Source organism: Legionella parisiensis (assembly GCF_001467945.1).
Lineage (GTDB): Bacteria > Pseudomonadota > Gammaproteobacteria > Legionellales > Legionellaceae > Legionella > Legionella parisiensis.
On the sequence record NZ_LNYQ01000006.1, the window covers coordinates 1 to 115,343 of the forward strand.

Consider the following 115,343-nt stretch of genomic DNA (forward strand, 5'->3'; position numbering starts at 1 on the left):
TCCCTATTGGCTTTCCCGGGAAAATAAATGGAGGGCTATTCGTTATGGCCTGGATGCTGAGTTAGTAATGAATACAGAGGGAAAAATCAAATTAATGCGTGACGATTTGCAGGAGTGGTTTGAGAAATTAAAACCATACATCGATCAGCTTAATTATCAAACCTATTTTGCAACGCTTCAGGCTATTTTGGATTCAGGAACAAGTTCCGAACGTCAACGAAAAGTATTCGCCTATAATAATTGTTTTAAAGAGGTAGTGAAACATAATGTAAGCGAGTTTTTACTGCAAGTACCACTCTATAGACGTGAACTTGCGATCTCTTAAAGGAAAAAATTAAAGCGAGCAAAGCAGTTCTACTCCGTAACCTGCAAAACCCGCTGTATTTTTAAATTTTGCGTACCGCAGAGATGATATACTGCGGTCATAAAAAAATTTAAAAGACCGCATATTCATTGCCATCAAGTGCCCGCTACGTATTCAATTGCTTTTTCTAGGTTAAATGATTGCTTTGTAATACCACCTTATTATATACTTCATTCCAATGTATATGCAGGTCGTTTTATAGGCACGTAGCTCAGTGGTAGAGCACCACCTTGACATGGTGGTGGTCGGTGGTTCGATCCCACTCGTGCCTACCATGCAAATAAATCGTATTCCAGGAGCGCCCGCTTTCATTTGGGATGATGATTGACTCCTCTTAAATTAAGTTTTAAGCCCTGCCATGCAGGGTTTTTTTTTGAAAAGCAGTGCTTACGGGTAAAATTATGCCGAACATTAAATTGCCAGATGGAAGTATAAAACATTTTGAAGCGCCTTTAACTGTTTATGATGTCGCCCATAGTATAAGTCCAGGATTGGCTAAAGCTGCCTTGGCAGGTCGTGTCAATGAGCGTTTGGTGGATACTTCTTTTCTTATCGAAAATGATTGTGCGTTAGTTATCCTTACTGAAAAGCAAGAAGAAGCTCTTGAGGTTATTCGTCATTCCACTGCGCACTTACTCGCGCAGGCAGTTAAGAGTCTTTTTCCAACAGCTCAAGTGACCATAGGTCCTGTAATTGAAGATGGCTTTTATTATGATTTCGCATTCCAAAGGCCATTTACTCCCGAAGATCTCGAGTTAATCGAAGCAAAAATGGCGGACTTGGCCAAGGCAAATTATCCTGTAATGCGAAGAGAATTGGCTCGCGATGAGGCAATCAAGTATTTCAAAAGTATCGGCGAAGAATATAAAGCGAAGATTATTGCTGATATTCCTGTAGATGAAGTATTGTCTTTATATAAGCAGGGCGATTTTGAAGATCTTTGTCGTGGTCCTCATGTTCCTTCCACTGGATTTTTGAAAGCATTTAAGTTGACTAAATTAGCAGGGGCATACTGGCGCGGCGATTCTAATAATGAAATGTTGCAACGTGTGTATGGTACTGCCTGGGCGGATAAAAAATCTTTAGCTGATTATTTATTTCGTCTCGAAGAAGCCGAAAAACGTGATCATCGTAAATTAGGCAAGAGTTTAGAGTTGTTCCACTTCCAGGATATTGCCCCTGGAATGGTGTTTTGGCACCCCAAGGGTTGGACAATTTATCAAGAACTAGAACGTTATATGCGTAGCCGGCTGGCTGACTTTGGTTATCAAGAAATTAGAACTCCGCAATTAGTTGATCGGGTACTTTGGGAAAAATCCGGACATTGGGCTAATTTTAGAGATGAGATGTTTGTTACCGAGACAGAAAATCGTCACTATGCAGTGAAGCCAATGAACTGCCCGTGTCACGTGCAAGTATTCAATCAAGGTTTAAAAAGCTATAGAGATTTACCATTAAGATTTTCCGAGTTTGGTAATTGTCATCGCTGTGAACCTTCAGGCGCATTGCATGGTTTAATGCGTGTTCGTAATATGGTTCAGGATGATGCCCATATTTTTTGTACTGAAGATCAAATTCAATCAGAAGTGGCGATGATGCTTGAATTAGTTCAGTCTGTATATACCGATTTTGGTTTTAACGCGATTAAATATCGTCTGGCATTACGTCCTGAAAAGCGAGTTGGGAGTGATGAGGTTTGGGATAAAGCCGAGGCTGCGTTAAAACAAGCAATGAAAGATAGAAATATAGAATGGGTTGATGCTCCAGGTGAAGGTGCTTTTTATGGGCCTAAAATAGAATGCTCGTTAGCAGATTGTTTAGGTAGAATTTGGCAATGTGGAACCATACAAGTTGATTTTTCGATGCCAGGCCGTTTGGAGGCTTCATATGTTGCAGAAGACGGTAGCAAACAAACTCCTGTAATGTTGCATCGTGCAATTTTAGGCTCTTTTGAACGCTTTATGGGGATTTTAATAGAGCACTACGCTGGAAAATTACCTTTATGGTTATCTCCAGTGCAAGCAATCGTCATGACAATTAGTGAAAAGCAGAACGAGTATGCAAGTAAAATAACCCAAATTTTACAAAAAAAAGGTATTCGTGCCAACTATGACTTGAGAAATGAGAAAATTGGCTTTAAAATTCGCGAACATACTTTACAAAAAGTACCTTATCTTTTAGTAATAGGTGATAAAGAAGTTGAATCAAATCAGGTTGCTGTGCGCTCACGTGAAGGAGCAGACCTGGGTGTGATGACAATAGATACAATTTGTGATACCTTAGCGCAAGAAATTGCCGGAAAGGGTCATTTTTAATTAACAAGCAGGGGGGATTAAACCATTAGTGCACCAACTAAGCGTGAAAATGATCGCGCACGAATTAATGAACAGATCAATGTACCTGAGGTACGCTTAATTGATGTCGATGGTAATCAGGCAGGAATTGTCTCAACACGCGAAGCCCTGCGTGCAGCGGAAGAAGGTGGATTGGATTTGGTAGAAATATCTCCAACAGCCAAACCTCCTGTATGCCGTATTATGGATTATGGTAAATTTCTCTTTGAACTGAGTAAAAAACAAGCGGAAGCGAAGAAAAAGCAGAAGCAAATTCAGGTTAAAGAATTAAAATTCCGTCCTACGACGGAAGATGGAGATTATCAGGTCAAGCTACGCAACCTGATCCGTTTCCTAAATCATGGTGATAAAGTCAAAATTACGCTACGTTTCCGTGGCCGTGAAATGGCTCACCAAGAACTCGGTATGAAGATTCTTGAGCGTTTGCAGCAGGATACAGCTGAATTTGCTGTTGTAGAACAGCATGCGAAACGCGAAGGAAGACAATTACTGATGGTGTTATCGCCCAAAAAAACTAAGTAGCTGAAACAAATGCGGAGTATATTGTTATGCCGAAGTTAAAGTCACATCGCGGAGCATCTAAACGCTTCCGTAAGACAGCAAGTGGCGCGATTAAACGTCGCGGTGCTTATAGAAATCATATCCTCACCAAAAAGTCTACCAAAGCAAAACGACATTTGCGTGTAGAGGCAGGTACTTTGAAGCCATGCGATGCTCGTTTGGCAGAACGTATGTTGCACGGTAGTTAAGGGGAGAATGAAGAATGCCAAGAGTTAAACGTGGTGTGACAGCGAAAGCACGTCACAAGAAAATTTTAGACCAAGCAAAAGGTTATTACGGAGCCCGTAGCCGAACCTACCGCATGGCTAAACAAGCAGTAATTAAAGCAGGTCAATATGCCTATCGAGATCGACGCCAGAAAAAACGTCAGTTTCGTGCATTGTGGATTACGCGTATTAACGCACAAGCTCGTGAGTGCGGGTTATCATACAGCCGTTTAATTGATGGATTGAAAAAAGCATCAATTGAATTGGATAGAAAAATATTGGCTGATCTGGCTGTTCATGACAAAGTAGCTTTTGCTGCAATTGCTGAACAAGCTAAAGCTGCATTAGCAAAATAATCTTTATCAAAGGTAGCGCTGGATGACGCGTAGTAGAACTTGGGATCGGGTTCACCATGCTCCATACAGTCTACAGATTGGTTAATAACCTAGATAAGATGAAATTTATTTTAAGGAGGCTGCGGCCTCCTTTTTACTTGTGGGTATAATTATGCAGGATATCATCACCATACAAGAGCAGGCTTCTGAAGCAATTAAGAATGCACAAGATGTATCTGGATTGGAGTCAATCCGCGTTGATTTTTTAGGCAAGAAGGGCAAGCTAACAGAAATTTTAAAAAGCCTTGCACATCTCTCTGCCGAAGAAAAACCGAAAGTAGGTCAATTAGTAAATCAGGCAAAACGTGAGATCAGCACCTTGATTGAAACGAAAATGCATGAACTTAAAGAAAAACAATTATCGGAAAAGCTCTCTGCCGAACGTATCGATGTCACCCTTCCAGGACGTAAGAAAGAAAGCGGTTCATTGCATCCTGTGACCCAAGTGAAACACCGAATTAATGAATTTTTTAGTCGCATGGGCTTTGATATTGTTGATGGACCGGAAATAGAAACTGAATTTTATAATTTTGAGGCATTGAATATCCCCGGACATCATCCAGCCCGTGCAATGCATGATACATTTTATTTTGGTGACGGTCGATTATTGCGAACCCATACTTCACCAGTACAAATTCGAACTATGGAGCAACGCAAACCTCCTTTCCGCTTAATTGCCCCTGGCCGTGTCTATCGGTGTGACTCGGATTTGACTCACACACCTATGTTTCACCAAGTTGAAGGTTTGTTAATTGATAAGCACGCTACATTAGCCAGCTTAAAAGGATTACTAGAAGATCTTTTTGCCGATTTTTTCGGCCGCAAATTGGCGTTACGGTTTAGACCATCTTATTTCCCTTTCACAGAACCTTCCGCAGAGGTAGATATTGAATGTACTCAATGTAGTGGTAAAGGATGTCGTTCCTGTAAGTTCACTGGATGGCTTGAAGTTTTAGGCTGCGGTATGGTGCATCCGAATGTACTTAAAGCAGTGAATATTTCTCCAGATGAGTACCAAGGTTGGGCATTTGGTATGGGTATGGATAGATTGGCAATGTTGTATTACGGAATAGATGACTTACGTATGATGTTTGAAAATGATCTTACTTTTTTAAGTCAATTTTAAGAAATGTCGCTGGTTGCGATACTGGATTGTTTTCAGTATTGAAGTTCCATAGATGTGCGTGGTCTGCAGAAACTTAATAAACAGTTTAATAAGGTGGTAAGGACTATAAATGAAATTAAGTAAATTATGGTTACGTGAATGGGTAAATTTTTCATTAACTGAACAAGAATTAGCAAGTCAACTGACTATGGCTGGCTTAGAAGTGGATGCGGTGAGCCCAGTAGCAGGTGAGTTTACTCATGTAATCGTTGCTGAAGTTCTTAACACCCAACCTCATCCTAATGCGGATAAATTAACTTTATGCGAAGTGAACGCAAACTCTGATAAGCCGTTGCAAATTGTTTGTGGTGCTTCTAATGTAAGACCAGGGTTAAAGGTGGCCTTAGCAAAGATTGGAGCGCGCTTGCCAGGGGGGGTTAATATTAAAGAGTCTAAATTACGCGGTGAGCTATCCCAAGGAATGCTTTGCTCTGTTAGTGAATTAGGGATGGCCGAGCAATCTGAAGGCATTATGGAATTAGAAAGTGATGCGCCTGTAGGAATGGATCTACGCGAGTATTTGACTCTTGATGACCATATTTTTGATATTGATTTAACTCCCAACCGAGCCGATTGTTTTAGTGTTTTAGGCATTGCCCGTGAAGTAGCAGTTTTAAACAAATTACCCTTAGCGGCAAAAAGTATTGCCGAGGTGACTCCTAGCATTGATGATGTAGTGACCATCGAGTTAAAAAACACTGAAGCGTGCCCACGTTATTGCGGCCGAGTAATTCGTAATATAAATCCTAAGGCAAATACACCTTTGTGGATGAGTGAGCGTTTGCGTCGAAGTGGTATTCGCGCATTGCATCCAGTTGTGGATGTTATGAATTATGTAATGCTCGAATTAGGGCAACCTATGCATGCTTTTGATTTAGCAACAATAAAAGGTGAAATTCAAGTGCGTTTTAGCAACAACCAAGAACAGTTGAAATTGCTCGATAGCCAGGAATTAACTTTAAATGAAAAAGTATTGGTGATTGCTGATAAAGAAAAACCCTTGGCGATGGCTGGTATTATGGGGGGAGAAGCAAGTTCCGTACAAGCGCATACAGAAGACGTATTTTTGGAAAGTGCTTATTTTAATCCAATTGTCATAGCAGGTGTTGCCAGGAAGTTTGGTTTATTCAGCGACTCATCGCAACGCTTTGAACGAGGAGTCGATCCTTGCTTGCAGATAAAAGCATTGGAACGAGCTACCGCGTTAATTTTAGAAATAGCAGGTGGAAAACCTGGACCCGTTATTGAGGCTGAAGATAAAAAAGATTTACCAGGAACAGTGAGTTTTTCTTTCGATACAGATAAAGTCAAAAAATTAACCGGACTTAGTATTTCCCTCCAAGAAATGAAGAGTTTATTGGAAGGATTAGGTATCGTTATTGGAAAAGAACGAAATAATTTTCTTGATGTTACTATTCCTTCCCATCGTTTTGATATCCATCAGGATGTTGATTTAGTCGAAGAAATTATCCGCCTCTATGGTTATGATAATTTACAGGCTCAACCTACGTATACATTTGTGCGGGCCGGAAAAGCGTGTGGGAATGAAGAAATAGCGACAAAGCTTTCACATTGGTTCAGTAATCGAGGCTACCACGAAACAATCAGCTACAGTTTTGTCGATCCAGATCTACAAAATGAACTTTATCCTCATAAAGAGTTTATGCACTTGCTAAACCCCATTTCATCAGAATTATCACAAATGCGTGCGGGGATGTGGCCAGGATTGATCGCTTCAATGATTTATAATGTGCATCGTCAGCAAAATGCAATTAAATTCTTTGAAATTGGTGTGGTGTTTGATGTAACTAATGGACAACTTATTGAACGCTCTTGTGTTGCGGGCATACTGATGGGAGAGGAAGGAAGTGCTAATTGGAGTGAACCTACCCGGGGTTTTGATTTTTTTGATCTGAAAGGTGATCTGCAATCTTTATTCACTTCACTCAAATTAAAGCAAGTTGAATTCACTAAAGCGGAACATGATGCGTTACATCCTGGACAATCAGCCCAAATAAAGATAAATGGAGTGGCCGCTGGGTGGTTAGGTATGCTCCATCCACGTTTGGTGGACGCATTGGATTTGCAAGAGGATGTTTTGTTATTTGAAATCAATTTAGCGGCATTAATGGGATACGAAGCGCCACGCTATAAACCAATTTCAAAGTACCCACAAATACGTCGCGATTTATCTTTCTTAGTTAATGCTGAAATCAGTGTGATGCAAATTGAATCCGTTGTTCGATCGGCTATAAAAGAAAATTGGTTAAAATCTTTTGATGTGTTTGATGTGTATACCGGAGAAAGCGTTCCTCAAGGCAAGAAAAGCCTCGCGGTTGCCATGATTTTGCAAGATGAAAGCCGGACTTTGGTGGACGCAGAGATTAATTCTCTAATTAGTGCTATAATCAATACGTTAGAAAACAAATTTTCAATCATATTGAGGGAATAATCGTGAATGCACTGAGCAAAGCAATAATGGCAGAAACCTTGTGTGATGAATTAAAATTGTCTAAACCCGCATCAAAAGAAATGGTCGAGAATTTTTTTGAAGAATTGCGGTATGCTCTTGAGCATGGACATCATGTAAAATTATCAGGTTTTGGCAATTTTACATTAAGGGACAAGCCACAAAGGCCGGGTAGAAATCCAAAGACAGGGGAAGAAATTCCTGTGGTTGCCAGGAGGGTTGTAACGTTTAAACCTGGTTTGAAGTTAAAAACAAAAATTGAAGCGATTGAATCTTAGGAAAGTAACCATTGGCCTACTACAATAAACATGTTCTTATATGCACCAATCAAAAGGCTGCAGGAAAGCAATGCTGCGCCGATTCTGGCGGTGAAACGTATTTTGACTATATGAAGTCGCGACTCCTGGAGCTGGAAATCCATGGACCAGGTAAAGTTCGTGTGAGCAAATCAGGTTGCCTTGGGCGTTGCAGTTCCGGTCCATGTATCGTGATTTACCCTGAGGGTGTGTGGTACTCATATTCATCTTTTGCTGATATTGATAAAATTATAGAAAGACATTTGGTTTCTGGCAGTGTTGTCGAACAGCTGCTTATTGATCAAGAGTGATCAATAAGGCGAAGCCGAAATCCGGGCTTTGCTTCACGGCGGCCACGTCAAAATAGAGCAAAAATTATTATGATTTTTGTTTGAAATTTGTTATATTTACGCGGATTTAATTAATTGTTTATAATTTTTTATCCTTTTTACTTGTAGGATGTTTCTGTTTTGGTTAAAATCGCCCGTCCATGATAGAAGATTACCAATTTAGGCGGTTCGGAGTTCATTTAATGAAGACATTTAGTGCCAAAAGCCACGAAGTCAAACGTGACTGGTTAGTCGTTGATGCCAGCGATAAAGTTTTGGGTCGCTTAGCAACTGAAATTGCTCGTCGTTTACGTGGCAAGCATAAAGCTGAGTATACCCCCCATGTTGATACTGGAGACTACATTGTTGTTACAAATGCTGAAAAGGTCATTGTGACAGGTCGTAAGTTTACCAATAAGATGTACTATCGTCACACCGGATACCCTGGTGGAATAAAATCAGATAGTTTTCAAAAGTTACAGGCTAGAAATCCTGTTAGAATTATCGAACTTGCTGTTAAAGGCATGTTACCAAAAAATCCTTTAGGTAGAGAGATGTATCGCAAGCTAAAAGTATATGCTGGCAACGAACATCCACATACTGCACAGCAACCCAAGCAACTTGATATTGAGGAATAAGTATTATGGCTGAAGTGAAGCAATACTACGGCACAGGTCGTAGAAAAAGTTCAACAGCTCGTGTGTTTTTACGTCCAGGTAAAGGCGAGATAAAGGTAAATGGTCGTACTTTACAGGAATATTTTTGCCGTGAAACTTCTTGTATGGTTGTGATGCAACCATTAGAAACCGTTGACCTTGTTAATAAATTCGATATGTATATTACGGTTTCTGGCGGTGGAGTTTCTGGTCAAGCAGGTGCTGTACGCTTGGGCATCGCAAGAGCATTAGTTGCTTACGACGAAACAGGGTTGGCAGAAGATGCTGAACCTAATCCAAATTCTGTTCGTAGAAGACTTCGTGCACGTGGCTTATTAACCCGTGATTCACGTCGTGTTGAAAGAAAGAAAGTGGGCTTGCACAAAGCACGTCGTGCAACTCAATACTCAAAACGTTAATTGTGTATTGGTTAATAAACCCCGCCGATGCGGGGTTTTTTTTGTTTTACATAACCTGGCTGGAGCAAAGCGGGTCCGGAGATTACGAGATATGGACATTTCAACTTTCTGTGTATCGATTCGATTGGTTACTCAGGGTTATAACTGCAAAAGCATACATAAGTAGATATTATGGTGAATCAAATTACTGATCCTGATCAGGATAAAAATGATCTGCTAGATGAAGATCGTCGCCGGTTTTTGTTAACTACAACGTGTGTATTAGGAGGGATAGGGGCTCTGTGTGCCTTAACTCCCTTTGCTGTTTCTTGGTTACCAAGTGCCAAAGCACAAGCCGAAGGTGCACCAGTACAAGTTGATTTAAGCAAACTGGAGCCTGGTAATTTGGTGGTTGTTGAATGGCGTGGCAAACCTGTATGGATAATTAGACGAACTGAAGAAATGTTGCAACGCTTAACGACGTACTCCTCACGGTTACGTGATCCGAACTCGCTGACTAGACAGCAACCTTCTTATGCAAAAAATCAGCATCGTTCTATTAACCCAGAATATTTAGTACTCATTGGTATTTGCACTCACCTGGGCTGCTCGCCAAAATACAAACCACATCTTGGCGATCTAGGTCCTGATTGGCCTGGTGGGTTTTTCTGTCCTTGCCATGGATCTACTTTTGATCTTTCTGGCAGGGTTTTTAAAGATGTTCCTGCGCCGATCAATATGGAAGTGCCGCCATATTATTTTATCGATAAGCAAACTATTGTGATTGGCGAGGATAAAGCATAAATTTCATGTTGCGTAATATATCGTCCGGGTAATTTATGATTGCTAACAGAAGAAGGCTCGATAAATGAATAGACTCCTCAAGTGGCTCGATGTGCGTTTTCCTTTGATGAGCACCTGGAAAAATTACTTCAGTGCCTATTATCTTCCAAAAAATTTAAATTTTTTTTATTTTTTTGGTTCATTAGCTCTTGTGGTTTTAGTTAATCAATTTATCACTGGTCTGTGGCTGACTATGTTTTATACCCCAAGCGCTGAAGAGGCTTTTTCGTCAATAGAATACATAATGCGCGATGTTAATTTTGGTTGGTTATTTCGGTATATGCATTCAACAGGCGCCTCCGCATTTTTTATTGTTATTTACTTACATATGTTTCGTGGTCTACTTTATGGCTCATATCAAAAGCCACGAGAGCTCGTTTGGCTTTTCGGAGTGTTTCTCTACATTTTGCTACTAGCTGGCGCTTTTTTTGGTTATTTATTGCCTTGGGGGCAAATGTCCTATTGGGGAGCGGAAGTCATCACTTCATTGTTGAGTGCGATTCCTTATGTTGGTGAGCATCTTGTCGTTTGGTTAAGAGGCGATTACACTGTGGGTAATGCTACGTTGCAACGTTTTTTTGCGTTGCATGTTATTGCCATTCCATTTGTACTCTTTTTTCTGGTTTTCTTGCATGTCGTTGCCTTGCACAAGGTAGGCTCTAATAATCCGGATGGAATCGAAATCAAAAATAAGCTGGATGAAAAAGGAAAGCCTTTGGATGGAATTCCTTTTCATCCTTACTACATAGTTAAAGACTTAGTCATGGTGGTTGCATTTCTCACCCTATTTTTTGCAGTGGTGTTTTTTGCTCCTGAAATGGGGGGGTACTTTCTAGAGCATAATAATTTTACCCCTGCGAACCCTTTAATTACCCCAGATCATATTGCCCCAATGTGGTATATGGCCCCATATTACGCCATATTGCGAGCGATCCCCGATAAATTATTGGGGGTAGTGTGCATGGGGTTTGCACTATTAGCTCTTTTCTTTTTACCTTGGCTTGATCGTAGTCCTGTCCGCTCAATGCGCTACAAAGGAAATTATTCACGAATGATGCTATTTCTAGTGGTGACTGCTTTTATGCTATTAGGCTATTTGGGAACAATTCCAGTAACTCCTGTGCGTTTGTATTCAGCTCGTGCCTGTACTATATTGTACTTTGCCTATTTTTTGTTGATGCCTTTTTATACTCGGTTTGAAAAAACGCATCCATTACCCTCTCGCTTAGGAAGGAAATAATGCGTGCAGAAGGGGTGGTTTTTTACTTGTCTGTATGGTTTATTAGCTTACTTCTTAATTCAGTTGTACTGGCGCATTCAGCACAATTTGATATACAAAACAAGGCCACCCTGCAAAAGGGTGCCAGATTATTTATGAATTATTGTTCTGGTTGCCACTCTTTGAGCTATTTGCGCTATAATCAGATGGCTAAAGGATTAGGCATAACAGGATTTGATGGTCGCATAAATGAAGATTTATTAAAAAATAATCTGATTTTTACACAAGCAACAGTTAATGCTCCAATCCATATTGCTTTGCCACCCGAAGATGCAAAACAGTGGTTTGGGATAGTACCTCCGGATTTATCCTTAGTTGCTCGAGAAAAAGGAACAAAATGGCTCTATAGTTATTTAAATGGTTTTTATCGAGATGATTCTCGGCCTTTTGGAACGAATAACCGTGTTGCCCCTGATGTTGCTATGCCCAATATTTTAGAAACGTTGAATCATGAGCTATCCGAAGATGAGTTTAATAATAATTTACAGGATTTGGTTGCTTTTCTTGCATATGTTGGCGAGCCAGTACAATCAATACGATATCGGATAGGACTCTATGTAGTTAGCTTTTTATTCGTTTTATTTCTTGTTGTTCTCAGTTTAAAACGAGTTTATTGGCGAAAAAACGGCATAAAGTAACCCAAAAAGGTAAAAATGTGGTAAAGTGCAGGTTTTGTGTGTTGGTACTTACTTTTGTTATAGGTTGAATTAAATAGGAGTTGCTCATGGCAATTGTTGCGAAGCGCACTATAATGTCATTATTTTCCGATACAGATGATGTTTATAGCCATCAGGTTCGGATTGTTTTGGCTGAAAAAGGGGTAAATGTAGAAATTCTTGCTGCGAAGCAGGCAGAGCCCAGCGCTGATCTTTTATCGGTTAATCCATACGGGACAGTTCCTACTTTAATTGATAGGGAACTTGTGCTTTATGAACCACGTATTATTATGGAATATTTAGATGAGCGATTTCCTCATCCTCCATTATTGCCTGTCTACCCTGTTGCTCGTGCAGAGACACGAAAAATGATGCACAGGATTGAACACGACTGGTATTATTTGATGAATCGCATTTTAAAAGATGATAATGCAGAACAGGCCAGAACAAATTTATTCGAAAGCTTAATCGCGCTTGATCCTGTTTTTGCAGATAAATCTTATTTTTTAAGTGATGAGTTTTCTTTGTTGGATTGTGCGTTAGCACCTTTGTTGTGGCGTTTGCCTCGATTGGGAATTGAAGTTGCACCGGAGTTTAAAGGAATAATTGCTTACATGCAGCGCTTGTTTAAACGGGAATCGTTTCAAGCAAGTTTGACTGATGCTGAGCGACAACTAAGAGCGGCATAAATAATGACAATGACATCAAACAAACCTTATTTAATTCGCGCTGCCTATGATTGGATAGTAGATAACGAGCTGACTCCTTATATCCTGGTTAATGCAGCATATTCGGGTGTGCAGGTGCCGAGTGAACATGTAAACCATGATCGCATCGTGTTAAATATTTCTCCGGCAGCAACTCGCGGCCTTTTGCTGGAAAATGATCGAATTATCTTTACTGCGCGTTTTTCTGGGAAAACAGAACAGATTTTTGTTCCGCCAGGATCAGTATTAGAAATCTATGCTAAAGAAAATGGCAGAGGCATCGCTTTTGCTATCGAAGATGAAGAAGAGCCACCTCCAGCATCTTCTGGTTCATCAGGTGCTGAATCTGATAGTGCAACTTCTTCTAAAAGTAAGCCTTCGTTAAAATTAGTCAAGTAAAGGGAAGTAGCCTGGTGAAAGCGAAGACGAAACCCGGGAATTCTGAAACTCGGGTTTGATTCACTCTATCCTGGACTACATATAAGAAGCGTGTTCGAAATAGTAAATTTGGAGCACAAGGTGATCATACCGACAAACGCACTTTATCGTTGTGAACAAATTAGAGCTTGTGAGCAACAGGCTACTTCTTTATATCAATTAGACGAAAACGCACTTATGTCTCGTGCTGGAGCAGAGGCATTTTTTCTCATAACAAAGCTATATCCCCATGTTCGACATATTGCTGTGTATTGTGGCGCAGGAAATAATGCAGGTGATGGATATGTGGTGGCACGTCTGGCTCATGAGCATGGATTATTAGTGACAATTTACCAATGTAAGGCGGTAGCCGATCTTCCTATTGCAGCGCAACATGCAGCTTTAATGGCTATAAATGCAGGAGTTGAATGTCAATCTGCAGATGAACCATTAGACAGTGAAACAGAATTAGTTATTGATGCTCTGTTAGGGATTGGTCTGAAAGGACCTGTTCGCGGAGCTACTGTATCGGCGATTAATCAGATCAATACGAGTGGTCTCCCTGTCGTCGCGTTGGATATTCCCTCAGGACTTAACGCAGACACCGGTAAGGTAGAAAATTTTTGTGTTAAAGCCAATACAACTATAACGTTTATCGCCCAGAAAGCGGGTATGCATACCGCAGATGGTCCTGATTATTGTGGAGATATACACTGTTGTTCTTTACAACTTGATTCCTGTGTGACTCAGTTGACTCCTGCTGCATGTCTTTTAAATTCAAAAACCTTAGCTTTGCCGCTTGCCGAGCGGAAAAAAAACTCACATAAGGGAAATTATGGCCATGTTTTAATAATTGGTGGCGGGCCAGGAATGCCTGGGGCGATTAGCCTTGCAGCTAAAGCTGCAATGCGAACAGGCGCAGGTTCAGTAACTGTTGCAACTTGGCCTGAACACGCAAAGAGTGCCTTATCATTAATTCCTGAAGCGATGGTAAGTGCTGTGGGAACCGCTAAAGATTTAATACCGCTTTTAGATCGATCTACTGTGTGTATTATTGGCCCCGGGCTAGGAGAAAGTGAATGGGCTATTAATTTGTTTTTAATGGCAATTACATCACAATTACCTATGGTTATTGATGCATCAGCCTTAAGATTGTTAGCCGAAAACTCACAGATGGATGATAATTGGATATTAACCCCCCATCCTGGTGAAGCAGCTTGTTTGCTTTCCTGTACTACGGATTTGATTCAAAAAGATAGATATCAGGCGGCAGCAAACATCCAGAAGCAATACGGTGGAGTTGTTGTTTTGAAGGGGGCTGGAACCATAATCCAAACAGCAGAGAAAGATGTATGTGTTTGTCCTCGGGGCAACCCCGCTATGGCTAGTGCAGGTATGGGGGATGTGTTAAGCGGTATTATCGGAGGGCTTTGTGCCCAAGGATTTTCTTTGTCCGAAGCAGCACAATGTGGTGTATGGGCGCATGCAGTAGCTGGAGACCTGTTAGCAAAAAAAATTGGGGGAGCTGGTTTATTAGCCAGTGATTTGTTTGATGTTTTACCGCATGTTTTGAATTACCCTGAATGATGATAAATAACGAATCCAATACGGTTATGTCACTGAATTTACCTGATGAAACGGCGAGCGAAAATTTTGCCGCTCTTCTGGTTTCTTGTCTCTGTCCTTCCTTGATTATGACCTTTAGTGGTGATTTGGGGGCGGGTAAAACAACTATCATTCGCGCTATGTTGAGACATCTAGGCATTCAATCGGCAATCAAAAGTCCTACCTTTTCATTGGTAGAAAGTTACACATGCAATCATTTAACCATACACCATTTCGATCTCTACCGAATACACCATGAGGAAGAGTTGGAATATATGGGATTCAGGGATTATTTTACCCAGGAGAGTATCTGTTGTATTGAATGGGCGGAACATGCCGGAGGAGCATTGCCGCATGTAGATATTCGTTTTAAGTTAGGTATTAAAGGGGCTGGACGTGAAATGCAAATTACGGCATTAAGTGCAGCGGGTAAAAGAATTTTAGCTCGCCTGGCAGGTGAAAGATGATATTTCGCTCATGGTGTTTTGTTGTCATGTTTTTTTGCTCTATTGCAACATTTAGTGCTCAACTACAGTCTGTTGTTGTAAAACAGCAGGGAAACTGGACTTCACTTTTTCTCACAATTAATGGTCCGTTTACCCATAAATTATTTTTTTTGGAGCATCCTGAGCGTGTTGTATTGGACTTAAAGGGAACACAACTCGCTGTGAATTTAAATAAATTGGGGTTAATTAATGGACTGGTAAAACAAGTCCGCAGTGGGCATTCTGAACCTAGAACCTTAAGATTAGTTTTCGAAGTGACTCAAAAAGTACAACTGAGATCATCTCCGTGGAAACCTAGTGGTGCTTTTGGTGGTATACGTGTTGATTTAATACATAATGGCCGCCTAGTTGCACCAAGTATTCCTAAAACAGCACCTATCTTGCCGAAAACATACACTACACCGAAAATACAACAGGCTAAATTACCTGCAAAAATTGCACCCAAGCAACCAGTACACCCGATTTTAGCAAACCAGAATCCGATTAAAGTGAGCAGCAGACCGTCTAAATTGCGTGATGTTATTATTGTTTTGGATGCTGGACATGGGGGTAAGGATCCTGGAGCTCGTGGTCCACGTAATTCCCGAGAAAAAGATGTAGTTTTGGCAATTACTTTAAAACTAAAACAATTAATCGACCGGCAGCCTGGTATGCGCGCAGTATTGACACGTTCGGGAGATTATTACGTGGGTCTCCGACAAAGACTGGATATTGCTAGAAAATATAATGGTGATATTTTTGTTGCCATCCACGCAGATGCCTTTAATAACCCTCATTCGAATGGTGCTTCGGTCTTTGCTTTATCACAAAGAGGGGCAACAAGTGAGGCCGCACGCTGGCTTGCAGAAAAGGAAAACTATTCTGAATTAGGCGGGGTAAATTTAGGTGATTTGGATGATCAGAACGGTGTTGTCCGCTCGGTGCTTATTGATTTATCACAAACAGCCACGATTAATTCAGGTTTACAAATGGGGGGGCGTGTTTTAAGTCAACTTGGTAATTTTACTAATTTACATAATAACAAAGTGGAACAAGCCGGATTTATGGTTTTGAAGTCTGCTGATATTCCTTCGATTTTAGTAGAAACAGGATTTATTTCAAATCCTATAGAGGAACGAAATCTAACTAACCCTGCTTATCAAGCTCGGTTGAGCCAAGCAATTTTTCAGGGAATTAAAGGATACTTCTGGGAAAATCCTCCTCACGGCTCGCGCATTGAAGCAATGACGACGAATAATATCCATCTGGTTCGTGCTGGAGAAACCTTACCTGCTATCGCTGCACGATATCATGTTTCGGTTGCGGCGCTACAATCCATGAATCATTTGCGCGGCATTACTCGACTTAAACCAGGACAAAAATTGGTGATACCTCAGGCATGGGCATAAGAATTCAGCAACTACCACCGTTCATAGCAAATCAAATTGCCGCGGGAGAAGTAATAGAGCGGCCTGCATCAGTAGTGAAGGAACTCCTGGAAAATTCTTTTGATGCAGGTGCGGATGCGATTAGTATAGAAATAGGTTATGGCGGCTTAAATCAAATAAAAATCAGTGATAATGGAATTGGCATCGTAGCAGAAGACTTGCCCTTGGCAATTGCTGCGCATGCGACCAGTAAAATCAGTACACTGAATGACTTATACGCAATTGATAGCATGGGTTTTCGTGGCGAGGCATTAGCCAGTATTGCTTCTGTAGCAAAAGTCACGATTAGCTCCAAGCCGGAACAGCAAGAAACGGCGATGATGCTGCGCGTACAGGGTACAGAAAGAACGATTGTCCCCTGCGCTCGCACCATGGGAACGACAATTGATGTTGTTGATTTATTTTTTAATGCACCTGTACGAAAACGATTTTTAAAAAGCGAAAAACTAGAATTTCAAGCAATCGAAACAGTAGTGAAACGTTTTGCTTTAAGTGCTCCTGGGATTGCATTAACATTGAAACATAATGGGAAACAGGTTTTATCTCTTCCTGCTGCAATCAATGAACAAACTCGTTTAACACGTATGGCTCGAATAGTGGGCAGTGCTTTTGTAAAAGAGTCAATTTATCTTGATGTAGAGCATGGTGCAATGAAGCTCTGTGGATGGATAAGTAGTTTCAATTTTCAGCGCAGCCAGAATGATCGATTATGGGTTTATATTAATCAGCGCATGGTAAAAGATAGATTAATCTACCAGGCGCTGAAACAGGCTTATGATGGCTTATTATATCCTGGTCGTTTTCCTGCCTGTGTGTTGTATTTGACGATTGACCACGCAGAGGTAGATGTGAATGTGCATCCTACCAAGCATGAGGTGCGCTTTCAGCAGCCCCGTTTAGTTTTTGATTTTTTTAAGTCACAATTGACTGCCGCATTAAAGTCAAAAAATGAGCTCAATGAAGAGACTTCATATTCGTCCTTCGAGCAAAAGAGTCATGTTCAAGTTCAAGAAATTTATGAGCCTTACCCTAAATTGGCCCCATCAAGCAAAAGTGTTTATAATTTAGAAACCGAATTACCCTGGATTATTTTAAATAGACGATACATTTTGGCGTTCATCCATCAACAACCGTATATTGTTGATGTGGTGACCTTGCATCAATATAGATTGCAGGAGCAAATGTCCCAATTAGTTTTACCTTTGGCAAGTAGGCCTTTGTTGGTGGCGATGCGTTATTCCTTTCCTCAAAAATTTCAAGGTAGTTCTTTGGCGCTGGAGCAATATCTCAAGCAATTAGGAATGAATCTTGAATGGTTAGGAGCTAATGAAGCAGTCATTCGCAGTATACCGCTTTGTATGCCCCATTTAGATTTGCGCTTATTCTTGGATTCTGTTGCTGCTTGTGATGTAGTGAATCAGAATACCTTGTTTGAATTAATGAATCGATCGCAAATATTTGATCCCAGGCTTTTAAGTCTTGAGGAAAAAAGGGAATTAAATGAGTTATTCCTTAGACTATATAATGAGGCAAATAAAAAGCCGGGGCTATTTAAAATGTTGACGAGCGAAGATTGTAAAAAATTATTGCTTGTATGAATGTTACATTTTGATCTTTATTGTATCCTGGCTGCCGTTAAGCGAACCAAGGAGTCAATACTCCAACAAGCACGGGATTCGCTGCCATCACACCCAGGCTATATGAAAGGAAAATTTGTTTTTAATTGAGATAATGAATGGTTAAATTAATTTTTTGTTTGATGGGACCAACTGCCTCAGGAAAAACGGCTTTAGCCTGTGAATTAGTAACACGATATCCTTTTGAAATTATTAGTGTTGATTCGGCAATGATTTATCGTGATATGAATATAGGAACTGCCAAACCAACTCCCCAGGAGTTGCACATAACACCGCATCACTTAATAGATATAAAAGATCCCAGAGAGTCCTATTCTGCTGCTCAATTTTGTACCGATGCTTTATCTTTGTGTGATGCGATCATCAAAAAAGGTAAAATCCCTTTGCTTGTCGGGGGAACGATGATGTATTTTAATGCATTACAAAAAGGTTTATCTGCTTTGCCTGAGGCGAATCCGGTGATACGTCAGCAATTGGAAGAGGAGGCAGCATTATTGGGTTGGCCTATTCTGCACCAAAAACTGGTACAGATTGATCCCGAATCTGCTGCACGAATTCATGCTCATGATGCACAACGAATTCAACGTGCATTAGAAGTATATTATGTAACTGGTAAAACCCTGTCTGCATTACTTAAAAAGCATAAGGAAAAGCCAGATTATCATTTTGTGAATTTTATTCTTTTTCCGGAACAAAGAGCTTGGCTGCACGAACGCATTGCACAACGTTTTGATCATATGTTAACTGAAGGTTTTATTGAAGAGGTAAAACAGTTACAACAAAAATGGCATTTAACCATAAACTTACCTTCCATGCGTTGTGTGGGATATAGGCAAGCTCTTGAATATCTTCAAGGTGATTATGAATATCCTATAATGCGCGACAAAGGGATTGCTGCTACCCGGCAATTGGCGAAACGTCAATTAACTTGGCTCAGGCATTGGGGAGATGCTTTATATTATGATCCACAAAGTGGGGCTTTTCGCGATGAGCTTCTAGCGAAAATTGAGGAAATATTAGATAATCCTATTAAATAAGATCTAAAGGAACAACATGTTAAAAGCCAAAAAAAAAGAACCTGCGAGTACAAAAAAAAATTATGTAGTTCACCCTAATGAATTACCTCTGAGCTGTCCGACAAAAGATATGGTTTTGTGGAATGCTCATCCTAAGGTTTATTTACCTATTGAAAAAACCGGTGTAGAAGTCTGTCCTTATTGTGGTTCACGGTTTGTTTTACAGAATGATTAAATCCATTTGTATTGTACGTTTATCTGCATTAGGTGATGTTCTAATGGCGGTTCCGCTCATTAGAACTTTACAAGCCAATCTACCGCAAGCCAAGTTGACTTGGATTATTTCCAGGCCTGCTTTTGATTTGGTAGAGGGGATGGATGGAGTAGAATTCATTTTAATTGATAAACCGAACAGTATTTTGGACTATTGGCGTTTTAAAAAACAAATGAAGGGACGTATCTTTGATGTATTATTGGCGCCGCAAGCAAGTCTCAGAACAAATTTACTTTATCCCCTGATCAAAGCAAAAAGAAAAATAGGTTACGATGAGCATCGAGCAAATGATGCACATGGCTTATTTGTTAATGAACGAATTACTCCAGGCTTAGAACATACCTTGGATGGTTTTTTGAAATTTGCACAAGCATTAGGAATAAAGGAGCGTGTTATTCGCTGGGATTTACCTATTTCTTCTGCAGATTATGAATGGGCAAAGCAACAGTTACCAACACAAGGACCAATTTTGGTAGTTAATCCGGCGGCAAGTAAACCTGAACGCAGTTGGCCTGTTGCCCGTTATATTGATGTCTTGCAAAAAGCACAAGAACAATGGAATGTGCAGATAGTCATTACAGGAGGACCGATTGATTTTGATAAACATTTGGCAGAGCAGATTTCGCAAGTGATTCCTGCTGCAATTAATCTCGTTGGTAAAACCAAACCCAAACAATTATTAGCCCTTATCAGCAAAGCAACAGTAGTTCTTTGCCCGGATACGGGGCCCTCGCATATGTCTACTGCGGTAAATACTCCGGTTGTTGCCTTACACGCGGTGACTAACCCGCTTATTTCTGGGCCTTATCTTTTTCAACATTTGGTTGTAAATCATTATCCTGAAGCTGCAGAAAAAATTCTTGGCAGTAAGTGTATTGAAGATGTTTGGGGACAGCATGTACATGGCGAGGAGCCTATGCAACTGATTTCAGTCGCAGAGGTCATGGAGAAGTTAGCAACCGTTTTAGATGGATATAATCAGCAGCCTAATTGATTTTTGTAGCCTGGCGCAGTGCGAGGCTACATTATTGTCTAACCTGCTTTGCTGCGTTAATGAGAGTTTGAAAAACTCGCCTCATCCAAAACTGATTCGCTTTGCTGTCGAGGTATTTCCTGACTTTTATAGGATCTGCTGAGGAAAAAATCATTCGTCTTCTCCCAGACTGTTGTATCAACTGGCTCCGATAAACCAGGATCATCTCTTGAGGCGCTGCTTGGACGGTATTCACTTGTATCTTGGATACATGATCCAGGCAGTAAAGCGGTGGATAGGATACCAATGAACACACCAATCAGGCTGAGTGCGGATAAAGTACATGCACTACTAAATCCTATAGCTGCTCCAGCTGTAAATGCTAAAAGCGGTAAGGTCAATCCTCCTGTTGCAATGGTTGCTACTAAAACGCTACTGATGAGCAGGGTGCTTGCTGCCAACAATAAGCCAATTGATAGATTGGAGCTTAATAGTTTTTTAGGCCATGAAGTCTCTTTATCTAGAGCCGAGTCGATGTTGAGCTGAGTTCGATAAGAGTTAAATAAGACAAAAAGTGTTGTTGACAGCATAATAGCCATTGGGATTAATGGAGGAACAGCGACACCTGCTATAGAAAAACTAATAATAAAAGCAAGAAAAGCAATGGTGCTATAAATGAGTATTCCTTTGTTTTGGGTCATATTTTGTTGTAGGGCGCGATTTAATTTATTGTGTTTAAATATATAATCCAATGAACCATTCAAAGTAATGTCAGTAAAAAATGCTGATTTATCATTAGAGTCCATTGCGCAACTAACGCCTCCTTTTTCAGAAACTATCCGACAACAAGGCGCATCATTTAAGCCATCTCCTACAAACCACACCCCTTTAGGATTACTTCCTTCTGCACTCATTATTTTTCTTAAAAATGCCTCTTTATTTTTTGGTGTTTGCCCTGCATGAATATCCTCTTCATTAAAAATAGAGCCCATTTGTTTATTAAAGCCTTGGGCTGATAAAAGGTTATCTCCGGTTAACATAATAATTTTTTTACCTTCCCTTTTTAACCGGGTGAGTACCTCAATGGCTCCTTTTCTTACTTCGTGTTTCACATAGATAACCCCTTTATAGATGCCATCTTCTGCTACGCAGACTGCTGAAAAGCCTCGTTCGATTTTTGATTTATTTAGTTCAGGAGGAATAATCCCTCTGTCTCTTAAGTATTCAACGCTTCCAATTCGGATTACTCTTCCTTGCACTCGCGCTGAGAGTCCTCGATTTTGGTGGTCTATAGTGCATTCGCTTATTTCATCAAAAAGAAGTTGATTATTGATAGTAGCTTCATAATATTTTTGAATTGCTTTAGCAAGAGGATGCTCTCTGCCATATGCTTTTTCCAATAAATAGATTCTTTGCCATAATGACCGATTTTTTATAGAAATGTTGGACGATTCAACAACGGAGTTTCCTGTCGTTAATGTTCCTGTTTTATCAAAAACTACAGTATGTATTTCATCAGATTGTGGTGTAATTAAACTGTCATCACGCAATTGGATTCCTTTATTATTACGATGATGGATGCTGATGAGCTGCGGTAATTGATGAGCAATCGCAATAGTACAAGGACAGACAGAGAACAAAATGCCAATGATGTTTTGTATTACTAGAGGAATAGTCGCTATTCCTAATCCGATTGGAGTAAAAATAGCCGCCAAAAGACCAATGATAACAAGCCCTGTATAAAGATAAGCAAATTTGGGAGTTTCATTTTTTGGGGGGGGCGGCGATTCTTTAGCCCGGTTTGAGCTAAAGAGCAGGGTATTAACAGTACTGTTATAGGAGTTTTTCTCAGCGTACACAGTAACCTTTTCTCCAAGGTTAATAGCACCTGAAGGAATATGCTGCCATAGTCGTTTTGTTTGATGCGGTTCGCCAGTCAGCAGCGATGCATCAATTACTGTGTTGCCTTGAATTAAAATACAATCCACTGGAAAACACTCACCAGCGTTAACTTCGATGAGCATTCCTTTTCTTAGAAGATTTCTTCTTTCTTCTCTTGTTTCTTTATTTTTTAATAATTTTTGAATAAATAGGCAGTCCTGTTCTTCTGTATTTAGTTGTGAAGAAGTTTCTAAGTGGTGGGGAACCTTAGATGAGAGCGCGTGGTTAATTTTTTCTGATAAGGGCTCGAGTTCAAGTTGAGTGAGCGGATAACAACGGTACGACTCTGCCATTTGAGGAAATAATGTTTTAATTCCTTTCAATTGAATTTTTTTTGATTTTTCAACAACAAGACGTTTAATCTCGTCCATACTATTGATGCAAGCAATCAACATTGCTGGCATCATAAAGTTCATAAAAATCATAGAAAAACTGCTTGCCAAAGGCATGCTTATGGCATGAAAAAGTGTGTGAGCCATAGATAAAAACCAGCCTAGGCTAATTGTTGTTGCCATATTGGCAAAATTTTTAGTACGTAAGTTATGCCAAAAAGCAACTAAGTACTCTCGAGCGGTAAATGCAGTTGAAAAAAAAGTAAGAGCGGTCAAACCAATAGTTAGAATTATTGATGGAGGAAATATAAGTGTTGAAGCAAGTACGACGCCCATGCACAGTAGGTTGATAAGGATATTAATCCAATTCTTTTTGACGTTTGGTTTATTCCCTTCCTCTTGTTGTTCATCAATGATGTCAAAATAAACATCTTTCTTAATCTTTTCAAAGATAACAGAATCAAAATCTGCTATACGAATAAAATTATTTTCCTCACTTTCAATGGAAATAGTGAATCGATGAATCCCTAAACCAGCAGGTTCCGCATCTATGATAAGTCGTGCATCTGTAGGAAGAATCTTTTTTTCAATACAATCATTGATGCACGTATGAAGAAGGCTTTGTATTGAATTACCACAACCATCAAAGCACATGATGCCAGAGACTAAGAACGATTTTTGAAAGATAATAGTTTTTGACATAGGAAAATGAGCAAGCAAATGCGTCAATTTAAATTACTTTGACCCAAATGTCATCAATATTTAGCTGTTATTTTAACTAAATTACCTAAGACGCTCTATCCGTTATCAGTCGGTCTTTTATGCATGAATCATAAACCCTGTTTTTAAAATTTGTTAGGATTGTGTTATAAAACTGTAGTTTGGTTTAAGGTGCACCCTGATAGAACCTATTAACGATGAAGTAATGTATTTAAAACCTTAATTTTATAGAGGGGGTGAAAGTGTTTCTTTCACCCCGTATCTTACCAAAGGCTATTACTGCTGTGGTTGTGCACCGGGGGATAGATCATCTGCATTAGGGGCGCTTGTACGGACACTTTGTAATAACAAGAGGCTATTCGTCATGAGAAGACGTTCATGGACTTGACGATCTAAATACAGTTGGTAATTAATCTCGGCAAGCAATATAGCAATTTCCTTTTCTACAGTGGCGGGCGGTGCATTATTAAGGCTGTTAATCCATGGGGTGTTCCCAGGCTGGCCAGTACCCCCTGTGCCGCTAGACGCAGCGGCAGTAGCACTTGTACCGCCAGAACTCGTAGTATTATACAATCTCCAGGTTGCCATATTAAATTCCGTTAAGGCCTGACTTGTTGGCCCCGAAGAAGCGCTCCCCCCAGTCTGTCCTGCCGATGCATTAGGATCAGTCTGGGGCATTCTTTTTGACATGATAAAATAAAGGTTGCTGATTCCTACAGAGTTCTGCGCTGCATAGGTACGTAAGCTTGCAAGATATTTAGCAAGAGTTTGCTGCGCTTGCATTTGTTTCGTTGAAGGTGTGCCGGACGATTGATTGCTACCAAGGGTTTGCTTAAACCAATAATCATAATCGTTCCATTGCGGTAACCTTATAGGAAGTACACTACCACTCACGTAGCGAATGAAATTCGCTGCAAGTTGTTCTTGATTTTGTGCGTTTAGTCCATTTTTTGCTACGCCTTGTTGTTGCTGATTAGTTCCAAGGTCTTGCGTTGAATACATTAAGGGACCAGTTAATGCGTTGCTATTAAGATGATTTAAAAATTGTTCCAGGTATTTAGGGTCAAAAAAAGTGGTCGCAGTGGGAATTTCCCCAACAACATTCAAGGGTATCAAGGTATTATAAATCAAGGAGCAATTAGAAACGAAGGTTGGTGTACTATTCGTTGGATCCATGCAGTACGTATAATCAGGGGTTCCTAAAATATTTAATACCGCTTGGCTTACAGGGTCCTGTTGAAAAGTTTGTTGGTCTATCAACGGAGTCACACTCACCCCGGTAGATGAGGTTGAAGCGTAATTGGGAAAAGCAAGATTAGCCAGGGGATTAACGACTGTTGCACTGGGATTATATGGTGATGTATTCGCACTATCAGTCGGCAGGAACTGAGCAAAAGGATTCCCGGTATTTGTTGATTGTTGACCCTGACCACTAAAAGTATTCACTGGAATCGAGCCTAATAAAGTATAAAACTGATAAGCTTGTGCTAGTTGAGATGTTGTTAAATTAATAAGTTTATAACTTACGGTAAAGTCTTGATTATCTTCTGTTGGTGCTTTCTGTACTTGAAAGCCTAAGTATTGGCCAAAATTTTGAAAGTACTGTAATAGCTTTTTCGTATTTTCTGACTGTTGGTTTTGATAATATTGACTTTGATCAGTAGATGTTGTTGAATCCTGTGCTGTAGCAGAAAACGCAGCAAAATAAAGCACATTCAGCAACATAAGTTTAGACGCTAATTTCATTTATTCTTCCCCTTCAAGTGCACGTAAAACAAGTTTTAGACGATACTGGCAAAAAACTCGTGACAACAATCTTAAACGTTCAAATACAATGTTTCGTTTTAGAAAAACTCCTGCAGGATCATGGCTTCCAGTGCTTGTTTCCTCGGCATGGATTAAAACTCGTGAGGCACTGCCTGGGTGAACTGTATCGATTGCTTGCAGCAATCGAAGTCCTCGGCCAGATTTAATATTTCCTACAATGCGGATAAACTTTTCTTCCTCAGCTAAAAGGCTCATGTCTATTTTTTCTATGTCATCAAGTTCTTTACCTAACTGCTCCATGGCTTGCTCAAACTCAGGATTTCCATCCAGAGTCCAATCTTCTACACTTTCCATAAAAGTAATTACTCTATAGATCATAGGATCAATATATTCAAACCAGTATTGGGCGGATGCTTCATGGCTTAGATCAGGCATATTTTACTCTTTCTTTACTGTATTTCAGCGGATGGACGAAATCATTACTTACTACTATAGTATATTATGAAAGATAAAAGAAAGAAGTAAAAAATATGAAAAAGCAGTCGCGAATAGTTAGATTAGTTTCGAGAATTATTAATGTTCGTAGGTGGTTTGATTGGGAACGGATGAAAGCATTTACTATGTATTTAGGAAATGGTTTTAAACGGTTATTTGTACCCAAGAAAAAAGTTGAAGGTGAATCATTCAACGAAGCAGTTCAGTTATTAAATCTTAGCGACGAAAGTATACTTATAAAACAAAAGTCTTTATTTCGATTGAGTATTATTATGGTGTTAGCTGCTCTTTTGATTTTGGGATATGCCGGATATCAGCTTTTTTTTGGTTCAATAAAAGCGTTTCTTGTGAGCCTGATTGTCACGCTGATTGCGCTGGTTTTAGCCTTCCGCTACCACTTTTGGTACTATCAAATAAAAAATCGTAAGCTCGGGTGTACCTTTAATGAATGGTATAGGCAGGGGTTGTTTGGAGAAAAGAAATGAATAAGTTGATAGTAACTCTACTTCTCCTTGTGTGTCCTGGTTTAGTTTTAGCAGATAATTCCAGTTCTTTAAGTTTTGCTCCTCCTGCTAGTGATTATTCTGTAGTATTTCTTGGCAATTTATTCGGGGTTGTAGATGGTGTTTTAAGTGGTACAGGCAGCCAAATTATGGGCAGTATGTTTGCCGTATTTAATGCTGCAGTTTTGGCGCTGGGGGGTATTATTATCATGTATACCCTCTTGGTATCTACTATGAATACTGCCCACGAAGGGCAAATGCTTGGACAAAAGTGGTCCTCTATTTGGATTCCAATTCGATCTACAGTAGGTTTGGCTTTATTGATTCCCAAGGCCTCTGGCTATTGCCTGATGCAAATTTTTGTCATGTGGGTTGTTGTTCAAGGGGTTGGGGCAGCAGATAAGGTATGGGATGCCGCGTTAAGTTATTTGAACCGTGGCGGGGTCATCATTCAAGCACAACAGATAAATCCAGCCCAAGCACTTATAACTGGCGATGATAAATCGGGAATAGGAGGTATTACAAAGGGTGCGATAAATATACTTTCTGGCCAAGTATGTATGTTGGGCTTACAGACACAATTGACCAATCTTCGTCAAAGTCTTCTTGATGCTCAGCAAAAAGAATCAGGAGATTGTTATAAAGCCTCTAAAGCTGGGGATACCAGCTCTGCAATAGCTAAGTTTTGCCAAAACACGGTTCCTGATTTTATTAGTACTGTAAACACAATTTCTGTTCAGAGTAAAGCTCCGGGGAACAGTGAGTGGACTGTTGAGATGCCTCATTTTGAGGATTCATCTTCACCTTATTATTTTTTGAACGGGATATGTGGTTCTATTCATTGGAAGAGCATTACCAGTTCACAGGGATCAGCTTTTACGGATTCATCGGGAAAAAGTCTGATACCTACGGATCCTACCGCGGGAAATAATGTTACACTCGGAAATAATACGCTAACTCCCGCAGAGATTGCTGCAACCCAGATGTCGCGAGCGATTGCCATCCAGCAAATGTATATGGATTTGTCTACAGTAGCTCGGACTATAGTGGGAAATGATCCACAAATGTCAACAACGAGTAATCCCTCTACAAAACCTTATACTCCTGTTGCGACACAACAATTCGGTGTGCCTTATAAACAAGATGGAACGATTTGTAGTGTTTATAATAAATCTATTGCTGATAGTAAAAATAATGAGGGAAGTTTATGTATGACTTGGGGGCCTGTGCCGGGCTCTGCAGTTGGGGGGACGTTGTTTAACGGTAACGAGTTAACGAATGCAATTAATGATTATAACGGCATTATGATGCCAACAGTTAATCTGGCGCGTCTAATCAAGAATTCTAAAGATGCGGAGAAAACCACTGACTTTATCAATAAAGCTAAGACTCAGGGATGGATTATGGCTGGTGCTTACTTCTTTAACTTGGTAGCGATTCAGGGCTCGTCTGGCACAATTGAAAATGCAAGCCAAACGGATTCGGACACCGGATTGGATAAAAGTAAGTTTGATCCTGCTGCAATAACTAGTCCATTTGTCCCTAGCAGTGATGGTAAAACTATGACCTGCGATAAAGGGAATATGACCGATCAAAATAAGGACTTTACCCAATTATGTAAATGGTTTGGGCAAGATAATACCCAAGTACAGCAAATACAGGCATTAATTACATCAGATACTAAGAACCCACCGAAGCAGGCGCAAGAGATAAAGGTGCAAAGCGATGCAGCTTCATCTACAGTGTGGGGTTTTCTTAACAATTCACTCATGATATCAACCCCCGGCCAACCAGGAATTAAGCCACTGACTTTTGCTAACTCAATTAATTTTAGTGTGAGTACCTCGTTATATCGATTAGAAAGACAAAACTTCTCCTGCGGCGAGGTCAAACCTTTCTTCTCTATTTGTCTGGGACAAATACTCGGAAACATATTTTATAATATTATCTTAGTGACCATATATAACCTGTTTCTTGATATATTTGGCCAGATTATCAATAGTGTGGTTTTAGCATTCCTGATGATTCCTTTGCAAGGAATGGCGACAATCTTTCAACAGGGTCTGCAAATTATCGCGCAGCCTGGGGTAAATCCTGTGGTTGCTTTGGCCAATATGGGTAATGAGTACATCAATTTTGCCGGTAACTTATGGATGCTCTTGTTGAATATGGCAGTATCGAGCGCATTAATCCCCGTATTTGGTATCTTCATTTTTGCCATGATGTCTTTGGCTATGCCGCTGGTGATAGCATGGGTAGGAGTCATGGTGAGCGTAGGTTTTACCACAGCCTATTACATTCCAATCTTACCCTATATGATTTTCACCTTTGGCGCATTGGGTTGGTTAATTTCGGTAATTGAGGCAATGGTCGCTGCGCCTATTGTTGCCTTGGGTGTAACCCATCCGGAAGGGCATGAGGCTTTTGGTAAAGGTGAAGCTGCGATCATGATCTTGGTGAATGTATTCCTTAGACCTTCCATGATGATTATTGGCTATATTACTGCCATAGCATTATCCTATGTGGGGGTGTGGGTTTTAAATGCTGGATATGATCAGGCTATAGCATTTATCCAACAGGAAAATCAAGATAGCGCTAAACTCGCGGGTGGAGTTTGGGCATATGGAGGTTCGGATTCACCTTCTGGTACTGGCGGATATACGGATTGGGCGGGAATATATGCATTCTTCTTCTCAATATTAACTTATACCACTTTGTATTTAGTAATCATACAAAAATCATTTACATTGATTTCTTATTTACCGGACAAAGTCTTGCGATGGATAGGTGGTACTCCTGAAAGCATAGGCCAAGAAACGGCGCAATGGGGTGAGGAAGTAAAAGGTAAAACTCAAGAAGCTGGCAAGGAAACCCAGACTGCGCAAGGCCAAATTGATAAGACTCTTGGCGGATATGGTGCTAAAGGTGTTGGCATGATTAAAGGTGCTTTGGGCAAAGGTGGTGGCGGTGGTGAGGTTTCTGCTCAAGGTAATGCTACGCCAAGCAGTGATAAGGAGGATGATAAGGGTAAATCCGGCGGTAAGGGTAAGAAAAAAGGTGGGGGAAATCTAGGTTCTGTAGGGAAGTAATCTATGAAGAGAGCATCATTGTCTGCAAAGTATTTTGATGCTCAATTTTTTTTATAGGAAAATTATACTAAATTGTTGTATAATTGTATTTAAATTAAACACTTAATCGATTCATAATATGCCTGAACTATCTGCGCCTAAAAGCACAATAACAAACCAATCTCAAGAAGCTGAAGACAAACTTAAAGCTTTGCAAAAAGCAAAAATGGATGAAGAGCGATTTATACAAGAATTGTTTCTTTACTTGCAAAATATGCGCGATTCCATTTTAAAGTCACAAGTTGACCCACAAGCCCAATTAACTGACCTTGCTAGGGATTGCGGTTATCCAGATTTACCTACTGCTTTAAACAGTGCAAAAAACACACGTGGGCAGACACCATTAGTTCAAGCCCTGCAAGAGCAAGATTTCTCTCTGGCAAGGGCTTTGCTCGATTCTGGAGCAGAGTATGACGCTCTGGCTCGAGAAGAATATGATATCGCAATACATAGTAAGCAGGGGCAACAGGCACTGCAGCAGCAAATAATTTCTCCTCCTGAAGGTTATAGTCCATCATCCCCCGAGAAATTGCATACAGTCAAAGAATTTGGACTCGTGCTAGGCTTAGTGATAACCAGTGTAGATGGGACGCCTTCTCAACGCGCTCATGTAGGACCTACATACCAATTGATGACTGATACAGTAAAGGATTACAGTCAGGGTCGTAGTAAGGAGCCAGAGAAGGGGGATTTCAAACAAATTTCAGATGCCTTCGTTTTTGCAAATAAAGCTGCAAAGTATGACTATAGTACTCCTGAAGGTAGTCCTGAAGCAGGAAGTGATCTGAGTAAACGAATAAAAGCGGGAGAGGTAACCAGTGTTCCTATTAATTGCAACGGACACGCCATGGGCTTATCTTTTGTGCCCGTTGAAGGAAACCCGGATAAGACTTACTTAGTATTTACTAACCGCGGGATAGGATCTGGAGGAAAGCATGGAACTCAAATCTATGAGGTAGACAAGAAGGATATTACTCCCGATTTTTTAAACAATGTAATGAGCGGTCATGATGAGGGGCGTTCACATGCGCAAATTATGGAGCAAATGAATCAGGTTACTAAAGGAAAAGATCCAGTATATCACCTTGAGCAAAAACGACAAAAATATGATAATTGTACTATAGCAAATACGCGTGCGAATATTCATGGTGTTCTTCTATGCCAGGAAGCGAATCGTAAGGGTGGCTTTGAGAATGTGAATCAAGAAACAAGAGATGTGGTAAAACAACGCTATAAAGATTTTACTGATGATATGAGAAGTAAAAAAGTTCAACAACTGGAAAAAGCTTTAGAGAAAAACCCGAACGATGCAGACCTAATAGCTTTAGCTAAAGCATTCGTAGATAAACCTAACAGTAAATTTTCTGATACCTTGAAATCAAAAGTTGCTGAACAATCGGAACAATCTGAAGACTTGATCAGTATGAGGGCGCCTTAAGTGCATAAGAAGCTTTCAAAAACCTCTTTTTGGTGTTTTCTTTTCTATTGATAAAATAACAAAGTAGTAGTGGGCATGTTCGGGGTAAGTCAGAATTCGTGTGCAAATGAGGCACTTCATTTTTATAGCGACCCATAACCCCTGCCGTGTATGGGTCGTAGCTTTTTACCATAGAAATGGTTTAGTAAAACCTTAAGAAAATTTAGAGTAAACTATTACTGTTCCCATGGTGGATTTGGTGTGATTGTCAATGGTGTGGAACTCTCATCTTTTTTCATTTCCTCCTGATCTGCAATAAGATCAAAGAATGTATTTTTATTTAACTTGTCTTGTATGTCATGCTTAATACCCTCATGACCAATAACAGTAATACCATACGGAATAATTACATCAGCTGGTATTCTTTTCAAATACCCTTATTTCCCCATTACGGTCAAGTTTTTGTTCATTTAAATCGTTACAATCCAGATCTACTTTTAACTCGTCTTTAGAACGTATAAAAATGTTACTGTGTAATTCCCGGATTGATTTTCTTCAATAATTGGTGTGCCAGTTCTCTTTTCAATCCTCCCAGAAATCTTTGAGCAGTTTTTCTCTTTTGTCTGCATCCAGCGGAGCCATCTTTTTTTGCAGATCAGAAAGTACCCCGTTAATCTCAGAGAGAGCGGATGGAGGCTTTATACTGTCGGATTCTTTTATGGAGAACATGTTTTCTATTGCAGATGTTGTTTTTCTCAACATATGGTGTAGCTCAATTCCTGATAAGTTAACTTGTACTAACACGAATCAACTGCCGAGGCAGTTCCTTTATCGCTTTTAAACAAAAGCCTGCTCGTTCATGAATGTCATTACATCGATGATTCTAGTTTGCCTATGCGTGTCAAAAAATATGTATCCGATAAACCAGCACCTCGTGTATAGCTCTTTAACTATATTCGATTACCTCCGCTGGTAAAAAATTTTTAAGCGAATGGCTTAAAAAAAGTCCAAAAGCTACCATCGTAAGAATGAATTATTATTAAAATTATTCTATGGATATAATGTTGATAAAAAAGACAACATTCATCACATTACTCATCGAAAAAAAGAAATTGAATTAATCCTTGAGCGTTATAAGAATGTGCACAATGAATTGGTAAACCAACATAAAGATTCACCTCACTTAAAATATTGGCTTCTTACATTAAGCCATGGGATAGTCATGGCGGAAGCAGAACTGGCTTGGTGCGAGAAAAGCCTAAAACTGCTTGAGTTAGATCAACCGACCGCTATTAAAGAATGAAGAGGTATAAATAATGCAATATTACTTGATGTTAAAAATGCTTCATATTTTTGGTGTAGTCTTGTTTTTAGGAAATATTATTGTGACTGCCTTTTGGAAAACACTGGCAGATTTCTCCAAAGATTGGCGAATTATTGCTTTTTCTCAAAAGTTAGTAACGTATACGGACATTTTTTTTACAACTATTGGGGTGTTAATAATAGCTATTTCTGGAATTTTAATGGCAAAACACTACACTAATTACTTACACATAAAATGGATAGTATGGGGGATCAGTTTATTTATTGCCTCCGGCGTTATTTGGTTATCATTACTCATACCCTTACAAATTAAATTGCATCAAATTGCCAAACAATTTAAAAATCATCAAAAAGTTCCTGATGATTATTGGAGACTAGAAAAATCTTGGATGATATTTGGCATCATTGCAACTATCTTGCCATTAATGAACTTATATTGGATGGTATTCAAGCCAAATTAAGTTTAATTTTTCCGCATATATTTCTTATTTCCAGTTTGGGCTACATATGCGGTAAAACACAAAGAAGGAATTCTGGCTTCTCACGTGAATCATATAATCGGTGAGAAACTGACCACGGTAAGCTCAAGCGACTCATTAATCCTGTGCGAGGATTCCAGTCTATGAAAAGTGCTTATGTAACGATTAAATGATTTGAAATCATGCGTATGTTTAAAAAAGGACAGTTAAATATTTGGATATATGGGGGCTTGTGGAAGAACCCCCAAAAGTGGTCGTTCCGAGGTAGATTAATTTCGGAGTTACTTCTATGAATCCATAAAGAAGCTTATTTCTCATTTTTTAATGAAGCAATAACTAGCAACGGTGGTCTTATTTTATGAACAGCAAACTCAGGCCTAGTCTCAATTAAATTATTATCAGGCATAGGTTCCAATATCTTCTTTATATTAAATCCAGTATCTATTAATGTGTTGATATACGTAGAAACGGTTCTATGATATTTAACTACATCATCTACAAACCATTTTTGTTTGAATTCTTTTTGATCCCTATAATTATAAATAGGATGGAATGCTCCTTCTTCATCTTCGCCATTTCTAACATGTGGATTTGCCGTGCAAATCGGGTGTTCGACTGAAAACACCAATTCACTATTTGGCTTAAGCCATGAGTATATTTTATTTACAATAGCGGGAAAATCTTTTACATAGTGAAAAGCCACAGAAGAAACGATGATGTCATATTGATTTTCCTGTGCGCAATAATGTTCTACAGGAATACATTCATACTCAATATTTTTTTCCAATGTATTTTTTTTAGCTTCATCTATCATATTTACTGAGGGGTCAATTCCTTTTACTTTTGAAGCACCTTGTGCCGCAGCATATCGACAGAAATCCCCAAAACCACATCCAATATCCATAACGATTTTACCATTTAAGGCGGGTAGCAATGATCGGATAATCGGCTGTTCAATAAGATTATTAAACCCTAGATCATTTTTTCTCAATTTTTTATAAGATTCAAAAAATGTCGGGTTATCATAGATATTCTGAATTACTTTTATTTCTTCCGTTTTCTTCATCTCAGTTTTTTTCATAAAGCACCGATTAAGATTTGTAGGTGAATTTCAATCAAATTATCTATTCACAATTTTGATTTACTATGCAAACATTTCTAGAGCGCAGGTATAAGTATAGACTCAATCAGCTCATGCTGTTAATGCCCCAGATGCAACAAAAACAGCTATCTGCATTGATCGAGAAGATGGGATAACCGAGTTCAACATCATACGTGCTGATCAAAAAAATTTCACATACACCGCAATCATTGACGAAGTGGAAAACGCTGAGTGTCCCTGTATGTTAAGCTTATTGTACTAATCTTTAGATTTATAACTTACACTGGAAAGATCAGAAATTCCACGGATGAACTCCGACATTTCAATCGGTTCTTGACCTATCTTTAATGAGCTACGTACGAAATTTGCTGCATCTAGAACGCGATCCAAACTGTATTTTTTTAGCTGAATTGAATGTAAATAAGCAACAAAAAACTCTGTTTTTAAATTTCCAGTACCTTTGCCCATCCCGGCAAGAGATGCATCAATAAAGCGAACACCTGAGTTCATCGCTGCCAAGGCATTCGCTTGCGCCAGGCCAAGGTTATCATGAGCATGAAACCCAAAGGGAAACGGATAATCATTAATGTATCTCTCATAAATTTTTTGAATGCGAGAAGGGAGTAAACTGCCATTTGAATCAGCGAAATATATGATATCTGGTTCATACTCGCTAATCGCTTTGATCGATTCATCAAGTTCATTTTCTTTGTAGTAAGAGATATTCATAAGATTAGCTGAAACTTCTACGTTTGCATTTTTTGCCATTTTTATTTTAGGCAAGGCAGACGCAAGTTCGTTTTTAGCAACACAGATTCTTAATAAATCAACGCCACACTCTTTTAATTCAATAAGATCTTGTTGCGTGAGATTGCCTGGAAAAATCATGACTGCCATTTTAGCTTTTTGAATAAAAGAACGGCAAAAAAGTAAATAATCCTTCGCGCACCATCCCGCTCTACCTATTTTAGTAGGTGCTAAAGTTCCATTACGATAGCCAATTTCAATATATTCAATGCCTGAGTTATCAAGAGGTACAAGAATTTTTTCTAACTGAGTATCATCAAAATTAAAATTAGTCCTGTGGCCTCCATCTCTTAATGAGGCATCTAAAAGTACTATAGAATCGTTCATATAATTCCTAAGAGCAGGTAATAAAAAACAGCCTCTCTCTTAAAATTATAGCTAAAATAAAGCTTGATTGATAAAAACGAGTATGTAAATCTAAAAGGAAGCATTCTTCATGCATCAAAAAGGGTAGTAGCTGATGGATATTATGCGAAACAGGCTCTAATATAAAGAGTATTCAGCAAGCGACTATTGTTGGTATTCTTTTGCTCCAGCAATAATTAATTTGTATACCCGCTCACTGATAATACCCTGTTCAAACTTTGCTTTTGCATCCCAAGTCATCAGTTGGCCTTTTTGCCGCACTAATTTACGGGTGGCGGAGGTTACATCATTAGGATCGCTTTCGAGTAAAATATCTCGGACTTCCTCATCAAAGACCAAATACTCTCTCAATGCAACCCTTTTTTCGTCTACAGTAGGTACAAGCTTTTGCCAAATACACAGTCGAATTGTTTCTAAAATATCGATAGTTCTTCCTAAACGCTCTTCACCAGAGAATGAGGTTACAAGACGACGCATGGTTTCTGCGACACCGGAAGTATGCAAGGTTGTATACACTGGGTGTCCAGTAAGTGCAGCTTCCAATGCAGCACTAATTGTTTCTGCGTCCCTACACTCACCGACCATGATTAAGCGAGGTTTACGACGCAAAGCATTTCTTACTCCATCAGCAAAACTCGGTAAGTGGCGAGGAATTTCTGATTGGCTAACTACAGCCGATATGGTTTCAATTTCATCATAAACAAATTCGATCGGAGATTCATAGGTTAATACTTTACGGTTTGAGTCTTCTGTTTCGATTAAGTCGCGAATAATCGAGGCCAACAAAGTTGATTTACCTGAACCTGTTGCGCCTGTAATAAAGACAATTCCTTCCTGGGGTGCAACTGCTTCAAGCACATTATCAGGTAGATTCATGGTTTCAAGCCTGGGAGGGGTCGTTGGAATCGTTCTGAGAGTAATCTGAATGGCATCATGGCCTTCTACAAGGCATGCTGTCCCATTGACCCGATATCGATATCTTACACCGCGATTAGGGCGGAATTCATAGTGAGTATCGATGTCTTTACCTGAAAGAAGCTGGGTTGTAGCGTTAGGTCCGTATATTGCATTAATTAAATCACCGAGTTCCGTATTAGACAAGCGACGGTTGGTAATCCGCAGTAGTTTGCCATAGACCTCTGCGTAAATAGGCTCGCCTGTTTGGATGGTAATGTCTGAAGCATTTAAACGTTCAGTATGCTCCAACATTTTATCCATAAAAAGCGGGGTAAACCGTGTTGGTTCATCGGCCATTAAATGTAAATTGGTATTATTGTTCATACTTTCTATTGGCGAATTCTGTTATTATCGTTAACTGGCGCAATCGTAGGCTGCCAGGATTTATCTGTTATTATAATTTTAGAACGATTTGCCAATTTTTCCATGTTTTTGAACCGTTCCAGGGCATTTTCATCCTTGGACACCGCTGCCCGCCATTGTTCACTATTCACATTCAGAGCGGGTAACGCAGTAATTCTTAATACCCTATCATCAATATGAATTTCTGAAGAGTCTCCTGTTACACCTAAGTCTGTATGAGAGACAAAAGGAGGAGAAATCATATTCATGGCTAATAATTTTCTATAAAGAACCATTCCGCCAAAATCTTCTTTAATTCGGGCTATGTTTTCTTCCAAAATGGTATTTGCTTGATCAATACCATTTTTCCAGCCTTTCGCTACATAAATGCACCATATTTTTTTCTCTACCTTGGTTTTAGGCAACAGAGTATAGTGAGGATATTCTGGCTGTACATAATCCAACCATAAGTATTGCCGCCAAGTGGGAGGAGTTGTTACAAAATGAGCTTGTTTTGCAACTTTATAAGTTCGATCAGAAATACGAATGGTTTGTGCATCAGCAAGGTTGAGAGTATTCCTACCTTCTAAGAGTACTGGAGGCAAAATGTTATGCTCTAGAATCAAAGAGTTAAAATCATAAATGGCATCGAGTCTGCGCGATTGTCTTATAAGATGCTCATCAATAATTTTTGCTCGATTCGCCAGGCCCGCTTGAGCGCCGAGACTTAGGGCAGTTTCTTTTAAAGCAATTTGACGAATTTTACCCCTTTGCCTTTTATTTCGGTCCTTTACATTCACATTGGCCATAGCCTGCAGTCCTGCCAATGAGTTCGTATCACCCAGATATTTTGATGAGTGACATGCAAGCAGTAAAGCAGACAATACAACAACTATTAAGCTACGAATAAATTTTGGCATAGCGTAATTCAACAACCTGACTGTTAGGGTAAACGTGAATATAGGCTTTTTTACCAGCTTGGTAATCAATATCACGCAGGATTTCAGCTAAACTTTCATCTTTAATATTAAGACTAATTAAAACTGGAATTGAAGGCGCTTTTCCTAAAATGCGAAGCCTGAAGTGGGCTGATTTGGCAATACGAGCAGTTAATTCTTCAATAGGACCAGACCAATCCACACTTGCCCTGGCTTGCAAGTTATATGAATTAGGTATTGTGAGTGTGTTGTCGACAGGCGGAGGTAGAATTACTTTTTCAACTCGTGCCATTTCATGCATGGAATCGCTTACAGATACTGCTGCTTCTGCTAGTTTAATTGTGGCATCATCACTAGGATTGTTGACTGGTGACTTTTTAAAAAGTACTCCATGTTTACAACCCACAAGCAGGACTGAGGCAATAAATAGCATGAGAAGCTTGTTGTTCATTCAATGTTCTTTCATGTCTGAGAATATTCGTTTGATTGAAACAGGAGCTAGGCTGCTTGTCAAGCCTATAGAAGAGGAATTGTATGAATTTAAACAGAAATGATCTTAGAGAGCGTGTGCTTTAATTAAATGGTAGTCTGGTTGCAAGCAACCGGACTACACGAAATTTCTTTGGAAACCCAACTATAAAAATTAATTTAATTTTTCAAATAATGAATAGACAACTTGCCCTGCTTGTTTCCGTTTTATTTGTCGCCAATGTTTTTCATCCAACTGAATTGCAAGGGGTGATTCTAAATAAACAAGACCTCCAGGTTTGAGAATAGTGCTTTGAGTTATATTCGAAATACATTGAGGAAGGTAATCGAGTGCAAAAGGGGGGTCCAGAAAAATAATATCAAACTCTTCCTGTTTGCTCTGAAGATACTGTACTGCGTCTGTTTGTAGTAGTTTAAGTTTTGGGCTGTTAAATGAGGTGATTATTTTGTGTAAATGGGCATAAGCTTTAGATGATTGCTCAAGAAAAACAACGTGCGCAGCCCCTCTTGAAAATGCTTCCAGACCTAAAGCGCCGCTGCCTGCAAAAGCATCTAGGCAGCGTGCTTCTCTGATGTCATGCATGAGCCAGTTAAATAAAGTCTCGCGCACACGATCCGGGGTGGGGCGTAAACCCTCTACATCTGGAAAATGCAATTTTTTTCCACGATATAAACCTCCTATGATGCGGACGATTTGTTTCACGAGTTACCTACAGTGACTAGTAATAATTTATCGAGATTTACTTGTTGTTTGAATGCTTGCTTCACTTGTTCGCGGCTTACTGCATTGATACGAGCAAGATAGGTGTCAAGAAAATCTTCAGGCAGATGATAAAACGTCATTCGCAATAAGGTACTTGCAATACTGCGATTACCTGATAAAGAAAGTGGGAAACTTCCTGTAAGGTATTGTTTCGCCGCATTCATCTCCTCATCAGTTGGACCATTATCAATGTAAGTTTGCAACTCATTTTGAATAATATCTAACGCATTTTTTGTTTGTTTATTTTTCGTTGACAAGCTGATGAGAAAAGGCCCTTTCCCTGACATGGGTGCAATCTGGCTGTCTACACCATAAGTCAAACCTTGTTTTTCTCTAACCTCTATAGCGAGTCGAGAAACCAAAGCTCCTCCTCCTAAAATATAATTCCCTACAATCAGTGGAAAGTAATTTGAGTCATGATGATCAATACCGAGTTGACCGAGCCGGATTACAGTTTGTGAGGATGGAAACGGAATATTTATTGTTTCTGCTTGAGTTAATTGGGCTTTGGGAATAGGAGGGGCAGGCTGTCCCGGTGGAAGTTCATGGGTGAGTTGATCGGCAAGTTGATGTGCTGTCTCACTATTAATCGCACCTACCATAACTAAAATCGCGTTTTTGGCAACATAGTAGCGTTTATTAAATTCGATCACATGGCTCATATTAATTGCTTTGACCGTTTCGCTTGTTCCATTAACAGGATGTGCATAGGGGTGTTGCTTATATAAGGCTTGAAAAAAGTGGAGATTGGCGACGTCTTCAGGCGATTCTTGACGTTGTTCAATGGCCATCAGCTGCTGTTTTTTCTCTTGTGAAAACTCATAATCAAGAAAGTCTGGATGGTTAATGATTTGCGCAAAAGTAAAACTGGCTTTTGCTAAGGCATCTTTGGTAGTTAACGTCCTTAGGTTAAATATAACCATATCGCGGTTGATCTCTGCTTTATATTGAGCACCAACATCCGCGAGTGATTCGGCTATTGCTGTTGCGTCTCGCCCCGCATTTCCTTGGTTCATCAAACGACTTGTCAATGCACCTAGGCCATACTGATCTCCATCATATGCTGAGCCCGCTGCATAAGCCAAGCTGACATCGAGCATAGGCACTTCCATAGCAGGGTAAAAAACGACCTGAACGCCATTTTTGGTGAGCCATTTTTCTGTTTTGAAGGTGCTTGCTGTTGTGGTATGAGCCAGTCCAAGCAGTAATGTTAGAATGCATGCGCTAAAAATTCTCATGGTGCAGCCCTTTGTGGTTGAGGTTCCAATATTGCTGTCGTCATATTATTTTCCTGAAAATAGCGTTGGGCAGTTTGCAGAACTTGTTGTGGCGTAATGGCATTGATTGCTGCAGTATACTTATCCGCTTTTTGCCAACCAATCCCAATTGTTTCTAATAAACCTAATTCTGAGGCCTGTCCGAAAATTGAATCTTTCTCAAAGGTTTTTTGAGCAATGATTTGATGTTTAATACGCTGCAGTTCTTGCTCAGTAACCTGATTTTTCTTTAAATCATCGATTTCCTTAAGAAGCCCATTTTGTAAATCGCTTATTGTATGGTTTTTGCTCGGAGATCCATAAACGATAAATTGGGTTTGAAATCTTGTATACGGGTTATAATAGGTATTTGCATCCGTAGCAATATTTTTGCTGCGAATCAGGTTTTTGGAAAAACGAGCGCTTTCACCTGCATCTAAAATTCCGGAGATGAGTTCCAAGGCATAAGGTTCATACTCTTTTTTGCTAGTGTTTGCACTAGGGACTGTATAACCCATCATCAATAAAGGTAATTTTGCTGAAGCTTGAATATGAACAATCTTTTGACCTAATGCTGGCGGCTCTTTTTGCAATCGTCTCGCAGGAATAGGGTGTTTTGGCAAAGCACCGAAATAATTTTCTGCCAAAGTGCGAACCTGTTCTGGGTTAACATCTCCGACGACAACCAAGGTTGCATTATTAGGCGCATAATATTTTTTATACCATTCCCTTAAGTCTGCAACGGACATGTGTTTCAGATCACTCATCCAGCCAATAACGGGATGATGATAAGGAGCGCTTAGATGTGCTGTTGCCAGAAAACGTTCAAAGGCGAGCGCCTGTGGATTATCTTCAGTTCGAAGACGTCGTTCTTCCTGGATTACTTTAATTTCTTTGGCAAACTCATTGGCATCGAGAAGCAAATGACTCATGCGATCCGCTTCCAGTTCAAAGCTGGTGGCAAGTTTTGATGCAGCTGTTTTTTCAAAAAAAGCGGTATAATCATTATTGGTAAATGCATTAGCCTGGCCGCCAATTGCCGCTATGGTTTTGGAAAAGACCCCTAAAGGGAATTTTTCAGTACCTTTAAACATCATATGTTCCATCGCATGAGATACGCCGGTAATCCCTCCTGGCTCATCTGCCGAACCTACGTTATACCAAATCATGGATACAGCAATAGGTGCCCGGTGATCTTCTTTAACTAATATTTTTAATCCATTATTCAGCGTAAACTCTTGCACTTGGCCAAAGGTCTGGCAAGATAGTACTATGAGTAAAGTAAAGAGTATTTTGCGCACAACTTAACCTCAAAGTAAAAAAGATGATAGAATTTCATATTTTTCAGGATTTGTACACTATATGATTAAATGGTTTAAGCGAAGTCATGATTCCACCTCTGTAGAGGACAATCATTCACAAAGTACTACTGACTCGTTGCCTCAAGCTCCTGCAGAAGAAAGCAAACAGGAACAAGAGCGGGCAAAAGAAGGAATTTTTGCGCGTTTCAGGAAAGGGCTAAGTAAAACCCGTCATCAGCTTGGTGATGGAATTGGCCGATTATTATTAGGTAAAAAAGAAATCAGCCAGGATTTGTTAGATGAGTTAGAGACGCTTTTAGTCAGTGCTGATTTGGGGATGGAGACAACACAATCTGTACTGAACCAGTTGGCTGAAAGCTTGGCCCGTAAACAGTTATCCGATGGTAATGCTGTTTATGAGGCTTTGAAATCTCATTTGCATGCGATTTTAAGCCAGAATAACCAACCTTTAACTTTAGAAACTACGGATCATTCTCCGTTTGTGATCTTAATGGTTGGGGTGAACGGTGCAGGTAAAACAACTACTATAGGGAAACTGGCGAAACAATTTCACCAACAAGGCAAGAAAGTCATGTTGGCTGCGGGAGATACTTTTAGAGCAGCAGCCGTGGAGCAATTGCATGTATGGGGAGAGCGAAATGATATCCCCGTAATTGCCCAACATACAGGAGCAGATAGTGCCTCAGTGATTTTTGATGCACTACAAGCTGCAAAAGCGCGCAAAATGGATGTCTTAATCGCGGATACTGCAGGCCGGTTGCATACACAAGGCAATTTGATGGACGAATTGAAGAAAGTAAAGCGTGTATTGCAGAAACTTTGTCCTGATGCTCCTCATGAAACGATGTTGATATTGGATGCAAGCATAGGGCAAAATGCTTTAGTCCAAGCAAGACAATTTCATGAGGCGATTGGTTTAACTGGAATTACCATGACTAAATTGGATGGTACGGCTAAAGGTGGAATTTTGTTTGCCATTGCGAATGAATTAGGGATGCCCTTTCGTTATATAGGGATTGGTGAAGGGATAGAGGATTTACGACCCTTTGATGCTGCGCAATTTGTTGGTGCACTATTCAATGATCACATTTGACCAAGTGACTAAACGTTATCCGGGTGGTTTTGAAGCGTTAAGCCAGGTAAATTTTTCTTTACAAAAAGGGGAAATGGTTTTTCTTACTGGGCATTCAGGTGCAGGAAAAAGTACCTTACTTAAATTGATCGCTCTTTTAGAATGGCCTACTTCGGGGCAATTAATTGTCAATGGTTTGCGTCTGAATCAGTTAAAAAAGCGTGATGTGGCCGCTCACCGCAGCCAACTGGGTATTACTTTTCAATCACCTTATTTACTTAATGATCGAACAGTATTTGATAATGTAGCTCTACCCTTGCAAATTCAGGGTATGGCTTATCCCATGATTGCCAAAAGAGTTCATGCAGCCTTGGATATGGTAGGTCTATTAAGCAAGGAAAAAATGCTCCCCGTCCATTTATCAGGTGGAGAGCAGCAACGCGTGGGAATTGCGCGTGCTGTGGTGCATAAGCCTGCATTGTTAATGGCTGATGAACCTACTGGAAATCTCGACCCCAAACTTTCTACAGAAATCATGGCTATTTTTGAGCAGTTTAATCAAGTAGGGGTAAGTATATTGATTGCTACGCATGATTTGGCGTTGATCGCAGGAATGAAACATCGTATTGTCATGCTTAAAGGAGGAAGGATGTGTTAAAAAAAGCACAAGCAATCCTTGCTTATCATGTGCAAGCAGCAATACAAAGTTTAAATTTGTTATGCCGCAGACCTTTAGCAACCATGATGACCTCCATAGTGATCGCCATTGCTTTGGCCTTACCTGCTCTTTTCTGGGTATTTTCCGATAACATCGCTAAACTGACTGCAAGTTGGCAGAAGGGTGGGCATATTTCTCTTTATTTAAAACCCGGCTTATCTGAAGCGGAACAACAGCTGGTATTACAAAAAGTGCGTGGAACAGATGGCGTGGCCCAAGTTTCCTTAAAATCTTCCAGTGAAGGTTTATCGGAATTAACTCAGCAAGAGGGGATGCAGGATATTATGCGTTATCTTCCCGAAAATCCTCTGCCTTCAGTAGTGGATGTTGTCCCCGCTTTGATCATTGACTCACCAGCAAAATTAGATTTATTGGCACGGAAATTACAGACCATAGCACAAGTGGAAAATGCAAAAGTTGATATGGAATGGATTAGCCGCTTGCATGCGCTTTTAGGTTTTGCAGCCAAGTTTGCAAATGCATTACTCGCCTTATTAGCCATGGCAGTGATTATGATCGTTGGCACTACATTACGTTTGGCTCTTCATAGTCGACAAGAAGAAATTCAGGTGTTAAAGTTAATTGGAGCAAAAGATCCTTTTATCCTCAGACCTTTTTTATATTCTGGGGTTTGGTATGGTGCTTTAGGGGCTGTTTTTGCTGTCTTTATGGTGAATATTTTTATCTTCAGTTTGGAAGCTGCTGTGGAGCAGTTGGCAACTGCTTATCAAATGCACTATCCATTAAAAAGTTTATCAATGCGACAGTTCTTGCTACTTTTTTTATTTGCAGTTATACTTGGATGGATGGGGGCACGTTTATCGGTAAAACGTCAATTGGCTTCCATTGAGCCCCAGTTATAAGCCCCTCTTATTTTTTTTACCTTATTTTACAGAGAAGTTTTAGAGGAAAGAAGCATGAGTCAATATTTGCAGCTTGCCGAAATGAATTTACCTGTGGGAAGCCTTGATGCTTACATTCACAGGGTTAATCAAATTCCTATGTTGTCTTTAGAGGAAGAAATTGCCTGTGCCGAGCGTTTTCATGCTGAAGGAGACCTTGAGGCTGCGCGACGCTTGGTTCTTGCCCATTTGCGTTATGTTGTTCGTGTAGCTCGTGGCTATTTGGGATATGGCTTGCCTCTGAATGATTTGATTCAGGAAGGTAATATCGGTTTGATGAAGGCAGTAAAACGTTTCGACCCCAAGATGGGCGTGCGTCTTGTTTCCTTTGCAGTACATTGGATAAAAGCAGAAATTCATGAATTTGTTTTACGCAACTGGCGTATCGTTAAAATTGCAACAACCAAAGCACAGCGTAAGTTATTTTTTAATCTTCGCCAAATGAAAAATCGGTTGGGCTGGATGAGTCATGAGGAGGTAACTGCTGTAGCAAATGATTTGGGTGTAAGTCGCGAAGACGTGTTAGTAATGGAGCAACGTTTGAACGCTATGGACACGCCTTATGATGCTCCTGATGCGGATGAGCACGATGAATTTTACACAGCACCTGAGCGTTATTTATTTAATGCTAATGATGACCCTTCTGTTTTATTGGAAAAGGAAAGTACAGGAGATCGCGGGCGCGAGAAGCTGATGTTTGCTTTAGAGCAGCTCGATGAGCGCAGCCAAGATATTTTACAACAACGTTGGTTAGCCGAAGAAAAGTTAACACTGCATGATTTGGCTAAAAAATACGGAGTGTCCGCAGAGCGGGTTAGGCAGCTTGAAAAAAATGCCATGAAAAAACTGCGGCAATATATAGAAAGCGACTAATTCCTTCAATTATGCGTGAAGTGTAATCCAGGTTTCCTGGGTTATCCACTTCACTCAAGCCCGTTTTTATGCCAGAAAATCACACACTAAATGTTCTACTCGCTCATCCATTAAGACGCTCACATGATTTGCATCAGGAAGTAGACACAGTCTGGAATCCGGGTATTTCTCACAGAATTCAATCGATTCTTTAGTACTAATCGTTTTATCTAACTCCCCGTGTATGCATAAAAAAGAAATGTTGGGTGATTGGGAAATGAAATGGTGTAAACGGACTAGGTTAATGTCAAAGTGCGCTTGTTGCTTCAGGACATGACGCAGCTGCAGATAACCATGGCCACTCAGTTTAAATTTTTTTGCAATCCGGTTAACGGGGCTTCGCATTTGTGTAGGCGATGCAATTAAAATCGCACGCTCTGGTTTATGTTTTAATTGCCATTCAGGAAGTTGACCTGCGACATTCAGTGTGTTGAGAAGCATTGAGCCGCCAAATGAATGTCCAATCACTGCATAGAAAGGTCCATGCTGATTGATTGTATTTTTCAAAATAGCGACTGCATCAGTCCAGGGTAATTGCAAACCTTTTGCTTCACCATGTGCAGGGAAATCAAGAGCATATACCTCATATCCTTGTTGGTGAAGGGCCTGGATTATGCGAGCCATATATGCTGCACGTGATATCCATCCATGGGTAATAAGTACTTTTTTTCCGCGAGCATTTTTCTGTGGCGCAAAACGGTGTAGTACATGATGTCGTGGAAATTCCTCATGAATGACCTCAGTACGTCTTGCCTCAATAAACTCACAAGCCAGTTTGGCAAAATGTCTATATTCTTTTTCCAAGGGAAAAAAGATAGGAGTAATAAAAGCCTGATAACACAATTGTGCATGTAAAACATCTCTTACATGGATTAATGATGAAGTTATCATGATTAGATCCCCATTAGAGTTTACTGTAAGTGTAGACTAAAAAAGAACATTCTTTCGTTTTTTTGTCTTACAAAATAATTGCCCAATGGTCATGTCCATCAAGATTATTTACGGCATCTTGCTAATTGGAAAAAGCAAGATGAAGTAAAGTAGTTGAAACTCAAGAATACTGAGTCAACCTCATAGAAAATATTCTAGGGTCTGTTGACCCTAATGTAATTCATAACTTTATCTCTGTCCCCCAATTTTATAAACTAGGTTCCTAAAAGTTAATTCTAGTTTTATTTCAGGGAGCTTGAGATGCATACATCAAATTATATTTATCATGATAATGAGCAAGAATTCCATGGCTTTGTCGCATATGACGCGTCTCGTGCTGAGCCGCGTCCTGCAGTATTGGTCGCTCATGATTGGTCTGGTCGCAATGAATTTGCGTGCAACAAAGCAAAATTGCTTGCCGAAATGGGTTATGTAGGCTTTGCAGTAGATCTGTACGGCGATGGCCAGCTGGGCTCTACTACTGAAGAAAAACAAGCGTTAATGAACCCTTTGATTTCTGATCAAGCTTTGTTGCGCCGTCGCCTTCAGGCAGGGTTGGCTGCCGTATCCTCCTTGCCTGAAGTTGACAATAAGCGGGTTGCAATTATTGGATTTTGTTTTGGGGGGTTGTGTGCTCTTGAGTTGGCACGCTCTGGGGCAGAACTTAAAGGGGTAGTAAGTTTTCATGGCCTGCTGCACAAGCCTGGCAATTTAAAATCTGAACCAATAAAAGCCAAGATTTTGGCGTTACATGGTTATGATGACCCAATGGTTCAACCTGATAAGGTGCATGAATTTTGCAAAGAAATGACTGAAGCAAATGTAGATTGGCAAATGCATATGTATGGACATGTACAGCATGCATTTACTAATCCGCTAGCATATGATATGCAATTGGGAACTATTTATAACGCTGTGGCTGCACAACGTTCATGGGAATCTATGATAAGTTTTTTGCAAGAAATTTTGATTCAGTAACCTCAACTTAGTGTAAGAATCGAGACTGGTCGTCGATAAAGGGTATTCTGCTTTGTTAAAAGCAGGAAAAAATGCTCGACAAGGTTGTCATCCCTGCGTATGCAGGGATCCATCTTTCAAAAAATAGCCCATAGTTTCAAATTAATCTGCTGCGATTTTAATACTCATATACTGTGCGTGCGCTGCGCTTCCGTGCTCGAAAATCAGGTCATTTTGGCTCAAACTAGAGAAAGTAAACAGAGCCTATAATTCTTAAAATATTCCTGCTGCGTTTTTTCATAAGCCTTTTACTATTGTTGCTAAATATAATATCATTGCATTAACAAAGTTCTTACTCGCCTCTTTTTGTTAAAAATAACAATAAAAAATCAATTAAAATTGTCGAAAAATGGCGCAATTAGTAGGAGCAATTCAAACTTGAGTTTCTCACCCGAATATAACACTATGACATTGCATCAATTCTTTGAACAATCCGTTGACAATTATCCAGGCAATATTGCTTTGATTTGTGATAATGCATTTATTTCCTACCAGGAATTAGAAAATCGTGCGAATCAATTAGCTCATTATCTCTGTGAGAATAAAATATCCAAGGGAAGCATTGTAGGTATTCTACTAGAGCGCTCTGTCGAGTGCTATGTTGCTATACTCGCCACTTTAAAAACAGGTGCAGCTTATGTACCTATTGAAGTGGATTATCCAGACGAACGTATTAACTATATTTTTTCTGATCTGCACTTTGATGCAGTTTTAACTTCCTCTACTCAATTGGCCCAAAAAGATCTGACATGGCCAACTTTTTATGCAGTTGATAAGCTTGCCAAAGAAATTTCCAACTATTCCACGCATAGACTAACTACCCAGGGCGATTTAAGCGCCGATGATTTGTGTTATATCATTTACACTTCGGGATCAACAGGAAGGCCTAAAGGAGTAGAAATTACGCAACGCAGTATTTGCCATTATGTTGAAGTTGCGAGCAAACTTTATGATATAAAGAGTAATGATAAGGTATATCAAGGCTTTTCATTGGCATTCGATGCCTCTTTAGAAGAGTTTTGGATGGCCTTTGCCAATGGTGCTAGCCTTGTTGCATGTACTGCCAAAGAGGTACGATCTGGTTTAGGCCTAATTTCTTTTTTGCAACAACACCGGGTCAGTGTTTTTTCTACCGTCCCTACTTTATTGTCTTCCTTAGAGGGACAATTACCTGATCTGCGTCTTTTAATCTTAGGGGGAGAGACTTGCCCACCCAGTCTGGTTAAGCGCTGGAGTAGAGCAGGTCTGCGCATTATCAATACTTATGGTCCCACGGAAGCAACGATTATTGCTACTTATGCAGAGTGTTATCCTCAGCAAGAGATAACTATCGGTAAACCTTTACCTGGTTATGAAGTACTTATAGTGGATGAACATGTGCAGGAAGTAGCAGAGGGTGAGGAAGGTGAACTTTGTATTGCTGGAGTTGCCTTGGCTCGTGGTTATATCAATCGGCCTGAGGCTACAGCAGAAAAATTCGTTTTAAATCCTGTAAATAAAAATCAACGTTTATACCGAACAGGTGATATAGTTTCAAGAGATTCTAACGGTAACCTGCATTTTGCAGGACGTGTGGATGAGCAAGTCAAATTGCGTGGATTTCGCATTGAATTAAATGAAATTGAAACCGTTATAATGCAATATGCCGGAATTAAACAGGCAGTGGTTTCTTTGCAAATATTCGAGCAACCTATTCTAGTTGCTTATTTGATTCTTGACACACACCACGTGTTTGATGCAAATGCATTGAAAGCTTTTTTAAGATCACACTTACCAGATTACATGCTTCCGTCGTTAATTGAAATTTTGGAAACTTTTCCAGTTTTAGCTAGTGGTAAGGTCAATCGCAAAGAACTTCCTAAACCGCTACAACAAAAAGAAGATAGTCTTTATAAGGCACCTGAGTCTGAATTGGCTAAGGAAATTGCAGGTGTTTGGGAAAAAATTTTCGATTGTAAGAATATTTCTGTAAATGCAGACTTCTTCTATGATCTAGGTGGACACTCATTACATGCTGCAAAAGTGATTTCTAATTTGCGCAAAATATCTGCCTTAAAAAACATCTCAATTTTGGATTTATATAAAAATCCAACGGTTGCTCAGCTGGAGCAGAAGTTTAGTAACCCTTATCTCAATCCGCACTTTGATGAAAATCAGTCTGCTCCCCAAAAGTATAGTGTGCCACAATGGAAATACTATTTATGTGGTATTGGCCAGTTTTTTGGTTGTTTACTGCAATATGCGGTAGGCACGTTACAACTGCTTGCGGTTATTTTGTGTTACAGCTGGGTTAGTTCTGAGTATTCTATTATTTCCAGGGAATCACAGCTTGCGTTTTTAGCATTATTTTTATCAATGCCAATTATTTCGTTATTTATTACGATCTGTTTGAAATGGATTTTGCTGGGGCGAGTGAAACCTGGACAATATCCTCTTTGGGGGTGGTTCTATTATCGCTGGTGGTTAGTGCAAAGACTGCAAAAGAATTTGTTTTTAGCTAAATTTTTAGTTGGCTCGCCATTGGCTGCTATTTATTATCGCCTATTAGGAGCCAAAATAGGTAAAAATTGTTATTTGGGATCCATGCAGATTTCAGCCCATGACTCACTAACTATAGGAGATAATACTTCAATTGGCGCTGATTGCAGACTTAATGGTTATATTGTTGAGGATGGATGGTTAAAAATAGGAACTATCAGTATCGGTACTAATTGTTATGTAGGCTCCCGTGCAGTGGTTGGGTTAAATACCCAGATTGAAGACAATGCGGTTCTGGATGAAATGTCCATGCTGCCCGATCACAGTTTAATTCCTCAAGGAACCTATTTTTCAGGTTCTCCCGCGGTACCTGGTATAACTCCGGTTGACCATATTACCCGGAAAAAAGTTACCATTAAAGAATCGAGCGTGTTGGAAAATACTCTTTTCGGTATTTTACATTACTTAGGCATCGTTTTTGTCATGGGGATATATTACTTATGCTTAATCCCCTCAATCTCTTTGATTAGCTATTACTATGATCAAGGCCATTATTTTACGACTATGTTTTTTGCCATACCTTTGGGGGCAATTCTCTTTTTAGGCTTATATTATTCATCCATTGTGCTCTGTAAAAAGATAATTATAGACAAGGTCAAACCCGGTAATTATCCCTTAAAAAGCTTGTATTATTTCCGTCATTGGATCATGGTGAAATTATTGGACGTCGATGAAATCTCAGTTATGGCAGATACTTTGTATATGCCAGCTTTTTTAAGATTATTGGGAGCAAAGCTGGGTAAAGGGGTAGAAATGGGAGAAACACCTCATATTATTCCCGACTTAGTAACTATTGACGAAGGTGGTTTTACTGCCAGTTCAGTCGCTTTAGCCTGGCCGCATGTATACAATGGCTTCATTTCTTTTGCTCCAGTAGCGATCGGACGCAGGGCTTTTGTTGGGAATGTAAGCTTATTGCCAGCAGGTAAATCTATTGGTGAAGGTACTTTATTAGGATGCTTATCAGTGACTCCACCAGATGCCAAAGCAATGGAACCTTATTCTGCATGGCTAGGTTCTCCAGCTGTTTTTCTACCAAAACGAGAGTTATTTGCGGGCTATTCTGATAAAGATACATTTTATCCATCCAAAAAACTCTATTGCATGCGTTTATTCATTGAGTTTATGCGAATTATTTTGCCATCAACATTTTCATTGATTGGGCTATTTAATATGCTTTATGTATTGGATTATATGTTGAGCGAATATTCCTGGTTTGTTACCGCCCTGGTTCTTCCGCCAACAGAAATGTTTATTACTGTCTGTCTGGTTGGAATATTGGTAGCTCTGAAATGGGGAATTTTAGGTAAACTAAAACCTTTAACTAAGCCTATTTGGGACTCTTTCATTTGGAAAAATGATGTGATTGAATACTCATATAACTACTATACGAACCCACATTGGACCAACAAAGTTTTAGGAACCCCTTTTGCGCTTTGGGTACATCGTTGTCTGGGAACTAAAGCGGGGAAAAGGGTTTACACAGATAGTGCGGAATTTTCTGAGTTTGATTTAATTACCATTGGTGATGATGTGTGCATTAATGCTGAGACAATAATCCAAACTCATCTCTATGAAGATAGAATATTTAAAGTATCTCATGTCACTATTGGAGCTGGCTGTAATGTTGGTGTAGGTTCAATTGTTCTTTACAACACGTTAATGGAGAACAATTCTTCTTTAGGCAGTCTTTCTTTACTCATGAAAGGGGAATGTTTACCCCAAAATACCCATTGGGCTGGTATTCCTGCACAATCTACAGCTCTTGGACTGCCACATCAGCATGTTGTTTCACAACCCGCTACAACGAGAGAGGTTCCAGAGGAAGCACTTCCTGAATTATTGTAGGTTTTGTAACCTGGGCCAGGAGACATACAAAAAAAGCCTTCAAAACCTTTAGTTATGGCTTCGTCTCCACCCAGGCTACAATTTATCCTAATAAATAATTATCAATTAAGCGGATATCACCAATACGTACTGCAGCAAAGCGACGATTCTGATGTTCTTCGACGTATTCTACGGCAATTCCTTTTTCGGTTAATTTTTTAATGATTTGATCACATGTTAACTCTTTTTGCTGGAATAATGCTGCAAACTCCTCAGCTAAAGCTTTTTGCTCTGTATTAAGTCGGTTATTGCGGGAACTGTAAGCCAAACCACTTGCCTCACGAATTGTGGGGCACGCTTTGATTTCAGTATCCATAAAAAATGCTTTAGCCATTCCATGTATCAATGAGTATTGTTGATAATCTTTTTCACCAAAATAAGCACGATGCGGCTTAACTAAATTCAATAATTTCATGACAACAGTTAATACACCGTTAAAATGTCCGGGCCTATGAGCCCCTTCCATGAGTTGACAAAGCTGGTGCTCATGCACCTGATAATTGTATCCATCAGCATAGATTGATTTTTCATCGGGAAGAATACAAAAATCAACACCGGAATCTTCCATAATTTTGAGATCTGCATCTAATGTTCTAGGGTAATGTTTAAAGTCTTCAGCCTGATTAAATTGCGTAGGATTTATGAATAAACTGGAAGCAGTGTGATCATTTTCTTTTTTACTGGTTAAAAATAAAGACGCATGTCCGGCATGTAAATTACCCATTGTTGGTGCAAAGCCCAGAGTTAATCCCTTAGATAAAGAGTTACGAAAGTGTAACCATTCGTCGAGAGTGTGAAAAACCTGCATGAGTTACTCCTTAGTGAGCAGAATAACTCTCATTATTTTATTTTGAGAGTTATCCTGCTCTCCAATTAAAATGAATGCTCAGTTGTTGGAAAACTAACTTGCTGAACCTGTTGAACATAGGTATTTAATGCATTCAACAGAATTTCTTTGCCTTGGATGTATCTTTTAACAAATTTAGGATTAAAATCAGTTTGTAAGCCCAACATGTCATGCCAAACAAGCACTTGTCCATCGGTATGAGAACCCGCTCCGATACCTATAGTTGGTATATTTAATGATTGAGTTATTGTTAAAGCCAGCTGTTGAGGTATGCATTCGAGCACCAGCGCAAAACAGCCTGCTGCTTCTAACTGATAAGCTTGCCGGATAAGTTTTTCTGCTTGTTCCTCGTTTTTTCCCTGTACTTTATAGCCCCCTAATTGATGAATGGATTGAGGGGTTAAACCGATATGACCTATCACTGGAACGCCCGCATTGACTAGATAAGAAATAGTTTGGCATGTATCTGTATCAGCCCCTTCAATTTTCACAGCGTGGGCTCCTGCTTGAAGTAAGCGTTTAACATTTTCTACAGATTGAGTCAGTGAGTTTTTATGACTTAAAAAAGGAAGGTCGCTAATTATAAATTGTTGTTTTAGGCCACGAGCTACTGCTTGGGTATGAAGTATCATCATCTCCATGGTAGCCATAATGGTTGTATCATGGCCATGTACTGCCATGGCTACAGAATCTCCCACTAGAACACAATCAATATTTGATTCAGCTACAATGCAAGCAGATGGATAATCATAGCAGGTAATCATGGAAATTTTTTGTTGTTCTTCTTTTTTACGTTTAAAATCATGAATTTTCATGCTGCGATACTCCTTAATGAAATGAAGTAAGCAGGATGATGAAAAGTGGGACACACTACAGGTACCTGTCGCATGGATCAAGTCCTCCAAAAAAATTAAAATGAAAGTCGCCGCCAATTCGGGTCAGCGCATGATGTGCGGCTATTTGCTAGCGCACAATGGCTATCATATTGTAAATTCAGCTAGTTGAGAAGTAGTTCATTTCTTAGGATGCTGTGGGGTAAGCAATCATATAACTCCAGTCTATACTATGCTCTTCTGCGCTCGCAAGAAGGCATCTGTTGAAGCATTTTCAAGAGTTAATCCAAATTCTTTCAAAATCTGATGTTCTTAGATTTATTTATGCCAAGTGTTTTTAAATAAAGTTAAAGTGCTTGCCCGCTTCGCTCGAATCTATCCGCTGCATTTTGTGACCCTGGTGCTTTATGCTGGGTTGATGTCGGTTGGAATAAGGTTTTCTTTTTATAATGCCAATATAAATTGGGCACTTGCGCATCAATTTCTGAATCCAGGGCAGTAATTTGCTCATGGAAAGTCTTTAGTAAATTTTTTGTGTAACCTGCGCGCGAGTTTTTAAGGAAAAAATGGATTATTCTTTGAATAATGAGGGAGGTACTCCAAGTACCTTGGCATTTCAAAATTAAGAGATAATAGATTCGGTCAGTAATAATATATGGCTTTAAAAAGGGGCAGATCGAAAATAGTTGCTTACTACAGGCTTAATCATTATCTGCATTAGAGTAAAATGAGCACAGGGGGCTGACGTGTGCATCAAGTCTTTCAAAAAATAAAAATGAAAGTCCCTGCCAACGCGGGCTTGCGCATGATGTACAGCTATTAGCTAGCGCCACATGATTATCATATCGGTGGTTGAGAACAAGCTGATATATGGTCCACTTAAAGGGCAAAGATCTGAGCTATGAAGTTTTTTTTTTTTGTAGTAAGCTCTGTCGCCGGCAAAGCTACAATTTAAGGAGAGGCCCTCTGTTAAGCCGTTATTGTTTTTGAAAATGCTTTTCAGGAACCTCTCGTGGAAGTCTTAAGCCGGATTCTTTCAAAATCTAATGCTCTTGCTTATCGTCCTTTTAAAAGCCCATGTGCCATGATTCAATATCTATGACAATGGATGGTGTTTAAAAGACTAGGATTAGCACTAATTAACATAATCTTCATAGTTAAAATGAGACATTATTATGGAACTATTAAATAGGAAATTCTTTGCTAATTCTGATGTGACAGAAATAAAAGCTTTAACCGGTCTTCGTGGATATGCTGCACTTTGGGTTTTTTTCTTACATATCACGTGGGGAGGGGGGCAAGGTGATACTTATGCAATGAAACTTGCCAGTTATGGTGCCTCGGGTGTTACAGTATTTTTTGTGCTGTCCGGTTTTATCCTTTCCTATGTATATTCTTCTAAATTCGCAAAAAAAACAGTCGGATACCGTAGCTTTATGTTTGCTCGCTTTGCGCGAGTATATCCCCTTCATTTAGTGACATTGATACTTTATGGTGCTTTTGTATGGGTTGGAATTGATCTGCAGCCGAGTAATACATGGAAAACATTCATATTAAACCTTAGTCTACTCCACGCATGGGGGTTCACAGAGCTCCTTTCCTGGAATCAACCCTCATGGTCAGTAAGTACCGAGTTTTTCAGCTATCTGCTTTTTCCGCTATTCATCCGCAAACTTGCTAAAGCTCCTCTGTGGGTATTGTGTATCATTATGGCAATTATCTACTCTCAGATAAGGTATTCTTTTTATGATGCTCTTATCAATTGGGGAATAGCACATCAATTTCTAAGTGCAGGCCGTCAATTGACATTTTCTCATGGAATTTCTCTAGTGCTATTTTTCTGGGCATTCCTCTGGGGGTGTGTCGTGTATTTTCTGGTAGAAAAGCTCAAAAAATGGGCGAGCAATAGCGTCGTTTATGATATTGTGACTCTCGTTGGTGTGTCTCTTATTCTGAATTTTTACTGTGCTACATTATGGCAAACCATAGTTCCTGCCACATTGATTATCATGGGCCTTTCCAATAACTCCGGACTTTCTAAATTGCTTTTTGGGAATAAGTTAGCATTTTTCATGGGCAAAATTTCGTATGCTTTTTATTTATCTGCACTCATGGTCCAAGTGATTTTACATCCATTCCACTTGCCCTTTGTACTTGATTTAGCGGCAGCTATTGTCGTCGCTACGCTGCTTCATTATTTCGTTGAGCAACCTGCTCGCGAGCTATTAAGAAAGAAAATGAATTATTCGTTGAATAATGAGAAAAGCGCGACCAGTGCCCTTGCACTGCAAAACGAATTGGATAGTCCATCACTTACACGCCAAGGGTGGCTAGCACCTCTAGTTCATTATGTTTTTTTTAAGCAGAAGAAAAATGTAACGCACTCCCTATAAAACTAAGTGCCTAAAAGAAAGTGGTTTTGCATTGACTCTTTTTGTTCTTTTGTTTGTCTATAATTGTGAGTTATCATTCAAGCTTTGCGTTGCTCTATTCTGTGCAAGCTCAGAGTGGTCACGTAAAAATGTATATTAGGAAAACAGGGTTTTTTATGCAAATCACTGAAAAATTAGCTATTCCAGGGGAACATGCTTTGTTTTTGCAAGGAGCAATTGGGAAACTGGAAGTAGTTTTAACTGTTCCAGAACAAAATCATTCAGACTTTATAGCCTTTTTGGGCCACCCACATTCCTTACAAGGGGGGACAATGAGCAATAAAGTAGTGACTACCTTAGCACGTGCCTTTAGAGAATTGGGTATTCCTTCGTTACGCTTTAATTTTCGTGGTGTAGGCCAATCGGAAGGAGCTTATGACTCTGGGATTGGTGAAAGCGAAGACATGCTGATTTTGGTGCGTGAATGGCAGAAAGAGCAACCCGAGAAGAAACTCATTTTTGCTGGTTTTTCTTTTGGTTCTTATGTGGCTTATCGTGCAGCAGCTCAATTGGACTCACAATGTTTAATTATGATAGCCCCTCCAGTACATCATTATGATTATCGTGAATTTAATCCCGCACCTTATCCCTTGCTTATAATACAAGGTGATGAAGATGAGGTAGTTCCTTCAGCTTTGGTTTTTGATTTTGCTGCCCAGAGCGCTCCTGAAATACCGGTCATTCGTTTTGCCAATACTGGTCATTTCTTTCATGGAAAATTAATCGAGCTGAAAACAAAACTCATGGAGTATATTCGTTCTCAGGTTGCTTTATGATGAATTTGATTACTCAATATGAAGCTGCGACTCATCGCGGTGAAATTGATGATGATCCTTTACAACGTGAAATATTGATGCGTTTGCAGCATCTTGCCGATAGCGTCAGAAAATCGAATTCATCCTGGCTTTATCCATTCTTTAAATCGCAGGTCAAAGGCGTATATCTTTACGGGCCTGTTGGCGTAGGGAAAACATATTTAATTGATTTATTTTATGATTGCCTTGAAGAAAAAAAGAAGGCACGTTTTCATTTCCATCAGTTCATGCAACAAGTTGATACCAGGTTAAGACGATTGCAAGGGCAAAAAAATCCCCTTCGTAAAATTGCTAAAGAGTTAGCAAAAACGATACGGGTGCTTTGTTTTGATGAGTTTATGGTGCATGACGTTGCTTACGCCATGATTTTAGCTGAATTATTGCAAGCTTTGACTGCGCATGGTGTTATTTTGGTAATTTCTTCGAATATTCCCCCAGATGACTTGTATCGAGATGGAGTTCATCGAAAACGATTTTTACCTGCGATCGCGGCAATTAAAGCTCATTGTGACGTGCTGCATTTAAATGAGCAAAGAGATTATCGTGTTGGGCGAACCCCTTTATTAGATGCATATTTATTTCCTTCAAATGAGCAAACTGCTCAAACTATGGAAAAACAATTCGCACTTTTAGCGGGTGAATTTAAAGAAAATGGGATTATTACCATACAAAATCGTGAGATTCCTTATCTTAAACGTGCTGAAAAGGTAATTTGGTTTTCTTTTGATGTTCTATGTAATTTACCGCGCAGCCAATTGGATTACCTCGAGCTTGCGGACAGGTTTGATGCTATTTTTCTAAGCAACATACCTGCATTAACAGTAAATCATACGTTACAAGCCATTATGTTCATTCATTTTATTGATGTGATGTACGATCGTGGAATTAATATTATCATTTCCGCAGAAGTTGCAGTTGATGAGCTGTATACCGAGGGTGAAATGAAAGAAACCTTTAAACGTACCTTAAGCCGCTTATTAGAAATGCAATCAGTGGATTATTTAGCACGCCATCCCAAAAGAGAGCTTCAGGTATTCATTGCAGATAATACTTAGTGGGAAATAAATGATGTGTTTGAATTTTTGCCTCATTTTTACTCACACTACGGATGAATCAAATAAAAATAAATGTATATTTTTTTTCTTATTTGAGAATGATTCTCGATTTCATTTATGCTAAAATTAGTTTATTTCACGCATTGCTGTTAGGACATGATAAAAATTACAGAGCTAGTACAAGGTGATAAAGTACGATTAACCAGTTTTGGCACAACCGAGATGCAGTACAGGCGTAGACTTTTATCTTTAGGTGTGACTTGTGGTACAGAGCTTTTAGTTGTCCGAATCGCTCCTTTAGGATGCCCTATACAAATTGAAGTCAGAGGAACTGCTTTAACGTTGCGCAAGGAAGAGGCGAGTCAATTGATTTTGGAGCGTATATGACTCATGTGCTGTTAATAGGTAATCCTAATTGCGGTAAAACTACTTTATTTAATGCATTGACTGGCGACAATCAACGTATAGGAAACTGGTCGGGTGTTACGGTTGAAAAGAAAACAGGTGCGTTTCTCGTTGGCCAGCAACGATTCGAATTGACTGATTTGCCAGGAGTTTATTCTCTAGTAGCTAATGCGGATGGCATCAGTCAGGATGAGCAAATCGCTGCTCAGTCTATTGCCACTATGGAGGCAGATTGCATCATTAATGTGATCGATGCCTGTCATCTCGAACGGCATTTGTATTTAACCACCCAAATCCTGGAATTAGGTAAACCGGTAGTACTGGCACTCAATATGATGGACATTGCCCAGCAAAGGGGTATATCCATAGATCCAAATGCTTTATCACAACAATTAGGTTGCCCTGTTATTGCTATCCAGGCTCATAAAAAGATAGGTATTTTCCAGCTGACACAAGAACTGACTCGAATGCCACAGACGATTATTCCGTGGGCATTGCCTGTATCTAAATCCATACAAAAGACATTAATGACCCTGGAAGAAACATTAATTCGTGAAGGTTATAGCCAATCGCTTGCTTATTATTATGCACGCAGACTTGCAGAGGGAGATGGATTGTTATTCGGCAAAGAGATTATTAAGGATTTGACTTTATTGAACGAAACGGAATCCAGTCTCGATATCGTGTTAGCCGATGCCCGATATCAGGAAATACACAGCCTGGTTATGAATGTACAGAAAAAGAGCAGTGATGCCAGTGAGCATTTTACTGCGAAACTCGATAAGATTATGTTGCATCGCTTTTTCGCCCTTCCTATATTTTTTGCCATGATGTATTTGATGTTTTTATTTGCAATTAATGTAGGTGGTGCGTTTCAAGATTTCTTTGATATCAGTACTGATACATTATTTGTACAAGGCACTGCCTGGTTATTACAACAGATTGATGCGCCCAATTGGGTGATTGCTTTATTGGCAAATGGAGTGGGGAAAGGAATTAATACCACGTTAACGTTTATCCCCGTTATTGCTGCGATGTTCTTTTTCTTATCTTTGCTGGAAACTTCAGGGTATATGGCAAGAGCGGCTTTTGTGGTGGATAAAGCAATGAGGGCAATGGGTTTACCTGGCAAGTCTTTTGTGCCGATGATTGTTGGTTTTGGTTGCAACGTTCCTGCGATTATGGCAGCTCGTACCTTAGATTCAGAGCGGGATCGGTTATTGACAGTAATGATGAGTCCTTTTATGTCATGTAGCGCACGTCTAGCCATTTACGCTGTATTCGTCGCTGCATTTTTCCCTTCCGGTGGACAAAACATCGTGTTTTCTTTGTATCTTATAGGAATTTTAATGGCTGTATTAACAGGATTTATCTTGCGAAAATCCATGTTAAAAGGAAATGCCTCCCCATTAATTTTGGAGCTTCCTGCTTACCATAAACCTGCACTCAAGCGATTATTTAAAGAAACTTTTATGCGACTGCGTTTTTTTATAGTACGGGCAGGTAAGTTAATTGTGCCAATTTGTGTTATTTTAGGAGGCTTAAATGCCATTACTTTGAATGGTGGAATTAATTCGGGTGAAGCCAGTACTCAATCATTATTGTCTTTAATGGGGCAATGGATTACTCCTTTATTTGCACCTATGGGGATTCATCAAGATAATTGGCCTGCGACAGTAGGTCTGCTAACAGGTATGTTAGCCAAAGAGGTAGTGGTTGGTACGTTAAATTCACTGTATGCACAGATAGGCCATGTGGGTCAAATTGCCTCTGCGCACTTTGATTTTTTAGAAGGCATGAAGGAAGCCTTTTGGTCTATTCCGCAGAATTTAGTTCAACTCGGTTCTGCTTTGTTAAATCCTGTATTAGCTAGTGCAGCAGATAATCCAGTATCTCAGTCAGTATATGGAATAATGGTACAGCGCTTTGATGGAAAGATAGGGGCGTATGCGTATCTTTTATTTGTTCTACTTTATATTCCCTGTGTCTCTACCATGGCGGTAATTCGCCAAGAAGCAAATAGGAAATATATGTGGATTTCTGTAGTTTGGTCTTTTGTTATTGCTTATATCGCAGCTGTTTCATTTTATCAAGTGGCTAAATGGATTCAGAGTTCGGAACACAATATTCTCGGAATTATAATATTTTTATTCGTTTTATTTTTTGCTATCGGGCTGCGCCAATACACCAAACGCGGCACAAGGAGGAACCATGTTGTTGCAAATACGTAATTACATCTGTCGTGAAGGTTTAGTAAGCACCCAACAATTGACTCGAGAGTTTCGCTTGGATCTCCCTGCATTACAACCTATGCTTGATCTATGGATAGGAAAGGGCGTAATCCGTAAGTGCCAGGAAAAAGCGAATTGTCAAAGCACATGCTTTAAGTGTCGCTCTAACTCCCCTGAATACTATCAATATCTTTTGTAATTTGTTGGGCGCTCTGGTTACATTTTTTTACGGGTTTTTTACGTAAGTTATTTTAACTTTCGTGCTCATTCACCAAATTTGGGCTAATATAATAATCATATAGTCTTGATAAATGCGGTATACACATGGCTGATGAATCAGATACTCCTATCACTGAAGAAAACACAGATTCTTCTGATAGTGAACAAAACTTCGAATTTTTAGATAACGAGAACAGCATCGATTTTCGTAAGTTGCAAATGGAAGAGGATTTAAATGATCCTGTAACTTTAGTAGAACGGGTTTATCAAATCTGGTGGCATTGGGCCGATTTTGAGCTTTATATTGTATCTCCGGTTATTGATATTGTTTCTCCTCCCATATTTCTCAAACCGGAACTTATTCCAGGAACAAATGAGTATGAATTTGTATATCCTATTCTTGATGCTGGCTCAAAATTGTCTACTTCTAAAAGTGAAGAGATGCTCTCTGCTGGCATGTCCATGTACAAGCTCTATATGACCATAGAAAAAATGATCTATATACTCGTGGAGCGTTTAAAAGAAGGAGGCATTGATAAAGAAACTGAAGTGCAAGTAGCGTTCGGCGGACATTTGCTTCCCCAAAGAAAAGCTTTTGAATCAATTATCAATTTGCCTTATAACGTTGTGGTAACTAACTTTGATCCAGGCGCATGGGGTGAGCGTTATTTACAAATTGTCAAGCAAAATGCAGATAAGTATGGGTATCCTGCTGAATCCCCGCGCGATACATTCAGACAGCCTCATAAAGGTCCTAGCTCAGGTCCTAAAAGATAGAACTTTTATCTGAAGATCCCTGACCTGAGCTGAGGTTTTTCAATTTTCAAATGAAATTGGATTAAAGCTCTGCTTTAATGGAAGTGGTTTCATTTTTACGGCAATGCTCATCAATGTAATCAATGCAAACCTTTAATCCCTTGTCAACTCCGTTCATAGCTTTTAATTGATTCACCGCTTCACTTGCTGTTTTATTCCTGACATCTTCTGCTGTTTCTTTGTCTGCTTGTTTTACTCTGGCAAGTATTGTTTTTACCTGCTTTAAATGGGTATTAAATAAATGACTCATAGTGGTGTGATGATCACAGTAGTCTGTAAGTATTGTTTTTGTCAGGGCTAATGGATCGCGTTCTAAGTGATGCTGATGCATTAGTTCATAGGAGAGATAACTGGTAATTTCATGATTCTCTGCGTGCTGTGCAATTTGAAACGCATTTTTAATGAAAGAAAGAGATGGTTTATTCTGCTCATCTAAATTGCACAGCAGCTGGACAACATCAATGCGCCCTATTCGGGCAGCAACGAGCAGCAAACTACCAGCAGTTCTTTTGTCGGGCGGCATAAAACTGCAAAGTGCCTTAAAAACGTCCTTTGGAGGATTTCCCCCTACTGTCGTTAATGCATAGGTTAATGCACAATTCATTGCGTTTTGAGAGGGTTTACCCCATTGGTCTTGAATGAAATAATTCAAAAGCTGTTCCCACTCTCCATATTGGGCTGATAGGATGAAGTGTTTATTGGTCCGTCTCTGTAGAATATATAATGCTTTATCCACTAGCTCTTTATCAGGTACATTTGCCGGTGGATGTATGTTTATAATGGCTTTAATTGCCTCACATATCTTAGAAGAGGACTCTATATCACCATGACGTTCATATCGTATCATCCTTAATAGAGCGAGTTCTAAGCTTGAATTGATTGCTCTTTTAGTAGGGTGGGGTGCTGGAGGAGCTAAGCGTGCAAGAGCGATGACAGATTCCCAATTCTTGGTTTGAAGTGCTGTTACTGTTGCAAGCTCGAATACTCTGTCCACGGCGATATGACTTGGTTGACGAGTTAGGATAGTCTTGTTTAAAAGAGCGAACACAAAATCCCAATTACTTGTTTTAGTTGCTGTTAATCCTGCATTCGCTAATATCTTGTCTATAACTTCCTGACTTGGTTTACGTGCTGGAGCAGTTAAGTTTGCGATGGCGATAAAAAATTCCCAATTATTGATTTTAGCCGCAACCATTGCCGCTTGTTCTAACGCGTAATCTGTAATTTTTTGACTTGGTTGAGGAGTTGTTGATTTTAAGCTGCATAACATGATGACAATGTTCCATCGTTTCTTAGCCTCTTCCGTTGAAACTCGAGATGCTGCAGCTATTGCTGCTTCTACTGCTTTGTCAATCACTTCGGGCCGAATTTTGGCCATGGCTAAAGCTGATTTTATATACTGACGGCTGTTTATGGTCCGAAAAAGTCCTCTGGAGGCGAGGTCTACTAGTCTTACTTCTTGTGAATTAAATTCAATTTCTGGCATGGAGTACTAACCTATAAAAATTAAAGCGCATTTATTATACAATAAGTTCTTCTTAAGTAGCTAGGCAAGCCAGTAATTCATATTGACATCTGCTGTAAGTTGTTTTCCATGAAATCGAAGTAGAGCCTCACCTGAACTATAATTAAATTTAGGAATTTCCCTCTAGAGTAAATTTGTGCGTGATTTAGCTAAATATGAAGCGATACGTGATTTTATAAGAACTTTAAATGAGCAAGAAATAATTGACCTCATCATTAACTTAATGCCCAATGAAATACAAAAAAGAACTCGGGACTTATTTAACTCCGGATTATCCTTTGAATCAAGTGATATACAAAATGCCCTTAAATTACTTTTATATTTAAAAGAAGTAAAAAAAATTGATATTCTCGATGATAGATGGCTGGATATAGCAATAAAATTTCCTCTTTATCAGGAAAAAATAAAAAAATTAACTGACATAGAGCATCATATTTTAGTTAGCGACCCGATAGTATCTTGGTTACTTAGTAGTGAGGTTTTTCAACTTTTAACCTCCAGTTCTTCAAAAACCACGCTCCATAAAGCAGCTGAAAGAGCACAAGAAACCGATGCAGTTTCTCGCGTCGGCACAAATAGGGCAAAACAAATTATTGGCAAAACAGTGGCAGTAGCACCAGAAGTTTATCATTGCAACGTTGCATTGATTAAAATAACGAATTCAGAAGGAAGAAATGAGACCTTTATGGTGCATTTAAATCCTAAACGAATAACCTGCCCAGGCGAATACCAAGACGAGAATGGTTATGTACTGTGGCTCGATCAGTATAGTGGAACCCCTGAATCATCTGATAAAGCTTATTATGATGCAATAAAGTCATTAAAGCCGGGGGATAAAGTAGATATTAAAATGTTTAGAGGCAGCATTTCTTTTGATGACTCAAATGAAATAGAGCGATTAAAAGATAAATTAACTCAAATGAAAGTTCAGCATGATATAAATATTATTCATGTACCTTCGAGTACAACACGTTATAATCTTGCGTATAGTCCGGCTGAAGATAAAGTTCTAATTTGGCGAGGGCATCACAGAATAAAGGATAGTTTTTTGGAAATTAGTCATATTTTCTCTAAAAATCCGTCACTCCATGAAAAAGGAATAACTTCTTTTAAAAATCGTTTCATTGATTATTATCAAACGCTACATGCAGCAGGTTTTACTCAGGAAGAAGCAGCTAAAAAAGCAATTGAAAAATATATTTCTGTGAGAGAGTCTTGGCTAGAGTATAAATTGCCTTTTCGAGGAGGATTGAAACTCTTTTTTACCAGAGAGCAGACACAAATAAATTTAGGTATTGCCCGACAGTTAATTCAAGGTGTTTCCAACATAGAAAGTTTAGATACTGATAAATTGAGCAATGGGCATCTGAGAGAGTTAATTACGGTCATTAATAATGATAAGAAGGATTATTTAGAATTAAAAGAGAGGCTTTCTTCGGAGTACAATGAGAAGGACCGCTCACTAAACCCAGACCTTATATAAATTAGTCTCCATACTTCTTAATACATATGTCTTGATTTTTGTAGGCATGCTATTCATAGTGCTGACGACTAAAGTCGTGGTGAAAATAACAACAAAAAAATAATGGATTCTTCACTCTATTACAGTGAATCAAAGTTTACTTTTGCTCGAATTCCATAGCGTCTTAATCTTGCGCGATAAAAACAGAGTGCTATACTTCGCATTTGTGCTTTATTTAATTAACCTTTTCTAATTAAGGAAGAAACTCACAGTGAACAAAAAAAGACCCGTTAATCTGGATTTGGGTAGCTTAAAATTTCCCCCTATGGCGATAGTGTCTATCTTACATAGGATTTCAGGGGTAGTTTTATTTTTACTGTTACCCATAATGTTGTATATTTTTGGCCAATCAATGCAATCGGAAGAAGCCTTTATACAGGTAAAAGACTTATTGTCCCATCCCATTTATAAACTGGTGGTATGGGCATTTGGGGCTGCGATGATCTATCATGTGCTTGCAGGGATTAGGCATCTTGTGATGGATATGGGGTTTGGTGAGCATCTTGATGCTGGTCGGCGTTCTGCTGTTATAGTCATTATTCTTGCCGTTATTTTGTCAATTTTTCTAGGATTCTGGATATGGTAAATAATGTCACCAGCTTAACAGGTAATGGGTTAAAGGATTGGTTGATTCAACGAGTTACTGCAGTGTATTTTGCTGCTTATTCTTTTTTTATAATTGGTTTTTTATTATTGCATCCTGAATTGGGCTTCACACAATGGCATGCTCTTTTTTCTAATACCATAGTTCGGATTGCGTCACTTATTGCATTGTTTGCACTTTCGTTGCATGCATGGATAGGTATTTGGACTGTGACTACAGATTATATGAAATGTACTGCTTTGCGTTTATCAGTACAAATGTTGGTCGTTTTGTGGCTCCTTAGTCAATTTATCTGGGGCTTCATGATCCTTTGGGGGCAGTAGCATGACAATTGCACGTAACAAATTTGATGCAGTAATTATTGGAGCAGGTGGAGCCGGAATGCGTGCTGCACTGCAGATGGCAAATTCAGGATTAAAAGTCGCACTCTTATCTAAAGTATTCCCTACTCGCTCGCATACGGTATCGGCTCAAGGTGGTATTACTTGTGCGTTGGGAAACGCCCATGAAGATGATTGGCGCTGGCATATGTATGATACGGTAAAGGGCGCTGATTATATTGGTGATCAGGATTCGATTGAGTACCTCTGCAAAACAGGTCCAGAAGCAGTATATGAGCTGGAGCATATGGGTTTGCCTTTCTCACGCATGGACAATGGTAAAATCTATCAACGTCAGTTTGGTGGCCAGTCCAAAAATTTTGGCGGAGAACAGGCAGCGCGCACTTGTGCTGCGGCAGATAGAACAGGCCATGCTTTACTGCATACGCTATACCAACAAAATTTAAAAGCCAAAACACATGTATTTAGTGAATGGTATGCTCTTGATCTTGTTAAAAATGCTCATGGTCACATATCTGGCGTCACTGCAATGTGTATTGAGACTGGAGAGATAGTATTTTTTCAGTCAAGAGTTTGCATTTTGGCTACTGGTGGAGCCGGGCGTATTTACCAATCGACAACCAACGCATTTATTAATACAGGCGATGGTTTCGGTATGGCACTGAGAGCAGGCATTCCTTTACAAGATATGGAAATGTGGCAGTTTCATCCTACAGGCATCGCTGGAGCTGGTGTATTAGTCACCGAAGGATGTCGAGGTGAGGGCGGTTATTTGATTAATAAAGATGGCGAGCGTTTTATGGAGCGTTATGCGCCGCGGGTTAAAGATTTAGCCTCTCGAGATGTGGTTGCTCGTTCTATGGCTCTCGAAATACGCGCAGGTAAAGGTTTTGATCCTAAAGGGGTAGATCACGTTAAATTAAAACTGGATCATTTGGGGGCTGATCTTATTATGTCGCGGTTGCCAGGAATTCGTGAGTTATCAATGAAATTCGCAGGAGTTGACCCGATTGTTGAACCGATTCCCGTAGTTCCTACCTGCCACTACAGTATGGGAGGCATACCAACGAACATGTATGGCCAAGTACTCACCAAAACCAATGGCAATGAACATATCGTAGAAGGGTTATATGCAGTAGGGGAGTGTGCTTGTGTTTCTGTGCATGGTGCAAACCGTTTAGGCGGCAATTCGTTACTGGACTTGGTTGTTTTTGGGCGTGCTGCAGGATTGCATGTCGAAGAATTATGGCAATCAAATCAATTGCCTGAGATGGCTTACATCAGCGATGAAGACATTGCTCCCTCGTTACAACGGTATAACCGCTGGAATGATTCAACAGAGGGTGAAAGTCCTGCTGTAATTCATGATGAAATGCAACGTGTCATGCAAGAAGACTTTGGTGTATTTCGCACTGGGGAAGTAATGGCTTCAGGCTTAAAGCGTTTGCAGGCTTTACGTGACCGTTTGGCTCATGCCAAATTGGAAGATAAAAGCAATGTATTTAATACAGAGCGGGTAAGTGCTTTAGAGCTGGATAATTTAATGGCCACTGCATATGCTACAGCGCAATCAGCGATTGTTCGCACGGAAAGCCGTGGTGCCCATAGTCGTGAAGATTATCCAAAACGTGATGATGAGAACTGGATTAAACATACGCTATATTTTGAAGAAGGCGAGAAGATTGATTTTCGACCGGTTAATGCATCACCTAAACATGTCGAGCCTTTGGCGCCGAAAGAACGCGTTTACTAAAGAGGATAGATTACATGGCAGATAGTAGAAAATTGACCGTATCAATATATCGCTATAATCCTGAGGTGGATGCTAAGCCTTATATGAAAGATTATGAATTGGAGATCCCTGCTAAAAGTGATCCCATGTTGCTCACATTACTTGAGCGTTTGAAAGCAGAGCAGGATCCCTCGATAACTTATAGACGTTCCTGCCGCGAAGGGGTGTGCGGGTCGGATGGTATGAATATTAACGGGACTAACGGTTTAGCTTGTATTACTCATATATCTCAATTGAAGACAGATAAAATAGTAATTCGTCCTTTACCTGGATTTCCAGTAATCCGTGATTTAGCTGTTGATATGACCCAATTTTATCAACAATATGAGCGTATAGAGCCTTATTTACAAAATGATGAGGTAGCGCCTGCTCAAGAACGGTTGCAATCCCCTGAAGAGCGCTCGTTACTTGATGGATTATATGAATGTATTTTATGTGCATGCTGTACTAGTTCATGCCCCTCATACTGGTGGAACCCAGAAAAATATGTTGGTCCTGCTGGTTTATTACAGGCAAGACGATTTTTAGCAGACAGCCGTGATACAGCAACCGCACATCGTTTGGATAAACTACAAGATCCTTTCAGTGTGTTTCGTTGCCGGAGCATTATGAATTGTACCAGTGTCTGCCCGAAAGGACTCAATCCAATGAAGGCAATTGCAGATATTCGCTTACAAATGTTGACACAAGAAACCTAACAATACTTTTCTTGTTTTTAAAAAGTATTCTGGTGAAGCCATAAAACAGGAGATGTCATTCTCAATAAAATGAGGGTTATTCCTCCTGTGGTGAGTTCTAAACCAGTATAAGGATGATCCCCGCTCTTGCGGGGATAGCTGTTTTATCCACGTGGATGAGTGGAATAGCCAATTTTAATGGCGGTAGATATCAATACCCCTTTGGAGAGAGAGAAATGAGCAGTTCCGATCTGCAAAAAGAATGGGCTTCTTCCTATTTATCTGGCGGAAGTATGGCCTATGTTGATAGTCTTTACGAAGATTATCTTGCTGACCCTAGTTCGGTTTCATCCGATTGGCGAGCAGTATTCAGTGCTTTGCCCAATGTTAATAGTGCCGAAAAGGAATTCTCACATCGAGAGATCCGTGATTATTTTTTGCAGAATGCAGACAAAAAAGCAGTAACTGTAGTTCAAGCTTCAGATAGCCAACAATTTCGGATTGCAGATTTAATTAATGCATATCGTGCATTGGGACATCATGCTGCGAAACTCGATCCTCTGGAAATGACAGAACGTACCCCAGTACCCGCATTGGAATTGGAGCATCACCATTTATCTGATGTAGATAGAAATCGAAAGTTTTTTGCAGGAACTACCTTTAATGGTCCAGAAATGACTCTGGATGAAATATATCAAGCACTGCGTGAAACATATTGTGGCAGTATTGGTATTGAGTACATGCATATTTCTAATACCGAAGAAATAGAATGGTTGCAAGAACGAATGGAGTCTGTACGCGGTCGTCTTAATGTAGATAAAGAAAAAAAACTGCAAATTTTAAAGGACTTAATTGCTGCGGATGGTTTAGAGCGCTATTTAGGTACCCGCTACGTGGGCCAGAAACGATTTTCTCTTGAAGGGGGCGACTCACTCATTCCAATGATGAAAGAAATTATTGAGTGTGCTGGAAGAGACCATGTTAAAGAAGTAGTTATTGGTATGGCACATCGAGGCCGTCTCAATGTATTGGTAAATGTTTTAGGTAAAGAGCCTAACCAGCTTTTCCAGGAGTTTGAAGGAAAAATAAAATACGAACGTACTGGTGATGTGAAGTATCATTTAGGTTTTTCTTCAGATATAAAAACACATTCAGGTTCAGTAGTGCATCTGGCTTTAGCTTTTAACCCGTCACACTTGGAAATTATTGGACCCGTAGTAGAAGGATCTGTCCGTTCCCGGTTGGGTCGCCGTGACGATCTGCAGAAAAAGGAGAAAGTTGTTCCTGTCGTCATTCACGGTGATGCGGCATTTGCCGGCCAAGGTGTGGTGATGGAAACTTTTAATTTTTCTCAGGCTCGTGGTTATTGTACAGGAGGGACGGTTCACATTGTTATTAACAACCAAATAGGTTTTACCACCAGTAATCCCTTGGATGCCCGTTCCACTTTATATTGTACTGATGTTGCCAAAATGGTTCAGGCACCGATTATTCATGTGAATGGTGATGACGCAGAAGCAGTTGTATTTGTGACTAAGCTTGCCTTTGATTTCAGAATGAAATTCAAACGAGATGTAGTAGTTGATCTCGTTTGTTACCGTCGACATGGGCATAATGAAGCAGATGAACCGGCAGTAACCCAACCTTCCATGTATCGAAAAATTAAATCCATGCGTCCCTTACGTGAAATTTATGCAGATCGCCTGATTCAAGAAGGTTTGTTGACTAGTAAAGATGCTGAAAAATTAGTAGATGCTTACCGTGATACCTTGGATAAAGGTAAGGCTGTGGTGGATCTGGTTCACGGTGATTATGAAGGTAAATATGCGATTGATTGGACTCCTTATGTGAATGCAAAATGGACAGATAAAGTAGATACTACGATCACCAGGGAGAACTTACAAAAAATAGCCAAGCAGTTAAATACACTACCTAAAGGTTTTACGTTACACCCCGTAGTTCAACGGTTATTAAATGAGCGAAACAAAATGACTGCAGGCGAATTACCGATGAACTGGGGATATGCTGAAACTATGGCGTACGCGAGTTTGGTTCAGGAGGGTTACGGCGTGCGTTTATCAGGTCAGGACTCTGGACGAGGAACTTTTGCCCATAGGCATGCTGCATTACATGATGCTGAAACTGGCGAAACGTTTGTTCCTCTCGAGCAAATAAAGAATGAGCTGAACCGACCTTTCTCGGTAATCGATTCAGTACTTTCTGAAGAAGCAGTATTGGCTTTTGAATATGGATTTGCTGCCTCTGCCCCCAATTTCTTAGTGTTATGGGAAGCTCAGTTTGGTGATTTTGCCAATGGTGCCCAAGTCGTTATTGATCAATTCATCAGTTCCGGTGAGCAAAAATGGGGCCGTTTATGTGGTCTAGTCATGTTGTTACCCCATGGATATGAAGGACAAGGACCGGAGCATTCATCAGCTCGTTTGGAACGTTATATGCAGCTTTGTGCTCAGCATAATATGCAAGTTTGTACGCCAACTACTCCGGCACAAATATTCCATTTATTAAGAAGACAAGTGATTCGTAATTTCCGCAAGCCCTTAATCGTCATGACGCCTAAGAGTCTTTTACGTCATAAATTAGCGGTTTCTCCTCTAGAGGATTTATTTAAAGGTAAATTCCATAATGTTATTCCGGAAATTGACAAGCTTGATGCGAAAAAAATTACAAAAGTAGTATTGTGCTGTGGAAAAGTTTATTATGATTTACTGCAAATGCGTCGCGATAAAGAGTTAAACCATGTTGCGTTAGTGCGAATCGAGCAATTGTACCCGTTTCCTAAAAAAGCCCTTACGACAGAGCTAAATAAATATACTCAGGCTAAGCAAATTATTTGGTGTCAGGAAGAGCCGCAAAATCAGGGAGTATGGTTCTCCTCTCAACATAATATAAAAGATTGTTTGCGCCCTGAGCAATCCCTGCATTATGCCGGAAGAGAATTTGCTGCCGCGCCTGCTGTGGGAAGTCCAGCACTGCATGCAGAGCAACAGAATGCGTTGGTAGCGCAAGCTTTATTGGACTGAGTTTGAGTTTATCGTAGGCTGGAGCAGTTTCGTTTTCTCCAGACTACAATGTGTTAACAAATTTAATAAAATAAGAAGGTATAATCATGTCTATTGAAGTCAAAGTACCTGTTTTGCCTGAATCAGTTGCTGATGCAACTGTAGCCGCATGGCATAAAAAAGTAGGTGATAAAGTTTCCCGTGATGAAAATTTACTGGATCTGGAAACTGACAAAGTCGTATTAGAAGTGCCTGCTCCAGCTGATGGGATATTGGCTGAAATTAATTTTCAAGAGGGTGATACCGTACAGTCTGGTCAATTACTCGCAACAATAAAAGAAGGTTCTGGTTCCGAAGCCAAACAAGAAAAGAAAGAGGAAAAGAAGACTGAAACGACAAAAGCAAGTGAAGAAGCTGAAAGTGATAAAATAAGTGCTAAGGAAGATAAATCAACAAGTCCTGTAGTACGTCGCATGTTGGCAGAGCATGATCTTCAGCCAGGGCAAATCCAAGGCAGTGGCAAGGACGGACGTATCACTAAAGATGACGTTCTCGCATACATCGAATCCAGTAGAGAAAAAACTTCTAAATCGGCAGAAGGTAAAAAAGAAGAGACCCATAAGACGCCCATGGGATTACGTGAAGAGCGACGCGTTCCTATGACCCGTTTGCGAGCTAAAATTGCAGAGCGGTTATTGGCAGCCCAGCATAATGCGGCGATGTTGACCACATTCAATGAAGTCAATTTGAAAGCAGTTATGGACATGCGTGCTCAATATAAAGACAGTTTTGAGAAAAAGCATGGAGTTAAGCTTGGATTTATGTCCTTTTTCACCAAGGCAGTTGTCGAGTCATTAAAACGTTTTCCTGCAGTGAATGCATCTATAGATGGCCAAGATGTGGTTTATCATGGCTTCTATGATATTGGTATTGCCGTATCGACAGAGAGAGGATTGGTAGTTCCCGTGATTCGAGATGCTGATCAGATGAGCATGGCTGATATTGAACTGGCAATTAATGATTCCGCTACAAAGGCTAGACAAGGTAAGTTAGCTATGGAAGACATGCAAGGAGGTACCTTCACCATTACTAATGGCGGGGTATTTGGCTCGTTATTGGCTACTCCAATTATTAACCCTCCGCAAACAGGCATCCTGGGAATGCATAAAATTGAAGATAGACCTGTAGTGGAAAAAGGACAAATTGTGATTCGTCCTATGATGTATGTAGCGTTATCTTATGATCATCGATTGATTGATGGTAAAGATTCAGTACAGTTTTTGGTGAGCGTTAAAGAATTATTGGAAGATCCTGCTCGCCTTTTACTTAATGTTTAATGAAATGTAACAGCGAGATCCGCATTTGACACATAAATGTACTCATAGTAAATCCTGAGCTTAACTTTGTTCTTGTTCGGGATGCTATGCACAAACAGACACTTATGAGTATTGAAGGATTTTGCTTCTTTTAGAAAGGTAATTGCGATGAATTTACATGAATACCAGGCCAAACAATTATTTGCTAGCTACAATTTACCCGTTCCAAATGGTGAAGTAGCTTATAATGTTGAAGATGCAATCCAAGTGGCTACACAGTTATTAACCGCTCGTTGGGTTGTTAAAGCCCAAGTTCACGCTGGTGGCAGGGGGAAAGCAGGTGGTGTTAAATTGGTCTCGAATAAAGATGAACTGGCTGCAGCTGTTAAATCATTACTAGGGACTCGGTTAGTCACATATCAAACAGATGCTCATGGACAACCCGTTAATTGCGTACTCATTGAGGAAACATGTGATATTGGCCGAGAATTATATCTTGGGGCTGTTGTTGATCGTGCTACTCGCCGTGTTGTATTTATGGCTTCTACTGAGGGCGGTGTCGAAATAGAAAAAGTGGCTGAAGAGACACCTGAAAAGATTTTCAAGGTCATCGTCGATCCTCTCGTCGGGGTTATGCCGTTCCAATGTCGTGATGTGGGATTTAAATTGGGATTAAAGGAAGAACAAATTAAACACTTTACCCACCTGATGATGGGCTTAGGCAAGATGTTTGTTGATTGTGATTTAAGTCTATTAGAAATCAATCCATTAGTTGTAACAAAGCAGGGGCAGCTAATTTGTTTGGATGGAAAAATTAATATTGACGGCAATGCCTTATATCGTCAACCCAAATTAAAAAGCATGCGTGATACTTCTCAAGAAGATGAGCGTGAAAATCGTGCCAGCGACTGGGAGTTAAATTATATTCCACTTGATGGAACCATTGGTTGCATGGTGAATGGTGCTGGTTTGGCTATGGCGACTATGGATGTGATTAAGCTTCATGGAGGTGAGCCGGCCAACTTCCTGGATGTGGGGGGCGGTGCTACTAAAGAACGGGTGAGCGAAGCACTAAAAATTATTGTCTCTGATGAAAATGTCAAAGGCATTTTGGTAAATATTTTTGGTGGTATTGTGCGTTGTGATCTCATTGCTGATGGTATTCTTGCTGCAGTGAAAGAAGTCGATGTGAAAATTCCTGTAGTAGTGCGTCTTGAAGGTAATAATGCACAACTAGGTGCTGATATTTTAAATAAAAGTGATTTGAATGTGATTGCTGCAACCAGTCTAACTGATGCTGCTAAGAAGATTGTGGCAGCTGTTGCCTAATTACTAAATTTCGAGGTTAACAATGAGTGTATTAGTTAATAAACATACTAAAGTACTGTGTCAGGGGTTTACTGGAAAGCAAGGAACTTATCATTCAGAACAAGCGATTGCTTATGGCACACGTATGGTGGGTGGTGTGACCCCTGGAAAAGGCGGACAAAAGCATTTAGGCTTGCCAGTATTTAACACGATGCGTGAAGCGGTTGAAGAAACTAAAGCAGAAGCGAGCGTGATTTATGTTCCTGCACCGTTTTGTAAGGATTCAATTTTAGAAGCTGCAGATGCCGGCATTCAATTAATTGTTTGCATTACGGAAGGTGTTCCTGTTTTAGATATGCTGCAAGTAAAAGTCTATTTGGAAAACAACACCCAAGCACGTTTAATTGGACCTAATTGTCCTGGAATAATTACCCCGGGCGAATGTAAAATTGGAATTATGCCAGGATCAATACATTTACCTGGTAAAGTAGGAATTGTGTCACGCTCTGGTACCCTAACGTATGAGGCAGTAAAACAAACCACAGATAAAGGATTTGGTCAAAGCACCTGTATTGGTATTGGAGGAGATCCGATTCCTGGAACCAGTTTTATTGATGCCTTGGCTTTATTTGAGCAAGATTCTCAAACACAGGCTATTGTCATGGTTGGTGAAATTGGAGGATCTGCCGAGGAAGAGGCTGCTGAATACATTAAATCACATGTAAGCAAGCCCGTAGTTTCCTATATTGCGGGCGTTACTGCACCAGCTGGAAAACGTATGGGACATGCCGGTGCGATTATTTCCGGTGGTAAAGGAACCGCAGCTGAAAAGTATGCAGCATTAGAAGCCGCTGGCGTAAGAACAGTACGCTCGCCAGCTGATTTGGGTGATGCAATTGCCGAAGTAACTGGCTGGTAACTCATCTTAAGCGGCACTATATTTTTTAGCACATTTTAGAGAACTGGTGCGGCTAAGAAGCGCGGAATTTTAGCATTCGAGGCCAACAGTTCTCTTAATGAATTCAAAAAAACATGACGCTGCATAAGCGGAACTGGTAAATGATGTAATACGGGTTAAGGCAAAAGCCATAGCCAGGAATATCGAATCACCATCATATAACTCTGGGTTATGCGCTGCTGCCCAATTTCTTTTTTATGGCATTTCATGACAAATTTTCGAAGCATTGCTGACATAAGACGAGAATACGGAGATCTGAATTTAAGTGAGAAATCACTTCCTGAGGATCCAATTGCCCAATTTAAGCTTTGGTTTGAGGATGTTTTAAAAAATGAAAAAAATGATCCAACGGCTATGGTTCTTTCGACAGTAGATGAGAATGGTCACCCAGACTCTAGAGTAGTTTTGTTAAAAGGTTTAGATAAGGGGCAATTTATTTTCTATACCAATTATCAAAGTACAAAAGCAAAGCAAATTCAAAATAACCCTTATGCAGCACTTAATTTTTATTGGCCACAAATGGCAAGGCAGGTCCGTATCCGCGGTCAAATTGAACAGATTAATGAGGAACAATCCGATCTTTATTTTTCAACAAGACCGATCAAAAGCCAATTCAGTGCTATTGTCTCTCCCCAAAGTCAAGAAATAGGGGGGAGAGAATCATTAGAGCATGCTTTAAATGATTTAATTCAAAAACACAGTCAAAAGCCTGTATTACGCCCTAGTTTTTGGGGTGGCTATATGGTGATTCCTAAAGAAATCGAGTTTTGGCAAGGACGTGATAACCGTTTGCACGATAGAATTCACTATTATTTAAAAGATGGACAATGGAATTATCATCGTTTGGCCCCTTAGCAAGAGTGAGATAACCTCCCCCCACTAAACCTTATAACGCTTGCACGCCAATCGGATTTATATACATATACTCTTTTGCCTTATTCACTGAGTTTTGTCTAAAGCTTAGTGGGTAAGACTATATACGACCGGCAAAATTTGCCGGCAAAAAGTTAAATTCAGCCACAATTATATATTTTATCCCTCTTTTTGTACTTACTCTATTTTTTCTGTTTTTTTAAAAGGCAAAAAAAAATTGGCCTGAAAATTGCTTTAATTAATAATACAGATATTAATCGAATGCTTTTGCAGTAATTTTTTCCAGAGTAAAGAAAAATTTGTCAAGAATTAGTAAATGTTTTTATTTGGTAAATAAGCGTTAACAGAAAGTCGTAAAATTATTTTAAGTGTAGAAATGATTAACAGTATTGATAAAAATACTGTATTAATAAATAGAGGGTATAATCATGAACGACATAACAGCCTTACTACCACATATTAAATTGCGTTTTAACATTGAGCATCCAAGTTACGAAGACAGTTATGCATTGGGTTATGAATGCGCACTTGCTGACTTAGCTGAAACGGATAATCCATTTCATAAGGGAACCCAACAAGCCGAGCACTGGTTAGAAGGCTGGTGGGACGCAATTGGGGGCCAAGAGCCTTTATTTTCTTCGAATGCTTTAGAAGAAGCAGAACTATCTACCGCAGAAAGTGCTGCAAATGATCAAGAGTATGGCCACAAGCATGGCTTTTTATCTCTGGTAATTGAGATTAGCGGTGCAATAGCAGCGTCAGCATTAGTGGGATATCAATTATTTGAATTGGTAGCATAGACTTAGTATGCAAAAACACATCAAGAGATTTTTTACGTCACCACGTGATCTTGTATCTCTCATTTTTCCTCCTCCCATTTGGGAGAGGGGAATTAATGAGCTAAGCTAATTTTTAAAAAGTTTTAATACCATGGAGCGCATTCTTGCTGTTTCTGAAGGATTAAATTCTTTATAAATGTCACTGCCTATGTTAAGACATATGGTCACATTTTCACCAAGCCCTTTGAGTAAATCGACACCAGATAATTTAAGCAGTTTAATTTTGTTAGCTATATCGCCAGCCCAAGCATCAAGATAATGCATTTCGGTGAACGCAGGAAGAAAGATATTATCCTGTTCTTGTAAAAACAACACCTTTGGTTGATCGTCTTCAGAGTTTTGTTCTACTGGAATGATAAAGTTGGCTTTAATAAACTCAAGATAAGCTTTATTGGCTTCTTTGGCATTTCCATTTGCATCAAGAGCTTCTTTTATTGCTAGGTTAAGAGCGGTCATTTTCAGCCTTAGTTTGAATTTAATCAAAGTGTAATTATTTTGATGGTTATTGTAGCAAAAAAGTACAAATTAAACCATAACATAGATAAAACGAAACAACGCTACAAAGTATAACCATTTTCTGTACCTATGAAAATGAAATCAAACTATGTGTTGAAATAAATGACAACCCTAGTATAATGTCGCATTGGTTTTGCAGATTTATTGCTCACTTTTTTAGATAAATATTTTAGGGCATGTTTTTATTTCATCTTGGTAAGATGTTACTATGTGAAATGTTAACAATCCCTATCCTGGGTTGTTTTTTGATGTGTAATGGCCAGATGACCATTCAATTGAACAGAGCCATTTAGGTGTTATTAACGCAGAGAGTTTATGAATAAAGTACATGAGTCTAGAGTAGAAATTTATAATCGTAAAAATTATTTAGGATTTGCTTGGTTAGTATGGGGGTTGGCTGCTGCATTCTATTTTTCTGATTATATGGCTCGTGTTGCCCCTGGAGTAATGCATCGATACTTACAAATTGATTTCGGAATTAATGAAGCTGGGTTTGGTATTTTAACAGCCTCATTTTATATTCCATACATCCTGATGCAAATTCCTGTAGGATTGACTGTAGACCGTTTAAGTATACGTTGGCTGCTCACGGTAATGTCGCTCGTAACTGCTTTTGGTTGTTGTGTTTTTGGCCTTGCAGACAGTTTACTTATGGCCTCAATAGGAAGGATGCTCATAGGTTTTAGTGCTGCCTTTGCGTTTATTTGTTCTCTTCGATTAGCTACATCCTGGTTCCCTCCAACAATGTTAGGTTTGCTAGCGGGTTTAACACAAGCATTGGGAATGCTAGGGGCAGCTGCGGGAGAAGCTCCGGTTTCATTTTTAGTCACTAATGTGGGCTGGCGTCACAGTATGTTGATTATTGCTTTTCTTTTTATCGCGCTCGCAGCTTTGTTATATCAATTTGTGCAAGACAAGCCAGGAGAACACCGCAGTGAGGTACGATCCATTAATCAGATCAGTATTCTTCAGAGTTTAAAAATTATTTTATCGTGCAGACAAACTTGGCTTAATGCATTATATGCAGGATTTTTATTTGGACCGACAGCAGTAATTGGCGAAGCAATTGGACCTGCATACCTGCAATTCGGTAGAGGATTGGGTGCGCATGCCGCTGCTTTCGCTACTGGATTAATTTTTATCGGTTGGGGGATTAGCGGTCCCTTATCAGGTTGGATTTCAGATAAAATAGGCCGGCGTAAACCTTTAATGATTCTTTCAGCAGCTTTTGGTGTGCTTTTTACATCTTTATTTGTCTATAGTACTTCTCTAAGTCAAAACTCCGCTTACTTACTATTCTTTCTTTTCGGTTTAACAAATACAGGTGTTGCTATTGCCTATGCTGTTTCGACGGAAATACATGATAGAAATGTGGTTGGTACTTCAATAGCGTTTACCAATATGATATCAATTTTTGTAGGAGCGTTATTACAACCTTTAGTTGGACGATTGGTTGATATGGTATCTGGTACCCGTGCTTACAACGTTGAATCTTTATTGCTTTCTGATTTCCAGGCGGGTTTAAAGTTATTGCCACTTTGCTCCATAATCGCACTGATATTAGCTTTTACTGTTAAAGAAACCTATTGCAAGCCAGTGAATCATTCTTAATCTCTCGACATTTTTTATTGCTATAAGAACTAGTTACAACTGTTTTTTTACAAGCGTGTATCGCACTCCTATGTTATTTACTGTTATACTTTCTGCTGCAGTTTTGCTGCATGCGAATTAATAACATGGAGAAGAGAATGAAAAAATTTACAGGATTAATAATTATCCTGGCCGTTCTAATTCTAGGCGGATATTATGGCATGGGTTTTCTTACTGAAAGAACGATTAGAAAAAATATAGAAGTAATTGACCAGTCTAATGGACTGTATGCTGAAATCGAGCGGTATAATAGAGGATTATTTGACTCCGAAGCCCAAATTAAATGGCAGTTACATATTCCAGAGCGCATAGTAAAAGATGAGAATGGACAACCTCAAACTCTTCCTGCCCAAGACTATAATATGGTGATGCCACTAACAATCCATCATGGTCCCATTATTTATGCTAATAATAAATTACGTTTTGGACTGGGTTACGCTGAGGCAGTTTTCCCATTTCCTGAACAATATAATCAGCAATTCGATACACAATTTACAAAAGAATCAGTTAAGCCAAAGTTGGATTTAAGCATTTTCGTTAATTATCTTAACGAAAGTAAAGTGGACTTCAAAGTTCCTAATTTTAAATTAATTGCCAAAGATGGTTCTGGCAATCTTGAATGGTTAGGAATGGATTCAAGCACAACCATGTCTTCTGGAATGGCTAAGGTTGCAGGTAAAGTTGTCTTAGATGGCCTAAATGCTACTAAAGATGATACCAAAATTACTTTGAGCAAAGTATCTAGTGATTATGATTTGCATGAAACACCTGCTGGATTGTATCTGGGTGATGCAAACTTCTCTCTTCCTTCCTTTGATATCTATGTTAAAGATCAAAAGATGTTTTCAATTAATGAGCTTGCAATTAGGTCAGATAGTGATATTGAGCAACATCTATTTAATACCAATTTCAATCTGACTTTAAAATCAGTATTAGCAAATGGCCAGAATTATGGTCCAGGAGAATTGCAAGTTGCTTTAAGAAATATTGATGCAGATGTATTGGCTAAAATTAATCAGCAAACTACAGAAATGCAAAATGGCACCGAGATGCAACGCCAACAAGCAATGCTGGCCCTTCTTCCTGAAGTACCTAAATTATTTAACAAAGGTGCGGAATTTGAAATCTCCAAACTCAGTTTCACGATTCCACAGGGACAGATTGAAGGAAATATGTTTGTAACATTGCCTAAAGGTGAAAATGCCAATCCGTTCGAAATGATGCAAAAGATTCAAGGCAAAGCCATGCTACAAGTACCGGCAGAGGCATTAAAAGCAGTGATGAAACAATCAGTATTGCAACAAATTGCTAAAAAGCCTGATTTGCAACAAACTTTAGCACAGCAATTGCAAGCGGCTCAAACTACAGGCCAGGTAAATCAGCCAGCTGCTGCTCCAGCCCAAAATCTTGAGCAATTAGCGGAATTGCAAACAAATAAACAAATAAGTGCACTACAGCAAAATGGTTTAATAGTAGCGCAGGGTAAAGATTTTGTAATTGAAGTAAGTTTAGATCAAGGTAAATTTACAATTAATGGTAAACCTTATGATCCTTCAATGATGAAATTCTAAGATGTAATGGGAGTAATTTTGTAAGGAGTAGATGACAAAAACCAACCTACTCCTTATAAGAACTTACTGAACTGATATTGAACATTATATATTGATTATTAATGCAGTTTTTTCTGCTCTGCCCTTGTTTCAACGGGCTTGTTTCGGTAATATACTGTTTTTAAAAGGAGGAGCTAATAATAATGACAACAATCAGTAACGAAGTAGTGGATAACACCGCTTCTCTGGCCGAAAGCGTAACTCTTTCAGTGCAAAAATATTTTTCTGAGCTTAAGGGAACTGATCCTGTTGACTTATACCAGTTTGTGCTTGAAGAAATTGAAACACCATTGTTTCGTGCAGTGATGGAGCATTGCAAGTACAATCAGTCACGTGCAGCAATTATGTTGGGGATTAGTCGTGGAACTTTGAGGACTAAATTACGCCGGTATTTCGATGATAAATATGTTGGTACTCGCGACTAACTGAAGTGTAAAATAAAAAAGGGAGCGGATAGGCTCCTTTTTTTTATACCGAATAACGCATGGTCTTTTATGAACGAAAAGCCATATTTGGCTTAACTTGAAACACAAACCTGAGCTTGCACCAAAAGCTCAACCTTCATGCTGTAATCGTTGTAGAATGGCTCTGAGCTTTGGATGAGAGGCGTGCATATTGTGTCGCAAGAGCCATACTACAAATGTTAGTTTATTCAGCAAACATGGAGCTTACAGACTCTTCTATATTCACTCTTTTGATAGCCTGTGCCAGCATGTCAGATAAGCTCACAACACGAATTTTCTCGCATTTACGGGCTTCAGCAGATAGAGGAATCGTGTCAGTTACTACGATTTCATCAAGGACTGAGTTTTTAATATTATTGATTGCAGGGCCAGATAAAACAGGGTGCGTTATATAAGCTCTAACACTGTGTGCTCCGTTTTTCTTAAGCTCATGGGCCGCAGAACAAAGAGTTCCAGCGGTATCAACAATATCATCAACAATAATGCAATTCTTATTCTTGGGCTCACCAATAATATGCATTACTTCAGATTTATTAGGGCCACTCCGGCGTTTATCTATAATGCACAATTCAGCGTGGTCAAGAAGTTTCGCAACTGCTCGAGCTCTAACAACACCGCCTACATCAGGAGAGACTACCATTATATTTTTTAGATTTTGCTTTGTTATATCTTCGAGAAGTATTGGAGTTGCATAAACGTTATCCACAGGCATATAGAAAAAGCCCTGGATCTGATCAGCATGCAAGTCTACGGTAAGAACTCTGCAAATACCTACAGATGCCATCATGTCAGCAACAACTTTTGCTGTAATTGGAACACGCGCTGAGCGGACTCGACGATCCTGGCGGGCATATCCAAAATAAGGAACTACGGCTGTGATACGAGAAGCAGAAGATCTTCTTAGCGCATCAGCTATTGTGAGGAGTTCCATTAGGTTATTATTTGATGGCGCACAGGTTGATTGAATTATAAAAACGTCCCTACCACGGACATTTTCTAGAATCTCAATCATTGTCTCACCGTCGCTAAAGGTACCAACAGTTGCCTGGCCGATAGGTATTTTCAAATGAGAAGAAATTTGTTGAGCTAATTCCGGATTTGCATTTCCGGCAAAAATCATCATTGTGGACATGTGTAAAAAGCCTTTAGATCTAGGTTAATCATTTAAACTTAAACACATAGCAGAAGACAGCCAAAAAGATATTATTATTATTTGAGCATTTACAAGAACGCATCCTTCCAGGTTATCTTCTGCTGTCTGTTTACTTGAATCAACAAGAAAGTGGCAGGGGTGCTAGGATTCGAACCTAGGTATGCAGGGATCAAAACCCTGTGCCTTACCGCTTGGCGACACCCCTAAAATTTGCAGATTCTTACAATCATCCATTATTAAAAATTTCGGTCATCCCTGCAAATGTGTTGCGTATTTTGCAGGGGTTTTAGGAACATGTCAACTTTGAACGCAATAATTTTTTTATTTTTTACCTAAAGAGAATAGTTGACATTATAGATAGAATGACATGCATAGCATATCAAACATAACAGTAGAAACGAAATCCAGAGAATTTCCGAATTTCGTTTTAGCAAATTCTAAGTATGCAAGTCGGTTTTAAACAGTCCAATTTTGAATCGCTACTTTTACCATCACCCCGTTTCCTTCGAGACGAATCATACTTGGTAGATCAATCCCTCTGACCGAAGTATATTTAGCGAAATTAATTGTATATCCGCTTTGCCTCAATTGTACTAGATGATTGTATTCATCGTGCTTCTCAGCTTGAACAGGACCTGGAGCAGGAAGCCCTCTCACCCAATAATAAAGGTTATTTACAGGGAGTCTGATTCCAGTTTGTTCTGCTAATAGTTGATCAGGGCTATGAGATGTGATTTTTTTAGGTCCATCTTGGAAAGTTATAGTATTGCCTTTTTTGTCAATGAGAACTGTACCAGCTCCTAAAGGACCCATTAGGCGAATTTGGTAGGTACCAGAGCCGCTTTGTTTCCAGTTCATAGCAGCTGACCACCCTTTATTTTTATTTTTTGCCGCCATGGAACCGCGAATTTCAAAGGAGGAAACCATTGCTGTTTTTGCTTTGCGCTGTTCTACGGACATAACTTTATTTTGTGCCTCGGTCATTGCTTTGTTTTGTTCCAGGGGAATATTTTTGTTTAGGGGTACTTCCCCTGCAGGTCGCGGAGGGGCGCAGGCAGTTAAGAAGCAAAAAGGAATTATTACTAAACGTTTCATGTTATTCATTTATTACCTCAAGTCCATTTATGTAGTTTTTCAATTAACAATACGCTAGACTGTTCGCATATGCAATCAGTCTTAATCAATATGAAATTAAAAGCAATTTACCCTGGTACTTTTGATCCTGTAACTAATGGACATGTTGATATTATCACGCGTGCGGCCAAGATTTTTCCTGACATTCTCGTTGCGGTGGCAAACAATCAAGCAAAACGTCCTTTTTTACCATTGGAGACACGAATTCAACTTGTAGAAGAGGCTGTCGCAGATTTACCAGGAATTCGTGTACTTGGATTTGATAATCTTTTAATTGATTTTGTATTGGAACAGAATGCTGGCATTATTTTACGTGGTTTGCGCGCGGTTTCTGATTTTGAATATGAGTTTCAGCTTGCTGGAATGAATAGGAAATTATCCAAGCAAATAGAAACGATATTCTTAACTCCATCAGAAAATTTCATGTACATTTCGTCTACTTTAGTGCGCGAAATTGCACTTCTAAATGGGGATATTTCTCAGTTTGTGCCTTCTTGTGTCGTAAGGGAGCTCCAAAAGAGACAGGGTGAACATGGAACGTCAAAAAATATTTAAGACTATTTGTCTGATTGCACTATGTATCAAATTTTTGTTTTCCCTCACTACCAATACTTTTGCCGACCAACAAAACATTCTTCCTCCCGGTTATGCTGTAGCTAGTGGAAATCCATTGGCAACAAATGCCGGGCTTGAAATTTTAGCCAGCGGTGGAAATGCTTTTGACGCAGCAGTTGCTGTGTCCGCAGTACTCGCTGTAGTTGAACCATACCATTCGGGATTGGGGGGAGGGGGGTTTTGGCTGCTGCATCAAGAAAATCAGCATAAAAACATTTTTATCGATGGAAGGGAAATAGCACCTTTGGCGGCCAAAAAAGACATGTATTTGGCACCTGACGGCAGTGTGATACCAGGGCTATCCTTAAATGGAGGTTTAGCCGCAGCAATTCCAGGGGAACCTGCAGCATTGGTATATATTGCCAAAAATTATGGGCGATTGCCTTTGGCCAAAACACTAGCTCCTGCAATCAAGCTAGCACAAGAAGGCTTTATGGTTGATAAGCAATTAAGCTCTTTTTTAAAGCGCCCGGATCGATTGAAGCAAATCAAGAAATACCCTTCTACAGCCAAAATTTTCTTAAAGAATGGTTCTCCCTATCTTATAGGGGAGTATTTAATTCAGGCGGATTTAGCGAATACTTTGAAGCAAATTGCCGATAAAGGAGAGGACGGGTTTTATAGTGGAGAAGTAGCAAAGCGATTAGTTAAGGGAGTCAATGCTGCGGGAGGCATATGGACACTTGAGGATTTAGCAAAATATCGTATCAAGATCAGAGAGCCTTTGATTGGTGCATACCATAATATGTTAATTATTACCGCGCCTCCGCCTTCCGCAGGTGGTATCGCATTATTGACCATGTTAAATATATTGTCTCATTATTCTTTATCTTCATTCTCAAAAGTGCAGTGGGTACATTACCTTGTAGAGTCCATGCGCCTATCGTATTGGCAACGCGAACAGTTTTTGGGCGATCCTGATTTTGTTACTATCCCCGTTGAGAGGTTAATTTCCGCAGAGAATGGAAAGCAGCTCAGTACATTAATTCCCCCACAAAAAGCGATTGCTAGCACTGTCTTACAAGGGAAGCATCCTCAAGAGAAGCAAAACAATACAACGCATATCTCTATTATTGATGCTGAGGGTAATCGAGTTGCTGCGACTTTGTCCATTAATTATATTTTTGGTTCCAGTGTTGTAGCCGAAGGAACTGGTGTTTTGTTGAATGATGAAATGGACGATTTTTCGAGTAAAGTGGGCGAAGAAAATGTTTTTGGCATTGTTGGTGCTGATAAAAATGAGATTGCACCTGGGAAAAGACCATTATCCAGTATGACACCTACGTTCCTTGAGTTACCGGGGCGTGTTGCAATTTTAGGAACACCTGGCGGCAGCCGGATTCCGACGATGGTCTTAATTGCATCGTTGGTGTTTCACGATACTTATGGCGCAATTAGTATGGTTTCAGCCATGCGTTTCCATCATCAGTATTTACCTGACGTGCTGCAGTTTGAACCAGATACCTTGCCCCCGGCAATTCAAGAAGCATTAACAGCCATGGGGTATCACTTAATGCAATTAGGGCGATATTATGGGGATATGCAAGCAATTACCTGGGATAAACAAACAAATGTTCTAACTGCTGCATCTGATCCAAGAGCTATAGGTTTGGCTGCATCAATAGTAAATACTACGAGCGGATATGGTGTGAGATTCTAGGTTATTTTCATGCACAAAATTATTTAGAAGGATTTTCTCCAACCAGCTCTTTTATTACCTCAAAAGTTTGCTGAATTAGCTTTTCCTTATTTTCAAGAGTAAAATGTGCTGCATCAATTGGTTTGCCTATATGTATTTCAGCTTTTTGTTTTAGATGAAAATTAAAAGTTCGTGCAGGTAAAATATTATTGGCACCACGTATTCCTATAGGGATAATTGTAGCCTTGGATTGGATTGCAGTAATAAATCCTCCCTTTTTAAATGAGCCAAGTTTTCCATCTTTGGAACGAGTGCCTTCGGGAGCAATCCACATAACAATTCCGCTTTCCATCAATTGCTGCGCATATGCCAAGTCTTTAATGGCTTGATATTTATTTTTTCGGTCGACAAAAGGAAATTCTGCAGCTTTCATTGCTTTACCCATTAAAGGAATTTTTGCGAGTTCCTTTTTTGACAGCATCCGAATGGAGTGATGGGGAAATGCTTTAAAAGCAAGAGGAATATCATAAGCGCTTGAGTGATTGCACATAATAATCGTAGCCTTCCCTGGTTGCGGCTGGACATTAAATGGGTTTATCACTTTATATTCTACCTGTACGGCATTAAGTAGCTGATCAATCCAATGATGTAGTGCATTATCTGTCCACTTACGGTTTATGGTGCTAAAAAAATATTTAAAGAGACAGCGCGTACTGGTGACTGCCGTATAAAACATGATATTACAAAGAATCCATGCGGTTCTTAATTGATTTGTTCTCATTCGCGTTAAGACCAAGTAAATTAGCGGTAATATAGCGCAAGTTGCTTCGCTTGCCCAGATAGTTTTTTACGAGTCTACATTTCAAATGCTATTGTAAATTTAGCATAAATTAGAAATAGCTCTGGGATTGGCAATAGGTTCTGGTTACTTCTAACACAATCCATTTAAAAAAATCCTACTGCCCTGCCAAAAGTACCGATTAATGAGTCATCTGGGAGGACCGTATGAATATCAAACCCATTAGACATAATTTTATCCTCAGCCCAACGTTCGTCCATGTAATAGCGATATCGAGTTCCATGCAAATGACCAATAGCATCTATTTTTTCTCTTAACCCATGTCTTCTCTCATCTTCAATGAGTTCCAAATATCGTAAATTATAATAAAGATTTTCCGGCATGAGTTCCTTCGCTTTTTTAAAATAGGGAATGGCTTCTTGTTTTTTCTCCTCAAAATAAACAAGGGTATCAGCGAGTAAGTAATAAGTTTTCGCGAGGAGTTGGCGCATTTCCTTTGATTTTGACTGATTAAGGGTAATAAAAGTTTTAAGTTCCTTTTTTAACTCTTCAATTTCATTGATATGCATTTTAATGAAATCAATGCGAGTGCTTAAGTTATCGTTATAATCAATGGGTACACCTAGTCGTGCAATCAAACATTCAATTTTCCGTAACAATAATTTATTATAGACCTCCATTAGCGCCCCGTTGTTACTGAGAAACCGATATTCACTAAGTCGCTGTTGCGCTTTGCTTAATTGGGTTCGATCAGCTTCTTTCACAGGATGTTCCAGTTCATCAATGGCCAAAAGAGTCGCCGCATAGATCAAAGTTGCCTCTTTGACTAGAGAGTCGTGTGGCTGAATGCTCACAATTTTTTTAGCCAGCTCTATTTGTTCTTCAGCCATTTTCATTGTGGCTTTTGTCGCTTTATAGAGTAATCCTTCTTTTATTTGTGATGTATTTGTATCAAATTGAGAACAATAATATTCACGCAGTCGTTCAAGCTTGTATTGATTAAATTTGAGGTTTTGACTTTTAGTATATAAAACATCTGCGTCCTGAAAACGATGGCTCTCTATAGCGATGTCAAATTGATATAAAGTCCACTCGTCTCTCATCATAATGTCGTGCATGGAGTAGTCTTGATCCAGGATTTGCGGTGCAAGCCTGACTGCCTGAGCTAAATACTCAAGCGTTTGATTGCCGGTGAAGAGTTGGGTAATTCGCCATTTACTTTTTTCATTTTTAGCATCTTCTAAATAACTCTTGGCTACTTGAATACGTAATTCAGGATATAATATTAAATAAACTGTTTGCTCTTCATAGCTAAAATTGTCTTTTATGTAATCAACTGCTTTTTGTTGATCTTCTTTATTTGTTGATAAGAATAAGGCACCAATAAGCTCGACCGCATTTGTTAATGCTTGCGGATCTGTTTCTTCTTGAGCGAAGTAAAAATTAATAAATTCTTCCCTAAATTTTTTTTTGACCTCCAAAGACCATTCCAACGCTTCATAATATCGCTTATGTGAAGCCAGAAATTGCGCATAAGCTTCGGCAAAAGGACTGGATTTAAAACAATGTATTTTGCTGACTGGTTGGTTGTAGTAATTAATTTGGCGAATGGCGGCGTTAATTGTTTCACTGTCTTGGGGATCAATTGAAGGAAGCAAATAAGCCAGAGATTCTCGTATTAAAGCTTGCCCAAAAGGGTAGTTCCTGTAAATCGATTCATTGAGTTCAGGAAATGCATGTGAATGAGTCATGAAAAAACTGACTAATAGGCGTTGCAGTTCATTCGAAGTTTGATTTGCTCTTGGTAAATGGACTAAGTGTATAAAATACGGGGAGATTGGAAATCCATCTCTATTTTGATTTAATTCTTCAGATTTAAAACCTTTGAGGTAACCAGCATAGGCAATTTTACCTAAAGTCATTTCAATGCGATAAGGATGACAATGATTTTCAAAACCTAACCAGCCTTTAAATGATTCAAAAAGAGTACGGAACCAGCCGACCCGAAAAACATCGATTCCATCCGTGTAGAGTCTTTGCCTGGGAGATGAAGCAATTTCTCGCCAAAATATTCGATATTCTTTTTCATCAAAATCGTAAATCAGAAAGTCTGGAAGATGCACTGTACCTCTTTCTTGATATAATTCAACGAAACGTCTTGCTAATCTTAAACGTAACATAAAAAATCCTAGTAAAAATAGGCGATTATGGTAATTTAAAATCAAGTATTGTGCAATTAAGTGATAGAATGAACAGACTTAACTAGATGTTTCATTTTGACATTGGGGGCAAAAAAAGGAATTACGTCCTGAAATTACAACTGATTCAATAGGATGTTGACAGAGCATGCATGGTTGATTTTTTCGGCCATATACTTTAAGCGAGATACTAAAATAGCCTGGTTTGCCATCAAAAGCATAAAAATCACGCAAGGTAGTGCCGCCACATAATATGGCCTCTTTGAGTACTACTTTAATTTGTTTCGTGAGCGTAAAGCAGGCTTGTTCTGAAAGCATTTTCGCCGGAGTATTAGGATGAATATTCGCTAAAAAAAGGCTTTCTGCAGCATAAATATTTCCTACACCCACCACAATTTCATGATCCATAATCAATGATTTTATCGGTTTATTTTTATTTTGGGCTTTTTGATATAGGTAATGACCGTTAAATTCCTCACAAAGAGGTTCAGGACCTAAATGACGAAGTAGTCGATGTTGACACGGATTTTCACTGATGTACAGAAATAAACCAAAACGCCTGGGATCACAAAATCGAAGCACTAACTCGTTTGCAAGTTTCAGGAGGATGTGATCATGTTTTTCTGGCGTACCCTTATCCGCTATGATTCGTAGGTGACCTGACATCCCCAGATGGATTAAAAGATATCCTTTTGAGAGCTCGATTAGAATGTATTTTGCCCTACGTGAAACAGTAATTATTTTTTTGCCGGCACACAATTGATTCAAGTTGTCGGGAACAGGGATGCGGAGTTTAGAATTGCGTACAATAATTTCTTTAATTGTCTGCCCTTCCAGATGAGATTTAATTCCTTCCTTTGTAGTTTCAACTTCGGGTAATTCGGGCATTATTTTTTATCGTCATGCTCAATGATTCTGCCCTGATTTTTATTAATCACTTCTGCTTTAGTCGACTTGTTTGGGAATAAATATTGTTTTATTGCCGCGATCAGCCAAAGGACTCCACCTATGAGAAGGCCCCAAACCAAAACATACGAGAACATAAATAACAGACCAAAAAATAGCGCAATAGCAACGCCAGCTACCAAGAATGGCACTAAATTTTCAAAAATTTTTCCCAGAGGAGATTTCTCGTTCATAACATAATTTCCTATCTTATTATTTATTAATTATCGGCTACATAATGAAATGTTGCAACGTAAAGAGTAAAATTGTGTTATCCTTAATATGATATAAGGATTTTTTTGAATTCTTACATTGAGTACCTAACTAAAGGATGAGTTTTTTCTTAATTTGCATTTTGCATTTGAAGTGGAGCTATTATGGTTTTTGGTTATTTAAACCTGTCTTTTTGGGGATATGTGGTTGCAACATTGATTTTTACGCAAATTACTATCGCAGCAGTAACATTATATCTTCATCGCCATCAAACTCACCGAGCGTTGACTTTACATCCAATTATTAGTCATTTTTTCCGGCTTTGGCTGTGGTTAACTACCGGGATGGTTACTGCAGATTGGGTGGCTATTCATCGGAAGCATCACGCATCAGCAGATGTTGAGGGTGACCCGCACAGCCCTGTAGTTTTCGGGATTAAAAAAGTGTTTTGGGAAGGAGCAGAGCTCTACAAAGTAGCTCGCAAAGATAAAGAAATGGTCGCCAAATACTCTCATGGAACTCCTAGAGATTGGCTTGAGCGAAAAATTTATTCGCCCCATTCTTCCAAGGGAATTTTGCTGATGTTATTCATTAACTTATTCTTATTTGGTGTTCCTGGAATCACCATTTGGGCAATTCAAATGATGTGGATACCATTGCATGCTGCAGGCGTCGTTAATGGAATTGGCCACCATTGGGGATATAGAAATTTTGAATGTCCCGATGCAGCAAGAAATATTTTCCCCTGGGGTTTTTGGATAGGTGGCGAAGAATTACATAACAATCATCACACTTTTGCTTCTTCAGCCAAGTTTTCAATTAAATGGTGGGAGTTTGACATAGGTTGGATGTACATTCGAATTCTTTCCTTTTTAGGGCTTGCCAAAGTAAAAAAATTACCGCCCAAACTGTCGATGGAAAAAGGAAAGCGGCAAGTAGATTTGGATACGGTAAGAGCCGTTATTGGTAATCGTTTTCAGGTTATGTCTAACTATTATAAAAGTGTCATTAGGCCCATACTCAAGCAAGAAAAGCATAACCATATTGAAAATAAGGAAGAAAAGAAGCTTTTTGCGCGTGCTGGAAGTTTATTGAGACGGGAGAATTGTTTGTTAAGTACGCGAGCTAAAATGCGGTTATCCCATCTATTGGAAGCTCGTGAACAATTACGCATTGTTTATGCATACAAACAATCGCTACAAAATATTTGGTTAAAAACAGCCTCTACTCAGAAAGAGTTAATTGAAGCATTACAACAATGGTGCAGGCAAGCAGAAGAATCAGGTCTTGACGTCTTGAGGCAATTTGCCCAGCAGCTAAAAGGATATGTTCCTGTATATAGGTAATTCTTTTGTGACTTCTTACCTTGTTATCTCATAGAGGAGAGGACAGGTGAGAAGTTATGGTTTTTATTTGTTTTTTAGTTTCGATTGACTATAGTAGTATTTTATTATCGCAATAACAGGGAGTTGGTTATGATGAAAGGTGTAGCAATAGTTACTGGTGGAACTGGTGGTATAGGTACAGCCATTTGTCAACGCTTAGCCACCGATTTTCAAGTTGTCGCGTGTTATTTCAAACATGGAAAACATGAAGAAGCGAAGCAATGGCAAGAAGAACAAAAAAAGCTGGGTCACGATATTGATATCGTTTATGGTGATATCGCACAATTTGCAGATTGCGAAAAAATAGTCGCTTTAGTCAAGGAGCGTTATGGTCGTGTGGATGTACTGATTAATAATGCAGGCATTACCCAAGATTGCAGTTTACGGAAAATGACTCCAGATCAATGGCAATATGTTGTTGATGCTAATTTGACCAGTGTATTTAATATGACCCGCAATGTAATCCCCATTATGATTGACGAAGGTTTTGGCCGTATCATAAGTATTTCTTCCATTAATGGACGAAAAGGCCAGTTTGGTCAATGTAATTATGCGGCAACTAAATCCGCATTGTATGGGTTCACTAAAAGTCTGGCTTTAGAAGTAGCAAATAAAGGCATAACGGTGAATACGGTTTCTCCTGGTTATGTAGAAACTCCTATGCTCACCTCTTTAAAAGAAGAGGTACTAAAATCAATCATCGCAAGTATTCCTGTAGGTCGTTTGGGAAATCCAAAAGAAATAGCTGACGCAGTTGCTTTTTTAGCATCTCCTGATAGTGGGTTTATTACCGGCGCAAACTTGGATATTAATGGTGGACAGTATATGTAAACTTAAGCACTGGATTTGATTGAAAATCCAGTGCTTAAAGCCTCTTTATCATAATTGTCGCACATCCTAACTCATAGAGAACCATATGCAACATAATAATATTGTATTGATCACTGGGGGTACCGGAGATATAGGTACAGCAATTGCAAAGGAGTTGAACTCTTCTTACAAACATGTTTTTTCTCTCGATTTAGTTTCTGCAGAGAATGGAAAAGCATGGAAAAAAGAGCTCATGGATGAAGGATATAAGAATATCCATTTTCGTCACATGGATGTAACTGATTTTGAGCAATGCGGAGAGGTTATTTCTTCTATTATTGAAGAGTACGGCAATATCGATGTGCTAATTAATAATGCGGGCATCACGCGAGATGCTGTATTTACAAAAATGACGAAACAACAATGGGATGAAGTATTAACAGTTAATCTTGATGGCATGTTTAATGTCACTCGTCATGTAGTTGACAATATGAGAGAACAGGAATCAGGGCGAATCGTTAATATTTCTTCAGTTAATGCGCAAAAAGGTCAATTTTCACAAGCTAATTATGCCGCCTCAAAAGCAGGTGTTTATGGTTTTACCAAAAGTTTGGCGCAAGAACTCATGAGTAAAAACATCACGGTGAACAGTCTTTCTCCTGGGTATGTGGATACTCGATTAATGAAAGGTATCAGACCAGATATTTTAGAAGGGATTATCGCTCAAATCCCTGCGAAGCGTTTAGCACAGACTCAAGAAATTGCTTGGGCCGTAGAGTTTTTAATTAGTGAGAAAAGTCGGTATATTACCGGAGCTAATCTTAGCGTGAACGGCGGGCTCCATATGTATTAATGAGATTGCATTCTATCTTTAATTAAAGCTCATCCTTTTCCATTTTAGGAGGATGAAAAAAAGATAATGTTTTTAACAATGCAAAATAGCCTACACATCAAGAGAAAACTATGATTCGATTAATAAAAAAATACAAAAATCGTCGGCTTTATGATACCGAGACTAGTCAGTATATTACCCTTGAAGAATTGCAGCGTTATGTAGTAGAAGGGGTGCAATTTAAAGTGGAAGACTCACTCACCGAGAAAGATTTAACGAATGCTATCTTGCTTCAAATTATTGTGGAAATGGAGGCTGGTTCAACTCAATTTTTATCTTCAGATATTTTGCGGCAAATCATTTCCCTAGCTAATCATCCTATGCATGCTTCTTTGAAACAGATGATGGAGCAAATGTTCCAAGTTATGGAAAAGCCTTTACAAAATAATCCCTATCGTCAGGCGACTGAAACTTGGAATCAGCAAATGCAAAAAATGATGCAGCAATGGCAGAGTTTATTTAAAGGTTAGCTGTCGGGGTAAGTTTTAATGCAGTGGACTATAAGGTGATTTAATGATTTTTTATGGTGCATTGCAAAAAAAAATAGTCTAACCCATTGACAAGTCTGTTCTCTATGGACTAATATTATATTGTGCGATGCAACATAGAGGAGAGTATCATGGCTCAACAAAATTTCGAAAAATGGACTGAAATGGCTAAAAAATTGCAAGAGCCTTTTCAAGCTATAGCTGAATTGAATGTGAAAACTTTGCAAAGTATGCATTATTTAAAGCCTGAAGAGATTGCGGGTATTAAAAAGCCTGAAGAACTGTTGGAGAAGCAAATTAGTCTAGCTGTTGAAAATGGTCATAAAGCTTTAGATTACATGCAAAAATCTTTTCAAATTCTTGAGAAAGCAATGTTAGGTTTTGTTCACGAAGCTAAAAAAGCATCTGAAGTAAAGCATTAATTTAACTATCTTTTTAAAAAAGCAGTTCCAGTATTTAAACCTGAACTGCTTTTTTTATTTTCGCTTAAAACATGCCAAATCTTTGATAGGGTTAGCATTTACCACTGGTTTTAGGCATAGAATCACGCAAAAAGCATATAATTTTTTAAAGGATCAGGAATTGATTCTCTGAAAAGGTGGTATAGTCATTAAGAAATAATTGCTTAATTTTAAGTCAATAATATATTTTTTTTTAATGTTATTTTCAAGGAGGGTATTATGCAAGTCGGAGAAATCATGACATCTAACCCCGAACTCTTACTCACCACTGCTATAATTACGGAAGCAGCTAAAAAATTGCGAGAATGAAACTCTGGGTTTTTACCCTAAAAGCTTATTTTATTTTATTTTATTTTATTTTATTTTATTTTATTTTGTTGAGGTACGATATGGATGAAATAAAATGGACTTAAAATTATACACATAGAGTTATGGAAGTTTCTCATTAATCAATATAGCTTGACTAAAAATGGTGTATTAATCAAATAGAGCATTTAACTCTATATGCCGATTGTATCTATTGAAATTTTTCCAAGGGTTTTCTTTCTCTCCTAAACGCTGAAATATATTTTTCAAATGATAGAATTGGGGGTGTAAGGAACTATCATTCAGCTCTTCCCACTCCAGGGGCGTTGCGATAGGAGCTCCCTTTTTGGCACGTAAAGAATAGGGTGCTACTGCTGTCATAGCATAATCATTCCGTAAAAAATCAATAAATACTTTATTTCCACGTTTATTTTTTCGTTGCTCCAACGTCGTTATTTGGGGATGTTGTTGATGCAGCTTTTCTGCTATTTTTCTTGAAATTTCTTTAATTTTAGTAAATTTGCAGCGTGCTTTGATGGGCAAATGTATATGTAGGCCCCGGGAACCGGAAGTTTTGACAAAGGTTGTAAGTTCAAAATCATCAAATAGTTTTTTTAAAGCAAGTGCTGTTTCACGCACTTTTTCAAAATCATCATCCTGTGGATCTAAATCAAAAATAATTTGATCGGGTTTTTCGATTGAAGAAATAGTTGATAGGGAAATGTGCAGCTCCAAGGTATTTTGTCCTGCCAAATAGACCAAAGACTTTTTAGAATGGATGCCCACCATGCTCATTTCTGAATTTTCTTGTACGGTAGGTACCGTAAATTGTTTAATATAATCAGGAAAATAATGAGGGCGATGTTTGTTATAAAAACCCTCCTGATTAATACCATCAGGGTATCGTTTCAGACTGATCGGTCTATTTTTTACAAAAGGAAGAAGGTAATCTGCGATATTATAATAATACTCTGCGATTTCTTTCTTAGAAATCTTGTCATCTGGATAAAGTTGTTTATCTGGATGAGAGATGTCAACACCAGTAATTTCCATAGGGTTTCTCCCAAGAGGTTTGTAATACCGATTATTTGTGTTCTTCTCGGTGTACTTCTTTTGCATCCTTGTCCTTTCGAAGCACCGAAAAAACAGGGATGTATTAATTTTCCAGGTTACGTTCGCATCGGTTTTTAAATAAATCATATTGCCAACAGCTGGCATTTTTGAATTACAGAGATATTTTCCTTATTCTTTGCAGTTGTTCCTTGATGCTCTTTGGTTTTCCTAACCTGCTTGTTGCTGATCATTTTTTTAACTGTCTTTTGTTGGACATTATTTAATCCTTGTTTTTGTGATATAGAATAAACTTTAACTCGACTCTTAGGCCAAGTTAAGGTCAGATAAATTATTTTCTTATAACTTAATTGATATTATGGACAATAAAATCACAATATATGAAGTTATTGTTCTATTAATTAAATTTGAACAAAATAATCTAATCAATGGGTGTTTCTAGCGTTGGGAAAAAATACTTTTTTAGTTTTCTACAAGAGGATACAATGCCCCAAGATGAGAATGATTCTATGAATGAGATTACTAAAATGGGGGCATTGGGTGATCATTTTTCGTTATTTAGCTAAAGAAGTGTTTATCACTTTGATTTCGCTAACCTCCATACTGGTGTTAATTTTTCTGAGTAATCAGCTAATTCAATATCTCAACAGGGCTGCCTCTGGAAGTATTCCTGGTGTTATTATTATGAAGTTAATGATATTGGAATTGCCTACTTTACTGAGCTTCTTGGTTCCATTAGGTTTTTATATCGCCATGTTGCTTGCATATGGTCGTTTATATGCTGAAAGTGAGATGACAGTATTAGGGGCTTGTGGTTATGGACCAAATCAATTATTAAAACACAGTTTTATAATGGCTACAGGGGTAGCCATTATTGTTGCTGTGATAATGATTTGGGGAAGTCCTTTAATTTATATCGAACGAGCCAAGTTGTTACGTAGTACGGGAATACAAACTTTAGTACAAACGATTATGCCTGGACGTTTCCATGCTATAAATGATGGTCAGGAAGTATTTTATGTCCAATCTATGAGTCGTGATCATACTAAGGCAAAGCAAATATTTCTCGCAAAAAAAAGCTCTGTAAATGAACGAACACGTTGGGATATATTATGGGCTGATCAAGCCTTTGCTGAAACGGATGCAAAAACAGGGGAGGACTACATTATCTTGGAAAATGGTAAAGAATACCAAGGGACTCCTGGTCAGGCGGATTATCAAGTTGCAGAATTTGGCCAATATAAAGCACGGTTACCGCACCCCGTAATTAAAATTTCTGATGATCTTCGCACAATAAGCACTGCAAGTTTATTACCTTATAATAATGAAAACGTTGCCAAGGCTGCTGAATTACAATGGCGTTTATCGGTACCAATCATGGTATTTACTTTGACTTTAATTGCTGTTCCTTTGAGTCGTATTAACCCTCGTTCAGGAAAATATGCCAAGTTATTACCCGCAATTATTGTTTATATTGTATATGCAAATTTATTGTTCATTGCGCGTGATGTAATGATTTCCGGAAAAACCCCACAATGGATAGGTTTATGGTGGGTACATCTGATTGTTATTAGTTTTGGATTATTTCTAAACTGGCGTAATCAGGTGAAGTTGGCATAAGCATGAAAATATTAGATCGCTACATTGCAAAAACAGTTCTTAGCTCTATTGGGTTAGTCACATTAATGTTAGTAGGGCTGCAAATTTTTATTTTATTTGTCGGTGAAATAGGTGATTTAGGACGAGCTGATTATGGCATTGTTCAGGCAATTTTCTTTATTTTGTTACAAATGCCCTATCAAATCTATTTATTTTTTCCCATGGCAAGTCTTCTTGGCTGTTTGATTGGGCTTGGGATTTTGGCCAATCATAGCGAATTGGTCATAATGCGTGCTACAGGAATGTCTATTGGGCAAGTCACTTGGGCAGTTTTAAAGGCATCGGTATTACTTATCGTATTGGTTACTGTACTGGGGGAAACTTTAGTACCCTATTTATCCCATTATTCCAATGACTACAAGACTGCTGCAGTCAGTGGAGGGCAAACTTTAAGAACCTCACAGGGGTCTTGGATGCGCTATGGAAATGATTTTATTTCTGTCGGACTCATACAGCCCAAAAATGTCCTCAATAACATTTATCAATTTCGTTTTGATGAGCATCATCATTTAAAAATGTCTCGTTTTATTTATGAGGCGAGATATACCCCTACAGGTTGGGTTGCTTATGGGATACAACAAACAGATTTTGATGCAGATCAAACCAAAGTTCAGACTTTTACTTCCCTTCCTTGGGACGTGTACGTAAAACCAAAAATCTTAATGATTAGCAGTGTTGAACCTGATGAAATGACCTTAAAAGAATTGAATCGCTACATTCGGGAGCAGAAACACAATCATCAGAATGTGCATAATTATCAGTTTGCTTTTTTACAACGGATTATTCAACCGTTTACGACCATGGTAATGATGATCCTCGCCATCCCGTTTATTTTTGGTCCATTGCGCTCAACGACTATGGGGTCGAAATTGTTGGTGGGGGCCGCAGTGGGATTTAGCTTTCATATCTTGAGCCGCTTTTTTGGTCCGCTCAGCACGGTATTTCAGTTGCCGCCTGAATTAGCTGCTTTGGGCCCAACTTTTATTTTCGCACTATTGGGCTTGTATTTGATGAGAAGAGTGAGATAAACGTGTAAGTTACTTACACTCTTTTGTTTTCTCACTACGGATCTCTAACTTTCCTGAATATGTTAATTTCTTATTTCTTTTACTCATTTCGCAGAGTACTAAAAGGGTCGATTGATCATAGGGTAAGGTTCTGTTAATGGAACTCGTCAAATTCTCTTTAGCGCCACTGCCAGTTAAATCGATGGAAGTAGCTATGTGGGTATCAGAAGTTTGGTCAAGTTTTAAAGCCATACTTTGTATAAATATTATATGGTGATGCTTTTCTATAGTTTTTTTTGGTTCTTTAAAAATTGTCTATACTTAATATCAGTAACAAACAATAAAAGTTCACTTTGTAGGAGACTACTTATGACTAGCCACATTGATGATACACCCTCTGAACCTACTTATACTTCCACTTCATACAAAGTGCAGTACCAAAAAGCTAAAGAAACCCCTGAACAAAAACTAATTAGAGAATTAGAGACCCAACTGAGTGAAGTCCAAGGTAAAAAAGGTGAAAGGCATGAACACAAAGCTAATGTAATTAAGGCTGCTCTTGATTTTCTTAAAGAACAAGACCCTATGGAACGGCAGGAAAAACGTAGGGAATTAACTGAGGCAATTCGCGACAATCCTAAATATGACAAGGCCTTATTTAGTAGCAAAACAAAAGATTTAATTGATCAGGTGGTAAATGCACATCCAGATAATTCACAGTCATATAATCTTTAATATTATAAGACAATGAACAGTGCATTAGTTAGGACGTATGCTGCGTCAAACCTGAAAAATTATTTTTATAGTACCCAGGTAATGAAAAAGGTTTCAGAGGTCTTGAGTTTTTTAATGCCTAATCATGAGTTACATTTATTTCCTGAGGCTACGATCAAAACGAATAAACTACCCAATGGCCTGCTCATAAAAAGTGAGTTGGGTAAAACTATGCTTATGCCAGCTATTTTACGTGATCCAGGATGTGGTTTTTTGCTTTTTCACATTAAAAATATTAATGCTGATTCTTCAATAGATGTTGCTCACTCCGTCTTAAAATTTTGTAGAAAACTAGAAAAAACAAGGATCCAATTAGATAATAGCTGGCATGATATTCTTTGTTGTGGAATTAATCATTTAAATAAGGCTAATGAATATCCTCATAATTATTTTTCCATTGATCTTAAGTTTCTTTATTTGGATATCGAGTTGGGCCGGCTCAATAGAGATATCAATAATATAACTAATACTCTTGAGTTAAAGACAGTGCAACCCTTGTCTATGACTAGAAGACACAATGAGTTGTTTGGTTTTCTTCACACTGGCAGTGAATATTTTCCAGAATACATCCATAAGCATTGGTCTAGAGTTGCAGCGGATTACAGCTATCGAAATGGATTATCAACGCTTAATGCAATGAACCAAGGTATGTATGGTTTTCCTGATTCGATAGAGGAGGCTTATGAATACCAACAAGAATTAAAAGCGGCAATGAATTACTGCGTTTTTAAACGCTATTGGATTTTTAATCAATTAAAAAGATACCTCCATGAACAGCATAAAGATGTTGAAATCACTGTTCTGAGCGATAATTGTCATGCTGGTTTATTCGAAATGAAAAAAAATGATAAAAAGTACTTGTTGCAATCTAGGGGAGTGCAACTCCTTATTAATGGACAAACTCCCTATTTAATGGCCGGACATAAAGAATCTGAGTCTTTTCTATTGAAAGGATATTCGGGTAAAGAACTGGCTTATCTTGGTCATGGAACCAGTTACTCAATTGATCGCAACTTTAAATACGCTGAGTTATTGGGGCGTCAAAAAGTAGCGCAATCTTTAAATCAATTAAAATATATAATGACTAATACCAAACTAGAGGAGGATAAATGTTTAGCTTATACCTATAACATTCAAAAACAAAAAGAGTATTTAGAACAGTCTTCTTTAAATTTTAGTCCATTATATCCACTGGTTAATTATCAAGGCCCCTATTTACGTCGAGTACTCAATCATGACAATAAATCACAACACTGATGAAATACTGCCATTTTCATTTGGCAATTTGTCTACAAGTAATTATCTGTGGTTAACCTTGACCAATTTATGCAACCTTCATTGTAAATATTGCTTTAATTATATTTCGCATTGCAATGAACACATGTCTGCTGATCTTTCCGTCAACATTGTTAAGTCTCAACTCTTGTCTCTTGATAAAAATAAGTCAGAAAAATTCTTTGTGACCTATTTTGGCGGGGAACCTACACTCAATCATGCAGCCTTAATGAGTTCAGTTCATTTTCTTATTGATAATGATGTTAATTGCCGCCAATGTTTAATGACCAATGGTGTTTTCAATTCACGAACTTTTACAGACTTAATAAATAAAGATATTGAATTTCAAGTCTCATTTGATGGGAAGAATAATAACTTACGGTTCAATAAAAATTTAACCAAAGCAGTGTTTACTGAAACTTTGGAGACCATTAAAAAACTCACAAGCAATAAGGAATCCGTTTGCATTCGCGCTACCATTCATCAAGATAACGTAAAAAATTTACCTAGCTTAGTACAATTGTGCGATGCTTATGGTGTTCGAAGATTACAAATTGCTCCGATTTGTAATTTTGGAGATGCTGAAGCAAATGCAGTCCAACAACCTGATCTAAATGAATATTTCGAATTATTTTGCAAAGCATTTGAACTGTCTTTGCAATACAATGTGCACATTGATCTTCATGGAGAAAAATATTTTAATCATATTAAAAATCAAAAAATGAAAATTCCCTTTGTTTGGCTTCCTGATGGGTATGTGGCGATGAGTATTACCTATGCGAGCTCGAGAATAAAAGGCGCAGAAAAAATCATTATTGGCAAGTTCAATGAAGTTGAGAATAGGATAGATTTAAACAATTCGCTTATTGATCAAATGAAACATAATTTTCTTAAAAATAGAAAAAAGTATTGCCATGATTGTCCTATTCGTGATCTATGTTGCGGCAATATACATTTCACCCCCTTTGCAACGGATACCTTTAATCCAAAACGCGATCGTTATTTTTGTGAGTTAGCTATAAGAACGGTGAAGGAGTTTAGGGAGTGAACTTTGAATGAGCTGGTCTTATCACCAGCAAAGAAACTCCTTGGGAATGCTCTCATAGCTCCCTGAATGTAAGGCGATAGAAACATCTCATTTCCTTTGTACATTTTTTCATTTAAAATGGCTTGTCTTTGGAGGAAAAAGCTATCACTGTTATACTACTTGTCCTGCGGCCCATCCCGATGACCAAGCCCATTGAAAATTATATCCTCCTAACCAACCGGTAACATCCAAGGCTTCGCCAATGAAATAAAGCCCGGGGATATCCTGAGCTTCCATAGTTTTGGAAGAAATTGCATGGCAATCTATACCACCAATAGTTACTTCAGCAGTACGATATCCTTCAGTCCCGTTAGGTTTTACCAACCAGGAGTTAAGCTGTTTTGCTACAGATTCCAAATGATGATTGGAGAGTTTGGCAAGTTTCTTTTCAGCAATTTCTGGTGAAATAAAGAGCTCGATAACGCGTTTAGGTAAATGTGTGGACAAGATAGAGTTTAATTGTTTTTGTGGTTTTTCAGTTCGCGCGCTTTTTAAGTAATTCAAGAGATTGATTTCGGGCAATAAATTGATGCAGATACTTTCTCCTGCATGCCAATAAGAGGATAATTGTAAAATTGCAGGGCCGCTCAAACCGCGATGAGTAAATAAGGTATTTTCACGAAATTCAATACGCGCATTTTTAACTAAACTATCAATACCAATCCCCGAAAGCAGGGAGATTCTTTCTTTTTCCAATACGTCCAGAGTAAGAGGAACCAATCCCGCTCGAGTAGGCCATACATTAATACCAAATTGCTCTGCTACTTTGTAGGCAAATGGGCTAGCCCCCATGGTAGGTATGGATAAACCTCCACTGGCAACAACTAAAGATTGACAGTGAAATATCCCCCTGGTGGTTTGCAGTTTAAAGCTTTGTAATTTTTGAATTTTTTCTACACAGGTATTTAGGTGGACCATGACCCCTGCGGCATCGCACTCTTTTAGCAACATTTCTACAATATCTTTCGATTTATTATCGCAAAATAATTGTCCTAATGTTTTTTCATGAAAGGGAATTTTATGTTTTTTAACAAGCTCAATAAAATCCCATTGAGTATAGCGAGTTAAAGCAGATTTAAAAAAATGAGGGTTATGGGAGTTGTATTTTTCAGGTTCAATATAATAATTCGTAAAATTACAACGCCCCCCTCCTGACATTAAAATTTTTTTACCTGCTTTATTTGCATGATCCAATACAAGGACTTTACGGTGACGTTTACCCGCTTCAATGGCACACATTAAACCTGCAGCACCTGCACCTATAATAATGACATCAACTGCTTCCATATTGGATTGACTTGTGTTAAATCTAAACATGTGCAAGGGTAACATGTGATGTGCGTGATTCAAAGAGTTGGTCTTGAGTACAAAGGGATTTTTGATGCACTTATTTATTATAAATACATTTTATGTATGTTCTTAAACGTCTTTTAGCAATAGCATTAGGTGTTATTGTATTGCCAATACGTATCTTGGCATACAATGCCCTTTATGAAGCGATTGCATTTCTTTTGGGAGTTGTTGGTGTAATCAGCTTACCTGTTTACTTGGCATCTGTTTTTAATGATCATGGCGTTTCCACTGCGAAGAATTTTCTACTGATAACGGTGGTTATTTTTCCACTTGTAGTGACAGCAATCGCAATTGGTTTTGCATTTACAACCGCTTTTCTAGTTTACAATACTGTAATCAACATGCTTGAATCGTTCTGGCTAGGTTTTAGGAGTGGATTACTGTATGAGATGGATGGTTTTTGGAATGCATTAGCTTCGCAACATACTTTAACGCAAGACATCGATACACATATTAGGGCTTTTCAGTCCGGTGTGCATCCCGATGAGTTAATCGAGGATGTTGATTTTGATGGCTTCCAACGAATAAGAGGGGAATTGCAAGATGTTGTTGTAGTAAAGGAGGATTTGGAAGTTCCGGATTTAGAAAGTAAAGACCTCCGGGAATTTTATACATTATTAAATGACAGTGAATTAGAAAAAATCGATACACTCATAAAGGAATTGACCAATCTCCAAGATCTTTTATCTCTAGAACAAAAACGACAGTTGAATGCTTTAAAAACTTTGTATACTCAACATAACGATTTATCAAAAAAACTGGAGGATGTACGAACTGCTTTGGTGGAAAATGATAAAAGCCGAATTAAGGATGAAATGGTAGCCTATAATGAGGTGGAAACCCCGATATTATTGGTGAAACAATATTTAAAAGAGGGAAAATGGCATAATGTCCCTGCAAATAGCTACGTTACTGATAAAGAAAGTTTATTACATTGGTTAAAGCAAAATCCCAAACATCCTCTTAATAAAGATCTTCTGAAAAAACCAGAGTATTATAACAAAATGGAAACAAGATATATTTGGTATGAACTGACCCTAGAGGATTGCTCATCCCAAGAATTAGCTGAGGCTGCTGCAAAAATGAATGATTTGGTGCTCGCTTTAATTCCTCTATTGCCTCTGCAAAAAATAAATCGGGGACTAGGCACTGTACCTCAATCATTTTTTGGCCCAGGGGTCAATAATTCTGAGTCACCTGAAGTAAAGTTGGATAATACCTTTACGGGCCAGACTTTGGGATGATTCTAAAAGTAATCTTTATACAAGAATAAATTGAACTTTATGGTTCTTTTTTTTTTTCATAATTATGGTGCTAATTTAAGCTTATACTGTAAGTATTAAAGTGATCTATTTTAAGGACTATCATCATGGATGAACTGGATATTTTGCAATTATTTTATGATGAGATGAAAAATCGCAGTGCAACTCGAGATCAAGTTTTTTTAAATATGGAGGAAGAGGCAGCAGCAATGCTTTCTCAAAAATCAGGACAATCTATATCCGTTGTCGATCTACAAAAATTAACGGATATCTGTATCGCTAATCAATGGCTGGAGCGAACGACGGCTGATCCTAATTATAAATATTTATCATTAACTGAAGCAGGACTACAAGTTATTATAGCGAATCAATACAGTTAACCTGGAAAAAGCGGTTAAGTTCTACTGTGCAAACTAAGAACATCGAATCTACTAATTTTTTTCACTGTACAGGTGACTACCGCTTTCACAAAAAATTCAAAATAATCCCGTATCTTCAGTAATTTCAGCTGGCTCCCTGCGAACTAAACAGCTTTTTCTATGTTAATTGCATATCAAGGGTATAAACTTTAAGCAAAAGTAGGTAAAATGTATCATTTTATTCTTTTTTGTTGTCAATATGCCAAAACGAACCGATATAAAATCCATTCTTATCCTTGGAGCAGGTCCTATTATAATAGGACAAGCTTGTGAATTTGATTACTCTGGAACCCAAGCAGTACGTGCCTTAAAGGAAGAAGGTTATCGTGTGATCTTGGTCAACTCCAATCCAGCTACCATTATGACGGATCCAGAACTTGCAGATGCAACTTATGTTGAACCGGTATCCTGGAAAGAAGTAGCACGTATTATTGAAATTGAACGTCCAGATGCGCTCTTGCCGACTATGGGTGGACAGACAGCACTTAACTGTGCCCTGGATTTAGTACGTGAGGGAGTTTTAGCAAAGTATAATGTAGAAATGATCGGCGCAACACGAGAGGCGATTGATCGCGCTGAAGATAGAGAAAAATTTCGTCAATTGATGATTAAAATTGGCTTGGATATGCCGCGTTCGGCGATTGCCCATAGCTTGGAAGAGGCAATCCAGGTCCAGGCTCAATTGGGTTATCCGGCAATTATTCGTCCCTCTTTTACTATGGGAGGCAGCGGTGGTGGTATTGCATATAATCGTGAAGAATTTGAAGAAATTTGTATGCGTGGGTTAGAGTTATCACCAACTCATGAGTTGCTGATTGATGAATCAGTACTCGGTTGGAAAGAGTTCGAAATGGAAGTAGTGCGTGATAAAAATGATAATTGCATTATTGTCTGTACTATTGAAAACTTTGATCCTATGGGTGTTCACACTGGTGATTCCATTACTGTGGCTCCTGCGCAAACACTTACTGATAAAGAGTTTCAACGTATGCGGGATGCCGCCATTAAAGTATTACGGGCAGTAGGGGTTGATACTGGGGGTTCAAACGTACAATTTGCTGTTAATCCAGAAGATGGGCGAATGCTTGTGGTTGAAATGAACCCAAGAGTTTCTCGAAGCTCTGCTTTGGCCTCCAAGGCAACTGGCTTTCCTATTGCAAAAGTGGCTGCAAAACTCGCTGTTGGCTACACGCTCGATGAGCTAAAAAATGAAATTACTGGTGGTAAGACTCCGGCTTCGTTTGAACCAAGCATTGATTATATAGTCACTAAAGTGCCGCGATTTAATTTTGATAAATTCCCTCAAACTTCAGATATCCTGACGACACAAATGAAGTCAGTCGGTGAGGTGATGGCAATTGGATCCAATTTCCAGGAGTCCTTACAAAAAGCAATACGAGGTTTAGAGATAGGGCGTTGTGGTTTGCATCCTTTATTCAAGAAAAACGATTTGGCACGTTTAAGAGGCCATTTGCGAGCACCAACTCCGGATAGGCTTTGGTATATCGCTGATGCTTTTAGAAACAATATCACCCTTGAAGAAATTCATCAGGAAAGTCGTGTTGACCCTTGGTTTTTGGCGCAAGTTGAGGAGCTGGTTGCTCTGGAACGTTCTGTGGCCGGGAAAAAATTGGCAGATGTCGATGCGCTTACTTTACGCCTTCTGAAGCGACGTGGTTTTGCCGATGCTTATTTGGCTACACTTTGGTCGTGCTCTGAAGAGGAGGTACGCAAGCAACGAAAAGAACTAGGGATTGTTCCTGTTTACAAACGCATTGATTCCTGTGCAGGTGAGTTCCCCAGTGATACGGCTTATATGTATTCATGTTATGAAACCAGTTGTGAAGCTCGCCCTGATACCGGTAAGAAAAAAATTATGATTCTTGGTGGAGGGCCTAATCGAATTGGTCAGGGAATTGAATTTGATTATTGTTGTGTGCATGCAGCGATGGCGCTTCGGAGCGCAGGTTGTCAGACTATTATGGTTAATTGCAACCCTGAAACAGTTTCTACCGATTTTGATACTTCCGATCGCCTGTATTTTGAACCTGTGACTCTAGAAGATGTTTTGGGGATTGTAGATGTAGAAAAACCAGAGGGAGTTATTGTCCATTACGGTGGACAAACCCCTTTAAAATTAGCACGAGCGTTAGAAGCAAATGGTGTTAAAATAATAGGGACCTCTCCAGATGCAATTGATAGGGCAGAAGACAGAGATCGGTTTCAAAAATTAGTCACAGAATTGAAATTACATCAACCTGATAATGGTACTGTGCGTAGTGAGGCAGAAGCCATCGCCTTAGCAAACAAGATCGGTTATCCGTTAGTGGTAAGACCTTCATATGTTCTTGGAGGGCGCGCTATGGAAGTTGTCTATCAAGAAGATGATTTGCGCCATTATTTATCGCATGCAGTTGCTGTATCCAATGATTCTCCCGTATTGTTGGATAAATTTTTAAATGATGCAATTGAAGTAGATATTGACGCAGTTTGTGATGGCAAAGAGGTGTTGATTGGTGCGGTAATGGAGCACATAGAACAAGCCGGTATTCATTCAGGCGATTCGGCCTGTACTTTACCCCCATTTAGTCTCAGTGTTGTGGTACAACAGGATTTAATGGAGCAAATGCGGCAAATGGCATTGAAGTTAGGAGTAGTTGGTTTGATTAATGCGCAATTTGCTATTCAAGCGGATGACATTTATGTTCTGGAGGTAAACCCAAGAGCCTCACGGACTGTTCCTTTTGTTTCCAAAGCGACAGGTTTACCTTTGGCCAAAATAGCAGCTCTTTGCAAACTGGGGATTAGCTTAAAAGAACAAGGTTTAAGCCAAAACCACCATATGCCATCCTTTTATTCAATTAAGCTCCCCGTTTTCCCTTTTATCAAATTTTCTGGGGTAGACTCTATTCTTGGCCCTGAAATGAAATCTACAGGGGAAGTAATGGGTATTGCCAGACGTTTTGGACAAGCTTATGCTAAGGCACAATTGGGAGCAGGTTCTAATATACCCAAGCGTCGTCGTGCTTTTGTTTCCGTTAGGGATGCCGATAAAACGCGAGTGGGTGAAATTGCCAAGCGATTGATTGAATTAGGTTTTGAAATCATTGCAACACGTGGCACCGCTTTGGCTTTACAAGCAGCAGGGGTTGATTGTCGCCGCGTATTTAAGGTGAACGAGGGTAGACCGCATGTTTTAGATTTTATAAAAAATAACGAAATTGATTTTATTGTGAATACAACCGAGGGTAAGCAAGCAATCGCTGATTCTTTTGCAATTAGACGCAATGCATTACAACACAAGGTTAGCTATACTACAACCTTGTCAGGAGCTGAGGCTGCTTGTTTGGCCATGAAATATGAAGATAGAGAAACTGTGACTCGTTTGCAGGATTTGCATTAACAAATACACTGCATCCAAGTTACACTTATCACTAAATTTAATAATCTCATTTTCTTCTGAGGAGGGAATTGAGATTAAAAGATAAATTACCAGGGAATTATTTTTGAGGTAAATATGAGCAAACACCCCATGACAGTTCAAGGTGCAGAAGCACTTAATTCAGAATTACAACGTTTAAAATTTGTTGACAGGCCTCGTATTGTGGAAGCGATTGCTACAGCAAGGGCACATGGTGATTTGAAAGAAAATGCCGAATATCATGCAGCCCGAGAACAGCAAAGCTTCAATGAGGGCCGTATTCAAGAACTGGAAGCAAAATTATCCCATGCACAAATTATCGACATCAGCAAATTACCCAATAACGGCAAGGTAGTCTTTGGTTGTACAGTAACTGTATGCCATATCGCTACAGATGCGAAGGTAACTTACAAAATTGTTGGTGAAGATGAGGCTGACATTAAACAGAATAAAATCTCCTACAGCTCTCCTATTGGCCGTGCTTTAATTGGCAAAGATTTAGATGACACAGTCACCGTAAATACACCAGGAGGTATGGTGGAATATGAAATAATTGATGTGGAATACATTTAAGTAGTTAATTGCTCTTCCCCTCCTCTATCTATTTGCCACGGTTCCGCATAGGCTGGGCTGCTAAGCCCATAGCCGTTGCGTGGTAAGACGTGTTGTCATTCCTGTTTATGCGCAGGAATCTAGAAGTAATTAAGTGCACAATGCCAATATGGAAAATGGATCGCAGACTGCGCGGGGGAGCAAAAATTCACTTGCGAATTGATTAAAACTAATTCTTGTGCCGTAAGCAGGGCTGTTAAGCCCTGCTTTGTATCAATTGTATTACCTAAGTGATGATGTGGTCTGGATTATAGGGGAAAACCAAGTTAATTCTCTGATTAAGGTTGAAATACTTCCTGCTGAATACCACCGACAACCCATTGAGTGCTGTTAGGAAATTGACGGAAATGCCAGATTTCATCAAGTTGGCTCATAGGCTCATCATCCTCTTTAATGGAGCCGGTAAAGTGAACGCTTGCAATGAGTGAGTTAGATTGTTTTGAAACATCAAGTAACTTCGCGTCTAAAGTGATGACTTCTGTTTTATTTGACGAATTTCCTCGCTCATCTAACTGCATCTTTATTTCTGCAAATACTTCGGGTGCTGTGAATTCACTTAAATCTTGAAGGTTTTTTTTGTCATAGGCAGCTTGCAGGCGGTTAAATGTTACTTTAGCTTCACGTAAAAAGCTCTCAGGTACAAAACCTTCAGGGTATTGAGAAAAGTTATTCGTGGCACCGCTCTCTGAACTGCTGTTAAATGATTGGGTAAAGTTATTAAAAGGTTTTTGGTTAAATGGATTGGTTTGTCCCTGTCCTGATTGAAAACCCGGCTGCATTCTTTTGCGGAAAAAGCCAATAACAAAAAAGAGAACTGCTCCAATAATTAACCATGACAAGATTCCATTGGCAAAACCATGCCCCATAAATAAACTAGTAAGTAAGCCGCCAATTAATAAGCCGCTAAGTAATCCTCCCCATCTGCTGGGATTTTTTGTATTTTGTCCAAGAACATTCGATTTCTGTACCTTATTTGGTGAAAACAAGGCACTTTGGGAACGCTGTATGCCAAAACTTCTGCCGGCACCAAAGCGTTTGGCAGAAGCTTCGTGAACTAACAGCCCAAAACTTAGTAACGTAATAAGTAAATAGGAAATAAACGTACGCATTGTATGAGCCCTTTCTTTTAATAGAGTTAGTAAGTATATAGAATTCGGATGAATCTGTCTCTCTGTGATTAAAATTTTAGCCAGACTCTGGTTTTAAGAGTTAAACTATAGACTCATTCAATGTAAATCCATTTAGAATTCCCGGTGTAAATGGATTAACCTGATTATTTGTTTTTAACAGGTAACGCCCTGAGTTGCTATTGATTTCAAATAGAATTTGCAAGCTGGAACTGTCTTGTTCATCAACGAGAACATTCACCTTTTCAAGTAGTTTAAATAAAGCCCAGATTCCTTGTTCTGCAAGCTCATAGTGATTGCCTTCAATTGAATTAAGAGCAAGTTTTGCGTGGGATTGAGGCCAGGTAAAACGAATAACAGACTCGGTGCTTTGATTATCGGTCAATTTTGTGCTGCCAATCTGAAGCTCCAGGTTTGCAACCACAGGATCAAGGCTAATTTTTTGCAGACTAAAATCAATTCTACTTTCTTCGCCATGGTCAGGGAAAAACATATTGGTAATTATATTCGCACGTATCAGCGCATCTAATGTTTCTGATGCTATAGGTAATACGGAGTCATTTACTGCTTTAGGCTTCCATTCTGCATTAGAAATATCTAGAAATGGTTTAACATAGTTTTCAGTAAATGAATTTAATGCACCATGAGTAGAAAAGAAATGGTTGAAATCATTTATTGAAATTTCTTCTTGCTGTGATGCATCAAAAGGATAGCGTCTGGCAATAGTGTTTTGGAATTCTCTATAAACGGTTTGATGCCATTGTTGGTTAATATACTGACGACTGTCTTTGATAAGAATCCCCCACGTATCACTTGCTAATTGTTTTGTCCAGGTACTTAGAGGTTCGGGTAATTGTCGTGCTTGGTTATAAAGTAAACTTACTGGATCGGAGGCACTGTCGCTAGCAAAACGTGTTTTGGTAATATTAAACGCAGTTTTACCTCCATCATTTATCATAGATAAAGTAGAAATAAAGCGCTCCAAATCAACGATTTTCAGACTTAATTCTTTAATGCTGGAAAGGCTCATTAAGTTTAAATCAGTAAATTGATTGGCAATAGATTGATTGAATAGCGATGTGCTATTACTCAAGTCAGCTTTGGTTTCTTGTTGGATTAAGCCGACCATTTTGCTTAATGCATGAGATTGCTCCAGATTTTTAACCACTTGCCGGCCAGCTTGATAATCTTGATAATGCAAGGGTTGTGATTTGCGCATGAACGTTTGCCACCAGGTGACATAATCAAAACAATATGCCTGAGTTATCATTTCCTGTAATTGGTTTAAATCATTACGCGCTAAAACCCAGTTTTCTTTTTGCAGACTGTGGCTAATATCAGGGACTCTTTGCATCACTTCATTAAAACCTGAGCGGGTAAAGTAACCAGGTAATTCATTAGTAGCCAATACAAAACCATTAATTGCAATTTTTTGTTTGGCATTAGGTAAATACTCTTTTGCAATCGAGTAATAGAGGTAACTCGTGGGCAAGGCATTTAAATAATTCCTGGCATCACTAACTACCTGTGGCTTCACGGTTATATTTTTGGGGGGGGTGCTTAATAAGTGCTTTAATAGTGCCAGCTGTTTGTTTAAAGAACTTTCAGGCTGGTTTTTCCATTGAGCAGCAAACCAATCATGTACTTGCATTGCTGAAAAATGTTCCGGCTGGCCTAGCATCAGATAAATTTTCAAGGCGTTATAACGAACGATGGGGGTATTTCCTGAATTATTGATTACATCTTCCAGCTCGCCGGTTAATGAAGGTAAAAATTCACCATGGAGACGATTTTCAGCATTGTAGTGCAAATTGTGTTTTAATTGATGCACTGTGGGTAGCGACAAGGAATTACTGGGGATATTACTCATCGTTTTTGCGGCTTTGGATAAATGATACAGGGCCTGTTTTTCTTTGTTTTTCTGACTATTCAGTACATCATAAGCAAGTAATTCTTTACTTGCTTCATCCAATAAATGAGCTGTTTTATAATGGTTATAGCTTAAGATCAGCAAGCTGATTCCTGCAATACTCGCAGTAACTGCAATAATGGGCTTTTGCGAAAATTTTCTGATTTGTGGAATTTGACTGCAATGCTCCTGGATGGTTTTTAATGCTCCTTCAACAAAATAGGCTCTGAAATTTGTTGCTTGAGGAAATGTATCCTGGACCATCAAGGCATATTCGTGCTGGATTTTCTTATTCAGACGGTCAATACTCACGCCACCTTGCTCTGCACTACTAAAATAAATGGAATGTAAATTAAAAAGTTTGAGTGAGATTCCCTGAATTAATGCGTGAATAGGAGCACGCAAGCTAGCTACCTGTAAGGGAAATTCCCGAATTAAACTGCGTCTCATTGTAGAACGCGCGGGATGCATTTTGTTAATTACTTGTTGACCAAGTTGTTCGGTGAGCTGATTGAATTGGAATGAGTATGCTTCTATTTTTTTCTTTAACTCATTCCTGCAATCAAGCGAAAACCCTAAAGGTTTCGATAAATTAGTTGTATGTTCTGATTGGTAAAATTCGGTGAACCCGGCAAGGGTATCCATTTTGGTAAACATCAGCGCAAGATTAATGGAATAACCCAGGTTAGTTCCAAATCGCTCCAACAGTTGCAAATGTGCTTTCTTCTGTTCTGCAAACTGACTTGGATCCGCAATAAGTAAGTCGTTTACATCAATGCATAAAACAAGACCAGTAATTTTTAGATACGTATTGCACCGGTTCAATTGCTTCAGGGTATTAAGTAATAAGGTTTTGCTGTTGGTAAGCCAATTTTCACCAAGCTCAATAATAATCCCTTTCTGATTAAAATATATTTTGGCATGTTGTTCGCTAAAAACAGGTATTTCTTCCAAATTACTCTGCTTTAATATGGCCGACTTTCCTTGAGCATTTTTTCCAGTAATCACTATAAAAGAAAGCTGATTGCTTTGTGGCTTTAATTGTGAAAGTATTTTTTTTATAGCATCACATAATGCGCGTAAAGAATTGTCCATCAGCTATCCAGAAGAGCAAGTTGGGTATGTCCAAATAAAACATTTTTTGCTTTATTTTCCAATAAGTATTGGCTGGTCAAAAAAGCAAGTGTTACCACAGTAATCGCAGTAATCAAAGTTATTATGACAGCTTTATAATTTTTTTTAACAATTTTAGGTATAGGGTTTTCATTAAATAAACGGCGTGGTTGATTAAAACGATTTTGCTGAATTATTTGATAAAGATCTTCAATATAGTTATCCAAAACCTGGCGTCCATCAGGTTTGAGATGGTAATGGCCCTCAAAGCCAATGATCAGGAGAAAATAAACCAACTCAATAAGATCAAGGTATTGGTTTGGTCTTTCTTTTATGTAATTGAGGATTTCAAAAAAACGATGTTGTGGTTGAGCATTATCGTTAGAGAGGGGTGTGAACGCTTTAAATTCGGCGGTAATTTGATACACGCGCATGTAATTTTTACCCAAGATTTCATCTATGGTCGCTGCCATTAAATAATGGGCGATGGCAGCAAAGTCTGTCGGGTATTTCGATGCATCCATTTTGCTCTGAAAAGCAAGGAGCTCATGTTCAATATTGTCTCTGATGTTCTCAATGGCAGGCAATGAAGGGCTAAGACACAGCCGTTCCAGTAGCGATAAAAGAGGCCCTGCTGCCGCAACTAAAGCATTAGTTGAAAAAGGAGCAATAAATAATTTGGAGCGATAGTAACCTTGCGGGACAAGTATTGTTCCCGAATCAACAAGTTGACTGCTGACCAATGAGGCTGGATAATGCGCAACGGTCATAGTCTTGCTCCTAGTAGGTCCTGATTCAAGCATGAATTCTTTTGCAAACACTCGAAGTTTAAAAGAAGATGATACGTTATATATCGCTTATAGTTCAAGTGAGTCAAGTTTTTAAACTGTTAATGTGCTGCTAGCAAAAGTCACTATCTAGATTGGCAAGGTTTTACCTGGATAATGGGTATTGGTTGGTGCAGCCTGTACTGTTTGAATCGCTTTGACAATATCCCTAATTTCCATAGGGGTATGGTGGCTTTCTCCTAACTTATCACAAGCTAATTTTAGATCCCCGTTGTCTTCGAACGCAGTCTTTATTTTATGAATTAAAGGAGACAAAGTACGGTTTTGATTGCCAAAAAAATTAGATTGGGAGCCTTGATAACATTCAGTACACGCTTCTAATAAACCTATTAGCATGGCTGTAGTATGAGTTTTGTTGCCATTAGGATTTGGGGCTACCCTAATCAATTCAAGCCTGCTTTTGACTTGACTTAACGATCTCGGTAAAAATAAATTTTTTAGTGCTTGCTCAGAAAGCTTATTTAAAATCATGGTTTGCTCCCTAGAGGAAGCCGCATAAGACAGAAAAGAAGAAAATTTCAGCAAATCTTTTGCAAAAATTTTTTCAAATCCCGTTTTAGAGAAGCCGCTTAAAAAATCAGTTTGCTTTTCTTTAGGAACAAGAGCAAAAAATTCAACAGCTTGTTGGGGATCATTTATATTCCTCTCAAACCAATTTCTTTCATGAAGCCTTTTAAATAATTGAGCTATATTTTTTTGGGGTAATTCATTTAAAACGTCATTCAAATCAGAAGAATAAAATGAAATGTTTTCAAGCTTATCCACAATTTTTGAAAAATCTGCGTCTTCTTCTTTTGGTGGTGTAAATGCAGCGTGTAGGCCATTAAGTTGATTTTGGAACCCAGGAATTTCTTTTGCGCATATTGTTTCAATTTCTGATTTAAGTTGGGTGAATGTTTGTTCTTGATGTGGAATCCCAGCGCTTAAGTTTGTTGTCGCCATAAAAACTAAAAATCGAATATTCTGATACAAAGCTGCTTTTGCCCCAGGCTCAGTGAATTGGCTTTCTATTATATTAGAAATTTGCGCTAAATATTTTGAGAAAGACTCTTGATTGACTGCCAGAAAACTTCGAGTCATTGAATCAAATACATTTTTTTCTTCCAAACTTGATGTCGATTCAACCTCATAATAATCGCGTCGATAACAACCATAAGGGTCTTCCTTTCTGAATCGATGGCTATCATAAGCAAAAGGGCCGCCAAAACCATCAAATGTGATGCATGAAGACGAGGACGCTGTAAAAATAATTTTTGAGCAGTTTACTCCTAAAGTTGCTACGATTTGAGATTCATATTCTTTTTGATACTCTGGGTCTAACAAACCACTTTTGTTCTTATAGCTTGTTCCAAAACACACCACCACTTGAATCGTGTCGGAAAATTCATGTTCTCTCATTAACCTTCTTAAAAAAGAAAAAGAATTAGAACTGAGTCCACCTCCAAAATGCAGCATCATCATTTTTTGTATTTCATTATTGTTCATGTCAAGAATTGAGACGGCCACGCAGTCTGAGAGACCTCCCGTGTACATCCCTTTATAATTACTGTTTTTTTTATCTAAAAGGACAAAAACCTCAGGCAAATTATTTAAACCAGACATCTCAACGAGCTTTAATTGAGCATTATCGTGTATGGGCGGAGTAATTAACTCAGAAAATAAAAAATCCTTTCCTTTTTTTTGTTCATCTATAGGTGCTTTCATGATCAATACCCGCCAATTTACTATTTAAAAAATTACCATGATGATTTTATTTTAATTAGGTGAAGTTAATGCTTCATTAAGTAGAAATGAATGATTGGAATGGCCTAGTACGAATTGGATCGCAGTCTTAAGGCTGACTTTTCTCCAATATTCCTAATGTGTAAGTAAGAGATTGCTCTTAAGGATAGCTTCTCTCCTGTATAGAATGACACCTATATCTTGTACAGAAGTTAAAATTAGAACTGAACTCAAATCGCGTAGCTGTTGGTGTTGAATTTATTTGCATCCCTCATGAACAATAAGGTACTATTCGGGTTTGCAAAATATAGAACTATTTTGGTACTATATTTATAATATGGATAGAAAATTGAGCAAGAGAATATTTTGTTTCAAATTAAGACTTATTTAGTACTAGATTATTCGATTTTGAGGTGTTATGCTGCGCATCAGCAAGTTGGCCGATTATGGAACAGTTGTGATGGTTTATCTCGCCAGGCACGCGCAAGAATTATGTAATGCTCGTGATATTGCATTACATACTCATCTGACTGTACCTACGGTAAGTAAAATTTTAAAACGTTTAACCAGTGCAGGTTTGTTAACTTCCGTACGTGGAGTGACTGGAGGATATCGATTGCGACGGCCTGCAACTGAAATTTCTGTGTCGCAAATAATTTTTGCATTTGAAGAACATCGTGGTTTCACAGAGTGCAGTTTGCAACCTAATGATTGTTCATTGCAAGGTGTTTGCACTATTCAGGGTAATTGGCGATTAATTAGCCAAGCAATTGAAACCGCTTTGGATAGTGTAAGTTTAGCCACTTTGGCTAGACCAAGTTTGCAAGCACAAGATGTGGAGCGAGTTCGACAATTGGCAAGTGGAGTTAATCGTGGCTAAAAGCAGTGAGCAAATTAATTCTCTGCTCGATAGAGAATATCAACATGGGTTTACAACCGACATTGAAGTAGATACTTTTGAGCCGGGACTGGACGAAGACGTTATTCGTCGTTTGTCAGCAATTAAAGGTGAGCCAGAATTTTTGCTTGAATGGCGTTTAAAAGCCTATAGGCATTGGTTAACCATGTCTCCTCCTCAATGGTCCAGCGTTCATTACCCGCCTGTGGATTATAAGGCTCTTTCGTATTATTCAGCGCCAAAAATGAAAAAAGATGCGCCTAAGAGTCTGGATGAGGTCGATCCTGAGTTACTAAGAACTTATGAGAAACTGGGTATTCCTTTAAGAGAACAAGAAATGCTGGCTGGAGTTGCTGTAGATGCTGTTTTTGATAGTGTTTCCGTGGCAACTACGTTTAAAGCGAAACTCGCTGAAAAAGGTGTTATTTTTTGTCCTATTTCTGAAGCAGTACATAAACATCCAGAGTTGCTCATGCAATATTTAGGCTCGGTAGTACCGTATCGGGATAATTTTTATGCTGCTTTGAATTCGGCCGTATTTAGTGATGGTTCTTTTGTATATGTTCCCAAAGGGGTGCGTTGCCCGATGGAATTATCAACTTATTTTCGAATTAATGCTGCCTCTACAGGACAATTTGAGCGTACCTTGATTATCGCTGATGTGGATAGTTACGTTTCTTATCTTGAAGGTTGTACCGCACCCATGCGTGATGAAAATCAACTCCATGCTGCCGTAGTTGAGTTGATTGCTATGGATGGGGCGCAAATTAAATATTCTACGGTGCAAAACTGGTATCCAGGTGATAAGGAAGGAAAAGGTGGGATTTATAATTTTGTGACGAAACGTGGCGCTTGCCGCGGAAAACGCTCTAAAATTTCCTGGACGCAAATTGAAACGGGTTCTGCAATTACCTGGAAATATCCCAGTGTTATTTTACAAGGAGATGATTCCGTTGGTGAGTTCTATTCAGTTGCCTTAACTAATAATTATCAACAAGCCGATACCGGCACAAAAATGATCCATATTGGCAAAAACACGCGTTCAACTATTATTTCCAAAGGGATCAGTGCAGGACGTGCACATAATGCTTATCGCGGTTTGGTTCGTATCGCACCAACAGCA

102 protein-coding genes, 2 tRNA genes and 2 pseudogenes (1 of these 106 running past the window's edge) are annotated in these 115,343 nt (G+C 39.0%); 75 read left to right on the forward strand and 31 right to left on the reverse strand.

Annotated features, from left to right (window positions below; all coding sequences use genetic code 11):
* The 24 genes from Lpar_RS01270 to Lpar_RS01385 form a co-directional block, all read left to right on the forward strand.
* On the forward strand, nucleotides 1-325 hold a 325-nt coding region (locus Lpar_RS01270; protein WP_475001237.1), incomplete at its 5' end, for a glutamate-cysteine ligase family protein.
* A 239-nt stretch (nucleotides 326-564) separates the two neighbouring features.
* Nucleotides 565-639, forward strand: a tRNA-Val gene (locus Lpar_RS01275).
* Nucleotides 640-765: 126 nt separating this feature from the next.
* Entirely contained in the window at nucleotides 766-2,679 is a 1,914-nt protein-coding gene (gene thrS / locus Lpar_RS01280; protein ID WP_058516195.1) for a threonine--tRNA ligase, read from the forward strand.
* Nucleotides 2,680-2,703: 24 nt separating this feature from the next.
* The gene (gene infC / locus Lpar_RS01285; protein ID WP_040523000.1) at nucleotides 2,704-3,240 is read left to right on the forward strand and encodes a translation initiation factor IF-3; all 537 of its coding nucleotides are present in this window, start codon (nucleotides 2,704-2,706) and stop codon (nucleotides 3,238-3,240) included.
* Between the two features lie 26 nt (nucleotides 3,241-3,266).
* A complete protein-coding gene (gene rpmI, locus Lpar_RS01290) occupies nucleotides 3,267-3,467 on the forward strand; it encodes a 50S ribosomal protein L35 (protein WP_019234612.1) in 201 nt (66 codons plus the stop codon).
* A 14-nt stretch (nucleotides 3,468-3,481) separates the two neighbouring features.
* A complete protein-coding gene (gene rplT / locus Lpar_RS01295; protein WP_058516196.1) occupies nucleotides 3,482-3,841 on the forward strand; it encodes a 50S ribosomal protein L20 in 360 nt (119 codons plus the stop codon).
* A 151-nt stretch (nucleotides 3,842-3,992) separates the two neighbouring features.
* The gene (pheS, locus tag Lpar_RS01300; protein ID WP_058516197.1) at nucleotides 3,993-5,006 is read left to right on the forward strand and encodes a phenylalanine--tRNA ligase subunit alpha; all 1,014 of its coding nucleotides are present in this window, start codon (nucleotides 3,993-3,995) and stop codon (nucleotides 5,004-5,006) included.
* A 109-nt stretch (nucleotides 5,007-5,115) separates the two neighbouring features.
* The gene (gene pheT, locus Lpar_RS01305) at nucleotides 5,116-7,497 is read left to right on the forward strand and encodes a phenylalanine--tRNA ligase subunit beta (protein WP_058516198.1); all 2,382 of its coding nucleotides are present in this window, start codon (nucleotides 5,116-5,118) and stop codon (nucleotides 7,495-7,497) included.
* A 2-nt stretch (nucleotides 7,498-7,499) separates the two neighbouring features.
* A complete protein-coding gene (locus Lpar_RS01310) occupies nucleotides 7,500-7,793 on the forward strand; it encodes an integration host factor subunit alpha (RefSeq protein ID WP_058516199.1) in 294 nt (97 codons plus the stop codon).
* A gap of 11 nt (nucleotides 7,794-7,804) precedes the next feature.
* On the forward strand, nucleotides 7,805-8,122 hold the full coding sequence (locus Lpar_RS01315; protein WP_058516200.1) for a (2Fe-2S) ferredoxin domain-containing protein: 318 nt from the start codon (nucleotides 7,805-7,807) through the stop codon (nucleotides 8,120-8,122).
* Between the two features lie 221 nt (nucleotides 8,123-8,343).
* The gene (rplM, locus tag Lpar_RS01320; protein ID WP_058516201.1) at nucleotides 8,344-8,778 is read left to right on the forward strand and encodes a 50S ribosomal protein L13; all 435 of its coding nucleotides are present in this window, start codon (nucleotides 8,344-8,346) and stop codon (nucleotides 8,776-8,778) included.
* A gap of 5 nt (nucleotides 8,779-8,783) precedes the next feature.
* Nucleotides 8,784-9,215, forward strand: a complete 432-nt coding sequence (rpsI, locus tag Lpar_RS01325) for a 30S ribosomal protein S9 (protein ID WP_058516202.1) — start codon at nucleotides 8,784-8,786, stop codon at nucleotides 9,213-9,215.
* A 171-nt stretch (nucleotides 9,216-9,386) separates the two neighbouring features.
* The gene (petA, locus tag Lpar_RS01330) at nucleotides 9,387-9,998 is read left to right on the forward strand and encodes a ubiquinol-cytochrome c reductase iron-sulfur subunit (RefSeq protein WP_058516203.1); all 612 of its coding nucleotides are present in this window, start codon (nucleotides 9,387-9,389) and stop codon (nucleotides 9,996-9,998) included.
* Nucleotides 9,999-10,062: 64 nt separating this feature from the next.
* Nucleotides 10,063-11,277, forward strand: a complete 1,215-nt coding sequence (locus tag Lpar_RS01335; RefSeq protein ID WP_058516204.1) for a cytochrome b — start codon at nucleotides 10,063-10,065, stop codon at nucleotides 11,275-11,277.
* Complete coding sequence (locus tag Lpar_RS01340; RefSeq protein ID WP_058516205.1) at nucleotides 11,277-11,954, forward strand: cytochrome c1; 678 nt, start codon at nucleotides 11,277-11,279, stop codon at nucleotides 11,952-11,954. The genes Lpar_RS01335 and Lpar_RS01340 overlap by 1 nt, the downstream gene beginning before the upstream one ends.
* Nucleotides 11,955-12,040: 86 nt before the next feature.
* Complete coding sequence (gene sspA / locus Lpar_RS01345; RefSeq protein WP_058516206.1) at nucleotides 12,041-12,661, forward strand: stringent starvation protein SspA; 621 nt, start codon at nucleotides 12,041-12,043, stop codon at nucleotides 12,659-12,661.
* 3 nt (nucleotides 12,662-12,664) lie between these two features.
* On the forward strand, nucleotides 12,665-13,078 hold the full coding sequence (locus tag Lpar_RS01350) for a ClpXP protease specificity-enhancing factor (protein ID WP_058516207.1): 414 nt from the start codon (nucleotides 12,665-12,667) through the stop codon (nucleotides 13,076-13,078).
* A 120-nt stretch (nucleotides 13,079-13,198) separates the two neighbouring features.
* On the forward strand, nucleotides 13,199-14,683 hold the full coding sequence (locus tag Lpar_RS01355; RefSeq protein ID WP_420324242.1) for an NAD(P)H-hydrate dehydratase: 1,485 nt from the start codon (nucleotides 13,199-13,201) through the stop codon (nucleotides 14,681-14,683).
* Nucleotides 14,680-15,168: a tRNA (adenosine(37)-N6)-threonylcarbamoyltransferase complex ATPase subunit type 1 TsaE gene (gene tsaE / locus Lpar_RS01360; protein ID WP_058516208.1), complete on the forward strand. Its 489-nt coding sequence runs from the start codon at nucleotides 14,680-14,682 to the stop codon at nucleotides 15,166-15,168. The genes Lpar_RS01355 and tsaE overlap by 4 nt, the downstream gene beginning before the upstream one ends.
* On the forward strand, nucleotides 15,165-16,595 hold the full coding sequence (locus Lpar_RS01365) for an N-acetylmuramoyl-L-alanine amidase (protein WP_058516209.1): 1,431 nt from the start codon (nucleotides 15,165-15,167) through the stop codon (nucleotides 16,593-16,595). The genes tsaE and Lpar_RS01365 overlap by 4 nt, the downstream gene beginning before the upstream one ends.
* A complete protein-coding gene (gene mutL, locus Lpar_RS01370) occupies nucleotides 16,586-18,232 on the forward strand; it encodes a DNA mismatch repair endonuclease MutL (RefSeq protein ID WP_058516210.1) in 1,647 nt (548 codons plus the stop codon). The genes Lpar_RS01365 and mutL overlap by 10 nt, the downstream gene beginning before the upstream one ends.
* A gap of 137 nt (nucleotides 18,233-18,369) precedes the next feature.
* Nucleotides 18,370-19,308 (forward strand): tRNA (adenosine(37)-N6)-dimethylallyltransferase MiaA, encoded by a 939-nt coding sequence (miaA, locus tag Lpar_RS01375; protein ID WP_058516211.1) that lies wholly within the window; start codon nucleotides 18,370-18,372, stop codon nucleotides 19,306-19,308.
* 16 nt (nucleotides 19,309-19,324) lie between these two features.
* Nucleotides 19,325-19,522 (forward strand): zinc-finger domain-containing protein, encoded by a 198-nt coding sequence (locus tag Lpar_RS01380; protein ID WP_058516212.1) that lies wholly within the window; start codon nucleotides 19,325-19,327, stop codon nucleotides 19,520-19,522.
* On the forward strand, nucleotides 19,515-20,555 hold the full coding sequence (locus tag Lpar_RS01385) for a glycosyltransferase family 9 protein (RefSeq protein ID WP_058516213.1): 1,041 nt from the start codon (nucleotides 19,515-19,517) through the stop codon (nucleotides 20,553-20,555). The genes Lpar_RS01380 and Lpar_RS01385 overlap by 8 nt, the downstream gene beginning before the upstream one ends.
* Nucleotides 20,556-20,611: 56 nt before the next feature.
* Here Lpar_RS01385 and Lpar_RS01390 read toward each other — a convergent pair whose 3' ends face one another.
* The 3 genes from Lpar_RS01390 to icmW all read right to left on the reverse strand — a co-directional run bounded on the left by Lpar_RS01390 (nucleotide 20,612) and on the right by icmW (nucleotide 25,729).
* Nucleotides 20,612-23,536 carry an HAD-IC family P-type ATPase gene (locus Lpar_RS01390; RefSeq protein ID WP_237759323.1) on the reverse strand — a complete coding sequence of 975 codons (2,925 nt, stop codon included), beginning with the start codon at nucleotides 23,534-23,536 and terminating at the stop codon, nucleotides 20,612-20,614.
* A 267-nt stretch (nucleotides 23,537-23,803) separates the two neighbouring features.
* The gene (gene icmX, locus Lpar_RS01395) at nucleotides 23,804-25,273 is read right to left on the reverse strand and encodes a type IVB secretion system protein IcmX (protein WP_058516215.1); all 1,470 of its coding nucleotides are present in this window, start codon (nucleotides 25,271-25,273) and stop codon (nucleotides 23,804-23,806) included.
* Nucleotides 25,274-25,729, reverse strand: a complete 456-nt coding sequence (gene icmW, locus Lpar_RS01400) for a type IVB secretion system protein IcmW (RefSeq protein WP_058458000.1) — start codon at nucleotides 25,727-25,729, stop codon at nucleotides 25,274-25,276.
* Nucleotides 25,730-25,824: 95 nt separating this feature from the next.
* On the opposite strand from icmW, the gene icmV reads away from it, so the two are divergent.
* The 3 genes from icmV to ankD all read left to right on the forward strand — a co-directional run bounded on the left by icmV (nucleotide 25,825) and on the right by ankD (nucleotide 30,858).
* Nucleotides 25,825-26,274 carry a type IVB secretion system protein IcmV gene (gene icmV, locus Lpar_RS01405; protein ID WP_058516216.1) on the forward strand — a complete coding sequence of 150 codons (450 nt, stop codon included), beginning with the start codon at nucleotides 25,825-25,827 and terminating at the stop codon, nucleotides 26,272-26,274.
* Nucleotides 26,271-29,381, forward strand: coding sequence for a type IVB secretion system protein DotA (gene dotA, locus Lpar_RS01410; protein WP_058516217.1), 3,111 nt, complete (start codon nucleotides 26,271-26,273; stop codon nucleotides 29,379-29,381). Before icmV ends, dotA begins: the two co-directional genes overlap by 4 nt.
* A gap of 118 nt (nucleotides 29,382-29,499) precedes the next feature.
* Nucleotides 29,500-30,858 carry a Dot/Icm T4SS effector AnkD/LegA15 gene (ankD, locus tag Lpar_RS01415; protein ID WP_058516218.1) on the forward strand — a complete coding sequence of 453 codons (1,359 nt, stop codon included), beginning with the start codon at nucleotides 29,500-29,502 and terminating at the stop codon, nucleotides 30,856-30,858.
* Between the two features lie 215 nt (nucleotides 30,859-31,073).
* Here ankD and Lpar_RS01420 read toward each other — a convergent pair whose 3' ends face one another.
* Nucleotides 31,074-31,268: a hypothetical protein gene (locus Lpar_RS01420; RefSeq protein WP_058516219.1), complete on the reverse strand. Its 195-nt coding sequence runs from the start codon at nucleotides 31,266-31,268 to the stop codon at nucleotides 31,074-31,076.
* A gap of 151 nt (nucleotides 31,269-31,419) precedes the next feature.
* Complete coding sequence (locus Lpar_RS01425) at nucleotides 31,420-31,599, reverse strand: hypothetical protein (protein ID WP_058516220.1); 180 nt, start codon at nucleotides 31,597-31,599, stop codon at nucleotides 31,420-31,422.
* 274 nt (nucleotides 31,600-31,873) lie between these two features.
* Between Lpar_RS01425 and Lpar_RS19635 the strand changes: the two are divergent.
* The 3 genes and pseudogenes from Lpar_RS19635 to Lpar_RS18700 all read left to right on the forward strand — a co-directional run.
* Nucleotides 31,874-32,140, forward strand: a pseudogene (locus Lpar_RS19635) (virulence activator alpha C-terminal domain-containing protein); the annotation flags it as partial.
* Nucleotides 32,141-32,153: 13 nt separating this feature from the next.
* The gene (locus tag Lpar_RS01430) at nucleotides 32,154-32,621 is read left to right on the forward strand and encodes a DUF2269 family protein (RefSeq protein WP_058516221.1); all 468 of its coding nucleotides are present in this window, start codon (nucleotides 32,154-32,156) and stop codon (nucleotides 32,619-32,621) included.
* A 104-nt stretch (nucleotides 32,622-32,725) separates the two neighbouring features.
* Nucleotides 32,726-32,812, forward strand: a pseudogene (locus Lpar_RS18700) (IS6 family transposase); the annotation flags it as partial.
* A 134-nt stretch (nucleotides 32,813-32,946) separates the two neighbouring features.
* Here Lpar_RS18700 and Lpar_RS01435 read toward each other — a convergent pair.
* The 8 genes from Lpar_RS01435 to Lpar_RS01470 all read right to left on the reverse strand — a co-directional run bounded on the left by Lpar_RS01435 (nucleotide 32,947) and on the right by Lpar_RS01470 (nucleotide 40,960).
* Nucleotides 32,947-33,720, reverse strand: coding sequence for a class I SAM-dependent methyltransferase (locus Lpar_RS01435; RefSeq protein ID WP_058516222.1), 774 nt, complete (start codon nucleotides 33,718-33,720; stop codon nucleotides 32,947-32,949).
* Between the two features lie 279 nt (nucleotides 33,721-33,999).
* Nucleotides 34,000-34,875: a beta/alpha barrel domain-containing protein gene (locus tag Lpar_RS01440; RefSeq protein WP_058516223.1), complete on the reverse strand. Its 876-nt coding sequence runs from the start codon at nucleotides 34,873-34,875 to the stop codon at nucleotides 34,000-34,002.
* Nucleotides 34,876-35,058: 183 nt separating this feature from the next.
* Nucleotides 35,059-36,168, reverse strand: coding sequence for a Dot/Icm type IV secretion system ATPase DotB (gene dotB, locus Lpar_RS01445; protein ID WP_420324243.1), 1,110 nt, complete (start codon nucleotides 36,166-36,168; stop codon nucleotides 35,059-35,061).
* 32 nt (nucleotides 36,169-36,200) lie between these two features.
* Nucleotides 36,201-37,133 (reverse strand): type IV secretion system DotC family protein, encoded by a 933-nt coding sequence (locus Lpar_RS01450; protein ID WP_058516225.1) that lies wholly within the window; start codon nucleotides 37,131-37,133, stop codon nucleotides 36,201-36,203.
* The gene (gene dotD / locus Lpar_RS01455; RefSeq protein ID WP_058458007.1) at nucleotides 37,114-37,602 is read right to left on the reverse strand and encodes a type IVB secretion system lipoprotein DotD; all 489 of its coding nucleotides are present in this window, start codon (nucleotides 37,600-37,602) and stop codon (nucleotides 37,114-37,116) included. The genes Lpar_RS01450 and dotD overlap by 20 nt, the downstream gene beginning before the upstream one ends.
* 192 nt (nucleotides 37,603-37,794) lie before the next feature.
* Complete coding sequence (gene rsmD / locus Lpar_RS01460; protein ID WP_058516226.1) at nucleotides 37,795-38,343, reverse strand: 16S rRNA (guanine(966)-N(2))-methyltransferase RsmD; 549 nt, start codon at nucleotides 38,341-38,343, stop codon at nucleotides 37,795-37,797.
* Nucleotides 38,340-39,641, reverse strand: a complete 1,302-nt coding sequence (locus Lpar_RS01465; protein WP_058516227.1) for a M16 family metallopeptidase — start codon at nucleotides 39,639-39,641, stop codon at nucleotides 38,340-38,342. The genes rsmD and Lpar_RS01465 overlap by 4 nt, the downstream gene beginning before the upstream one ends.
* Nucleotides 39,638-40,960, reverse strand: a complete 1,323-nt coding sequence (locus Lpar_RS01470; protein ID WP_058516228.1) for a M16 family metallopeptidase — start codon at nucleotides 40,958-40,960, stop codon at nucleotides 39,638-39,640. The genes Lpar_RS01465 and Lpar_RS01470 overlap by 4 nt, the downstream gene beginning before the upstream one ends.
* 61 nt (nucleotides 40,961-41,021) lie before the next feature.
* Here Lpar_RS01470 and ftsY point away from each other — a divergent pair, with 61 nt between their 5' ends.
* From ftsY to rpoH, 4 genes are read left to right on the forward strand one after another with little or no spacing between them, the layout of a single operon-like run.
* A complete protein-coding gene (gene ftsY, locus Lpar_RS01475; protein ID WP_058516229.1) occupies nucleotides 41,022-42,074 on the forward strand; it encodes a signal recognition particle-docking protein FtsY in 1,053 nt (350 codons plus the stop codon).
* The gene (ftsE, locus tag Lpar_RS01480) at nucleotides 42,061-42,711 is read left to right on the forward strand and encodes a cell division ATP-binding protein FtsE (RefSeq protein WP_058516230.1); all 651 of its coding nucleotides are present in this window, start codon (nucleotides 42,061-42,063) and stop codon (nucleotides 42,709-42,711) included. The genes ftsY and ftsE overlap by 14 nt, the downstream gene beginning before the upstream one ends.
* Nucleotides 42,705-43,634 carry a permease-like cell division protein FtsX gene (gene ftsX, locus Lpar_RS01485; RefSeq protein WP_058516231.1) on the forward strand — a complete coding sequence of 310 codons (930 nt, stop codon included), beginning with the start codon at nucleotides 42,705-42,707 and terminating at the stop codon, nucleotides 43,632-43,634. The genes ftsE and ftsX overlap by 7 nt, the downstream gene beginning before the upstream one ends.
* A 54-nt stretch (nucleotides 43,635-43,688) precedes the next feature.
* Nucleotides 43,689-44,546, forward strand: a complete 858-nt coding sequence (gene rpoH, locus Lpar_RS01490; RefSeq protein WP_058516232.1) for an RNA polymerase sigma factor RpoH — start codon at nucleotides 43,689-43,691, stop codon at nucleotides 44,544-44,546.
* 66 nt (nucleotides 44,547-44,612) lie between these two features.
* Here the strand turns inward: rpoH and Lpar_RS01495 are convergent, their stop codons facing one another.
* Nucleotides 44,613-45,476, reverse strand: a complete 864-nt coding sequence (locus tag Lpar_RS01495; RefSeq protein WP_058516233.1) for an alpha/beta hydrolase — start codon at nucleotides 45,474-45,476, stop codon at nucleotides 44,613-44,615.
* Between the two features lie 300 nt (nucleotides 45,477-45,776).
* Between Lpar_RS01495 and Lpar_RS01500 the strand changes: the two genes are divergently transcribed.
* Both Lpar_RS01500 and Lpar_RS01505 read left to right on the forward strand, forming a co-directional pair.
* Nucleotides 45,777-46,493 (forward strand): dienelactone hydrolase family protein, encoded by a 717-nt coding sequence (locus tag Lpar_RS01500; RefSeq protein ID WP_058516234.1) that lies wholly within the window; start codon nucleotides 45,777-45,779, stop codon nucleotides 46,491-46,493.
* Between the two features lie 417 nt (nucleotides 46,494-46,910).
* Nucleotides 46,911-50,918 (forward strand): Pls/PosA family non-ribosomal peptide synthetase, encoded by a 4,008-nt coding sequence (locus tag Lpar_RS01505; RefSeq protein WP_237759324.1) that lies wholly within the window; start codon nucleotides 46,911-46,913, stop codon nucleotides 50,916-50,918.
* Between the two features lie 82 nt (nucleotides 50,919-51,000).
* On the opposite strand, the gene panC is transcribed toward Lpar_RS01505, so the two are convergent.
* On the reverse strand, nucleotides 51,001-51,765 hold the full coding sequence (gene panC, locus Lpar_RS01510; RefSeq protein WP_058516236.1) for a pantoate--beta-alanine ligase: 765 nt from the start codon (nucleotides 51,763-51,765) through the stop codon (nucleotides 51,001-51,003).
* Nucleotides 51,766-51,830: 65 nt separating this feature from the next.
* On the reverse strand, nucleotides 51,831-52,619 hold the full coding sequence (gene panB, locus Lpar_RS01515) for a 3-methyl-2-oxobutanoate hydroxymethyltransferase (RefSeq protein ID WP_058516237.1): 789 nt from the start codon (nucleotides 52,617-52,619) through the stop codon (nucleotides 51,831-51,833).
* A 1,193-nt stretch (nucleotides 52,620-53,812) separates the two neighbouring features.
* Here panB and Lpar_RS01525 point away from each other — a divergent pair.
* The 7 genes from Lpar_RS01525 (at nucleotide 53,813) to Lpar_RS01555 (ending at nucleotide 60,571) form a co-directional block, all read left to right on the forward strand.
* Nucleotides 53,813-55,030 carry an acyltransferase family protein gene (locus Lpar_RS01525; RefSeq protein WP_058516239.1) on the forward strand — a complete coding sequence of 406 codons (1,218 nt, stop codon included), beginning with the start codon at nucleotides 53,813-53,815 and terminating at the stop codon, nucleotides 55,028-55,030.
* A gap of 155 nt (nucleotides 55,031-55,185) precedes the next feature.
* Nucleotides 55,186-55,845, forward strand: a complete 660-nt coding sequence (locus tag Lpar_RS01530; RefSeq protein ID WP_058516240.1) for an alpha/beta hydrolase — start codon at nucleotides 55,186-55,188, stop codon at nucleotides 55,843-55,845.
* Nucleotides 55,845-56,939: a cell division protein ZapE gene (zapE, locus tag Lpar_RS01535; RefSeq protein WP_058516434.1), complete on the forward strand. Its 1,095-nt coding sequence runs from the start codon at nucleotides 55,845-55,847 to the stop codon at nucleotides 56,937-56,939. The genes Lpar_RS01530 and zapE overlap by 1 nt, the downstream gene beginning before the upstream one ends.
* A 156-nt stretch (nucleotides 56,940-57,095) precedes the next feature.
* The gene (locus Lpar_RS01540; protein ID WP_058516241.1) at nucleotides 57,096-57,326 is read left to right on the forward strand and encodes a FeoA family protein; all 231 of its coding nucleotides are present in this window, start codon (nucleotides 57,096-57,098) and stop codon (nucleotides 57,324-57,326) included.
* Nucleotides 57,323-59,575 carry a Fe(2+) transporter permease subunit FeoB gene (feoB, locus tag Lpar_RS01545; RefSeq protein WP_058516242.1) on the forward strand — a complete coding sequence of 751 codons (2,253 nt, stop codon included), beginning with the start codon at nucleotides 57,323-57,325 and terminating at the stop codon, nucleotides 59,573-59,575. Before Lpar_RS01540 ends, feoB begins: the two co-directional genes overlap by 4 nt.
* The gene (locus tag Lpar_RS01550) at nucleotides 59,556-59,774 is read left to right on the forward strand and encodes a FeoC-like transcriptional regulator (protein WP_058516243.1); all 219 of its coding nucleotides are present in this window, start codon (nucleotides 59,556-59,558) and stop codon (nucleotides 59,772-59,774) included. Before feoB ends, Lpar_RS01550 begins: the two co-directional genes overlap by 20 nt.
* 125 nt (nucleotides 59,775-59,899) lie before the next feature.
* A complete protein-coding gene (locus tag Lpar_RS01555; protein WP_058516244.1) occupies nucleotides 59,900-60,571 on the forward strand; it encodes a hypothetical protein in 672 nt (223 codons plus the stop codon).
* Between the two features lie 61 nt (nucleotides 60,572-60,632).
* On the opposite strand, the gene Lpar_RS01560 is transcribed toward Lpar_RS01555, so the two are convergent.
* Complete coding sequence (locus Lpar_RS01560; RefSeq protein ID WP_058516245.1) at nucleotides 60,633-62,096, reverse strand: hypothetical protein; 1,464 nt, start codon at nucleotides 62,094-62,096, stop codon at nucleotides 60,633-60,635.
* A 175-nt stretch (nucleotides 62,097-62,271) separates the two neighbouring features.
* Here Lpar_RS01560 and Lpar_RS01565 point away from each other — a divergent pair, with 175 nt between their 5' ends.
* The 11 genes from Lpar_RS01565 (at nucleotide 62,272) to Lpar_RS01615 (ending at nucleotide 75,346) form a co-directional block, all read left to right on the forward strand.
* A complete protein-coding gene (locus Lpar_RS01565; protein WP_058516246.1) occupies nucleotides 62,272-63,618 on the forward strand; it encodes a hypothetical protein in 1,347 nt (448 codons plus the stop codon).
* A 250-nt stretch (nucleotides 63,619-63,868) separates the two neighbouring features.
* Nucleotides 63,869-64,243 carry a succinate dehydrogenase, cytochrome b556 subunit gene (sdhC, locus tag Lpar_RS01570; protein WP_058516247.1) on the forward strand — a complete coding sequence of 125 codons (375 nt, stop codon included), beginning with the start codon at nucleotides 63,869-63,871 and terminating at the stop codon, nucleotides 64,241-64,243.
* Nucleotides 64,237-64,584 (forward strand): succinate dehydrogenase, hydrophobic membrane anchor protein, encoded by a 348-nt coding sequence (sdhD, locus tag Lpar_RS01575; RefSeq protein ID WP_058516248.1) that lies wholly within the window; start codon nucleotides 64,237-64,239, stop codon nucleotides 64,582-64,584. The genes sdhC and sdhD overlap by 7 nt, the downstream gene beginning before the upstream one ends.
* Nucleotide 64,585: 1 nt before the next feature.
* Complete coding sequence (gene sdhA, locus Lpar_RS01580; RefSeq protein ID WP_058516249.1) at nucleotides 64,586-66,355, forward strand: succinate dehydrogenase flavoprotein subunit; 1,770 nt, start codon at nucleotides 64,586-64,588, stop codon at nucleotides 66,353-66,355.
* A 14-nt stretch (nucleotides 66,356-66,369) separates the two neighbouring features.
* Entirely contained in the window at nucleotides 66,370-67,092 is a 723-nt protein-coding gene (locus Lpar_RS01585; RefSeq protein ID WP_058516250.1) for a succinate dehydrogenase iron-sulfur subunit, read from the forward strand.
* A gap of 215 nt (nucleotides 67,093-67,307) precedes the next feature.
* Entirely contained in the window at nucleotides 67,308-70,112 is a 2,805-nt protein-coding gene (locus Lpar_RS01590) for a 2-oxoglutarate dehydrogenase E1 component (protein WP_058516251.1), read from the forward strand.
* An 86-nt stretch (nucleotides 70,113-70,198) separates the two neighbouring features.
* Nucleotides 70,199-71,428, forward strand: coding sequence for a 2-oxoglutarate dehydrogenase complex dihydrolipoyllysine-residue succinyltransferase (odhB, locus tag Lpar_RS01595; RefSeq protein ID WP_058516252.1), 1,230 nt, complete (start codon nucleotides 70,199-70,201; stop codon nucleotides 71,426-71,428).
* A gap of 147 nt (nucleotides 71,429-71,575) precedes the next feature.
* Nucleotides 71,576-72,736 carry an ADP-forming succinate--CoA ligase subunit beta gene (gene sucC, locus Lpar_RS01600; protein WP_058516253.1) on the forward strand — a complete coding sequence of 387 codons (1,161 nt, stop codon included), beginning with the start codon at nucleotides 71,576-71,578 and terminating at the stop codon, nucleotides 72,734-72,736.
* Nucleotides 72,737-72,758: 22 nt separating this feature from the next.
* Complete coding sequence (gene sucD, locus Lpar_RS01605) at nucleotides 72,759-73,634, forward strand: succinate--CoA ligase subunit alpha (RefSeq protein ID WP_058516254.1); 876 nt, start codon at nucleotides 72,759-72,761, stop codon at nucleotides 73,632-73,634.
* A gap of 246 nt (nucleotides 73,635-73,880) precedes the next feature.
* Nucleotides 73,881-74,528, forward strand: coding sequence for a pyridoxamine 5'-phosphate oxidase (pdxH, locus tag Lpar_RS01610; RefSeq protein WP_058516435.1), 648 nt, complete (start codon nucleotides 73,881-73,883; stop codon nucleotides 74,526-74,528).
* A gap of 446 nt (nucleotides 74,529-74,974) precedes the next feature.
* A complete protein-coding gene (locus Lpar_RS01615; RefSeq protein WP_058516255.1) occupies nucleotides 74,975-75,346 on the forward strand; it encodes a hypothetical protein in 372 nt (123 codons plus the stop codon).
* A gap of 105 nt (nucleotides 75,347-75,451) precedes the next feature.
* Here the strand turns inward: Lpar_RS01615 and Lpar_RS01620 are convergent, their stop codons facing one another.
* Nucleotides 75,452-75,841, reverse strand: a complete 390-nt coding sequence (locus Lpar_RS01620) for an SseB family protein (protein WP_058516256.1) — start codon at nucleotides 75,839-75,841, stop codon at nucleotides 75,452-75,454.
* 375 nt (nucleotides 75,842-76,216) lie between these two features.
* Between Lpar_RS01620 and Lpar_RS01625 the strand changes: the two genes are divergently transcribed.
* The 3 genes from Lpar_RS01625 to Lpar_RS01635 all read left to right on the forward strand — a co-directional run bounded on the left by Lpar_RS01625 (nucleotide 76,217) and on the right by Lpar_RS01635 (nucleotide 79,586).
* A complete protein-coding gene (locus tag Lpar_RS01625) occupies nucleotides 76,217-77,512 on the forward strand; it encodes an MFS transporter (protein ID WP_058516257.1) in 1,296 nt (431 codons plus the stop codon).
* A gap of 137 nt (nucleotides 77,513-77,649) precedes the next feature.
* Nucleotides 77,650-79,122, forward strand: a complete 1,473-nt coding sequence (locus tag Lpar_RS01630) for a YdgA family protein (RefSeq protein WP_058516258.1) — start codon at nucleotides 77,650-77,652, stop codon at nucleotides 79,120-79,122.
* Between the two features lie 182 nt (nucleotides 79,123-79,304).
* Nucleotides 79,305-79,586 carry a helix-turn-helix domain-containing protein gene (locus tag Lpar_RS01635; protein WP_003633193.1) on the forward strand — a complete coding sequence of 94 codons (282 nt, stop codon included), beginning with the start codon at nucleotides 79,305-79,307 and terminating at the stop codon, nucleotides 79,584-79,586.
* 223 nt (nucleotides 79,587-79,809) lie between these two features.
* On the opposite strand, the gene Lpar_RS01640 is transcribed toward Lpar_RS01635, so the two are convergent.
* The 3 genes from Lpar_RS01640 to lolB form a co-directional block, all read right to left on the reverse strand.
* On the reverse strand, nucleotides 79,810-80,757 hold the full coding sequence (locus Lpar_RS01640; RefSeq protein ID WP_058516259.1) for a ribose-phosphate pyrophosphokinase: 948 nt from the start codon (nucleotides 80,755-80,757) through the stop codon (nucleotides 79,810-79,812).
* Between the two features lie 151 nt (nucleotides 80,758-80,908).
* A tRNA-Gln gene (locus Lpar_RS01645) sits at nucleotides 80,909-80,983 on the reverse strand.
* Nucleotides 80,984-81,234: 251 nt separating this feature from the next.
* Nucleotides 81,235-81,882: a lipoprotein insertase outer membrane protein LolB gene (gene lolB, locus Lpar_RS01650; RefSeq protein WP_058516260.1), complete on the reverse strand. Its 648-nt coding sequence runs from the start codon at nucleotides 81,880-81,882 to the stop codon at nucleotides 81,235-81,237.
* A gap of 60 nt (nucleotides 81,883-81,942) precedes the next feature.
* On the opposite strand from lolB, the gene coaD reads away from it, so the two are divergent.
* Together coaD and ggt are read left to right on the forward strand one after the other, a co-directional pair.
* Nucleotides 81,943-82,467, forward strand: coding sequence for a pantetheine-phosphate adenylyltransferase (gene coaD / locus Lpar_RS01655; protein ID WP_058516261.1), 525 nt, complete (start codon nucleotides 81,943-81,945; stop codon nucleotides 82,465-82,467).
* Nucleotides 82,445-84,187 (forward strand): gamma-glutamyltransferase, encoded by a 1,743-nt coding sequence (gene ggt, locus Lpar_RS01660; protein ID WP_058516262.1) that lies wholly within the window; start codon nucleotides 82,445-82,447, stop codon nucleotides 84,185-84,187. Before coaD ends, ggt begins: the two co-directional genes overlap by 23 nt.
* A gap of 19 nt (nucleotides 84,188-84,206) precedes the next feature.
* Here the strand turns inward: ggt and Lpar_RS01665 are convergent, their stop codons facing one another.
* The 4 genes from Lpar_RS01665 to Lpar_RS01680 form a co-directional block, all read right to left on the reverse strand.
* On the reverse strand, nucleotides 84,207-84,947 hold the full coding sequence (locus Lpar_RS01665; RefSeq protein ID WP_058516263.1) for a lysophospholipid acyltransferase family protein: 741 nt from the start codon (nucleotides 84,945-84,947) through the stop codon (nucleotides 84,207-84,209).
* A gap of 164 nt (nucleotides 84,948-85,111) precedes the next feature.
* Complete coding sequence (locus Lpar_RS01670) at nucleotides 85,112-87,145, reverse strand: hypothetical protein (protein WP_058516264.1); 2,034 nt, start codon at nucleotides 87,143-87,145, stop codon at nucleotides 85,112-85,114.
* Nucleotides 87,146-87,223: 78 nt separating this feature from the next.
* Nucleotides 87,224-88,051, reverse strand: a complete 828-nt coding sequence (mutM, locus tag Lpar_RS01675) for a bifunctional DNA-formamidopyrimidine glycosylase/DNA-(apurinic or apyrimidinic site) lyase (protein WP_058516265.1) — start codon at nucleotides 88,049-88,051, stop codon at nucleotides 87,224-87,226.
* Nucleotides 88,051-88,302: a hypothetical protein gene (locus Lpar_RS01680; protein ID WP_058516266.1), complete on the reverse strand. Its 252-nt coding sequence runs from the start codon at nucleotides 88,300-88,302 to the stop codon at nucleotides 88,051-88,053. The genes mutM and Lpar_RS01680 overlap by 1 nt, the downstream gene beginning before the upstream one ends.
* 183 nt (nucleotides 88,303-88,485) lie before the next feature.
* Between Lpar_RS01680 and Lpar_RS01685 the strand changes: the two genes are divergently transcribed.
* The 5 genes from Lpar_RS01685 (at nucleotide 88,486) to Lpar_RS01705 (ending at nucleotide 92,318) form a co-directional block, all read left to right on the forward strand.
* Nucleotides 88,486-89,667: a DesA family fatty acid desaturase gene (locus Lpar_RS01685; RefSeq protein WP_058516267.1), complete on the forward strand. Its 1,182-nt coding sequence runs from the start codon at nucleotides 88,486-88,488 to the stop codon at nucleotides 89,665-89,667.
* A 129-nt stretch (nucleotides 89,668-89,796) separates the two neighbouring features.
* Complete coding sequence (phbB, locus tag Lpar_RS01690) at nucleotides 89,797-90,537, forward strand: acetoacetyl-CoA reductase (protein WP_058516268.1); 741 nt, start codon at nucleotides 89,797-89,799, stop codon at nucleotides 90,535-90,537.
* A gap of 85 nt (nucleotides 90,538-90,622) precedes the next feature.
* Complete coding sequence (phbB, locus tag Lpar_RS01695; RefSeq protein ID WP_058516269.1) at nucleotides 90,623-91,369, forward strand: acetoacetyl-CoA reductase; 747 nt, start codon at nucleotides 90,623-90,625, stop codon at nucleotides 91,367-91,369.
* Nucleotides 91,370-91,479: 110 nt separating this feature from the next.
* The gene (locus Lpar_RS01700) at nucleotides 91,480-91,878 is read left to right on the forward strand and encodes a polyhydroxyalkanoate synthesis regulator DNA-binding domain-containing protein (protein ID WP_058516270.1); all 399 of its coding nucleotides are present in this window, start codon (nucleotides 91,480-91,482) and stop codon (nucleotides 91,876-91,878) included.
* Nucleotides 91,879-92,027: 149 nt separating this feature from the next.
* The gene (locus tag Lpar_RS01705) at nucleotides 92,028-92,318 is read left to right on the forward strand and encodes a phasin family protein (RefSeq protein ID WP_058516271.1); all 291 of its coding nucleotides are present in this window, start codon (nucleotides 92,028-92,030) and stop codon (nucleotides 92,316-92,318) included.
* Between the two features lie 516 nt (nucleotides 92,319-92,834).
* Here the strand turns inward: Lpar_RS01705 and ligD are convergent.
* Nucleotides 92,835-93,782 carry a non-homologous end-joining DNA ligase gene (ligD, locus tag Lpar_RS01710; RefSeq protein ID WP_237759325.1) on the reverse strand — a complete coding sequence of 316 codons (948 nt, stop codon included), beginning with the start codon at nucleotides 93,780-93,782 and terminating at the stop codon, nucleotides 92,835-92,837.
* A gap of 492 nt (nucleotides 93,783-94,274) precedes the next feature.
* On the opposite strand from ligD, the gene lptF reads away from it, so the two are divergent.
* The 5 genes from lptF to Lpar_RS01740 all read left to right on the forward strand — a co-directional run bounded on the left by lptF (nucleotide 94,275) and on the right by Lpar_RS01740 (nucleotide 99,497).
* Nucleotides 94,275-95,354 (forward strand): LPS export ABC transporter permease LptF, encoded by a 1,080-nt coding sequence (lptF, locus tag Lpar_RS01715; protein WP_058516436.1) that lies wholly within the window; start codon nucleotides 94,275-94,277, stop codon nucleotides 95,352-95,354.
* Nucleotides 95,351-96,421 (forward strand): LPS export ABC transporter permease LptG, encoded by a 1,071-nt coding sequence (lptG, locus tag Lpar_RS01720; protein ID WP_058516273.1) that lies wholly within the window; start codon nucleotides 95,351-95,353, stop codon nucleotides 96,419-96,421. The genes lptF and lptG overlap by 4 nt, the downstream gene beginning before the upstream one ends.
* A gap of 348 nt (nucleotides 96,422-96,769) precedes the next feature.
* On the forward strand, nucleotides 96,770-97,135 hold the full coding sequence (locus Lpar_RS01730; RefSeq protein ID WP_058516275.1) for a hypothetical protein: 366 nt from the start codon (nucleotides 96,770-96,772) through the stop codon (nucleotides 97,133-97,135).
* An 81-nt stretch (nucleotides 97,136-97,216) separates the two neighbouring features.
* Complete coding sequence (locus Lpar_RS01735; protein ID WP_162264334.1) at nucleotides 97,217-98,431, forward strand: RtcB family protein; 1,215 nt, start codon at nucleotides 97,217-97,219, stop codon at nucleotides 98,429-98,431.
* Complete coding sequence (locus tag Lpar_RS01740; RefSeq protein ID WP_082650310.1) at nucleotides 98,409-99,497, forward strand: radical SAM protein; 1,089 nt, start codon at nucleotides 98,409-98,411, stop codon at nucleotides 99,495-99,497. The genes Lpar_RS01735 and Lpar_RS01740 overlap by 23 nt, the downstream gene beginning before the upstream one ends.
* 150 nt (nucleotides 99,498-99,647) lie before the next feature.
* Here the strand turns inward: Lpar_RS01740 and Lpar_RS01745 are convergent, their stop codons facing one another.
* Nucleotides 99,648-100,823, reverse strand: coding sequence for a BaiN/RdsA family NAD(P)/FAD-dependent oxidoreductase (locus tag Lpar_RS01745; protein WP_058516278.1), 1,176 nt, complete (start codon nucleotides 100,821-100,823; stop codon nucleotides 99,648-99,650).
* Between the two features lie 122 nt (nucleotides 100,824-100,945).
* Here Lpar_RS01745 and Lpar_RS01750 point away from each other — a divergent pair, with 122 nt between their 5' ends.
* The 4 genes from Lpar_RS01750 (at nucleotide 100,946) to greA (ending at nucleotide 106,564) form a co-directional block, all read left to right on the forward strand.
* The gene (locus Lpar_RS01750) at nucleotides 100,946-102,133 is read left to right on the forward strand and encodes a hypothetical protein (protein ID WP_058516279.1); all 1,188 of its coding nucleotides are present in this window, start codon (nucleotides 100,946-100,948) and stop codon (nucleotides 102,131-102,133) included.
* A 125-nt stretch (nucleotides 102,134-102,258) separates the two neighbouring features.
* Nucleotides 102,259-102,531, forward strand: coding sequence for a hypothetical protein (locus Lpar_RS01755; protein WP_058516280.1), 273 nt, complete (start codon nucleotides 102,259-102,261; stop codon nucleotides 102,529-102,531).
* A gap of 238 nt (nucleotides 102,532-102,769) precedes the next feature.
* Nucleotides 102,770-105,973: a carbamoyl-phosphate synthase large subunit gene (gene carB, locus Lpar_RS01760; protein ID WP_058516281.1), complete on the forward strand. Its 3,204-nt coding sequence runs from the start codon at nucleotides 102,770-102,772 to the stop codon at nucleotides 105,971-105,973.
* A gap of 114 nt (nucleotides 105,974-106,087) precedes the next feature.
* Complete coding sequence (gene greA / locus Lpar_RS01765; RefSeq protein WP_058516282.1) at nucleotides 106,088-106,564, forward strand: transcription elongation factor GreA; 477 nt, start codon at nucleotides 106,088-106,090, stop codon at nucleotides 106,562-106,564.
* Nucleotides 106,565-106,881: 317 nt separating this feature from the next.
* On the opposite strand, the gene Lpar_RS01770 is transcribed toward greA, so the two are convergent.
* The 4 genes from Lpar_RS01770 to Lpar_RS01785 all read right to left on the reverse strand — a co-directional run bounded on the left by Lpar_RS01770 (nucleotide 106,882) and on the right by Lpar_RS01785 (nucleotide 113,304).
* Nucleotides 106,882-107,712, reverse strand: a complete 831-nt coding sequence (locus tag Lpar_RS01770) for a Tim44 domain-containing protein (RefSeq protein ID WP_058516283.1) — start codon at nucleotides 107,710-107,712, stop codon at nucleotides 106,882-106,884.
* A gap of 100 nt (nucleotides 107,713-107,812) precedes the next feature.
* Nucleotides 107,813-110,734, reverse strand: coding sequence for a type IVB secretion system protein IcmF (gene icmF / locus Lpar_RS01775; protein WP_058516284.1), 2,922 nt, complete (start codon nucleotides 110,732-110,734; stop codon nucleotides 107,813-107,815).
* Entirely contained in the window at nucleotides 110,734-111,522 is a 789-nt protein-coding gene (icmH, locus tag Lpar_RS01780) for a type IVB secretion system protein IcmH/DotU (protein ID WP_058516285.1), read from the reverse strand. The genes icmF and icmH overlap by 1 nt, the downstream gene beginning before the upstream one ends.
* 147 nt (nucleotides 111,523-111,669) lie before the next feature.
* Entirely contained in the window at nucleotides 111,670-113,304 is a 1,635-nt protein-coding gene (locus Lpar_RS01785; protein WP_058516286.1) for a hypothetical protein, read from the reverse strand.
* 436 nt (nucleotides 113,305-113,740) lie between these two features.
* Between Lpar_RS01785 and Lpar_RS01790 the strand changes: the two genes are divergently transcribed.
* A complete protein-coding gene (locus Lpar_RS01790) occupies nucleotides 113,741-114,202 on the forward strand; it encodes an SUF system Fe-S cluster assembly regulator (protein WP_058516287.1) in 462 nt (153 codons plus the stop codon).
* On the forward strand, nucleotides 114,195-115,343 hold the 5' portion of the coding sequence (sufB, locus tag Lpar_RS01795; protein ID WP_058516288.1) for a Fe-S cluster assembly protein SufB. It continues 300 nt past the right edge of the window; 1,149 of the gene's 1,449 nt are visible here — the first part of the coding sequence; the start codon lies at nucleotides 114,195-114,197; the stop codon falls past the right edge of the window. The genes Lpar_RS01790 and sufB overlap by 8 nt, the downstream gene beginning before the upstream one ends.

What these genes read in the sequence shown, in the direction of transcription:
- thrS (WP_058516195.1), top strand. Translation starts at nt 766, where the DNA reads ATGCCGAACATTAAATTGCCAGATGGAAGTATAAAACATTTTGAAGCG.
- rpmI (WP_019234612.1), top strand. Translation starts at nt 3,267, where the DNA reads ATGCCGAAGTTAAAGTCACATCGCGGAGCATCTAAACGCTTCCGTAAG.
- rplT (WP_058516196.1), top strand. Translation starts at nt 3,482, where the DNA reads ATGCCAAGAGTTAAACGTGGTGTGACAGCGAAAGCACGTCACAAGAAA.
- pheS (WP_058516197.1), top strand. Translation starts at nt 3,993, where the DNA reads ATGCAGGATATCATCACCATACAAGAGCAGGCTTCTGAAGCAATTAAG.
- pheT (WP_058516198.1), top strand. Translation starts at nt 5,116, where the DNA reads ATGAAATTAAGTAAATTATGGTTACGTGAATGGGTAAATTTTTCATTA.
- rplM (WP_058516201.1), top strand. Translation starts at nt 8,344, where the DNA reads ATGAAGACATTTAGTGCCAAAAGCCACGAAGTCAAACGTGACTGGTTA.
- rpsI (WP_058516202.1), top strand. Translation starts at nt 8,784, where the DNA reads ATGGCTGAAGTGAAGCAATACTACGGCACAGGTCGTAGAAAAAGTTCA.
- petA (WP_058516203.1), top strand. Translation starts at nt 9,387, where the DNA reads ATGGTGAATCAAATTACTGATCCTGATCAGGATAAAAATGATCTGCTA.
- Lpar_RS01335 (WP_058516204.1), top strand. Translation starts at nt 10,063, where the DNA reads ATGAATAGACTCCTCAAGTGGCTCGATGTGCGTTTTCCTTTGATGAGC.
- Lpar_RS01340 (WP_058516205.1), top strand. Translation starts at nt 11,277, where the DNA reads ATGCGTGCAGAAGGGGTGGTTTTTTACTTGTCTGTATGGTTTATTAGC.
- sspA (WP_058516206.1), top strand. Translation starts at nt 12,041, where the DNA reads ATGGCAATTGTTGCGAAGCGCACTATAATGTCATTATTTTCCGATACA.
- Lpar_RS01350 (WP_058516207.1), top strand. Translation starts at nt 12,665, where the DNA reads ATGACAATGACATCAAACAAACCTTATTTAATTCGCGCTGCCTATGAT.
- tsaE (WP_058516208.1), top strand. Translation starts at nt 14,680, where the DNA reads ATGATGATAAATAACGAATCCAATACGGTTATGTCACTGAATTTACCT.
- Lpar_RS01365 (WP_058516209.1), top strand. Translation starts at nt 15,165, where the DNA reads ATGATATTTCGCTCATGGTGTTTTGTTGTCATGTTTTTTTGCTCTATT.
- mutL (WP_058516210.1), top strand. Translation starts at nt 16,586, where the DNA reads ATGGGCATAAGAATTCAGCAACTACCACCGTTCATAGCAAATCAAATT.
- miaA (WP_058516211.1), top strand. Translation starts at nt 18,370, where the DNA reads ATGGTTAAATTAATTTTTTGTTTGATGGGACCAACTGCCTCAGGAAAA.
- Lpar_RS01380 (WP_058516212.1), top strand. Translation starts at nt 19,325, where the DNA reads ATGTTAAAAGCCAAAAAAAAAGAACCTGCGAGTACAAAAAAAAATTAT.
- Lpar_RS01385 (WP_058516213.1), top strand. Translation starts at nt 19,515, where the DNA reads ATGATTAAATCCATTTGTATTGTACGTTTATCTGCATTAGGTGATGTT.
- icmX (WP_058516215.1), bottom strand. Translation starts at nt 25,273, where the DNA reads ATGAAATTAGCGTCTAAACTTATGTTGCTGAATGTGCTTTATTTTGCT.
- icmW (WP_058458000.1), bottom strand. Translation starts at nt 25,729, where the DNA reads ATGCCTGATCTAAGCCATGAAGCATCCGCCCAATACTGGTTTGAATAT.
- icmV (WP_058516216.1), top strand. Translation starts at nt 25,825, where the DNA reads ATGAAAAAGCAGTCGCGAATAGTTAGATTAGTTTCGAGAATTATTAAT.
- dotA (WP_058516217.1), top strand. Translation starts at nt 26,271, where the DNA reads ATGAATAAGTTGATAGTAACTCTACTTCTCCTTGTGTGTCCTGGTTTA.
- ankD (WP_058516218.1), top strand. Translation starts at nt 29,500, where the DNA reads ATGCCTGAACTATCTGCGCCTAAAAGCACAATAACAAACCAATCTCAA.
- Lpar_RS01425 (WP_058516220.1), bottom strand. Translation starts at nt 31,599, where the DNA reads ATGTTGAGAAAAACAACATCTGCAATAGAAAACATGTTCTCCATAAAA.
- Lpar_RS01430 (WP_058516221.1), top strand. Translation starts at nt 32,154, where the DNA reads ATGCAATATTACTTGATGTTAAAAATGCTTCATATTTTTGGTGTAGTC.
- Lpar_RS01435 (WP_058516222.1), bottom strand. Translation starts at nt 33,720, where the DNA reads ATGAAAAAAACTGAGATGAAGAAAACGGAAGAAATAAAAGTAATTCAG.
- Lpar_RS01440 (WP_058516223.1), bottom strand. Translation starts at nt 34,875, where the DNA reads ATGAACGATTCTATAGTACTTTTAGATGCCTCATTAAGAGATGGAGGC.
- dotB (WP_420324243.1), bottom strand. Translation starts at nt 36,168, where the DNA reads ATGGCCGATGAACCAACACGGTTTACCCCGCTTTTTATGGATAAAATG.
- Lpar_RS01450 (WP_058516225.1), bottom strand. Translation starts at nt 37,133, where the DNA reads ATGCCAAAATTTATTCGTAGCTTAATAGTTGTTGTATTGTCTGCTTTA.
- dotD (WP_058458007.1), bottom strand. Translation starts at nt 37,602, where the DNA reads ATGAACAACAAGCTTCTCATGCTATTTATTGCCTCAGTCCTGCTTGTG.
- Lpar_RS01465 (WP_058516227.1), bottom strand. Translation starts at nt 39,641, where the DNA reads ATGAGAATTTTTAGCGCATGCATTCTAACATTACTGCTTGGACTGGCT.
- ftsY (WP_058516229.1), top strand. Translation starts at nt 41,022, where the DNA reads ATGATTAAATGGTTTAAGCGAAGTCATGATTCCACCTCTGTAGAGGAC.
- ftsE (WP_058516230.1), top strand. Translation starts at nt 42,061, where the DNA reads ATGATCACATTTGACCAAGTGACTAAACGTTATCCGGGTGGTTTTGAA.
- rpoH (WP_058516232.1), top strand. Translation starts at nt 43,689, where the DNA reads ATGAGTCAATATTTGCAGCTTGCCGAAATGAATTTACCTGTGGGAAGC.
- Lpar_RS01495 (WP_058516233.1), bottom strand. Translation starts at nt 45,476, where the DNA reads ATGATAACTTCATCATTAATCCATGTAAGAGATGTTTTACATGCACAA.
- Lpar_RS01500 (WP_058516234.1), top strand. Translation starts at nt 45,777, where the DNA reads ATGCATACATCAAATTATATTTATCATGATAATGAGCAAGAATTCCAT.
- panC (WP_058516236.1), bottom strand. Translation starts at nt 51,765, where the DNA reads ATGCAGGTTTTTCACACTCTCGACGAATGGTTACACTTTCGTAACTCT.
- panB (WP_058516237.1), bottom strand. Translation starts at nt 52,619, where the DNA reads ATGAAAATTCATGATTTTAAACGTAAAAAAGAAGAACAACAAAAAATT.
- Lpar_RS01525 (WP_058516239.1), top strand. Translation starts at nt 53,813, where the DNA reads ATGGAACTATTAAATAGGAAATTCTTTGCTAATTCTGATGTGACAGAA.
- Lpar_RS01530 (WP_058516240.1), top strand. Translation starts at nt 55,186, where the DNA reads ATGCAAATCACTGAAAAATTAGCTATTCCAGGGGAACATGCTTTGTTT.
- zapE (WP_058516434.1), top strand. Translation starts at nt 55,845, where the DNA reads ATGAATTTGATTACTCAATATGAAGCTGCGACTCATCGCGGTGAAATT.
- Lpar_RS01540 (WP_058516241.1), top strand. Translation starts at nt 57,096, where the DNA reads ATGATAAAAATTACAGAGCTAGTACAAGGTGATAAAGTACGATTAACC.
- feoB (WP_058516242.1), top strand. Translation starts at nt 57,323, where the DNA reads ATGACTCATGTGCTGTTAATAGGTAATCCTAATTGCGGTAAAACTACT.
- Lpar_RS01550 (WP_058516243.1), top strand. Translation starts at nt 59,556, where the DNA reads ATGTTGTTGCAAATACGTAATTACATCTGTCGTGAAGGTTTAGTAAGC.
- Lpar_RS01555 (WP_058516244.1), top strand. Translation starts at nt 59,900, where the DNA reads ATGGCTGATGAATCAGATACTCCTATCACTGAAGAAAACACAGATTCT.
- Lpar_RS01560 (WP_058516245.1), bottom strand. Translation starts at nt 62,096, where the DNA reads ATGCCAGAAATTGAATTTAATTCACAAGAAGTAAGACTAGTAGACCTC.
- sdhD (WP_058516248.1), top strand. Translation starts at nt 64,237, where the DNA reads ATGGTAAATAATGTCACCAGCTTAACAGGTAATGGGTTAAAGGATTGG.
- sdhA (WP_058516249.1), top strand. Translation starts at nt 64,586, where the DNA reads ATGACAATTGCACGTAACAAATTTGATGCAGTAATTATTGGAGCAGGT.
- Lpar_RS01585 (WP_058516250.1), top strand. Translation starts at nt 66,370, where the DNA reads ATGGCAGATAGTAGAAAATTGACCGTATCAATATATCGCTATAATCCT.
- Lpar_RS01590 (WP_058516251.1), top strand. Translation starts at nt 67,308, where the DNA reads ATGAGCAGTTCCGATCTGCAAAAAGAATGGGCTTCTTCCTATTTATCT.
- odhB (WP_058516252.1), top strand. Translation starts at nt 70,199, where the DNA reads ATGTCTATTGAAGTCAAAGTACCTGTTTTGCCTGAATCAGTTGCTGAT.
- sucC (WP_058516253.1), top strand. Translation starts at nt 71,576, where the DNA reads ATGAATTTACATGAATACCAGGCCAAACAATTATTTGCTAGCTACAAT.
- sucD (WP_058516254.1), top strand. Translation starts at nt 72,759, where the DNA reads ATGAGTGTATTAGTTAATAAACATACTAAAGTACTGTGTCAGGGGTTT.
- pdxH (WP_058516435.1), top strand. Translation starts at nt 73,881, where the DNA reads ATGACAAATTTTCGAAGCATTGCTGACATAAGACGAGAATACGGAGAT.
- Lpar_RS01615 (WP_058516255.1), top strand. Translation starts at nt 74,975, where the DNA reads ATGAACGACATAACAGCCTTACTACCACATATTAAATTGCGTTTTAAC.
- Lpar_RS01620 (WP_058516256.1), bottom strand. Translation starts at nt 75,841, where the DNA reads ATGACCGCTCTTAACCTAGCAATAAAAGAAGCTCTTGATGCAAATGGA.
- Lpar_RS01625 (WP_058516257.1), top strand. Translation starts at nt 76,217, where the DNA reads ATGAATAAAGTACATGAGTCTAGAGTAGAAATTTATAATCGTAAAAAT.
- Lpar_RS01630 (WP_058516258.1), top strand. Translation starts at nt 77,650, where the DNA reads ATGAAAAAATTTACAGGATTAATAATTATCCTGGCCGTTCTAATTCTA.
- Lpar_RS01635 (WP_003633193.1), top strand. Translation starts at nt 79,305, where the DNA reads ATGACAACAATCAGTAACGAAGTAGTGGATAACACCGCTTCTCTGGCC.
- Lpar_RS01640 (WP_058516259.1), bottom strand. Translation starts at nt 80,757, where the DNA reads ATGTCCACAATGATGATTTTTGCCGGAAATGCAAATCCGGAATTAGCT.
- lolB (WP_058516260.1), bottom strand. Translation starts at nt 81,882, where the DNA reads ATGAATAACATGAAACGTTTAGTAATAATTCCTTTTTGCTTCTTAACT.
- coaD (WP_058516261.1), top strand. Translation starts at nt 81,943, where the DNA reads ATGCAATCAGTCTTAATCAATATGAAATTAAAAGCAATTTACCCTGGT.
- ggt (WP_058516262.1), top strand. Translation starts at nt 82,445, where the DNA reads ATGGAACGTCAAAAAATATTTAAGACTATTTGTCTGATTGCACTATGT.
- Lpar_RS01665 (WP_058516263.1), bottom strand. Translation starts at nt 84,947, where the DNA reads ATGAGAACAAATCAATTAAGAACCGCATGGATTCTTTGTAATATCATG.
- Lpar_RS01670 (WP_058516264.1), bottom strand. Translation starts at nt 87,145, where the DNA reads ATGTTACGTTTAAGATTAGCAAGACGTTTCGTTGAATTATATCAAGAA.
- mutM (WP_058516265.1), bottom strand. Translation starts at nt 88,051, where the DNA reads ATGCCCGAATTACCCGAAGTTGAAACTACAAAGGAAGGAATTAAATCT.
- Lpar_RS01680 (WP_058516266.1), bottom strand. Translation starts at nt 88,302, where the DNA reads ATGAACGAGAAATCTCCTCTGGGAAAAATTTTTGAAAATTTAGTGCCA.
- Lpar_RS01685 (WP_058516267.1), top strand. Translation starts at nt 88,486, where the DNA reads ATGGTTTTTGGTTATTTAAACCTGTCTTTTTGGGGATATGTGGTTGCA.
- phbB (WP_058516268.1), top strand. Translation starts at nt 89,797, where the DNA reads ATGATGAAAGGTGTAGCAATAGTTACTGGTGGAACTGGTGGTATAGGT.
- phbB (WP_058516269.1), top strand. Translation starts at nt 90,623, where the DNA reads ATGCAACATAATAATATTGTATTGATCACTGGGGGTACCGGAGATATA.
- Lpar_RS01700 (WP_058516270.1), top strand. Translation starts at nt 91,480, where the DNA reads ATGATTCGATTAATAAAAAAATACAAAAATCGTCGGCTTTATGATACC.
- Lpar_RS01705 (WP_058516271.1), top strand. Translation starts at nt 92,028, where the DNA reads ATGGCTCAACAAAATTTCGAAAAATGGACTGAAATGGCTAAAAAATTG.
- ligD (WP_237759325.1), bottom strand. Translation starts at nt 93,782, where the DNA reads ATGCAAAAGAAGTACACCGAGAAGAACACAAATAATCGGTATTACAAA.
- Lpar_RS01730 (WP_058516275.1), top strand. Translation starts at nt 96,770, where the DNA reads ATGACTAGCCACATTGATGATACACCCTCTGAACCTACTTATACTTCC.
- Lpar_RS01735 (WP_162264334.1), top strand. Translation starts at nt 97,217, where the DNA reads ATGAAAAAGGTTTCAGAGGTCTTGAGTTTTTTAATGCCTAATCATGAG.
- Lpar_RS01740 (WP_082650310.1), top strand. Translation starts at nt 98,409, where the DNA reads ATGACAATAAATCACAACACTGATGAAATACTGCCATTTTCATTTGGC.
- Lpar_RS01745 (WP_058516278.1), bottom strand. Translation starts at nt 100,823, where the DNA reads ATGGAAGCAGTTGATGTCATTATTATAGGTGCAGGTGCTGCAGGTTTA.
- Lpar_RS01750 (WP_058516279.1), top strand. Translation starts at nt 100,946, where the DNA reads ATGTATGTTCTTAAACGTCTTTTAGCAATAGCATTAGGTGTTATTGTA.
- Lpar_RS01755 (WP_058516280.1), top strand. Translation starts at nt 102,259, where the DNA reads ATGGATGAACTGGATATTTTGCAATTATTTTATGATGAGATGAAAAAT.
- carB (WP_058516281.1), top strand. Translation starts at nt 102,770, where the DNA reads ATGCCAAAACGAACCGATATAAAATCCATTCTTATCCTTGGAGCAGGT.
- greA (WP_058516282.1), top strand. Translation starts at nt 106,088, where the DNA reads ATGAGCAAACACCCCATGACAGTTCAAGGTGCAGAAGCACTTAATTCA.
- Lpar_RS01770 (WP_058516283.1), bottom strand. Translation starts at nt 107,712, where the DNA reads ATGCGTACGTTTATTTCCTATTTACTTATTACGTTACTAAGTTTTGGG.
- icmF (WP_058516284.1), bottom strand. Translation starts at nt 110,734, where the DNA reads ATGGACAATTCTTTACGCGCATTATGTGATGCTATAAAAAAAATACTT.
- icmH (WP_058516285.1), bottom strand. Translation starts at nt 111,522, where the DNA reads ATGACCGTTGCGCATTATCCAGCCTCATTGGTCAGCAGTCAACTTGTT.
- Lpar_RS01785 (WP_058516286.1), bottom strand. Translation starts at nt 113,304, where the DNA reads ATGAAAGCACCTATAGATGAACAAAAAAAAGGAAAGGATTTTTTATTT.
- Lpar_RS01790 (WP_058516287.1), top strand. Translation starts at nt 113,741, where the DNA reads ATGCTGCGCATCAGCAAGTTGGCCGATTATGGAACAGTTGTGATGGTT.